Source organism: Pseudomonas sp. MF09156 (genome assembly GCF_059862305.1).
Map to the genome: position 1 here is coordinate 1 of NZ_JCBCUR010000018.1, position 105047 is coordinate 105047.

Annotated in this window: 103 protein-coding genes and 8 pseudogenes; 45 read left to right on the forward strand and 66 right to left on the reverse strand. The window is 56.0% G+C overall.

Translation table 11 applies throughout. The features are described 5' to 3' along the window. A partial coding sequence (locus AC19YY_RS25885; protein WP_138762977.1) for an IS3 family transposase occupies positions 1-109 on the forward strand: 109 nt, incomplete at its 5' end. On the opposite strand, the gene mobH is transcribed toward AC19YY_RS25885, so the two are convergent. The 7 genes from mobH to AC19YY_RS25920 all read right to left on the reverse strand — a co-directional run bounded on the left by mobH (position 106) and on the right by AC19YY_RS25920 (position 6710). Further along, complete coding sequence (gene mobH / locus AC19YY_RS25890) at positions 106-2367, reverse strand: MobH family relaxase (RefSeq protein ID WP_500605088.1); 2262 nt, start codon at positions 2365-2367, stop codon at positions 106-108. The two genes, AC19YY_RS25885 and mobH, sit on opposite strands and share 4 nt — an antisense overlap. Before the next feature lie 169 nt (positions 2368-2536). Further along, positions 2537-3580: a YqaJ viral recombinase family protein gene (locus tag AC19YY_RS25895; protein WP_233096853.1), complete on the reverse strand. Its 1044-nt coding sequence runs from the start codon at positions 3578-3580 to the stop codon at positions 2537-2539. Between the two features lie 183 nt (positions 3581-3763). Then, positions 3764-4267 (reverse strand): hypothetical protein, encoded by a 504-nt coding sequence (locus AC19YY_RS25900; protein ID WP_169990577.1) that lies wholly within the window; start codon positions 4265-4267, stop codon positions 3764-3766. Then, a complete protein-coding gene (locus AC19YY_RS25905; RefSeq protein WP_169990578.1) occupies positions 4248-4427 on the reverse strand; it encodes a hypothetical protein in 180 nt (59 codons plus the stop codon). The genes AC19YY_RS25900 and AC19YY_RS25905 overlap by 20 nt, the downstream gene beginning before the upstream one ends. A gap of 133 nt (positions 4428-4560) precedes the next feature. Next, on the reverse strand, positions 4561-4809 hold the full coding sequence (locus AC19YY_RS25910) for a hypothetical protein (protein WP_170058663.1): 249 nt from the start codon (positions 4807-4809) through the stop codon (positions 4561-4563). 235 nt (positions 4810-5044) lie between these two features. Next, the gene (locus AC19YY_RS25915) at positions 5045-6136 is read right to left on the reverse strand and encodes a recombinase RecT (protein WP_500605089.1); all 1092 of its coding nucleotides are present in this window, start codon (positions 6134-6136) and stop codon (positions 5045-5047) included. 67 nt (positions 6137-6203) lie between these two features. Beyond that, positions 6204-6710 carry a single-stranded DNA-binding protein gene (locus tag AC19YY_RS25920; protein ID WP_169990580.1) on the reverse strand — a complete coding sequence of 169 codons (507 nt, stop codon included), beginning with the start codon at positions 6708-6710 and terminating at the stop codon, positions 6204-6206. 420 nt (positions 6711-7130) lie between these two features. Between AC19YY_RS25920 and AC19YY_RS25925 the strand changes: the two genes are divergently transcribed. From AC19YY_RS25925 to AC19YY_RS25945, 5 genes are all read left to right on the forward strand, one after another. Beyond that, the gene (locus AC19YY_RS25925; protein ID WP_047229966.1) at positions 7131-7688 is read left to right on the forward strand and encodes a hypothetical protein; all 558 of its coding nucleotides are present in this window, start codon (positions 7131-7133) and stop codon (positions 7686-7688) included. Positions 7689-7694: 6 nt separating this feature from the next. Next, positions 7695-8552 (forward strand): DsbA family protein, encoded by an 858-nt coding sequence (locus tag AC19YY_RS25930; protein WP_169990581.1) that lies wholly within the window; start codon positions 7695-7697, stop codon positions 8550-8552. A 383-nt stretch (positions 8553-8935) separates the two neighbouring features. Then, complete coding sequence (locus AC19YY_RS25935) at positions 8936-9868, forward strand: ParB-like helix-turn-helix domain-containing protein (protein WP_169990582.1); 933 nt, start codon at positions 8936-8938, stop codon at positions 9866-9868. Beyond that, entirely contained in the window at positions 9855-10028 is a 174-nt protein-coding gene (locus tag AC19YY_RS25940) for a carbon storage regulator (protein ID WP_169990583.1), read from the forward strand. The genes AC19YY_RS25935 and AC19YY_RS25940 overlap by 14 nt, the downstream gene beginning before the upstream one ends. Positions 10029-10109: 81 nt before the next feature. After that, the gene (locus AC19YY_RS25945) at positions 10110-10943 is read left to right on the forward strand and encodes a hypothetical protein (protein ID WP_169990584.1); all 834 of its coding nucleotides are present in this window, start codon (positions 10110-10112) and stop codon (positions 10941-10943) included. Between the two features lie 53 nt (positions 10944-10996). Here AC19YY_RS25945 and traN read toward each other — a convergent pair whose 3' ends face one another. From traN to AC19YY_RS26050, 21 genes and pseudogenes are all read right to left on the reverse strand, one after another. Further along, positions 10997-14230, reverse strand: coding sequence for a conjugal transfer mating pair stabilization protein TraN (gene traN / locus AC19YY_RS25950; RefSeq protein WP_169990585.1), 3234 nt, complete (start codon positions 14228-14230; stop codon positions 10997-10999). A 173-nt stretch (positions 14231-14403) separates the two neighbouring features. After that, positions 14404-14601 (reverse strand): hypothetical protein, encoded by a 198-nt coding sequence (locus tag AC19YY_RS25955; protein ID WP_169990586.1) that lies wholly within the window; start codon positions 14599-14601, stop codon positions 14404-14406. Positions 14602-14743: 142 nt separating this feature from the next. Continuing rightward, the gene (locus tag AC19YY_RS25960) at positions 14744-14875 is read right to left on the reverse strand and encodes a hypothetical protein (RefSeq protein ID WP_262379181.1); all 132 of its coding nucleotides are present in this window, start codon (positions 14873-14875) and stop codon (positions 14744-14746) included. Between the two features lies 1 nt (position 14876). After that, positions 14877-15083, reverse strand: coding sequence for a hypothetical protein (locus tag AC19YY_RS25965; RefSeq protein ID WP_169990587.1), 207 nt, complete (start codon positions 15081-15083; stop codon positions 14877-14879). Between the two features lie 799 nt (positions 15084-15882). After that, a complete protein-coding gene (locus AC19YY_RS25970) occupies positions 15883-16128 on the reverse strand; it encodes a hypothetical protein (RefSeq protein ID WP_169990588.1) in 246 nt (81 codons plus the stop codon). 61 nt (positions 16129-16189) lie between these two features. After that, a complete protein-coding gene (locus AC19YY_RS25975; RefSeq protein WP_169990589.1) occupies positions 16190-16438 on the reverse strand; it encodes a hypothetical protein in 249 nt (82 codons plus the stop codon). Between the two features lie 229 nt (positions 16439-16667). Then, on the reverse strand, positions 16668-17084 hold the full coding sequence (locus tag AC19YY_RS25980) for a hypothetical protein (protein ID WP_169990590.1): 417 nt from the start codon (positions 17082-17084) through the stop codon (positions 16668-16670). Between the two features lie 69 nt (positions 17085-17153). Next, on the reverse strand, positions 17154-18953 hold the full coding sequence (locus AC19YY_RS25985; RefSeq protein ID WP_169990591.1) for a VWA domain-containing protein: 1800 nt from the start codon (positions 18951-18953) through the stop codon (positions 17154-17156). Between the two features lie 80 nt (positions 18954-19033). Further along, a complete protein-coding gene (locus tag AC19YY_RS25990; RefSeq protein WP_169990592.1) occupies positions 19034-20233 on the reverse strand; it encodes a DUF3150 domain-containing protein in 1200 nt (399 codons plus the stop codon). A gap of 77 nt (positions 20234-20310) precedes the next feature. Then, positions 20311-21282 carry an AAA family ATPase gene (locus AC19YY_RS25995; protein ID WP_099168933.1) on the reverse strand — a complete coding sequence of 324 codons (972 nt, stop codon included), beginning with the start codon at positions 21280-21282 and terminating at the stop codon, positions 20311-20313. A gap of 92 nt (positions 21283-21374) precedes the next feature. After that, positions 21375-21734 carry a hypothetical protein gene (locus AC19YY_RS26000; protein ID WP_500605090.1) on the reverse strand — a complete coding sequence of 120 codons (360 nt, stop codon included), beginning with the start codon at positions 21732-21734 and terminating at the stop codon, positions 21375-21377. A gap of 2129 nt (positions 21735-23863) precedes the next feature. Next, complete coding sequence (locus AC19YY_RS26005) at positions 23864-24004, reverse strand: hypothetical protein (RefSeq protein ID WP_500605091.1); 141 nt, start codon at positions 24002-24004, stop codon at positions 23864-23866. Next, entirely contained in the window at positions 24001-24315 is a 315-nt protein-coding gene (locus tag AC19YY_RS26010) for a hypothetical protein (RefSeq protein ID WP_500605092.1), read from the reverse strand. Before AC19YY_RS26010 ends, AC19YY_RS26005 begins: the two co-directional genes overlap by 4 nt. A 174-nt stretch (positions 24316-24489) precedes the next feature. Continuing rightward, positions 24490-24729, reverse strand: coding sequence for a hypothetical protein (locus AC19YY_RS26015; protein ID WP_500605093.1), 240 nt, complete (start codon positions 24727-24729; stop codon positions 24490-24492). A 43-nt stretch (positions 24730-24772) separates the two neighbouring features. Continuing rightward, positions 24773-25009 (reverse strand): hypothetical protein, encoded by a 237-nt coding sequence (locus AC19YY_RS26020; RefSeq protein WP_500605094.1) that lies wholly within the window; start codon positions 25007-25009, stop codon positions 24773-24775. A gap of 196 nt (positions 25010-25205) precedes the next feature. After that, the gene (locus tag AC19YY_RS26025) at positions 25206-26009 is read right to left on the reverse strand and encodes a hypothetical protein (RefSeq protein WP_500605095.1); all 804 of its coding nucleotides are present in this window, start codon (positions 26007-26009) and stop codon (positions 25206-25208) included. Further along, positions 26006-27472 (reverse strand): 3'-5' exonuclease, encoded by a 1467-nt coding sequence (locus AC19YY_RS26030; protein ID WP_500605096.1) that lies wholly within the window; start codon positions 27470-27472, stop codon positions 26006-26008. The genes AC19YY_RS26025 and AC19YY_RS26030 overlap by 4 nt, the downstream gene beginning before the upstream one ends. After that, positions 27469-27921, reverse strand: a complete 453-nt coding sequence (locus AC19YY_RS26035) for a hypothetical protein (RefSeq protein ID WP_500605097.1) — start codon at positions 27919-27921, stop codon at positions 27469-27471. Before AC19YY_RS26035 ends, AC19YY_RS26030 begins: the two co-directional genes overlap by 4 nt. A gap of 393 nt (positions 27922-28314) precedes the next feature. Beyond that, positions 28315-28884 (reverse strand): annotated as a pseudogene (locus tag AC19YY_RS26040) (zinc metalloprotease); the annotation flags it as partial. Between the two features lie 226 nt (positions 28885-29110). After that, positions 29111-29494 carry a hypothetical protein gene (locus tag AC19YY_RS26045; RefSeq protein WP_500605098.1) on the reverse strand — a complete coding sequence of 128 codons (384 nt, stop codon included), beginning with the start codon at positions 29492-29494 and terminating at the stop codon, positions 29111-29113. Between the two features lie 356 nt (positions 29495-29850). Continuing rightward, the gene (locus tag AC19YY_RS26050; protein WP_500605099.1) at positions 29851-31341 is read right to left on the reverse strand and encodes a DEAD/DEAH box helicase; all 1491 of its coding nucleotides are present in this window, start codon (positions 31339-31341) and stop codon (positions 29851-29853) included. Between the two features lie 262 nt (positions 31342-31603). Here AC19YY_RS26050 and AC19YY_RS26055 point away from each other — a divergent pair, with 262 nt between their 5' ends. The 8 genes from AC19YY_RS26055 to AC19YY_RS26090 all read left to right on the forward strand — a co-directional run bounded on the left by AC19YY_RS26055 (position 31604) and on the right by AC19YY_RS26090 (position 38874). Then, the gene (locus AC19YY_RS26055; protein WP_500605100.1) at positions 31604-32170 is read left to right on the forward strand and encodes a hypothetical protein; all 567 of its coding nucleotides are present in this window, start codon (positions 31604-31606) and stop codon (positions 32168-32170) included. Positions 32171-32173: 3 nt separating this feature from the next. Further along, positions 32174-33175, forward strand: coding sequence for a nucleoid-associated protein YejK (gene yejK / locus AC19YY_RS26060; protein ID WP_500605101.1), 1002 nt, complete (start codon positions 32174-32176; stop codon positions 33173-33175). Positions 33176-34167: 992 nt separating this feature from the next. Next, a complete protein-coding gene (locus AC19YY_RS26065; RefSeq protein ID WP_500605102.1) occupies positions 34168-34443 on the forward strand; it encodes an ASCH domain-containing protein in 276 nt (91 codons plus the stop codon). A gap of 12 nt (positions 34444-34455) precedes the next feature. Beyond that, entirely contained in the window at positions 34456-34806 is a 351-nt protein-coding gene (locus AC19YY_RS26070; RefSeq protein WP_500605103.1) for a hypothetical protein, read from the forward strand. A gap of 58 nt (positions 34807-34864) precedes the next feature. After that, complete coding sequence (locus AC19YY_RS26075; protein WP_500605104.1) at positions 34865-35698, forward strand: N-6 DNA methylase; 834 nt, start codon at positions 34865-34867, stop codon at positions 35696-35698. Between the two features lie 505 nt (positions 35699-36203). After that, positions 36204-36875, forward strand: coding sequence for a GNAT family N-acetyltransferase (locus AC19YY_RS26080; RefSeq protein WP_500605105.1), 672 nt, complete (start codon positions 36204-36206; stop codon positions 36873-36875). Positions 36876-37216: 341 nt separating this feature from the next. Beyond that, entirely contained in the window at positions 37217-37624 is a 408-nt protein-coding gene (locus AC19YY_RS26085; RefSeq protein ID WP_500605106.1) for a hypothetical protein, read from the forward strand. Continuing rightward, positions 37621-38874, forward strand: a complete 1254-nt coding sequence (locus AC19YY_RS26090; RefSeq protein ID WP_500605107.1) for a tyrosine-type recombinase/integrase — start codon at positions 37621-37623, stop codon at positions 38872-38874. The genes AC19YY_RS26085 and AC19YY_RS26090 overlap by 4 nt, the downstream gene beginning before the upstream one ends. Positions 38875-39026: 152 nt before the next feature. Here the strand turns inward: AC19YY_RS26090 and AC19YY_RS26095 are convergent, their stop codons facing one another. From AC19YY_RS26095 to AC19YY_RS26130, 8 genes are all read right to left on the reverse strand, one after another. Further along, entirely contained in the window at positions 39027-39512 is a 486-nt protein-coding gene (locus tag AC19YY_RS26095) for a hypothetical protein (RefSeq protein WP_076965293.1), read from the reverse strand. Between the two features lie 144 nt (positions 39513-39656). After that, a complete protein-coding gene (locus AC19YY_RS26100) occupies positions 39657-40016 on the reverse strand; it encodes a histone-like nucleoid-structuring protein, MvaT/MvaU family (protein ID WP_198800235.1) in 360 nt (119 codons plus the stop codon). Positions 40017-40202: 186 nt separating this feature from the next. Beyond that, positions 40203-40826, reverse strand: a complete 624-nt coding sequence (locus tag AC19YY_RS26105; RefSeq protein WP_500605108.1) for a hypothetical protein — start codon at positions 40824-40826, stop codon at positions 40203-40205. Between the two features lie 63 nt (positions 40827-40889). After that, a complete protein-coding gene (locus tag AC19YY_RS26110) occupies positions 40890-41870 on the reverse strand; it encodes a ParB/RepB/Spo0J family partition protein (RefSeq protein ID WP_076965369.1) in 981 nt (326 codons plus the stop codon). Positions 41871-42753: 883 nt separating this feature from the next. Further along, positions 42754-43059 (reverse strand): hypothetical protein, encoded by a 306-nt coding sequence (locus AC19YY_RS26115; RefSeq protein ID WP_500605109.1) that lies wholly within the window; start codon positions 43057-43059, stop codon positions 42754-42756. 393 nt (positions 43060-43452) lie between these two features. After that, a complete protein-coding gene (locus AC19YY_RS26120) occupies positions 43453-44481 on the reverse strand; it encodes a ParB/RepB/Spo0J family partition protein (protein WP_076965343.1) in 1029 nt (342 codons plus the stop codon). Positions 44482-44616: 135 nt separating this feature from the next. Next, on the reverse strand, positions 44617-45750 hold the full coding sequence (locus AC19YY_RS26125) for a ParA family protein (RefSeq protein ID WP_076965348.1): 1134 nt from the start codon (positions 45748-45750) through the stop codon (positions 44617-44619). Positions 45751-45959: 209 nt separating this feature from the next. Further along, complete coding sequence (locus AC19YY_RS26130) at positions 45960-46439, reverse strand: hypothetical protein (RefSeq protein WP_169899440.1); 480 nt, start codon at positions 46437-46439, stop codon at positions 45960-45962. A gap of 1017 nt (positions 46440-47456) precedes the next feature. Here AC19YY_RS26130 and AC19YY_RS26135 point away from each other — a divergent pair. Together AC19YY_RS26135 and AC19YY_RS26140 are read left to right on the forward strand one after the other, a co-directional pair. Continuing rightward, a complete protein-coding gene (locus AC19YY_RS26135) occupies positions 47457-48323 on the forward strand; it encodes a replication initiation protein (RefSeq protein ID WP_076965359.1) in 867 nt (288 codons plus the stop codon). A gap of 596 nt (positions 48324-48919) precedes the next feature. Then, positions 48920-49888 carry an HNH endonuclease signature motif containing protein gene (locus tag AC19YY_RS26140; RefSeq protein WP_169899442.1) on the forward strand — a complete coding sequence of 323 codons (969 nt, stop codon included), beginning with the start codon at positions 48920-48922 and terminating at the stop codon, positions 49886-49888. Positions 49889-49911: 23 nt separating this feature from the next. On the opposite strand, the gene AC19YY_RS26145 is transcribed toward AC19YY_RS26140, so the two are convergent. Beyond that, the gene (locus tag AC19YY_RS26145; protein WP_076964878.1) at positions 49912-50553 is read right to left on the reverse strand and encodes a DUF6988 family protein; all 642 of its coding nucleotides are present in this window, start codon (positions 50551-50553) and stop codon (positions 49912-49914) included. A gap of 236 nt (positions 50554-50789) precedes the next feature. On the opposite strand from AC19YY_RS26145, the gene AC19YY_RS26150 reads away from it, so the two are divergent. Further along, positions 50790-51755, forward strand: a complete 966-nt coding sequence (locus AC19YY_RS26150) for a DNA replication terminus site-binding protein (protein ID WP_076964880.1) — start codon at positions 50790-50792, stop codon at positions 51753-51755. Between the two features lie 174 nt (positions 51756-51929). Beyond that, on the forward strand, positions 51930-52220 hold the full coding sequence (locus tag AC19YY_RS26155) for a hypothetical protein (protein WP_011077912.1): 291 nt from the start codon (positions 51930-51932) through the stop codon (positions 52218-52220). A gap of 178 nt (positions 52221-52398) precedes the next feature. Here AC19YY_RS26155 and AC19YY_RS26160 read toward each other — a convergent pair whose 3' ends face one another. The 3 genes from AC19YY_RS26160 to AC19YY_RS26170 form a co-directional block, all read right to left on the reverse strand. Beyond that, entirely contained in the window at positions 52399-53352 is a 954-nt protein-coding gene (locus AC19YY_RS26160) for an endonuclease (protein WP_454827405.1), read from the reverse strand. Between the two features lie 465 nt (positions 53353-53817). Continuing rightward, positions 53818-54897, reverse strand: a complete 1080-nt coding sequence (gene lspA, locus AC19YY_RS26165) for a signal peptidase II (RefSeq protein WP_078365540.1) — start codon at positions 54895-54897, stop codon at positions 53818-53820. Beyond that, positions 54894-57299, reverse strand: coding sequence for a heavy metal translocating P-type ATPase (locus tag AC19YY_RS26170; protein ID WP_454827299.1), 2406 nt, complete (start codon positions 57297-57299; stop codon positions 54894-54896). Before AC19YY_RS26170 ends, lspA begins: the two co-directional genes overlap by 4 nt. Positions 57300-57384: 85 nt before the next feature. On the opposite strand from AC19YY_RS26170, the gene cadR reads away from it, so the two are divergent. Further along, positions 57385-57825, forward strand: a complete 441-nt coding sequence (gene cadR / locus AC19YY_RS26175) for a Cd(II)/Pb(II)-responsive transcriptional regulator (RefSeq protein WP_454827301.1) — start codon at positions 57385-57387, stop codon at positions 57823-57825. A 713-nt stretch (positions 57826-58538) separates the two neighbouring features. Here cadR and AC19YY_RS26180 read toward each other — a convergent pair. Next, positions 58539-58667, reverse strand: coding sequence for a hypothetical protein (locus AC19YY_RS26180; protein WP_454827302.1), 129 nt, complete (start codon positions 58665-58667; stop codon positions 58539-58541). Positions 58668-58828: 161 nt separating this feature from the next. Here AC19YY_RS26180 and AC19YY_RS26185 point away from each other — a divergent pair, with 161 nt between their 5' ends. Both AC19YY_RS26185 and cynR read left to right on the forward strand, forming a co-directional pair. Then, positions 58829-61744, forward strand: coding sequence for a Tn3-like element IS1071 family transposase (locus tag AC19YY_RS26185; RefSeq protein ID WP_003049965.1), 2916 nt, complete (start codon positions 58829-58831; stop codon positions 61742-61744). Between the two features lie 247 nt (positions 61745-61991). Then, positions 61992-62891: a transcriptional regulator CynR gene (cynR, locus tag AC19YY_RS26190; RefSeq protein ID WP_454827305.1), complete on the forward strand. Its 900-nt coding sequence runs from the start codon at positions 61992-61994 to the stop codon at positions 62889-62891. Positions 62892-62981: 90 nt separating this feature from the next. Here cynR and AC19YY_RS26195 read toward each other — a convergent pair whose 3' ends face one another. The 4 genes from AC19YY_RS26195 to AC19YY_RS26210 all read right to left on the reverse strand — a co-directional run bounded on the left by AC19YY_RS26195 (position 62982) and on the right by AC19YY_RS26210 (position 65282). Beyond that, a complete protein-coding gene (locus AC19YY_RS26195; RefSeq protein WP_322948444.1) occupies positions 62982-63641 on the reverse strand; it encodes a carbonic anhydrase in 660 nt (219 codons plus the stop codon). A gap of 35 nt (positions 63642-63676) precedes the next feature. Further along, positions 63677-63928, reverse strand: coding sequence for a DUF2790 domain-containing protein (locus tag AC19YY_RS26200; RefSeq protein WP_322948445.1), 252 nt, complete (start codon positions 63926-63928; stop codon positions 63677-63679). A 94-nt stretch (positions 63929-64022) separates the two neighbouring features. Then, positions 64023-64490, reverse strand: a complete 468-nt coding sequence (gene cynS, locus AC19YY_RS26205) for a cyanase (RefSeq protein ID WP_322948446.1) — start codon at positions 64488-64490, stop codon at positions 64023-64025. Positions 64491-64727: 237 nt separating this feature from the next. Further along, positions 64728-65282: a thermonuclease family protein gene (locus AC19YY_RS26210; RefSeq protein ID WP_454827308.1), complete on the reverse strand. Its 555-nt coding sequence runs from the start codon at positions 65280-65282 to the stop codon at positions 64728-64730. A gap of 273 nt (positions 65283-65555) precedes the next feature. Between AC19YY_RS26210 and AC19YY_RS26215 the strand changes: the two genes are divergently transcribed. Beyond that, positions 65556-65747 carry a hypothetical protein gene (locus AC19YY_RS26215; protein WP_454827309.1) on the forward strand — a complete coding sequence of 64 codons (192 nt, stop codon included), beginning with the start codon at positions 65556-65558 and terminating at the stop codon, positions 65745-65747. A gap of 6 nt (positions 65748-65753) precedes the next feature. Here AC19YY_RS26215 and AC19YY_RS26220 read toward each other — a convergent pair whose 3' ends face one another. Next, positions 65754-68723, reverse strand: coding sequence for a Tn3 family transposase (locus tag AC19YY_RS26220; RefSeq protein WP_198845247.1), 2970 nt, complete (start codon positions 68721-68723; stop codon positions 65754-65756). Between the two features lie 182 nt (positions 68724-68905). Between AC19YY_RS26220 and AC19YY_RS26225 the strand changes: the two genes are divergently transcribed. The 9 genes and pseudogenes from AC19YY_RS26225 (at position 68906) to AC19YY_RS26265 (ending at position 73326) form a co-directional block, all read left to right on the forward strand. After that, positions 68906-69172, forward strand: a complete 267-nt coding sequence (locus AC19YY_RS26225) for a nucleotidyltransferase family protein (RefSeq protein ID WP_016487057.1) — start codon at positions 68906-68908, stop codon at positions 69170-69172. Continuing rightward, positions 69169-69555, forward strand: coding sequence for a HepT-like ribonuclease domain-containing protein (locus AC19YY_RS26230; RefSeq protein ID WP_003100872.1), 387 nt, complete (start codon positions 69169-69171; stop codon positions 69553-69555). The genes AC19YY_RS26225 and AC19YY_RS26230 overlap by 4 nt, the downstream gene beginning before the upstream one ends. A 236-nt stretch (positions 69556-69791) precedes the next feature. Then, positions 69792-70148: a cupin domain-containing protein gene (locus AC19YY_RS26235; RefSeq protein WP_003465043.1), complete on the forward strand. Its 357-nt coding sequence runs from the start codon at positions 69792-69794 to the stop codon at positions 70146-70148. Between the two features lie 254 nt (positions 70149-70402). Next, positions 70403-70729, forward strand: coding sequence for a hypothetical protein (locus AC19YY_RS26240; protein WP_003100858.1), 327 nt, complete (start codon positions 70403-70405; stop codon positions 70727-70729). Next, positions 70726-71226 carry a hypothetical protein gene (locus AC19YY_RS26245; protein WP_003100856.1) on the forward strand — a complete coding sequence of 167 codons (501 nt, stop codon included), beginning with the start codon at positions 70726-70728 and terminating at the stop codon, positions 71224-71226. Before AC19YY_RS26240 ends, AC19YY_RS26245 begins: the two co-directional genes overlap by 4 nt. Further along, entirely contained in the window at positions 71223-71594 is a 372-nt protein-coding gene (locus AC19YY_RS26250) for a hypothetical protein (RefSeq protein ID WP_003100853.1), read from the forward strand. The genes AC19YY_RS26245 and AC19YY_RS26250 overlap by 4 nt, the downstream gene beginning before the upstream one ends. Next, positions 71588-72145 carry a recombinase family protein gene (locus AC19YY_RS26255; protein WP_003100847.1) on the forward strand — a complete coding sequence of 186 codons (558 nt, stop codon included), beginning with the start codon at positions 71588-71590 and terminating at the stop codon, positions 72143-72145. Before AC19YY_RS26250 ends, AC19YY_RS26255 begins: the two co-directional genes overlap by 7 nt. Positions 72146-72178: 33 nt before the next feature. Beyond that, positions 72179-72577, forward strand: a pseudogene (locus AC19YY_RS26260) (FecCD family ABC transporter permease); the annotation flags it as partial. Continuing rightward, positions 72571-73326, forward strand: coding sequence for an ABC transporter ATP-binding protein (locus AC19YY_RS26265; RefSeq protein WP_016487051.1), 756 nt, complete (start codon positions 72571-72573; stop codon positions 73324-73326). The pseudogene AC19YY_RS26260 and the gene AC19YY_RS26265, both read left to right, overlap by 7 nt. Before the next feature lie 4 nt (positions 73327-73330). Here AC19YY_RS26265 and AC19YY_RS26270 read toward each other — a convergent pair whose 3' ends face one another. Genes AC19YY_RS26270 through AC19YY_RS26280 form a run of 3 tightly spaced genes read right to left on the reverse strand, consistent with a single transcriptional unit; the run spans position 73331 to position 76802 of the window. Continuing rightward, entirely contained in the window at positions 73331-74653 is a 1323-nt protein-coding gene (locus AC19YY_RS26270) for an aspartate aminotransferase family protein (RefSeq protein ID WP_016487050.1), read from the reverse strand. Then, positions 74650-75717 (reverse strand): phosphotransferase, encoded by a 1068-nt coding sequence (locus AC19YY_RS26275; RefSeq protein WP_016487049.1) that lies wholly within the window; start codon positions 75715-75717, stop codon positions 74650-74652. Before AC19YY_RS26275 ends, AC19YY_RS26270 begins: the two co-directional genes overlap by 4 nt. A gap of 53 nt (positions 75718-75770) precedes the next feature. Beyond that, positions 75771-76802 carry an ABC transporter substrate-binding protein gene (locus AC19YY_RS26280; protein WP_016487048.1) on the reverse strand — a complete coding sequence of 344 codons (1032 nt, stop codon included), beginning with the start codon at positions 76800-76802 and terminating at the stop codon, positions 75771-75773. Between the two features lie 228 nt (positions 76803-77030). Between AC19YY_RS26280 and AC19YY_RS26285 the strand changes: the two genes are divergently transcribed. From AC19YY_RS26285 to AC19YY_RS26320, 8 genes are all read left to right on the forward strand, one after another. Continuing rightward, positions 77031-77765, forward strand: a complete 735-nt coding sequence (locus AC19YY_RS26285; RefSeq protein WP_016487047.1) for an SDR family NAD(P)-dependent oxidoreductase — start codon at positions 77031-77033, stop codon at positions 77763-77765. Between the two features lie 69 nt (positions 77766-77834). Then, the gene (locus AC19YY_RS26290; RefSeq protein ID WP_016487046.1) at positions 77835-78512 is read left to right on the forward strand and encodes a GntR family transcriptional regulator; all 678 of its coding nucleotides are present in this window, start codon (positions 77835-77837) and stop codon (positions 78510-78512) included. Between the two features lie 81 nt (positions 78513-78593). After that, positions 78594-79184 (forward strand): TetR/AcrR family transcriptional regulator, encoded by a 591-nt coding sequence (locus tag AC19YY_RS26295; RefSeq protein ID WP_003465041.1) that lies wholly within the window; start codon positions 78594-78596, stop codon positions 79182-79184. A gap of 90 nt (positions 79185-79274) precedes the next feature. Then, complete coding sequence (locus AC19YY_RS26300) at positions 79275-79976, forward strand: cysteine hydrolase family protein (protein ID WP_003465039.1); 702 nt, start codon at positions 79275-79277, stop codon at positions 79974-79976. 54 nt (positions 79977-80030) lie between these two features. Continuing rightward, the gene (locus AC19YY_RS26305) at positions 80031-80255 is read left to right on the forward strand and encodes a DUF2798 domain-containing protein (RefSeq protein WP_003465037.1); all 225 of its coding nucleotides are present in this window, start codon (positions 80031-80033) and stop codon (positions 80253-80255) included. 280 nt (positions 80256-80535) lie between these two features. Then, entirely contained in the window at positions 80536-81588 is a 1053-nt protein-coding gene (locus tag AC19YY_RS26310) for an ABC transporter substrate-binding protein (protein ID WP_003465034.1), read from the forward strand. 325 nt (positions 81589-81913) lie between these two features. After that, positions 81914-82843, forward strand: coding sequence for an ABC transporter permease (locus AC19YY_RS26315; RefSeq protein ID WP_003465031.1), 930 nt, complete (start codon positions 81914-81916; stop codon positions 82841-82843). After that, positions 82844-83638 (forward strand): ABC transporter permease, encoded by a 795-nt coding sequence (locus tag AC19YY_RS26320; protein WP_003465028.1) that lies wholly within the window; start codon positions 82844-82846, stop codon positions 83636-83638. It begins immediately after the preceding gene. Between the two features lie 349 nt (positions 83639-83987). Here AC19YY_RS26320 and AC19YY_RS26325 read toward each other — a convergent pair whose 3' ends face one another. The 11 genes and pseudogenes from AC19YY_RS26325 to AC19YY_RS26375 all read right to left on the reverse strand — a co-directional run bounded on the left by AC19YY_RS26325 (position 83988) and on the right by AC19YY_RS26375 (position 91392). Beyond that, on the reverse strand, positions 83988-85019 hold the full coding sequence (locus tag AC19YY_RS26325; RefSeq protein ID WP_073454648.1) for a methyl-accepting chemotaxis protein: 1032 nt from the start codon (positions 85017-85019) through the stop codon (positions 83988-83990). A 36-nt stretch (positions 85020-85055) separates the two neighbouring features. Continuing rightward, complete coding sequence (locus tag AC19YY_RS26330; protein WP_003465026.1) at positions 85056-86084, reverse strand: IS30 family transposase; 1029 nt, start codon at positions 86082-86084, stop codon at positions 85056-85058. Positions 86085-86108: 24 nt separating this feature from the next. Beyond that, positions 86109-86735 (reverse strand): DNA methyltransferase, encoded by a 627-nt coding sequence (locus tag AC19YY_RS26335; protein ID WP_003465024.1) that lies wholly within the window; start codon positions 86733-86735, stop codon positions 86109-86111. Between the two features lie 414 nt (positions 86736-87149). Further along, positions 87150-87305: pseudogene (locus AC19YY_RS26340) on the reverse strand (OmpA family protein); the annotation flags it as partial. 413 nt (positions 87306-87718) lie between these two features. Next, positions 87719-88093 (reverse strand): annotated as a pseudogene (locus AC19YY_RS26345) (N-acetyl-gamma-glutamyl-phosphate reductase); the annotation flags it as partial. A gap of 167 nt (positions 88094-88260) precedes the next feature. After that, positions 88261-89504 (reverse strand): annotated as a pseudogene (locus AC19YY_RS26350) (cyclic di-GMP phosphodiesterase). Between the two features lie 117 nt (positions 89505-89621). Next, the gene (locus AC19YY_RS26355; protein ID WP_001054412.1) at positions 89622-90002 is read right to left on the reverse strand and encodes a hypothetical protein; all 381 of its coding nucleotides are present in this window, start codon (positions 90000-90002) and stop codon (positions 89622-89624) included. Further along, positions 89999-90325, reverse strand: coding sequence for a hypothetical protein (locus AC19YY_RS26360; RefSeq protein WP_000091614.1), 327 nt, complete (start codon positions 90323-90325; stop codon positions 89999-90001). The genes AC19YY_RS26355 and AC19YY_RS26360 overlap by 4 nt, the downstream gene beginning before the upstream one ends. A 23-nt stretch (positions 90326-90348) precedes the next feature. After that, positions 90349-90684 (reverse strand): hypothetical protein, encoded by a 336-nt coding sequence (locus AC19YY_RS26365; protein ID WP_000741275.1) that lies wholly within the window; start codon positions 90682-90684, stop codon positions 90349-90351. A 14-nt stretch (positions 90685-90698) separates the two neighbouring features. Then, positions 90699-91034, reverse strand: coding sequence for a helix-turn-helix domain-containing protein (locus AC19YY_RS26370; protein ID WP_001172026.1), 336 nt, complete (start codon positions 91032-91034; stop codon positions 90699-90701). After that, complete coding sequence (locus AC19YY_RS26375; RefSeq protein WP_003151133.1) at positions 91015-91392, reverse strand: type II toxin-antitoxin system RelE/ParE family toxin; 378 nt, start codon at positions 91390-91392, stop codon at positions 91015-91017. Before AC19YY_RS26375 ends, AC19YY_RS26370 begins: the two co-directional genes overlap by 20 nt. A 191-nt stretch (positions 91393-91583) precedes the next feature. On the opposite strand from AC19YY_RS26375, the gene AC19YY_RS26380 reads away from it, so the two are divergent. Together AC19YY_RS26380 and AC19YY_RS26385 are read left to right on the forward strand one after the other, a co-directional pair. Continuing rightward, positions 91584-92186, forward strand: a complete 603-nt coding sequence (locus AC19YY_RS26380) for a recombinase family protein (protein ID WP_010465829.1) — start codon at positions 91584-91586, stop codon at positions 92184-92186. After that, positions 92170-95199, forward strand: a complete 3030-nt coding sequence (locus AC19YY_RS26385; RefSeq protein WP_010465834.1) for a Tn3 family transposase — start codon at positions 92170-92172, stop codon at positions 95197-95199. Before AC19YY_RS26380 ends, AC19YY_RS26385 begins: the two co-directional genes overlap by 17 nt. Before the next feature lie 31 nt (positions 95200-95230). Here AC19YY_RS26385 and argC read toward each other — a convergent pair. After that, positions 95231-95791 (reverse strand): annotated as a pseudogene (gene argC / locus AC19YY_RS26390) (N-acetyl-gamma-glutamyl-phosphate reductase); the annotation flags it as partial. A gap of 114 nt (positions 95792-95905) precedes the next feature. On the opposite strand from argC, the gene AC19YY_RS26395 reads away from it, so the two are divergent. Further along, positions 95906-96790: a LysR family transcriptional regulator gene (locus tag AC19YY_RS26395; protein ID WP_500605110.1), complete on the forward strand. Its 885-nt coding sequence runs from the start codon at positions 95906-95908 to the stop codon at positions 96788-96790. A gap of 183 nt (positions 96791-96973) precedes the next feature. Here AC19YY_RS26395 and AC19YY_RS26400 read toward each other — a convergent pair whose 3' ends face one another. From AC19YY_RS26400 to AC19YY_RS26415, 4 genes and pseudogenes are all read right to left on the reverse strand, one after another. Then, positions 96974-97237 carry a uracil-DNA glycosylase family protein gene (locus AC19YY_RS26400; protein WP_003830781.1) on the reverse strand — a complete coding sequence of 88 codons (264 nt, stop codon included), beginning with the start codon at positions 97235-97237 and terminating at the stop codon, positions 96974-96976. Between the two features lie 61 nt (positions 97238-97298). Next, positions 97299-97619, reverse strand: a pseudogene (locus AC19YY_RS26405) (uracil-DNA glycosylase family protein); the annotation flags it as partial. A 28-nt stretch (positions 97620-97647) separates the two neighbouring features. Next, positions 97648-98196 (reverse strand): cytochrome P460 family protein, encoded by a 549-nt coding sequence (locus AC19YY_RS26410; protein WP_003465000.1) that lies wholly within the window; start codon positions 98194-98196, stop codon positions 97648-97650. A gap of 27 nt (positions 98197-98223) precedes the next feature. Continuing rightward, on the reverse strand, positions 98224-98799 hold the full coding sequence (locus AC19YY_RS26415; RefSeq protein ID WP_003464997.1) for a carboxymuconolactone decarboxylase family protein: 576 nt from the start codon (positions 98797-98799) through the stop codon (positions 98224-98226). A 75-nt stretch (positions 98800-98874) separates the two neighbouring features. On the opposite strand from AC19YY_RS26415, the gene AC19YY_RS26420 reads away from it, so the two are divergent. Further along, the gene (locus AC19YY_RS26420; RefSeq protein ID WP_003464996.1) at positions 98875-99717 is read left to right on the forward strand and encodes a helix-turn-helix transcriptional regulator; all 843 of its coding nucleotides are present in this window, start codon (positions 98875-98877) and stop codon (positions 99715-99717) included. A 961-nt stretch (positions 99718-100678) separates the two neighbouring features. On the opposite strand, the pseudogene AC19YY_RS26425 reads toward AC19YY_RS26420, so the two are convergent. Beyond that, a pseudogene (locus AC19YY_RS26425) lies at positions 100679-101095 on the reverse strand (PAS domain-containing protein); the annotation flags it as partial. Between the two features lie 264 nt (positions 101096-101359). Between AC19YY_RS26425 and AC19YY_RS26430 the strand changes: the two are divergent. Further along, positions 101360-101920, forward strand: coding sequence for a recombinase family protein (locus AC19YY_RS26430; RefSeq protein WP_003124096.1), 561 nt, complete (start codon positions 101360-101362; stop codon positions 101918-101920). 2 nt (positions 101921-101922) lie between these two features. Next, positions 101923-104889: a Tn3 family transposase gene (locus AC19YY_RS26435; RefSeq protein WP_001138070.1), complete on the forward strand. Its 2967-nt coding sequence runs from the start codon at positions 101923-101925 to the stop codon at positions 104887-104889. The last annotated feature ends 158 nt before the right edge of the window (positions 104890-105047 follow it).

Here is a 105047-nt window from a genome sequence, read left to right on the forward strand (position 1 = left end):
CGATTACATCGAGATGTTTTACAACCCAAAACGACGCCACAGTTTCAACAATCAGCTGTCACCGGTAGAGTTTGAAAAGCGTTACGCAGCGAGCCTTGAGAGTGTCTAGAAAACCCGGGGCGATTCATCACGAAGCCGGGATATGTGGGGAATAATCCAGTCAAGATCTGCTAGCTTGCAGAAGATGACGCTGTAATCGGCCGTGAGCATGAAGCCTTCACGTGACTGTAGGGTTCGGGTCAGGGCTGGGCCCTCAACAGTGATGTCCTGCCACAGCCAACCCGCATGTACGAGCGGGTGGATGTCCTCAGCAAGGAATGTAGATTTCCCCAGTTGAATGAACACCTTGTTTCTCGCTAATGCCGCTTTCTCGGGATGTTCAGCCGCATTGATGAGTTTTTGAGCAAGATCAGGTTGTTGCTCCAACAGGTAAGATTCGTGCGCTGTGAGCTTCGAGAGGAGATCTTTGGGGAACACGCTTGAAGCAACCTGCAGTGGCTCCAGGGCTGTGCCTACTTCTTCGCTTTTCTGCTGCCGCGCTTCCGCCAGAGGGATGGCTTTGGGTGTGCGCTTCCCTTGTCCCATAATAGAATTTAGAGAGATTTTCTCTTGGCGAGGCAACAGTTCTAGCGTCGCTTGGCATAGCCCAGGTTGCGTACCATCGTTAGATGGCTCGATGAAGCCTAGCTCAACAGGAGGGAGATTTTCTTCCTGTGGAGAGTCTATTGCCGTTGAGTTCGGGCTCAAGAAGAGCAACATTTCCTCGAGGGTGGGAGGGGGGGAAGGAGGTGTTGGATCCTCCTCAGCAACCGCATCCAAGTCTTCACCTGGTTGGGTTGGGGTGGTGCCGGCTGTATCGCCAGTTGCAGCAACTGAACTCTCATCAACCAGTGCATTTTCGGTCGGGGTCTGGCCTTGATTCAGGCTCACTCCAGGCGATGACGTCGCTGGAATCGCAGCTTTTTGAGTCTGTGCTACTTTTTTCTTTCGTGCTGGCTTGGACGATACGGACTCTTTAGGAGATGAGGAGCCCGAGTCAAAGTCAGTATCCTCGCTTGAATCACCAGTTAGATCAGCACCAAATAGGTCGACCTGATGCTCGCTCAACGCATTTGCTGCTGCTCCGGCCGTATCGTTTGGAGCAATAACCTCCTTCTGCTTTCCCTCCCTCCCGATGCTTATAGAAACTGGCGGGGGAATCGGTGTGGTCGGAAACAAGATATCCGGATTCAAAAGCTTCATGCAGCGTAGCGCCGGCCCTTTGCCGTTCTTGCGCAATAGGTGTGGCGTAATCAGCCAGTGCAGGTCGCCACTGGGGGCCCTTTCTGCTATCCCGTGATCTACTAAAGTGCCAATCAGCGTGTCAGGCGATCGAGGAATGGCCACGACCCCATCAGCAACGAGCATGCTAACGATCTCTTCCGCACCTTGGTTCCAAGCGATATAGACACCATCAGTGGCAACCCATACACGGCCACCAGGAGTGTTGATCTTCCAGGTTCCATGACTCAACAACCTTAGCATTGCATCCGACACCAACCGCGGTACCGGGACTCCTGTTGCGTGACCTCCACCATTATTTGATCCTCGATTGAGGTCACGCTTGGTGGATGCTGAGTCGGCCCATTTAACCAACTCGGTCAACGGAGAGTTTCCGGTACCGGAAATTGCGTTCAGGAGAGCTTCATAGATGTCGTGGCCACCTTCAATCAGCCATGCCTGTACAGCCGGGGGAATGATGCGTGTGGCTTGCGCTACAGAGACCTGAACATGGTTGCCATGCCTATTGGAATTCCAGTGAAGGAAATAGCGGGCCAGCTTGTGGCGTGCTGACCAGTCATGGAGTGTCTCTTGCGCATAGATCCACTGGTTGTTGCCCTCAAAATCAGTAGCTCGAATGTCCGTGAGCGGTTTCCCTGCGTCGTGGAGCAACCCCGCCGCAATTCCCGCGACGTACCACCGGCGCAAACGCATACTTCGGCGTGCTGGGGTCTCATTAGTATCGAAGGCGGTCGTGAGGCACCCGTCCAGGGTGAGCGAGGCGACCTCAAGACTATGCCGGAGCAATCCACCTGGGCCGGAATGATGGTGGTTCTCCGACGCCGGCAGCATGTGCGCCAACTCGGCGAAATTTACCAGGATCGGCTCAACGTAGAGTTTGAGCTCGTTATCAGGCATACCGACTGAATGAATAATCCGGTCGTACAACTCGTGCTGATAATTACGCATGAACCACTGGCCGGGAACCCCACCCGGATAGCCCTCTTGGTAAGGTGGGTACCGAAGATTTCGCCAGTTATGGTTTTCAAGATAACGCTTGATTTCAGGAGTAATCATCTGCTCGGCCGGATGCGCGAAGCTGTCCATCAGAGACCGCTCGCTACGTGGCCACAGGCGTTTCAAGAATGAAAAAGGAGGCATACGCTTCTCGGCCATATTGTGTGCTGAGAATGATGCGTGAGGGATACAGGCTTGAGTTTCGATTTCAGGCCGTTTTATGGTCGAAAAAAAGCCCGGCAAGTGCCGGGCTGAGATGTTAGAACCAGAAGGTCCCAAAAAATTGTGACGGTTCTTCGACCGCCTCAGATATGGCTTCCACCTTTTGCCGTATGCGAGGCAACGGCTCAGGTTTAGCCTGACTTTCATCGTATGAGGCATCCACAGAGAACCTCGTGGCCATTGACGAACCGGTCTGGTGTCTAGCAATCACATCAAGTGGAATAACCCCCTTTAGCTCATGCGCCACACCTTTCCAATCCACAGTGCCAGCCACTTCATAACTCGTGACTTTCACACCAAGAGCATCGGCCCTCCGGAACTCTCCAAGCAACGGAAAGATCTCGGCTTCAAGGTCTTTTGCTTCCTTGGTGAGCACTTTCAACTGGGCTTTCAGCTCAGCTATTTTGCTCTCCTTCGCCCTTCTGGCACTTGCTAACGGACGCCAAACAGCCAGGTTCAGCCTATCCAGCGGAATAAGGTCCCGCATTGGATTAGCCTCCGGCGGCACCCCGCGCATCACTAGCCCCCAGAAGAGCTCTTCTGCCTGAATGATTCGTCTCACCAGGAGGTCATCCCAGTCGACGATCAGACAGCAAGGCTCATGCTTCGGCGACCAAAACCACAGGTAACCGCGCCGCGCACCACTGACGATCATCTGATGCAGCACTTGCCAGCGGTAGAGCTTGAATGGCGTGCTGTGCTCCCTAAGCTGCAGTACCTCCAGATGGTTGGTCTCAGAAAGATTTTTGATCTCTACCGGTGACTTATCATCCAGAACCCCATCGAACGACGCCCGAATAAACGGGTATGCGGTCGACTCTGCACAGAACGGCAAAGCAATTTTGCCGTACTTATCCTCAAAGGCTTGTAGTGCCATCGGTTCGAATTTGACTCCCCTCCTAACCTGCGGGATTACCGACAAGTCAGCTGGCTCGACAATTCCGACCAGTTCTTTCCACAACTCCAGGGGCGTTTTATCTGGGTTCTCACCCATGATGACCGCGCAACTGGTTGCACTGATCCCTTCCCTTCGCCATATATGCCACTCAGGCGTCCGCTGTGCGATGTCAACGATGTGCATTGTTGACACCCCCATAGAGCACCGGCATGAAGCTGGATTCAAAGGTCTTCATCTAATTTCTCCTTTTCTCAAGTTCACCACTCTTGTTCGAAAACCAAAGTGGTACCCCCGAAAAGGCGAACCCCCGGAGGGCTTTCGCCCTCAGGGGATGTTTTTTCACTGGTGCTCCCGTGACCCTCACGCCTACGCAGCCTTCGCATAGCGGGAGTAGATTTCTGTTCGCTTTCGCATGGCATCCTCGAAGCTCAACTGACCTGCATTGCAAGCCTGAATCACTGCAACGATCTCCATGCCACGCTTCCATTCAGCGGTGCCAGACACTCGATCAAGCGCCCCCATATCGAGAAGCGCATAACCATCGTCAAGCATGTCGCCTATGCAAAGCTCTGGCGTGTCGTGTGTGCAATGGCCAGTGAAGCCATCACTCTGAAACGCCTGCCACCTGAAGCGCCCTTGCTCTGATGCGTCAGGGACCAGAACACCCCAGGCTTCCCGGCTCCGGTGCTTCAGCGTTAAGCCAATTCCATGTATAAAAAACTGACAGAGCAGGTATTCCAGAAGAATGAGCTTCACCTGAAATTGCTCGATCATTTCATCCGCGTATTCGGCGAACGCACCACCCTCTTCTTTGTTCTCCCCCCAATTAGCAAGGGAGTCCTTAAGGCTCTTAACGGTTGACGGTCGCATTGTTCTGCTCTCCTGCAGGGGAGTTGTTCAGAACGGCAAAAAAACCCGGATGAGCTTTCTCTGCTTTGTCGATCGCTTCACCGAAAGTGCTTGCTTCGCAACGGAAGGTCGTCTTCTGCTTTGTGCCCAGAACGACCATCGATAGGATGTAAGTCCGCATGGTGTATCTCCTTCTCAGATTTTTAACCCTGAAAAAGAGGCACCGTCCCTGAGAGGGGATGCCCCCTCAGGGTGAAACGAATACAGATTTCTACTTAGCAATGTGTCTTGGTTTCCCAGAACAACTGCTCTCGTTAGAAGCCGTTAGCTTGTTGGTCGATCCTAGCGCAAAGAGCCCTGGCCTTATCGAGGTCGCGAACTCGAATTATTCGAGCCTCTCGATTTGCCTGAAGTAGCAGTTGTCGAGAGCAATGTGACTCGGCGCTAACAGATTTTATTTCCTCGGCAGATGCATCACTGAATTCATTATTCAGATCCACTCCGACGAGAAACAGAGCCGCTAGTACAGCAGCGGCCCCTACAATTACGATCACTTTTTTCATCACTTAATTTCCTTATAGGGAGCGACGAAGGGCAATCACCTGGCGGGATGTGCCCCGTCAGGGAGTTGTTTTGTCCTACGCTTTACGGCAGCAATAGGGTCAGGATGAAGACGATCAAGTCAGCCATCTTGTTGGTTCCTTTCTGAACACGGAGCCCCTTAACGGGAAAGCCCCGCAGGGTTGTGGTCAGTTCGAGACGCCCTTTGCAACAAGGCCCCTCATAGAGGTTTTAGCGTCAATCACCTTGTGAATGAGCAGCGTACTGCGCAGATTTCAGTTGGGTTACTGCGTAATTCCGAGCTTCTACAGGCCACGTCGAAACGTACTCGAGTGCGGGCTCCCAACTTTTGGCGTCACGAGCTCGCCGAACGACCTCCGCAACCTTCTTGATCACCTTGTCGGATAGATCTGCTGGCGGCGGCACCTGACTTCCGTCACGGACAACTTCACCTTCAATCACATCATCTGCTTGAGCAGGTTCTGCAACCCCAGGTTTAGCGGTCTGTTCCGGCTGCAATGTGGGTTCTAAGTGTTGATCTGCCTGGTTAGAGGTCGGCAACGGCTCAGGTTCCACCACTTCAGCAGAGCCCATAAATCGCTCAACAACTTCGACTGGCACATCGTTGGTAGAAAATCCTTCGCCAGCGTCTGTATTGAGGTACTGAATCACTCCGTCCAGCTTTGAGCCGGTTTGAGGCCAGTATTTTCTTGCGATCTTGATAGCAGACTTCTTGCGCATGGAATCTTCGAAGTCGACCCAGGGGCCTTTCTTCTTCCGTTTCCACAGCTCGGAAGCATCACGTGCGGCACAGATTTCATCAGCGGTAACCGCTTCAACGTGCACTCGCCCATCAGGCAGAGAAGCTTCGACGTAGCAACCTACAAACTCTCCACGATCAGCCTTCTTGTCGAAGGGATTGAACGTATGAATAGGGCTTTGCCGCTTACCTCTGTACTCGAATTTGTCTTTCGAGTAGACCAATTCAACGATGCAATCACGGATTGCAGCGTCGTTCACGGCGACTTTGACCATGCCCCTCCAGGACACATCCAATACCACCTGCCCATCTCGGGGCACCAAGTAAGCAAGCTGTCGAGATTGATTGAGGGTCAGTCCGTATGCCGCAACCTGGCTAAACGCATTTCTAAGGCTTAGTGGGTTAGACGTCGCACATTTGCATAGATAGTCGTTGTTCATCATGGCTTGCGATGCATAAAGCAGCTCATTTTTGAACATAACGTCAGTCTTCGACGACTCCACGAGCTTGATAAACTTTTCTGCTTGCTTCGCAATGATTGCAACTGCGTTTTGGAAGTTATCGCTCATATCATTTTCCTTTCTATAAAGAAAACGCACCCGTAGGTGCGTTAGTTCTTGACTGGCTTTTGCCTAATTAGATGATGTTTAGTAGCAAACGGCTAATAGGGGCAAAAGGGATGTCGTCGTCGAAGCTATCGAACCCTGCACCTTGCTGAGGAGCCGGTTCACGCTGTTGCTGGCTAGGACGTTGTTGAGGGCGACTCTGTTGGGGTTGACCTTGAGAATCGCTCCGATCTGGTTTACCACCCAGGAGCTGCATCTTGCCCTGCATGTCGACGATAATTTCGGTGGTATACCGCTTAATACCGTCTTTTTCCCACTCTCGTGTTTGAAGCTTACCTTCGATGTATACCTGCGCTCCTTTACGCAGATACTCACCAGCGATTTCAGCGACTTTTCCAAACAAAGAAACACGGTGCCATTCGGTCTTTTCGACTTTCTGTCCTGTCTGTTTGTCAGTCCACTGTTCACTTGTTGCAAGGCTGAGATTGGTCACTGCATTACCGTTAGGTAAGTAGCGAGTTTCTGGATCTTGGCCACAGGTACCAACCAAGATCACTTTATTTACGCCGCGAGCCATAGTATTTCTCCATTTAGATAGAACTACGGGGCGGCATTACCCCAGACGGAGGCAATAGCTGCCCCGTTGGGGTTTGTTTTTTCATGGTTTTTTTGGTTGTACTTTTGAGACGGCCAACAAGCCGACCATGCGACGAAGCGCATGACTAAATCAATCCACACATGTGGGCTGACTTAATCTGGGAATTCATGATGGCTGAGATTCAACCATGAGGCGCTGGGCCTGGATGGACTGCAAGGCATGCAGTCGGGATTTATGACGCCGATGTACTCGACGTAATAGAAAGTCTGCAACAAGCAGAATCCAATGGCAAGCGGGATTTGTGTCGACGTTTTTTCAGTCGCTTTTTCGTCCTGAAAACGGGCCATCCCCTTTTCTGTACGGAGGAAAATGGTACTTACCAGCCTCTGAGGATCAACCATGCACCACCTTAAATCTCTCCTGCCGCTAGGCCTGGCCATTGGCTTGGCGATCACAGCGGGTTGTGCCAACAAGCCAGAACCCCCTGCCTTGGGAACAGCGTTCGAAGTATCAAGCTACGAACCTGACATGCGCGAATACCACACTAGCTGGGGGCATACCGGCCGAGGCGGTGCAGCGCTGCGAAAGCCTGCCTATCAACCAGTTCTTGGCAGCCTCGACGTTCTCGAGATCACTGCAGGGAAACTTCACCCAGAACTGCAAGCACGTTTCACAACGAACGATAGCGTTTCTGTCCCCTCCTCCGTGTACCAGGCCAACTGTGCGGACTCTACGAATGTGGCGCAGACCTTCGCTCTGGGCCAACCCGCGGCAAGCGAGCGCATCGTTACCTTGGCTAACGCGGCCGGTTCAGTTGACGAGTACATAACCGTCCGGAACAAGCTCTGCAAAGGTGCGCAACGGTTGAGCTACGAGGAGTGGGTGATTCTCGTTGAGGGCACCCCAAAGGATGTCCCACTTCACCTGAAACAGTCTCTTTCCCCCTCCTACAAGTGATCTTTCATGTCTAAATTCAATCCCACTCTCGCTACCGCCATTGGCGTTTCCCTCGTGACCTCTGCCGTTGCTATCGGAGTGTCTTCCCTCATGAGTCAAAGCTACACCGACATGGCTGTGAAGAATGCCCTTGAGGAGCAGTTACCAGGGGCAGTAGACAAAACCCTCAAGAATCGTGAGATCGAGAAGATCAACGCTGCAAAGGCAAAAATCCTTTCCAAATGGAGCGGCGCATCTGACACGTCTATTGAAGGTCGCCACATCTACGGCAACAAGGACGCCCAGTTCACTCTGGTTGAGTTCAGTGACTTGGAATGCCCTTACTGCAAGCGTTTCCATGACACGCCAAAGCAAATGGCTGACAAGTCCGAAGGGCGTATTAACTGGGAATGGCAGCATTACCCCCTAGCGTTCCACAACCCAGCAGCCGAAGTGGCAGCTCATGCGTCTGAGTGTGTAGCAGAGCTTGCCGGCAATAAAGCGTTCTGGGCCTTCACTGGCGAGTGGTTCGCTCGCACCCAACTGAATGGTCAAGGTGTCGAGGACGTAGAACGTCTTGCGCAGGAAGTTGGTGCTCCCCTGGATGCCTACCGTCAGTGCATGGAAAGCGGCAAGTACCAGGTCTTGATCGACAACCAGGTGAAAAAAGGCACGAATATGGGTGTGACCGGCACGCCAGCCACTGTCGTCGTCGACAACCTGACAGGTAACAAACTGCTAGTGAAAGGTGCTCAAAGCACACAGGTGCTCCTACAAACCATGCAGCAACTGGTAAAAATGCGCGACGAGACTCCCAACCAGGAAAAGTTGGATCCCCCTTCTGCGGCCACGGTTCAGGAGATCGGTGCTCAAAAGTCTGAATAAAAGGGCCTGCCGGCTTGCTGCCGACGGCATTCGTTCGCCTTCGTGCGATTGTTACGCCATGACTCAGCAGCTACACGCTCGAGCCTACCTTTGCCACGTAATACGCAGGGCTAATAGCTGGGAAGAGGTTTTCGATCCCATTTCAGCCAATAGATACACCCTCTTTGCAAATGAAGAGGTCTTTATCGCCGCTGACCTGAGCGCAGGGCTGGTGTTCTCGGTCATAGCCGGCTGGTATTTGAGGAACGGCTTGGCCACTTTCCGGCTTCACCTAGAAGTCGACGACTGCAACCCCGCTCCGGCGGGGTTTTTCTTGTGCTTGGGATATTCGACAGCAGTGATGTACTGAATTGACCTCAACAAACGTATCAGGGAGATACGCCATGACCGATTTACCCCGCATTGCATCGTTTCGCCAACTGGACGAGTACCTGAAGAAAATTGGTGTTCCTCGCGACGAACAGATGATCCGCAACAATATCTATATCGCACCGCTTGACTGGTTTGCTATCGAAGAAGGCTTCAATCTGAGGCCCATAGATCCTAACCATGCCGAAGGCTTCGCAAAGTCTTATGAGCTGGGCCTCTATGTGCCCCCGGTAGTCGCCGAATTGAAGATCATCGACGGCAACCCACGCCTGGTTATTCGCGAAGGTCACCATCGCCTAACTGGCGCTCTCATTGCTGATGGGCGCGGTGCAAACCTTCCTGGCCTGATGGTCAACGAGTTCAAAGGAAATCAGTCCGACGCTGTTGTGATGATGATCAAGACCAGCGAAGGAAAAGAGCTGCTGCCGCTGGAACGAGGAGAAGGCTACAAACGCCTGGCCGGGCAAAACTGGAGCCCAGCACAGATCGCCGATCGCATGAACAGGAGCATCACTCATGTTGAGCGACTGTTGCTGCTCGCCAACGCAGAAGAGAATGTCAAACAACTCGTCCGAGAGGATTTAATTAAAGCATCACCCGTTATCGATGTTCTGGCGGAACTGCGAGGAACTGGGCAGAACGCATATCCCAAGCTGCTGGGGATGATCGAAGGTGCGAAGGCCTCAGGCCGCGCCCGCCCAACGGGCTCAGACGCCAACAAAGCGCTTGGTAAGTTCAAGGTAACGCCTAAGGAGGCAATGAGCGCGTTCAGCGCACTGAGCGGCCTTACAGGAAGCTTGCGACATCAGCTCAAGTACGGAGGCGATGCACAGCATGAGTTGCGGCTTGACTCAAAGGCGGCGGAATCGCTGCTGAAGATCCTGGATAAGTACGAGGCCAGCCAGAATACGGCTGAAGCCGGAGGAGCCAGTGATGCTGCACATTGAGCGAAAGGTTGGGGAGTCTATTCGGCTCAGTGACAACATACAGGTGATCGTCACTAAGGCTGCGAACGGTACAGTCAGGTTGGCGTTTGATGCGCCGAAAGAGGTGAAGATCTACCGCGAAGAGATCTACCAGCGCATCCAGAACGGAAAGATGCCCTGATAGCACATTAAGCCGCTTGACTTCACTTGGGATCACCGCCGAAAACGGTAATCTATGGCTATCGAAAAAGGGAGTTTCACAATGAAGAACAGCAACATATCGATCCGTACTGGGTTCCTAGCTGTGGGTATCGCCCTCTTGGTCGGGTGCTCTTCTCCGCAGAAGGTTAAATCCGTGCAACTGCCCGATCCGCAGACAGTACCTAAGGAAAAATGGTCTGATGCGATGCACGTTTTGACTGCCATGAAGATTTCTGGCCAGCGTGACGTGCCGCGTGAAAAGGCTGAGTCGTTTGCTAGCACTGCACCTGGCAACACTGCGGCAGCAGGTGCTGATGCTGCTGTTGCTGGTGTGAGTCTGGCGGCACCTCCCAGCGGGTTTAGTGGAGGTGCTGCTGCGAGCGCAAGTCTCGGTCTTATGATCCTTGGCGGATCTAGCGACCCTTCGCATGCAACACAGGTTGTCGCCTGGGTTCCTGCTGATCAAGCGTCCAGCCCAGCGGAAGCATCGGCTCTCGCACTGGCGAAAGTAGAGGAAGCTCGTAACAGGGTGTTCGTGAAGGGCATGTCCAAGCTGCCAATGCATGTCGGTAAATATCCCGATGGTCATTCCCGGGCTTATGCCTCTTTGGCTGATAGCTACGCTGAGAGGCCCATCCCATTTACCGACGCACCATCCCCAGCACCCGAGTTTCTGAAGTCGGCCGCAGCATACGGACCCATCTTCATCCGCGACAATCAGTTCGTCCTGGACGCCTCAAAAAATGGGATGACGGTGTCAGATGCCATGCTTCTCGCTTCGCGCAACTTACCCGCTTGGATCTACATCTACCATCCAGGCCAAAAGCTACGGAACAACTCAATTCCAGCTGCTATTTTCAATCAGGGGGAGGCGAAGTACTTCATCGGTAAGTAGCTGACACATGAAAAACAAAGCCCCGCTATGCGGGGCTTTTCTATGCCTTAGAGTTACTTCAGATCTTTTTCATACTGTTTTTTAACTCCGTCTACATCGAACCCATTCAGTCTTTCGAGGTTCCGATCCAGGGTGTTAAGCCGTTTGGTCCCTTCAGATAGACCACCAAGGCCGCTACCGCCGCCAGTTACGTCCTCAAGTGAGACCGTAGAAGCAGTCGGCAGTCTTCCTGCCAAATTTAACATCCCGATCCACTCTGAAAGGTCGACACGAGTCCAATCCATCTTCGCCATCTGAGTTGGCGTAATCCCTTCGCAGGAAGGTGTCTTGGTCTCACCCCAACCGAGCCCCAACTGCTCACGAGCGGACTCCTGGATGATTCTCGCAACCACCGATCCAAAGCAGCAATATGCCTCCCTTTTTTCAACACAAGAGCCCAATACCTTAGAGGCACAGTAGCTTCCGACGAAGTGGCATTGGCGGGTTTCCTTTTTAGCGCCCAGCTCGAACTCCTTCTCTTCGCATTCCCATATGATGTTGATTAACAGATCGACAATCACATAAACCATGTACACCCAGCCGATAATATTCAGCACCATCGCAGCATTAGCCCCAAGGCCGGTAACCGCACCATCAGCACCGGTAGCAAACACAGCGTCAGCCGCGGCTCCTGCGCCCATTTCTACCATTGCATCGTAAGCCTTCTGCATGAGCCAGGTTTGCAACTTACTCAAAGCTGTTTGCTCTAAGGTGCCGCTGAGAGTCTTCTCGAAAGCGCCTGTCGCAGCATCTACGACTGTCCCCCACTGGCCCTTCACTACAGAAGTACCGGCGGCCATTACTGCGTTACTGCCGGCGGCCCAGTAGCCAGGAGAGAACAAACTACCTGTTCTGTTGAGTGCCTCAAGCGAACTAGTCATCTTGAGAGTATTCATCGTCAGGTTTACATAGTCGAAAATGCTAACGCTTTCGGGAGCTTCGCAGCAGTCGACATAACCACCAAGTGCCTTCTTGCACTCCATTGCATCGCCTTTGAAAATCTTGCACTCATTAGCCTCGTTGATGTCGGTACCGTCACCCCCACAATCGAGGTCGTGCTCTGCGAATTGAGCGACCTGAAGCATGGCAACGGCATAGGCGAAGTCACCGCTCTTCGTATTCGAGGTGTCAAAACATTCGCTACCCATACAGCGTGCCCCACCAGGACAGTCAATTTGGGAGCCTGTATTAACAATCGTTTCATAACTCGTGTCATAACCGCAGTCCCAAATCTCCTCAAAGGCATAACAACTACCGCTTTCACCTTTAGTGCCTTCTATACATCCCTGTGAAATAAACCCACAACTCGGATCTTCTTCATACTTGGTACAGGTGTTGGTTCTCGAAGATGTAGTTCCACACCCAGTAACTCTAACTTGCTCGGCTAAGCGTGAGGTACCTAGAGGACTGGCTTTGATCTGATCATAAAGGGGCGAGCCTGGGCAAATATGGACTCCTGCTATGGTTCCGCATTCGCCTTCACTTTCGACCCCCTTAGTCACTTTAATCGAGCCCGATGTACACTCGCCATTTAGAACTGCTTTACCCTGATTAACACAGCTTTGAGGTGTCCAGACATCAGATTCGATTTTAGACATTCTAAAACGAACCTCTCCGGAGAGCACAAACTCCAAATCGCCATCAGATTTGGTGTCCTGTATTTGTATTATTGCTTTTAACCCATTTTCACAGGTTGGTGCCTGTATTATTCTTTGATTGATCGAAGTATCGAGTATGCCTCCGAGCCCATGCTCTGGCCATAGACCTATTCCCATTGAGTCAATCTGACTAACCTTATCTGTGCAATATTCCTTATAATCAGCTTTGGATACACTCCCATTGAAAAGTGTTCCGTCTGAGGGTGAAATCGTTTTCCATGTACCAGCAACAAAATCAAGTTCAGCAGTTGCTATGTCTCTGCCGTTGGCAGCAAAACGCCCTACCAAAGCTTGTGAGGCTATTTTAATATCATGATTCACGCCGCAACTTTCTGCGCCATTCGTAGGGCACTGTTCATTTCCATTAGCATCCCTATAGCACTCCATCGGACCTTTGTAAAATGAGCACTCGGCACTCACTGTGGCCTTTTCACACAGAGGATCAATACTTGAGTGCGGCGAAGAGGTCATATCTGAACCGCAAACGCGAGCACCGTTCTTCTCAATACAGCCATTAGCGTCTACATCTGGCATGGAAGTGCAGGATATTTGAGAGTCTTTACAAAACCCATCATCTATCATGTTGAACATAGGCAGACGTTCTTTCGGCCCCCAACCGTTATCAACGAACGCTTTAGCCGGATCATATATTATTTTGATTCTTGCATACCCTTCACCGCGACCAGTAACGGACGTCCTGGTTTTGAACGTAATCACATCATTACTTTCTGTAAACTTGTCTGTTATGTCTGCGCCAGGAGATACATTCCAGTTAGTGCTACGCTCACAGCCTCCTGCCGTTTCGGGCGGAAACACTCCTGGTGTATGAGACCATAGCACTTTATCGTCAAACACAACTTCAAAGTAGTCGTCGAAAACCGCATTATCTACTGTTGCTGAAATAATTGAATCCTTTGCGAGCACCCTAAACCTGGTGTACTCCTCAAAGATCTTGCATTGCCCACTCCAGTAGTTATCACCTACGGTTCCTACCCAGATATATAAACATCCTACACCACAGGATTGAAAGTTAGGCTGTCCAGATACATATTCGACAACGCCCACTTTATAATCATGTGTGAATTCGACGCTACCGCCTTGATCAACCACGCGCTCGCAGGTTTTGTAATTTGCAACATGGGCGTTTTTGGTTACCGTTTCAAAAACATCTGTTCTTTTACAATCTGAGAAGTTTTGCTTGAAGCCGTCCATAAACTCAGGGGATCTAACTTTATCTGCCTGGTTAAGCATAGGGTCTTTCGAGAGGTCCACAGAAAGTCGGTTACCGCTGTCGATTAACGTTCTATAAGCATCGCCTTCGGCCGAGCTCTCGGATTTAAGACGAGTATTCGCCTGGATCCCCATATCAATGGTCTTTACATCGTCCCCGTAAACCTTTTCCAGTGATGCTGTATCTCCAAGATCAGGGAACAGATCCTGAAGAGTAACGGAGGCGTCGCCACCATCAAAAGCCTGGAGTACTTGTTGGCCTACTGACTGCCCTGCTGAAGACCCAGCCGTCACTGCGTCAGCCCAGGCCGTGAACGTCATACTGTTAAGGTACAACCCTATAACAGTCACGTTGACCATTCGTCTCAGTGTTGTTTTCAATGGTTGTCGCATCGATCGCATGTCCAAAAATGGGGATGCTTCGATGCTATGTGAAGGTCTGAAAGTGATGGGTCGGTTTCAAGCAACAAAATCGCCTGAAAAAGCAAAGCCCCGACTGGTGGGTCACCGGCCGGGGCTCGCTATATTTTTGATCATGCCTCAGGTGCTACTAAGACCTGGCCATCACTCGGAATCAGGTGGTGAATAACCGCCCATGATTTTACGAACCGGGTATCAGGATCGGAGGATGAAACCGTTCTGGCGATCTGCTCGGGGACTTTGAACACCCGTCCAGACTCGACCATCAGTTCTTGAAGTTTTTGGCAAAATAGTGCGTTTGCTGCGGTCATGTTCAACTCTCCAGGTGTGGGTGATCCCCGGAGCCCTTCACACGGAAGGACTCTGGTGGATCACCCACGGAGGGTGACCACGCAGCAGTCTAGCCGAAGCTAGACTTTAATCCGTTCACTGGGTCTACCCATGCGGGAAGACTCAGTGGGCCTTGATGTTCGTGCCGTGTTTCTTGTCGAGACGATCAGCGACCACATAACCAATCACACCGGCTAGAGCCAAAACGCTGACAACCCCTACGATTGCGTAAACAAGCATCTGCATCGAGTCCATTTCATTCTCCTTTCGGATTTCTTAACGCTGTTACCAAGGATACCACCAAATCGGCGATCATCATTACCACACCAAGCACCAGACAGAACGATACGACAAGCGGATGCGTCCCTGGTGTAACGATGGAGACAAAAGCAGCAGCCAGTAAGCTGCAGCCCACGCCCATAAGTGAAGCCTTGATCCAGTCAAAAAGTATTTTCTTGAACATATTTTTTTCTCCTCAAAAAGACGAGGAGCCCCAACGGGATTCCCCGTCAGGGTTTAATTATCTCTAACTCCAAGCCATTCGGTTGAACTAGAGGAACAACAATAAAGCCGTTTTCTTGCGAATAAATCGCATACGTTAATTTCGACTCTTCTGCCAACGATGATGCACTGCGAACAGCGTCAATTGCGTTTACATGAAACATCGCAAAGACCTCCTTCGAGACAAAGACTTAAATAAAACCAGAAGCTCATGAGCTCCGTGTCTTATTGAATCAAAGCACGCGACGTGCCTAGATTATTTCTTCGGCATTAAATTGCTAAGCAATTCCAACGCCGGCATCTATTGCCTTAAAGAAAAGTTGAATTCCACCAACAACAATTGCGAAAAGAACGATGATAGTTTCATAGGCATTTCCGTTAGCAAGATATGCAGACGGAGCACTACCCTGACGGGAAGAAACCTCCCCGCCGCGGATTTTTATTCACAAATAAAACCAAAATCCAGAAAGTTGGATATCGATAAATTAAGTGCTATTTTTTTAGCCGGTTTGAAAGCGTGGCTCTGCTTTTTGTGCCTCACCCTATAAATGATGAGAACACTGCCTGAACGCATACACGACTCAGGCCTTGGCGGACATGCTCATGCATGGCGCTAAGTTCAAAGCACAGAGGGATCTGTACTGAAGGGGTTCTTGAAAGCTCGACCCTAGGCCAGCTTTGTGCCTGCGATGATACCAAACCGATAATCTTTAACAAGACATAGAACAAAAAAAGGGGACCCTAAGGCCCCCCTTTTACACTTAAAGCCCACTCGGTGAGAACACCTTATGACCACGTTTATTACGGAAACGATCAACAACCATCTCCATTGGTTCTTCCAGCTTTATCGGCGGAAAAAAACCATGTCTCCGCGAGTGCTTCAGGTATATGACTCCTCCTGTTGACAGCTCCCACAGGTGAACCTTTGTGTCGCCTTTTGTAACCCAAGCCTTACGGTCTACCGAGGCCTGACCTTGCAAACGAGCAGCTTCAAGGATCGCGTTCATCGACTTCTCCATATATACGACAGGGAGAAGCCCCTTGGGGGATTTCTCCCCCATGGGTGGTTTATTTAGAGCGCCGGATTCGGCTTTCGAGCTTCAGCTTTTCCGGTGCTACTGAAAACCAGTAGCAATCCCAGTCCAGGAATATGATTGCCCCGGGCCGAAACTCATCGATCTCACGAACGAATCCAAGGATTGTCTTCCCCTGGATTTCGAGTCCGTACCCATTTATCACCGTTACGGTATCGCCAAGCATGAAGTCGCATGGAACAGGCGCGACATTTGCCATTTTTTCTTCAACAAACCTTTGCATTCCCGATATCCATTTTCATGGAGAACCCCGCCGGGGTTCCCCGGTAGGGTAATTTGCAGATTGCGTTGGCTAGCTCTTCAGCGTGCACTAAGGCGTACGCGCTTCGCTCCTGAATGTCTTGGCTTCGCCGGCCTGGGCATCCTTATAAGCATCCATCTGATTGTCCTTTTCAACGAAACGCAGAAAGGGAGAAAGCCCGAAAGGGGCTTTCCCCCCATCGGGCTTCTATTTACTTAAACAGTTCTTTGACTGCGATTTTCAATGTTGTAGCGCGCACATCTTCGAAGTCGCACATCATTGCTTCACAACATACTCGGAAGCTGAAGGGATGAACTTCGTCAGAAAGTACCCAGTCCATCGCTTCGCGCCAATTCTGCTCACTGACCTGAGGATGGATGATCTGCCTCAGAGTGATTTTCAGCAGGTACTCCCGCATCCAATCAACGTAATCTTCAGTGATTTCATCTCGTGCCTGCAGGGCTTCCAGCTCAGCGTCAGACATCTCCAAAATGTCGAGAAATCCAAATTGAACGACTCGCGCGAGGCTTGCCTTTCTCCGTGGTTTCCGCTCAAAAGAACGGCGCTGAATAATTACTTGTTCCCCAAACAGATCCAGCAGGGGCAACGCAGTCGCAGTATTTTCCATTTCAGACCTCCTCAAACCGACAGAGGCCTCCCACTAGGGAATGCCCCTAGTGGGTTGAATAGTTATTTGTTAGGCGGCTAATGCTTCGCGGACAAGCTCAAAGAGCGAGTTCTTGAGATTCGCAACCTCCCCAACAGCACGGTATTGGCTGAACAATGCTTTCAGGATGTGCTCCTTGGCATTTCCGAAACCAAGTCCAATGACTTCGATGCCGCTGACCTCACACCGCTGAATAAACTCTTTAGCTGCATGAGTAGTGCCTGCGTTCGGTTCCCCATCCGTTATGACGAAAAGAATCTTCTTCTCGCCCTTCGCACGAAGAACTTCAACAGCAGCCGGCCACAGTGCTTGCGCAAGAGGCGTAAGGCCCTCCGACCTCGCACCAAAGCCACCTTCGCTTACCGCCCTGATCAATCGCTCTTTCGGGCTCTTGATCAATGCGCAGCGCTCAACGCCATCGTTCGTCTTGTTGGGAAATGACATCGCGCCGGTTGTCACCAGCGGAAGCCCTTCCAGCGCGCTTAGGACCGCATAGACTGCGGCTTCGGCCTGATCCATCGCAGATTTCATACTCCCCGACTTGTCGAGAAGAATCTGGATAGATGCAGATTGACGCTCTGCTCGAGACTTGCTTCTAAACACCCGCGTTTCGCCGCCTTTCATCATGGCGATACGGCCAGTGTCGATCCGCTTGCCCTGCCGCTTCAGCCGAACACGGCAATCGACATGCGCCTGTAACAGCCCATTGAGGCACTGTCGCAAACCTGCCGATTGCTCGATGCCCAATTGCACACGGCGGACGCTCGCTTCATCGGATCGGTTCCTCCCCCTCCCATCCAGAGAGAATGGTCGGACCGGATTACCGTCGCGCACTGCATTACGGCCTAGCAACTCGCCCGCCTTGTCGCCTACTTCCGAGATCAACCCTTTCAGGTCGGCTTCAGTTGCATCCTTGGCCTGCTCGCGCAGGTTGCTGGCTTCTGGGGAAGGTTTGCCGCTGCCATTGCTGGAATGCGAGGTTACACCGGCATCGCTGCCGCTACTTGGTTGGGATTGGTCTTGGGGCTTGGAGCCGGACTGGCCTCCATCAGATGTTTCCTGCTTGGATTCGGGTTGCCCCTCCTCTTTGCCTTGATCATCTGAACCCGCACCAGCTTGCTTAGGCTCCTGATGCTGATCGCCTCCACCCGACTGTTGCGAGTCCTGAGGAGCACCCTCAGCACCTTGCTCGGGCTGCAGTTGCTCATCTCCCTGCTCATCCTCTTGCGAAGGCAGCAGGTCGATAATCGCGTCCACCAGACCGAGAACATCTGTTGTGCTCTCGCACGCCAGGGTGTTCTTCACCAGGGTAAGAATCTTATCCGTAAGGTCATTACCAAGAAGGGTCTCCATACGGGCCAGGTAGGCTTTTGCTGGAACCTCAAGCTGCGGTTCCTGGAGTAGCCAGTAACCGCCGTAGAGAATTCCGTTGTGAATCACATGAAGCGCCGGGCATTCATCCACCTGCTCAGGCCGAAACGGCTCAAGCAGAACCTTTCGATTCAGGTAGCGAATATCCGGCTCAGTACCTGGGTACTGATCCATGCTCAATCGTTCAATGCGTATGTCCTCAAGAATGTTCAGCAGATTCTTGCGGAAGGGTGTCGAGCATGAGTCGCGAAAGCAGCCCATGTCAGTGTTGCGGACATGGGAGCATTCGTGTGCGATGTACCCGAAGGACAGCGGCAGATCGTCGTCAGTGAATGGGACGAATACATTTTTTCCATCTGTCTTAGCCTGGACGCCCTCAACATGCACTGTGACCCCAGTTAACTCGGCCAGGTGCTGTGCGTAGATCGGCAGAGTGCCGACCAGGGATTGATTGCTCATCGTTTATCTCCTTTCTCGCCACCGCAAAAAGGAGTAACCCCGCGAGGAGGATTACTCCCACGCAGGGTTTGTTTGTGATGTCAGAACCAGAATGTGCCGAAGGGCATACCAGGTTCGGACGAATTGATTACGAAGAGCGGATCTGTCTGCTCCCCTGGAACGGACTCAGCAGGATCAGCTACCTCGAATGTTGCAGATACTTCGTTGATGCTGTCGTGACGACTCGGACAAGCTTCGCTTACGCCCAGCTCCTCCTCATCCCTCGATACAGCGTCTGCGGGTACCTCTGCAGCTGGTACAGCAACAACAGCAACGATGTCGATCGAGGCTTCGATCTCTACTGCTGCGGGAGCCTCAGTTTCAACACCAGCCGGGACGGCCGACTCAACTGAAGGGAATGCTGGAACGAAGGCCATCGATACATCTTGATGATCGTTGGCAATGTTCAGGTTTTTGATCAGCCGCTTGATAGATTCCTCATCAGAGAGGGCCGACACAAGGGCTACAACGCTGTTGTACTGAGAGCCATTAACCGCACCCGACTTTGGGAGAGCCGCTAGGACTTCCTCAATGTGTCCAGTTAAGGCTTGGACCTCGCTGGACAGAAACATCAGGCCGCGGAGCTTGGCGTTGATCTTCCGTACAGTGTTCAGCGTCGTTTGCGTGACATGGCCACGAGTGGCCAAGCCTGTTTCAAGCAAGCGCTCGGCTGTATCTGCCGTCTCAGCGTACAGCTGATCTGACAAACCACGGACCTGAGTACCCAGCGTGTTTGAGAGATGCTTGTCACCATCTGGGGAAACACGGCATGCCGCGTAACCAAAGTGCATCCCAGCGTCTACCTGCGCCTTCGGTGTTACCGAGGTGCGGATAGCGTCACGCCACTCCTGCTTCTCCCAGCCCTTATTGATCCACTCAGTGATCCAGCGTTCGTAATTGGGAAGAAAGTTATTTTTCAAGTCGTAGAATTGCGTTTTGAGCACTTCCAGTCGGTCTACAACCTCCTGAATTTTGTCCTGAGATACGGCATAGCCACCCAGAAACCTCACGCCACACTCTTCCACTACTTTCGTAGCCTGCCGTTTGATCTTCTCGAACGGTTTTAGCTTATCTGGGTCGATTACACGCATCGATCCCAGAGAAGCCAAAATTGTAGGAGGAATCTTACCCTCCAGCATTTCAGGCTTTAGTTTTTTCCTAGCAGTCCATAGATGGATGCCGGAAAGATCGACCAGCAATAGTTGGTCAAGGACTTTGATCTCACTCTGTTGAATGGACATTTCACGATTCTCCTTTCTCACATGCATGAAAAAGGGGGAATCGCGCCCTTGGGGGGGAGATTCCCCCTTAGGGTTTTTTACACAGCAGCTTTCCAATCGCCACCGAATACACTTTCGGCGATCTTACGAATTGCTGTCTTCTGAACTAGATCGCAGCGGTTGAGCAACGATTCATCCAGTGAAAGTTGAAGGGGATTAGACGCGCGTTGATGAGTGTATCCACAAGAGATACGCCCCCAACGAAGCAATGTCCGTGTGGACATTGTGACGCTCAGGTAATTACCACCTAATCCTTTATGCTGGTTACGAATTGAGTTCGCAACCTTAACCATATTTTTTGCCATATCTACAGGTAGCATTGGCAAAGTAGATATTAAGGTTTGTACTTCATCAGCTTCATCAAGGTACGGAACCTCAAGGACTCTGAATCGATCCAGCGATGCCAAGTTCTGCTGCATGGTGCCAGCATATACTCCTGAAGCATCGCCCTGCCCTGCTGTGTTACCACAAGCAACGAACCGGAAGTTTGGATGCGGCTTAATGACCTCACCGTTATTTTCTGCAATCACCAAGGGCCTCCCCTCAGTAACAGCATGCAAACCCACAGTAACTGCCGGATCAAGGGCGTCATATTCATCGATTACGAATACGAAGCCATGTCGCATTGCTTGGGTAAGCGGCCCATCCACAAACTTCGTGTTTAGGTCACCACTTACCGGATCGGTGACAGGCAGGTTGTAACCAGTAAGCTCTGGCATTTCCATTCGGCTATGAGCCGAAACGGTGATGCAAGGCCAATTGAGGTGGGCAGTGATTTGCTCGACGAGCGATGACTTACCAGTCCCCGTTGCGCCGATGAGCATGAAACTATCCCCAAACGGAGCGTAAAGCCAACCCATGAACGGCTTGACCAACATCTCGCGGAAGAAATACTTTCCGTTCTTCGGAGCGACGTGATGCATCCACTGGTGCCCATCAGCAAAACCAGGCGCTTTCGCGTTGGTATTGAATCCGAACTCACTCATTTCAACATGTGCGTTGAATTGCATTTTTTAATTCTCCATTCTCGAAAGCAGTAGCCCAAGAAAAGGAGAATCCCCATAGGGGAAGACTCCCCCAGTGGGCGTTTTATTTGTGCGGTTTACGCAGCAACTACCAGGTCGATGACAGACAGGCTGTCTTCACTGGTTTTTTTGGTGAAGCTTACGACCGGTGTGAGCCCGTGATAAACCAACTCGGCACACAACGAATGCATCATCCATGGCGGGCAGCTGACCAAAATGGTAGTTGCTCCAATCTTCTTTGCTTCAGCAAGGGCAATTTCAGCAAGGCGCACAACACGCTTTGCGATACCTTCCTTGTTTGGCAGCACCGGGAAGAAAAGGAGATTACGAATCTCCTGGAATTCCTTCCAACTCGTTAGATCACAAACCCCGAAGGACTCGAGTTCACGGGTAGTTTTAAACTTGGTCAGATTAACGACGACGTTGGTATTGCTCATATTCTCAACTCCAGTTTTCAGAGCGGAGAAATCCCATACGGGTTTCCCCGCATGGGTAGGTTTTTAAGCTGATTAGAGTCGCAGCTAACGACCCGTGCCCGGCACGGACAAACATCTACGCTCATGCGTGGATGATTGATTCTGGGGGGTAGCATAGGTCAAATGGACTTACGCTTACTTGAACAGTCCCGATCGGGACTGTGAGGATTCTTGAGCTGCAGTAGCGCGCAGCTTACGCACCTTTCGGCTGACCAATGATGCCTATTTACAGTGTTGCCTGCAAGCTTCTAGCATCACGCAAATTTGCGGCCTATATACCCACGTTCCTGGCTTTTGGTTGCCCTGCAATATTGAGCCTCCACAGCTAAAAAAACCCCGCTTACGCGGGGTCAGTTCTGGTTAAAGGTCGTCGTAGTGATCGCGCAGCCAGGAAAATACCCGGTAGCCCTGGCCGAGCTTCACGAGCGCGCAGAAGCCTTCCCACGCAGCCCGGCAGCTCAATTTGATGAAACGCATAAGCGGCTTCCTCAAAGAAGCCTGGCCCCGCCGCCCTTACCGGGCAAGGCAGCGGTTCTACTGAAAGGGGTCAGCGCTTTCAGCGAGCCAGGTGTATTTCGGCCCTTCCTTCCCGGCGCGTTTTCCAGACGCGGTGAAGGGGCCAGGGCATAACCTCTGCCCACGACTTACCTAATACCGCAAAACCCACGACAGAAAAAAGCACTTCGGTGTTTTTTTGAAATAAATATGCAATTTCGCGCCAACCCCTTGACTGCGCGAACTCATGACGATCTAGAAAGTTGTAAAATGACGACTCAATTTAGCGGAGTACGGCTAGATCCTGCCTATTTCAGTGGAGTTCGACGCATTTCGCAGGTTTCCATTCATGATTCAAGGACCCTTGCTGACCTACGATGAAGCTCCGTTATTATCCATGAACGTATTGCGCAAATGCGTAACCGTAATTTATGCTCAATTCGTCAGCGCTTTCAGCGAACCGCAAACCGAACTCCAATTCGGTAAGCACAAATAAACCGCCCCTCCAACGGCGGTTTTTTTGTGTCTTAAATCCGCCTCGGATTCGACTCACCGCGCCCAGCGCTTTTGCGAGGGCCAAAAAAAACCGTCCTGGCAAAAGCCAGAACGGTCCAACCTATCAGCCTTTACTGGCCATCAAGACAGTCTCGCAGCATTTCGTATACGTGATGAACACGCACACAAACCACCACGAAGTCCCACGCACGTTTCAAAAACTTAAACATGCTGTGGCCCTCCCGTAGTTGGGCCTAACCTCCAGTACGCTTATCGGGATACGCGAACCTTTGGGATAACACGCTAGTGTCCCCTGTGAGGCGGCAGGGCTAAGGGCCTCCTGCATAAAACCCGACACGGATTACTAGCCCGTGGCAGCAGGTCCAAAATTCTCGCGCATGCCCGGCCAACCTCAAAGGCTGACGAACGCGGAACTACTAGCAATATACGAACAAAAAAGGGCTTTGTGTTGCGGCGGATGGCCTCAATGAAGCCCAAAAACGCACACATATAGGCCAAAGCCCCAGCGGCCGGGCGTTTGCCGGGTATGGATTTTTTAGAGAAAATCGCCCGCTGATCATAAATAACGATTATTTATTTACGCTAAACCGTAAACTCGATAGGATCAGCGAACGCTAGTGTTCCCTGTGAGCATGCAAGCCCGGCCACTAACCGGACCTGCAAAGAAAAACCGCCCTACTAAGGCGGTTTTTTTTCGTCTGAACTTTCTCCGTTACGCCTCACACGGAGTCGCTATGGCTATCACCCTGGAGCTGTCCGCCTTTGAGCTCAAAACCCCTGCTGACTTCCGCCGGCTGCAAGCCGAGTTCCAACGCACCACCTCCAGCATGCCCAGCCTGGAACTGGACGAACCCTACAGCGCGCCCAGGGCCTGTAATCACAGCTCGACGGTAAAGCCGCGTCGGCAAACTTCACCACGGCATTCTCGCTTTTCCAGATCCGCAGCGGCTCGCGCCGGGAGCGCACCGGGATCAGCCGCGCCGTTGGGCCGCTCATGCGCATCGATAGGGTCCACTGGCGATCATCGCCGGCAACCCGTCCACCACCACCTCACGGAAAGCGTGATGGCTGATCGAAGCCTAGAGCGTGTCGTCGTGGATCGCCTCGACAATCACTGTTCCAGCTCCAGCAGGAGCCCCCGGGCGTACCAAGAGCTTTAGCGCGTGCTCGCGCACCAGGGGCGTCAGCGGCACCCCGGCCAGTTGATCGGAGGCGCTCATCGTGCCACCCCTGACGGGCCGCCGTGCTTAGCGGCTTCGGCCAGGAACGCGGCGGCCTCGGCGTGCTGCAAAGCTTGGCCCTCCACCAACTGGTAAAACCACACGCTCAGGCGCGTGACGCTGCGCGCCTGCTGCTGGCCGACTGCCTGCAAGTAGTCGAACATCTCGCTTTCCAGGGTACTGACCGCGCGCGCCAGGTTTTCCGGTTTAAGAGCCTGGGCGACGTGCGCGGCCAACTCGGCCACCTCGGGGGCATAGCTGCGCAGGGCGCTCAAGCGCACTTGATAGGTCGACGTGACGGGTAACGGCATGGCGGCGTTTCCTTTTCGAGTGAGGGGGTCAAGCTGCGTGAAACCACTCTAGGGTGTTCTGGTATGCCAGGCCAGGGGAGTTATGGTTTCCGTGGGCAGAAAAAAAGGCCCCCACACCAGGGCTCAGTGTAGGGGCCTTTTTTACAAAATAGGCGTTATTGGTAATCCTGCAGGTCACTCCTTCTCCGCGCGCGCGATCACCAGGTGCGCGGTTTCAGCCAGAGCAATTAACGCCTGTTCGTACCGCTCCCTTGCATGGCCTGTTGCCTTTTCCGCTTGAATCCTGGCGACAACGTCTGAGGGTCTGTTATCCCTTAACCACCCCTCATCCCTGCCCGCACTGATCCAGGCTTTATGAGCGGCCTGCACCGCATCACTGGCGGGCTTGATTTGGTCAATATTGATCGTCTGCACTGCGCGGGTTCCTTTCCGTAACTTGGGAGATAGTCCGGCAGCGCTACAGCACGCCTTCGGCGCGCTCGATGGCCGCTTGCGCCAAGGCAGCCAACCTGACCAACTCTAGGTGGTATGCCTCTTTAGCTTCTACGATGCCGCGCATTCGCTCGGCGTGTTCGTCGTTGCTGTCCGTCACATGGTGCCCCGTGGACGCCTCGACAAGGGAGTCCCAGCGAGCATGGGCGGCATGGATTCGGGCCAGTTGCTCGGCCAGGGGTTGGCTATCAATCATCGACATGGTGGGTTCCTTTCCTGATTTCTTTAATTCGCTGGGGGGACGTATACGGCCGGGGTCTGTCCCTACTCGGGTTCTACAAACCCTTGTTCTGAGGATACCTGCCTGACCACTGGAATACACATCTGGTGCTACAGCACAAATTAGGAAGCCCTAAAGCCCACAGATTTACTGGATTTTTGGGGTGTCACTCAGTGGGTTAAATTCGACCACGTGCTCCGTCCCAAAAAGACTTGAGACGGAAAATAAACACCGGGAATAATATGAATACTGCGCTCGCAAGCACAGATAAGCTCACTACAGTTACCGCACCACTGAGTGCGTGCCACATACCGATCTCGAGATAACGTGCCACAAGATCCGCTGACCTGATGATGTACTTCATTGCAACGCCTTCCCCTTGGAAGGGGATCATCTGGAGCAGGACGACTAGGCCACCGAAACCGATCGTGACGATGGCAAAGCCCTTGAGACCTAGGGCGATATCGGCTGTACTTGGGATCGCGTGCATCGAAATAATCATCACGAGCAATGCAAGAGCGAACCCCTGCAATGAGCTAGTACCCAGGTGGACGACCGATGCAATGGTACCGGTGGCCACAGCGCCTATCCAACCCAGCAATGGGACCAGGCCCTGGTCGGGAATACTTAGCTCGTATGCTTTGCCTAAGGAGACAACGGCTATTGCGCTCCCGGCCAACAATGGGGCTACTCCTTGAACTAGGAGGCCAATCGAGTTGCGCAGAGAAAACGGACTGTAGGAAAACTCAACGTAGCCAAGCTGCCCAGTGATCGCATCTGGCGCAAATAAGGCAAGCTTCCTGATTCGAAGGCCGAAGAGCACGCATGCAATCGCGTGAGACATCTCATGTACCGGCCCACCAATGATTCCAGTGCTCCGATAAACAACCCAGGTCTTTGCAGAAAACCGAGAGACCAATCTACCCCAGAGAAATATCGCACCGGCCGGCACAATCAAAAGTGCGAGGAAGAGGTAAATCATGCGCGCTGCCCCGCTGTTGCTTCCATCTCCCGGCGGGCCTCAGCGTGACTTTTTTGAATCACGACTTGGGTGATTGTGTTGATCACCAGGACCTTCTTCGCCCTCGTGGCTGCGACATAGAGCAAATTCAGCTCATCAATACGCTGATCGGGGGTGATCTTCTCTTTATCAAAAATGTCTGGGAAATCTTCTTCAAGGACCACCACATCCCACTCCAACCCTTTCGAACGATGGCAGGTGCTTACGATCACATCAGCGTCAAGCGGATCATCTGTTGAGTTGCGTCGTAGGGCTGCTATCAACTTCGGTATGTCCTCGTGCTCTTTAAGTATCCTGAGCATCCGGTTCATCTCGGCATCTTTAGACTCCTCAGCCGCTTCCGAAAACCCACCAAAGTCACTGAACTGCCCGAACAATCGCTTGTTGCGAATCTCCTCCTTGCGGCCAACTTTCAGATAGTAAACGTCCTCAAGGTCGGCAATCTGGTATGCCTCAATCCCCCCATTCCAGTAGACAACTTGACCGTCAGATACTGCGTCAATGGCCGTCATGATCACACCAATCACCGTGCGGTTGAGAACGGTGTAGTGGCTACAACCAAAGGGCAGCGATGTCGTCACCTTGTCCCGGGCACCAAACCCAACCAGGGGACGAGTTTCCCCTTGTTGTCTCAGGATCGCATTTGCTACGCCGGCAATCATCGGACCGAACCGGAATGAATTGGTCAAGAACATCGACGCCGCTCCCTGTACGATCTGCGTATCAAGCGCGTTCTCAGCGCCCCGCCAGCGATAGATCTGCTGCCATTTGTCACCAACAAAAATCTTCCTTGCCTTTTGCCCCGACACGATCGAGGCGGTGACAGGGTTGCTGTCCTGAGCCTCATCGAAAAGGATCACGTCATACGGCAATTGCGGGTAGCTCAGTTGGTAGAGTTTTAGGTAAGCATCATGCTGGCAGGGAAATTTGCTCTCGATATCGATCATTTCTTCCCAGAGCAACTGGGCATAGCCTAACGTCCGGTCAAGATGATCAGCTCCGTGCTCCGCCGCATCCTCTTCGCTGATCCCAGCAAAATAATGTGCCTCAGTAATTTCAGCATCTGCACTCGACAGATAGGCGTTAAGCACCGAAATTGAGTCCCTAACATCTCCCCATTTTCGAGTCTTGAGCAGCCCTGCGGCGTCAGTCAGACGTATGTTTCCGAGCTTATGCTGATAGGTCTGGCCAAACTTCGGCCAGGCCAATTGGTGTGACGTCTTACACGTGACGTTCTTTGGAAATTTTTCTGCACCTTCATCCCTAATCGCGCGGTTGTACGCTAGATAGAGCATGCGCAAGTGGCTGTTATGGTTGGCATAGGCAACAAGCGTTGTCGTCTTGCCGCATCCGGCATAGGCCTTCACCACCAGATGGTCACCTTGGTATTCGATGATGGGGAGCTGTTCTGCGGTCGACTTCATTGAGGCGACTCCATTTTGTTTTTTGCACATTTACCGCCGTAGACAGACAGCGCTGCTAAGCACCAAAACGAAAACACGGCATCAATCAGGTCGCCCATTGGGAGATAACGAACAACTAGGGCTACAGGCTCTGTCACCACCAGGAACGTCGCATACCCTGCAACGGCCTGCATTCCGAAGGTGCGTAAGGCCGCTGCGATGAGAAGGGCAAGTAGTGCGCAAGACAGCAAGCTATGAGTGGAGCTGGAGCTTGAGGCGAAGTGGGTACAGGCGACGACCATGCCGACCGCTACTGTAATTAAGCCAGCAGTGTGACGACTGGATATCGAGCGCAGCTCTTCACCGCTGTGCTTGAACGTCAGAATCATGACCGCGTGCGAGCCGATGCCTGCCAGGTAATCAATGAGTGGTGATCGGCATATCGCCGGAGGATATTTTTCGCTAGGCATTTGAGTCTCCTTAGGTGAGGAGATCGTTTCATGCAGGTCGCGGGGAAAGGTCTGGTTTCGGGCGGCTTTTTGGTCTGAATTACGCAGACGCCGCCCCAGATCGGGGCGGCTGGAGGGGGCTTACAGTTTGCTAGTCGGCCCAAGTACCTTGCGTCGATCGTCCAGCCTCACCAGTTTTCCGGTGACCCCGGCCACTCATACTCTTCACTGCTGCACCTCTGACAGCAGAAGAGAACTACTGCCAATTCGTATTGGAAGTATTAGTAAAAAACGAGATCTTTCTTCAGACTTTGGTTGAAATGAATTCGAATGTTTTGCATGTATTTCGGAAGCCTGCAAGGCTCCAATCCTGCGTTAAAATCGAAAGCAAGAGATTAACTCATTTATAATCATTCAAAGCTCATCATGATCATCATGAAAATACACAACATTTTTGTTGAGTTTTTTACACGAATTGATGAATTGTGCTTGATATGCTTTATTCTTGAAGCCATACATACATGCAATGGCTAATTTATCCAGAGGAGATGGAATTTTAGGCGGTTCATAATAAAATTTAGACGTGCTAGGGCGACACCTCTGCCAATGCATAATTGAGTCTTGGTCTTTTTCAGTGACGCGGACTACCGACATATTAGTCTCTTCGCATCCTTTTACTGGTGATTTCATTCCGACGAACTCATGTATCAATCCGAGGGCATGGCCAATCTCGTGACCTAAAACGAAATCAATTATAGTGTTATTCGGATCTATACTTACGACACTAGGTGGACCATTCCAGGGAAATGTAGCGCGCCCAGCGACTTCCCCCCCCGTGTCCTCGTTCGGCTTCACTGTCGCGTATGTGAAGCGAATATCGATGCTGCTATTCTCCTTAATGCATCGCCCGTCCTGATATTGAGAGTGTGTAAAGGTGAGATTGGCATATTCAGTCCATTCGGTCAGCATCTTGTCAATTTTTCTGACAAGTTCGTTGTGATTTTATTTATTCTGCGGAAATGAATTACTGACACAATAAGTCAAGGTGTGACCGAGAAGTTTATTAAACTTTATAGATCTGCCAATTGAATGACTGATGGGGTCAGACTCAGTAAGTCCGGCTCTTACTTCTACTGAATGGGAGCTGATGAGTATAGTTGCGAGTAATATGGCGAAACTGAACTGTGATTTCATTCCGTACCCCCAACCTTTAGTCATTCTTCCAAGCTATATTAGTGATTTTAGCATCTGAAGAATTGTATTTGACCGTGTGAGTTCTCACACTGCTATTAATAATAGAGAGCGTGTAAGTATCTCCGGTGCTATCTGTAAAAGATAAATTGATGGAAGATGTAAAGCCAGAGTTTGGACCTTTTCCGACAACCGTTATCTGATAGTTGTAGATAGTGCCATCAATCCTGACCAGCTTTATAGACTTAACGCTGGCTCCGCTCTTGCCCACAATCACATCCGATATATCACTTGAACCATTTATAGAAACATAATGGCCCAATTGAAGTCCGGTTGGGCATTGGGCGTTTGAATTCTCTCCAGGAGAGTTGCAAATGAAATCATCATACTGCGCTTCGCTCATAATTTAGGTTCCTTCTTTTTCTGAGTCTGCTATAAGGCCCGCTGGCACCCGTTCACGGATCGTGACTCTCAATCCTTGGGCCACAATTATGAAATCATGTGAGGCTTGGCTCTACAGGTCCGGCACAGCGGTGACTTCCATGATTTTCACATCCTTCCCAAAGATAATGCGGCGGCCCTTGGTCAACGATAAACAGCGCACGGCATGTCATGCGAAAGAGATTAGCATCTGATTAAAGGAACGAAAGCCAGATGTACCCACAAGCCCTCTCATGCGGGATTTTTCTGTGTTTGTACACGCTGCTTTTGAAGAATTTCGCATTTTTTTCGGATACCGCCACCTGTCACTTCACTCCATTATCCGTATCGGCGGTTGCTTTTGGCACGACGGACGTTGTAACCCTTTACCCAGCTTTTCAGATCTTCGCTCGGCGGTTTGGGCTGCACGGTGCCGATCCATGCGCGATCTGGTAGCTCCTTCATGAATGCCTGGTATGCGTACTGAGCCCATCCGTCTTTTTTGCCGGTCTCACGGGCATACCCAAGCAACTCGCAGAAAGTGTGTTGTTTGCTAGTCGGCCCGAGTACTTTGCGTCGATCGTCCAGCTTCACCAGTTTGCCGGTGGCCACCGCCACCCCATCCGGTATTACGATTTCATTGCCACACTTCGGACAGAGCAAGCCGCTGAAAACAAAGCTGCACTTTGTGCAAGGCTTGGTTTTTTTCTCCTGATCGCCTTTGTCCTGCGGACGGCGGTCAAGACGCTCCCCTTCGCCGTTGTCCATAGCGTCGGGTACCTCGTCTGTAGGCTTCCCGTTTAGCAAGAGGTTGCCAGAGTGGTCGATAATAATGCAGTCGATCTTTCCTGTTTCAGGCGAAAGCCTCAGACCACGGCCAATCATCTGGTAGTGAAGCATCAGGGATTTGGTCGGTCGCGCAATCACAAGGCAACTGGTCGACGGATCATCAAACCCCTTGATCAGCATAGCCACTGAGACCAGGACCCTTATCCTACCCGCCTTGTACTGGCGCAGGATCTCCTCCGTCTCATGTGGCGGCATGTAGCCGTCAATGTGCGCTGCGGCAACGCCTGCCTTCAAGAACTCTTCAGCAAGCTTCTTGGAGTGCTGGACGTTGCAGGCGAAAACCAATGTTTTGCGGTTTTCACCCAGTTCTTTCCAGTGAGATACCACGTCACCTAGGAGCTTGGCGTCACCCATCACCGTGGCGAGTTCGTCCTCGATCCAGTCGCCGTTTAGCTTGGTGCTAACGCCCTTCAGCGAAGGCACGGATGGGGCATAGCACACTGTCGGGACTAGGAACCCTAGGTCTGTTAGCTCGCCAAGGGAGATGCAGTTGATCAGCCTGTCAAAGATGCGACCCAAGCCGCGTCGCCAGGGCGTAGCACTTAGCCCGATAACTGGAACCTTATTCCTCCGGCACCAGTTGATCAGCTCAATGTGGGCCTCGTGGATGACATGCGCCTCGTCAATGAGAACAAGGTGTGGTTTGTGGTGGTTGAGCATGTAATCCAGGCGAGGACGCAAGCTCTGTATCGTCGCGACCTGGATGGGTTTTCGGTAGTCCGTCCAGGGATGGTCTGACTGAATTGCTCCAGCGATCAATCCATCTTTATGGAATCGCTCAAGTGTCTGATCTAGAAGCTTCAAGCTGTCGACGATGAACCACGCCTTCCGATTTTTCGCCTGCGCGCCGGCAATGATGTGCTTGGCCACCTCTGTCTTACCGGAGCCTGTGGGGCTCATCAGCATCTGAATGGTCGCGCCAAGGCTGATGCCCTTGCGGAGTTCAAAATCCTGCTGCTGTTGGTAGGGTCGGAGTTGCATTGAGGTTTCCCGCTGAAAGAACTACAGGCAGGAAACCATTGCCTCGAAAAAACCCAAGCTAGGTGCTTGATCCACCTGATGGACACAGAGCTCGGGCACAGCCTGATCGAGACAGATGTTTTTTCTGAGAATGCGAGCCGCATATGGACCATCCCTGAAGCCCGTATCTTGATTTGGGTTTTGCGGGTTACGTGCAAACGTAGTTGTCATTGCCTGTGCTTTCGCCCAGGCGTCAATGATGGCCAAGTGAAAGGAGGCCTAGATGGATGACGTAGGAAAGGCGCGCGCTCTTAGGTATGCAGAGTCGCTGCGAAACGCAAGCTGGGTTATCGATAAGGATTCAGCAAACCCACAAAATGCCGTTGGATTCTGGCTTTACTCATACAACCTGGATGCAGGCCCCCGGCTCGTAGGCCAACTGACGTTGGACGGCTATCGAGCCATGCAGTCCGGAGAAGATCTGAAAGAACTTGGCGGGCTCCAGCCAGCCGATGTTCTGGGCGCAACCCTCACCGCATATGACGCACTGCCCGACCAGAACCGCAATGCAGGGGAGTCACAAACCGTCATATCAGCGCTGTCCCTATACGCCAGTTCAACTATGACCTTGCAGGCGCTGGCGCCTCTCAAAACTGGAGCACATCAGCACTTCATGGTGTTCGATTGGCTTACAGCGACCGGCAAAAGGATCTTTCGCCCGGCTGCGGCAGTCACCGGATCCGTTCTTGCTCCTGAAGCTCTTGCCGAATTCGGGAACATAGTGCTCTGCGCGCATGTGTCGAAATACCCCCACGAAACGCCTTTCCAACTCCAGACTACAGGTTCTTAACTCATGCCAATCCGTCACATCATCGTTCATCAGATCCACAAAAAGCCTGATGGAACCCCAGCTGTATTGCATGCCCGCGACACTGAACTTGCAGCGTCGGCAGCCATCGAGAACATGCTCGGCGACCTCAACGAGAGCTACAACGCCAAACAGGGCAAGGCCTGGGGTTTCTTCCATGCCGAGTCCGGCGCGCATCCATTCAGCGGTTGGTTGAAGGCGTATTTCGACGGCAGTCAGGATTTCACCACCTTCAGCCGCATTGCGGTGGAGCACCTGCAGAAGGTGATGGAAGAGTCCAACCTCTCCACCGGCGGCCACGTGCTGTTTGCCCACTATCAACAGGGCATGACCGATTACCTGTCCATCGCCCTGCTCCACCACAGTGAAGGCGTGGCGGTGACTGAAGAACTGGACGTGACCCCCTCACGGCACCTCGACCTGGGCCAGCTGCACCTGGCAGCGCGCATCAACATCAGCGAGTGGCAGAACAATAAGCAGTCTAAGCAGTACATTTCGTTCATCAAGGGCAAGAACGGTCGAAAGGTCTCCGACTACTTCCGTGATTTCATCGGTTGCCAAGAGGGTGTAGACGGCCCGGGCGAGACACGTACCCTGCTCAAAGCCTTCACTGATTTTGTCGAAAGCGAAGACATGCCGGAGGAGTCCGCCCGCGAAAAAACCAAGACCCTGGTGGATTACGCCAGCAGCCAGGCCAAGCTCGGCGAGCCGATGGGCCTGGAAGAGCTGTCAGGGTTGATCGATGAAGATCGACCAAAAGCCTTCTACGATCACATCCGCAACAAGGACTACGGCCTGTCGCCTGAAATCCCGGCGGATAAGCGCACCCTCAACCAGTTCCGCCGCTTCACAGGACGCGCCGAAGGCCTGTCCATCAGCTTCGAAGCTCACCTGCTGGGCGACAAGATTGACTACGACGAGAACGCCGGCACGCTGATGATTCGCAATCTACCCACCCAGTTGCGTGATCAGCTCAAGCGCGGCTAGAAACCTGCCCCGTCCAGTTCTGGACGGGGCAAATCCTGTTCAATTTTTACGCAAGCTCAAGCCGTCGAACCCAAAAAGCAGCACCGACGATCCCGAGGGTCGCGAGACGGAGAAAAGTGTTGCAGCGACGTGCTGCACAGTGCTCTTCGATGCTTACTTGTAGCGTTCGCTCCAAGAATTCAAGGCTTAGATCCATGGGATTTCACTCAGAAAATTCATACACGGCTATCAAACACTAAGGAGAAGCAATCCTGAACTGACGACGGGAACTTGGGATTCTCGGCGATCGTGAGAGAAAGAGGCGGATAACTTATTCGGAGAACCATTTATGCAGGTCGTCACGCCCCAAGCCTGGAGTCAGGCTGGACTTACCCTCAACCTGGTCATTGGAGTTCTCGGCTCACAGCAGGCGCTTTCTCGGTTGAAGGCCAAGCTCGAATTAGCTGTTGAGGACGCTTTGCAAGGGCTCTCCCAAGAGGCCAGCCATGAGCTTGGAATTGAGATTGGTCGCTGGAACATCGAAACGTCCACCTCCCAACCAGAGGTCAACAGGTCGGCGTCGATCGGGCCAGCCCCTGATCATTCGATAGAGGCACCTGCAACCCCCTTGGAGTCGGCATCCGAGGGATCCCTGAAAGCTGGATCATGTCTATGAGCACCATATTCGCCGTGACACAACACCCCGAGCACAAGCGTTTTATAGTGCGGGACATCTCTGACCAGTACGAGACTCCGACCTTTGACATGATTTTCCGAGACCAGGAGCACGGCGTTGAGCGTTGCTCCGACAGCGTGTGGAGTTCGCACGAGCAAGCCTCGGTGGCTGCAGAGGCACTGGAGAAGGCGGATCGTCGTCCAGTTCACTGGGGTGTCTTGCAGAGTCTCTAGCCACCGGCATTCCATCCCGCCTGCTATGCACTTGGGTTGTGCCTGGCAAATAGGATATTCGGAGCCTAGATCGCACTCGACCTCTCTGAAAAGGAACCCTATTCATGCGTACGCTGGTACTGCCGCTCAAAGGCGTGTATTACGATGCTATCGAGGCTGGCCTCAAGCAGGAAAAATTTCGGGCTACCACACCCTATTGGCGGCGGCGTTTGGTGGGACAGAGCTTTGACCAAATTGAGCTGACACGGGGCTATCCCAAGCTCGGAGACGACGCACGAAGACTTGTGTTGCCCTGGAAGGGCTATCGCTTGACGACGATCGTTCATCCACACTTCGGCGCAGATCCAGTCGAGGTTTTCGCCATTGATGTTTCGCGCTAACGATGCGTTTCAGTGAATCCGATCAAGCAGCATTTCCGACTGAAAAAACCATGTGCGAATTGCCCTTTCCTGATGGATGGAGCCATTTCCCTAAGCCCCGGCCGCTTGGAGGGAATTGCTTCTTCCCTGGTGAAGGATGATCACTCGACCTTCCCGTGTCACAAGGCAGTGCATTCAAAACGGGGTGGTGACTGGGACGACGAGGGGAATTATTCGCCCTCGGGGCACGAGTCGATGTGCGCGGGAGCGGCTGCTTATCTCATGAAGAAAGGCAGGCCGACCGTGGGTATGCGGTTTGCCTTTGCCACTGGCGATGCATCCCCAAGCGACTGGGATTCGGTGATAGAACTCGTGATCGACTGACTTCTTGGGTTCTCATCACTACGGGTTAGGTTCGTTGCAACCTTCCCAATACCACCTGATGAGCACCATGGCTAGATCAAGAGTCGCAAACGCAAAAACTGAGGCCTCGAACCCAGCAGAACACCGCAAAAACCTCATTCGCCTGCTCAACGCAAACAGCCACCGCCATCACTTATGGGATGTGTTCGCCGACTTCTGCGAAATGGGCGCGTTAGCGATGAGCAACAGCGTGGACCTGGCGCACCGTAATGAGCGTGAAAACCGGTATCTGAGCCTTATTAAGAAGTATGAACCGAATGAGCTGCATCGATTTCCCCAAATGCTCGCAGAACTAACCATGGCAATGGAATATGGCCCTGATGATGTACTGGGCCGAGTATTCGGTGAGTTGGAACTCGGTAATTGCTCAAGAGGACAGTTCTTTACCCCCTACCCTGTCTGTCAAATAATGGCCACTCAACTTATAGGCGACGGTAAAGATCTACATGAACGACTGCAAGAACGGGGTTTCATAACTGTAGCTGAACCCGCATGTGGCGCGGGAGCCATGCCTATTGCCTTCGCCGACGCACTGACCAACAAGGGAGTAAACTTCCAAAGCGCCCTGCATGTTATTGCACAGGATTTAGATTCACGAGCAGTTCATATGACCTATCTTCAACTCAGTATTCTGCATATTCCTGCAATCATAATCCTCGGCAATACGCTGCTGATGGAACAGCGCGAGTTGTGGTACACACCTGCGCATATTCTAGGAGGTTGGAATTATAAACTTAGGAACACTCAAGAACTAAACAACGAACAAGCAGACTCAGTAAATATATCAGATGAATGTATCAAGCCTTTGCCAACGGCGAAGCAAATTAATGGACATCAATTCGCATTGTTCTAATTCGGTATATCGGAAGCCATACTTAAATTCCGTATTTTTTCTCGACATTTTAAGGCATGTGAGCAGATTTTTAGGGGAACAACTTTTATGTGGCAACTATTTTACGTCGCAGTCGCGTTCTTATTGCTTGGTTGCGATTCACAACTGGATGCGGCGAAAAAGGGAGTCAGTGGCGCCCCCCAAGCGCACGAGCGTACTCTGCAATATACCGTTGTGCTTGATGGATCTCAGACGATCCAGGCGATCCTCATTACCAACGGAAAGGACGAGACTGACGTAGGAGCAGACGCTGATTCCTTGCGTAGCCTTGCGGGTTTCAGGACCCAGATAGCTTTCAAAGACTGTGGCCGCCTCAACTTTGCCCGTACCGGTCCTGGCGCAGATGTCGTGCAATCTTTTCCAACCAGCATAGGTATGACATCGAAATGCCAAATTCAAAATTTGGAGAGCAGTGGAAAATTCGTCAGTCAAAGTAATATACTTGCGGAAACACTAAGGACAGTCCATGAACATTTTGCACATTCACGATCTTACAACCCTAAAACAATCCCAAAAAAACGATATTTTGCGATTAGCACAGCGCAACAGCGCTGAACTGATGAACCGGCCTGTTAAGCCTAACCATCCGATGTTCGGTCTTGCCAGCGCTTGGATGTTAGCTGATCTAGAACAGCAGATAACTGCACACTCTGGCAAACAACTTGACTGCGAACTTATCCTTATTAATGACGTAAATTCAAAGGCAATCGCATTTTTGACCTTCACTCGCGCTAACGACTCATGCACCGCGTGCGGCCTTAATTATGTGTGCGTTGATTCCAAATACAGAAAACAAGGGCTCATGACTTTAATGATTGATTACTTAAAGTCAAATTATACAGATATTGCTCTTTGTTGTTTTCCGAGCCTAGTAGGCATGTATGAAAAACTCGGCTTTTTAATGTGTGAGGCTGCTGAAGCGCAAGTAGATATGCGGATTGGCAAACTACACGAAATGAAAAAATATCCTAAGGCAAAGCTTTTGGATAGCCCAGACGTTAAACACGCCACTGAGCTACTAGCAACTAAGTATGGCAAAAAAAAGGCAATCAAGATCAACGATATATTTGACGCCGAAACAATACAAATCACACTTAAGGTTGAAGCCTTTGTGCGTGATCGTAAACGAACTCTTTGAATACAACACATCAGTATGGCTAAGCAATAGTATTACAGCGATACCCCGGGGCACATACGGTTTCCGGGCCCCCTCCTCCCCCATTGCTAACCCCCCCATTACCCCAAAGCTATCGCCGGCGGGCCAACGCTCACATTCTGCCTCCAAGTGGATATTTTCCATTGGTAAGCAACTGTGGGCCATAGTGTGGGATAATGAATTTGGGTTTTCCCACAGGCCACGTTAAATCAGACCTGTAGCCATTTTGTACGGGGATAACTTATCCTCCTACATTTCGGCGAGATCTTGGGCGCTTACTGCATGTGCGCCTTGTATGTGAATGAGCCGTGAGGAATCCCGTAGTGAAAAACCGTGATGCAAATTTGCACGACGAAGGTGATCAAATTTCTGGTCAGATCTACCACGTCACGCCAACCCGAAATCTCGATTCGATTATCCGAGAGGGTTTACGGCCGATGATTGGACCGCGCTCTGTTTTGATCGGTGAGGTAACAGAGAAGGTCTATTTCTTCGGCACTATGCATGCTGTAGAAGACGCTCTGAGTAACTGGCTTGGGGAGGAGCTTGATAAGGAGCCTGGAGCGATATCTGTTCTCGCTGTGGATCATTCCGGATTACATCTCTCTTCAGGCGCGGGCTATGAGCTTGCTTGCTTACACCTCGTACCTCCGGAGAAAATTTCCCTCGCTTTTGAGGATCAGCCGCCAGCGAGCAAAAAGAATCAGCAAGTGACCAAAGGCACTGCATGAGCAAACTGACTCCTAAGTTCGTCAAGGACGTCGACCAGCCCGGCTCCTACCAGGACGGTCGAGGGTTGATTCTTCGCGTTTCAGCTACCCAGCGAAAAAGTTGGGTCTTTCGCTACATGCTGGCGAAAAAACGTCACGATCTCTCCCTGGGTAAATTCCCTGCATTGAGTCTCAGGGATGCACGATTGGAGGCTGACAAGTACCGACTTGATATCGCACGCGGCACCGACCCAGCAGCTGAGCGAGCGAAGCTCAAAGCCACCAAAGCCTCGCGGACCACTACTAGCCAAACTTTTCGGGCTTCAGCAGAAAGGTACATCCGCACTCATTCGTCGAGCTGGTCTAAGAAGCATCACCAACAATGGCAAAACTCACTCACGAAGCATGTCTACCCTTGCATAGGCGGCTTTCGCATAGCCGAAGTCGACACGGACGATGTACTGGATGTGCTGACGCCTATCTGGAGCAAGGTCCCTGTTACAGCGAACCGCGTCCGGAATCGCATTGAGCTCGTGCTTGATGCGGCGAAAGCACTCAAGCTTCGGCAGGGGGAAAACCCGGCACGGTGGCGCGGTCATCTCGACAAGCTCTTGCCCAAGCAATCACATACGGTAGTCCCCTTCCCGTCTCCAGCACCTTCTCGCACAGCAGAGCTGTTGGCCAAGCTCGACTCCCTGGATGGGTCTGCAGCTCGCGCTGTTGAATTGGCCATATTGAGCGTAACTCGAAATCAGGAGGTCAGCGGAGCCCAGTGGCCTGAAATTGATTGGGAGATGAAAATCTGGCGCATCCCGCCGGAGCGCATGAAAGCGGGTAAGGCTCACCGAATACCCCTTACGGACCAGATGCTGGACGTACTGCGGCAGCAGCTCGGAAAGCATGACAAATGGGTATTTCTAAATTCCTGGCGAACAGGACCTATTCCCGGCAATGCGATGGCCAGAGTGCTTGATCAGCTTCAAGTTGATGGGGTTGTCCCGCATGGGTTCAGATCTACTTTTCGGACGTGGGCAGCTGAAGATACCGATCACCAGCGAGAGGTTTGCGAAATGGCTCTCGCGCACACACTCAACAGTAAAGTTGAAGCAGCATATAACCGCGGGGACTTGCTGGATAAGCGGCGTGTCCTGATGAAGGATTGGGGAGAGTATCTTGCCGTCAATGCTCCCCAGGTACAGGGCGATGTATCAGTTCTATCTCCGGACCCTGATGCGGAATCAGACCAGGCCAATGTGGTACCAGCGGCTTGAAAGATCCGTCAACCGGACTCGAAGGCTTCAGACATGGCTCTTGAGAAGGTTGTAGGTTTTGTTAATTAATGCGATTGAAATGCTTCTCGTTGGAGCCTATAAAACGGCTACCCGTGTCAGCGGATAGCCGGTTATTTCCCCCCCGTCGCACCTTATTCGGAGGCTTGGCCGAAAGTCGTGCCACGAAGATTGTTGGCCTCGTGGCAGATGCGAGCAACCTCCAGCATCGCTTTCAATGCTCGCTCTTCAGTCTCCTTGGTGGCAAATGCGATCATGAACCCGTGCAGCAGGCCAACGAGCATTGCCCCGCTGTCAGCGACGTTACGGTTCCCAGCCACGGCGGAAAATTGTTCCAATAGAGCTGGTGGGGCTTTTTGCAAAAAATCCTGACCTAGCGATTTTCCAATGCTGGCGGCATGGGCGCACTGGTGGGCTAAAACTTCTTCAGGCGACATTGGTGTACCGTCATGATGCTCGAAGGCAGCCGTCACATTGCTACGGCCGTGCATGCCAGCGGCTATACTTTCAGCTCCCTGCCGGATCTTCTCAACTGCAATTCGTGCAATGTCGATATCTGATTGTGTGTCATCCATGACGGCTGCCACCAAGCGCTCATCGACGTTCTCATTCATATTCATTTGATCCTCCGTTGATAGTTATTTACCTCCTTTCCACGTTCTCATTCAACTCACAAAACCCAAGCACCTGGTTAGCAAACCAACAACATAAAAAAAGGCCGGGGTAACCGGCCTTGATCTTGAAGGTCATCGTGAGCTCATGAGTCACTGGGTTCGCCAAGACTCCACTACGTCTTGGCCATATTCCGTTTTCCACTCCTTGAGCACTTTGTGGTTGCCGCCCTTGGTTTCAACATGCTCACCCGTGTTTGGGTTACGGTAAATCTTCACTACTCGTGGCGCGCGAGTCTTTGCCGGCTCGATGCCTCTTTTTTTAAGGTAGTCTGGGTCAAAAATCGCGATTATGTCACCCAGGTGTTTTCCATACTCCGACATTAATACCCGGAGCTTCTTCTCGAACTCCATTTCCTTCACAAGCGCTTCATTGCCGCTCAATTTTTCCAGCCGGACCTGAAGTTCTTTGATGGCTTCCTCAGTTGCGCGGTATTCGATAATGAGGGACATATTGTCTCCTTGGGTTGGGTTTATACCACTGAGCCGTGTTGGGGCTATGGAGAGGCTTTGAGAGCCTGTTCTAGATCATGCCTACCGATGTAAGGAATGCATAGCCAGCTAGGAAGCCAGTGCAAGGCCAGAAAGCATAGAATTGAATGTTGGCGCTCAATTGATTTTTCATTGTGTTCAAGAGGGTTAACCCTCTTCCTCCAAGCGATTAATTTCGGTAATAACGCTCTGCATATTCTCGATCGCGGTTTCGGCGGCTTTTCGCGCCTTACCGAAGAGTATTTCCTTACCTTCAAGCAGGGTGTCCAAGCGATTATTTTCTCGACGCAGTTGCTTTGCTATGGAGTCGAAATCCTCACCCTCCGGTGCTTTTTGTCCCTGAAGTTTAAATTCCATTGCCTGGGTGTGCTTTGACATCAAGTCACGGACAACGCTACGTTGCCTGTCGCTTTGCTCGTCAAAACCGGTGATGCTGCCAAGAAACTTTACGACTGCTTTCGCACTGGCCAAGGCTTTAGGACCTACCTCTAATTTCCCTGGGCTTGTTTGTGCAGCTGCCTGGTCAGCTTTCCCTCCAGGGACATCATGATGTTTGGATGGAACATTGTCAGCATCTGCCTGGTGATCGGGAGTCTGTCCCGGGATATGCTCAAAGCTCTGCTCCTGCTTCTGAAGAGAGCGCACGTCGCTACCTGGCACCTCGTTTGTAGTGTTTGCATCATCGACGACAAATCCTGACGCGGTGTTGCTATCCACCCCAAAGAGGTTAGGGCCAAAATCCATAACGGTATCGTCCTGGGACGTTTGCATCTGGGTATACCTTTCAGTGCGGGCTTTGATCTATCAAAACACCTGGCCAGAAAATCCCAACCTTCATGGTTCCTCAGCGTATTTGGATTGCATTTTGACCTTAACCCGGGGTTCAAGTCTTTTCGCTATATCTACTACAAAGGCCAAGAATTGAAGATCTAGCCCTTCTTCAACCTCATTCATGATGTCGTCAGCAACACCCTCTGCCTCTCGCCCAAAATGCATGCCGGCATCAGCCATTTCGAAAAGCAATTGAGCTGCAGGTTTTCTTTCCAATGTATAAAAAGCCTCCGACTCTTGTTCTCTAGCTGCTACCAGGTTACGAGGAGTGTCAGGAGGCTCTGCATCGTCCTCGACTTCAAGTGGTACTGGAGGAGGCAAGGAACCCGATTTATCTGTTGGCGGGACTACCTTCTTGGGGGAACCAGTTGTTGCCCTGCCCTCTTCCCTCATATCTTTAGCTGCTTTACGAATCGCCCTGGGCCCGCGGCTACATAACTCTTGCTGTGTTTCTTTCTGCAGCTTGGCCACCTGCTCAGCCGCAGAGACGCTGACTTCGCCGGCCTTGACTGCATCCAATAACTCTTGGGTGCCGTTCCGGACAACTTTACAAGCTGAGGATACCGAGCGAGGACTGATACCTAACACTTTAGCTGCCTGCTCAATAGCCATTTTAGCCGCTTCCAACTCTTGCCCCGCAGCTTTCTCAAGATCAACCGTTATGGCACTACTCCCGCGTAGGGAGGAAAGCTCGGCAGCAATCAGTGCACGCTGTGCAATAGTGAGCTGCCGGCGATACAGGTTGAGGGAGAGGACGTAACCCAGGGCATCATCTCCCGTGAACTCCTCTCTCATGGGTTCGATCAGCAGATCCTTGCAAACTCGATAGCGATTACGGCCATCAAGGATCTTCCCTTCGTAAAGAACGATCGGCTCGCGCTGCCCGTTAGCATCGATGTCATCAAGCAAGGCCTGGTACTCATCACCAACAATTAGCGGAAACAGTTGAGCGTAATCGTGAAACTCCAAATCTACGTTTTGCATATGCAGCTTCTCGTTCCATGTTCTATCAAGAAACGATAAACCGGGTAAAAATTGGAATGACGCTTTTTCAAGTCGTTTTCACGTCTGATTTTGAGTGGCGTTGTTATCCGTCAGTATAAAATCTAAGGCAAAAAAAACCCTGCCGTTTTAAGCAGGGATTGTGATTGCCAATATTTCTGGAGAACATTAAATCACTATTAAATCTTCTCTTGCAGTTGGCTTATCAGTTCCTCAAGAGCCTCTTGATCTGGCTGTGTATCAACGAATCTAAGCGTTTTATCTGAAAGGACTTCCATGACACCCCACTTCAGTTCGTGTAAATCCTGGCCCGGCTCCGGTGGAGTCTCCCAATAGGGAAAGCTTCTGACTACATGAGGCGGAATCTTTGTGATCATGGCTGAATCTCAGTATTTTCTGTCAAGGCAAAGGCTGAATGCTAATCGGTGTATAAATATACAGTCCTGATTCACCACTAAAAACAGCGTCAAAAGTACGTCATTTCCAGCTCGTAAATGACTTGCAGAACGGCAACACCTATAAAAGTTGTCTCATAGCACAGCATAAGCTAGGGCCATGCCTACAGCAAACATTAGGACTGCACAGACCGTTTAAGACTTGACAAGTTTCATTAATTTGATGCTTTTTTTCAATTGCTCAGACCACCGGCGCCTTGATCCATCCAATGGTTCCATAGCGGCCTGGCTATCTAAAGCATAGGTGATTACCGGAATCTCTACCCCCGCAGCTAAAGGTTATCCATAAAGCAACTTGGTTAAACCTTAGGCCTATGCGCCAGGCTTCCGGCTAATGCTACACGCGTATTCCATCCAGGGCAGCATATCGACATACAGATCTGGTTACTCAAATCTGATGTCGAGGTCGTTTACTGGCAGGCATTGATAGCCACCTTAGGGCTAAGCCAACCTTGCCTGTATGCCTCTGCCATCGCCACTTTGAGCTCTGGGATAGATGAGATATCACAAGACACCGTGGGTTTCTTGCCCCCATGGTCTGTGGGCAGTTCCAAGATCACCTGGAGGGGGTCGTTCAGCGAGACCTGGAATCTTATGCTCGGAAGACCGGCGAAGGTCACACAAATCTTCGCCTGGTGCAGTTCGGCGTAAGCTTGCCGTGCCTCCCCTTCATGCTCATACGCCAGAGAGACGTGGTGTTTGGTTGAATTGGTCATAAATAATCCCTGGCGTTTGGTCTACGCAAATTTGCGTGACGCTTAGTGCTTTGTTTTGGGCCCTCGCCTCGTTGCGTATGAACCGATCTTCACTGCTCAGCATGTGTATCCGAGCAGGAGCAGAGCAATTCAGCCAGTGTTCTGCTATCACTGAAAACAACTCGATACGGCTCAGGCCGAGCAAATGCTCAGGCTCGATCTTGGGTAGCTGTTCGAAGGTGGTGAATCGAGTTTGCGGTTGCACCACTCTGTGTTTTGGTTGCGCGACTGCGGTTGCCATATATCCCTATCTCGAAGTCTAAAAACCATATTCTGTCATGGCACTTTGCCTTCGTGTTCATGTTTTCAGACTGAATTATCGTCTGAAATATGCAGTTACAATGGTTTTGAGAATCATTCACTAGAGATCAGAGAACGGTCAATTCCCTTTAGAAAGGTCTCAAACTGTTCGGCTAAGCGTTTAGCATCAACGGATTTTTCGCAGCGAACCTCCACTTTTTTCCCTTCAACACGAACTCGACCTATCCCGCTGATCTCGGTATCGGTGAACTTGTTAGTCGGATTTTTCTGGTTCAGGGCTGCAATTTCCTTAGCCAGCCACCTCAGTGCGTGCTCCTGACTCCACTTTTGATCTCTCATTGCAGTTACAGCTTTAAGAAGTAATTCTGGAGCTGTACTGCTGAACTGAACAAAATCTTTAGCCCATTTTCCGCCGATCAGCGACGGTATCTCGTCCAGAATCAGACGTACCGCTTTCGGAAGCTCCATAAGCAGCAGGCATCTACTAATCACCGAGTGATTTACCCCTACTCTCCTTCCCAAACTTCGAATCGAACGCTCACCTTTTGATTCCAATATCGAAGAATAAGATTTTCCTCGCTCGTATTCAGTGAGTGTTTCCTGGCCTTCGTTGTCCGTCAGTGCCAGGATTTGTGCCATAGAGTCATCCAACTCGCGCACATGTGAGGTAATAGTATCCCGGCCTAGTAGTTTGTGAGCCCTCCATCTACGCTCACCTCCAATTAGCTCAAAAGATCCATCTCCTAATGGCCTGACAGTAATAGGCTTGACCAAGCCAACTGATGCAATGGAGTTGGCGAGTTCCTCAATTGCAGTTTCACTGAACGTGAGTCGAGGCTGAAATGGAGATACACGTATTAGCTCTGTGCGAATTTCAGCGATCACCCCACTTCCTATAACCAGGTTACTGGTTTCTGTGATTGCCTGAGCATTTGCAGACACTACTGCAGTTTCGTGTCCAACCGGCGGATTGCCTCCGGATTCTGACTGTTTCTGAGCAAGCATTTCTCTTACCGAAACGTTCAAGTTGGGTTCTGGCAATTCTGCTGGCGCTCGTTTTACTCCTGACATCCAGCTTGGAGCTTTTTTTGGATTACCAGGGAAATCCTCTGACTTAGCCATTTCTTCTCCTTCAATCAACCTTGGTCTTGTCCAATTTCCTTTCGGGTGGTGCTCGGAGCACCAGTACCCCAGTTATCTCAAGTGGTGCTCGGAGCACCAGTCTCCTGAAATGTACAGTGGTGCTCGGAGCACCATTTACTGGGATGCAAATTCTCGAACCTTTTGAAGGATCTCGCTGAATACAGATCGCATAGAATCAATGGATTTGTTGGTTGCACCCTTCCAGACAATCAGCGGGACACCTTGATCTAACGCCTTGCCGTAGTCTTCTGAATAGTAGAGCTTTTCCTCAGCAACCCGTCCTGGAAACAGATCGTTCAGAACAACTAGGTTGTTCAGAATACGTTTGCGGTTACGAATGAACATCGTCGGAATCGCCAAAACAACCGGAGAACGGCGGTAAGCCTTCGCGAAACGAACCATCCATTCATTCAATCGCATCAATGCGCGGAAAGAGAACTTATCCATCCGGACAGGGCAAATAACGAAGTCACTTGCGACAATAGAGTTTTTAGTCAGGCGAGAAGCAGTAGGGGCATTGTCAAAAAGGATGACGTCATAGTTCGACGTATCAATGCCCTCGATCTCACCGTTTCGCGCGCGCTCCAACCAATCGGCGTACCAGAAATCCATATTATTCTCGGCGTCCAACGCGACAACTAGATCCTCAAGATATGCATCAGCAGGGATAAGATGAGGACCGTTTTCACCGAATGGTTTCTTCACAACCTGCGCAAAATTCAACGGTTCAAATTGCCTACCTCTGAGTTCGGGGCTCAGCAGGTTACCGAGGTTGCCATCAACATATCGGTCTGGCGGTATACCCATAGTTTCAAGGTCAGTTCTTGACAAATCTGGGTCATATCCCAACTCACTTGAGGAATCGCCCTGGGGATCGTTGTCGATGATTAGAACTCGGAGCCCTTGCATCTGAAGGGAGATGGCCAGGTTAACCGTCACTGTGGTTTTGCCTGTACCACCCTTAGGAACAAAGGTCGAAATCACCACTTGTCGTGATAAACCTTTGGCTTGACCTTTTGCTCTGCGTATCGCTGCAATGTCAAAGATGTCACTCAACGTGTAAGCGCGAGTAGGGACTGTTCCGCGTGGAATCCTACGGATTTCAAGACCGTTTTCATCTTCAATATCTTGCAGGCGACGAGTCGTTAATCCGAAGCAATCGGCCGCGAATTTAGGTGGGTAGAGGAGGGTGGAAAAATCGGTGTAATAGACCGATTCCTCTTCAAACTGCTCGCTTGACTGCTGCATGAAATTCCCTGCATGTGTTGAATACAGGTCAATCATAATCCTTAAAGCTGCTTTTTCAAGGAGAAAACACGGTACAGGGCTTTTTTAGGCTACTGAAACCGAACCTATGCACGTTTTTTTGAGCATCAAGTTCGGCTTTATTTCGGTTTTTGATTGCTTAGCCCGAATTACTGTTCAGGTGAAAAGGGGAGGGGAGACTACTGTTCTGGCTAAGCGTACTGTTGTTGAGCCAGGGTACGGGCGCGTTTGAAGTCTGCGCTGATGTAGTTGACTGTGAACTGAGAATCAAGAGGATGCGATTCAACAATCACCTCAGTCGTCCCGTACCTGAAAAAAATGTCCTCAGATCCTAGGCTCGATTGATCGCCAGTCATCTCAAGCTTGCTTCGCAAGCCTTCCACAACCTCTTCCAGATGTAGCTTGTCTGCTTTTACCGTAGCTACGTCTAGCACTCCCTTTGCGTTAAAGGCTAACTGGATGTCAGTAATACCCTCCATATTGATCTCCCACTCCGAAAGATTGAGTACGGGGCCACCCGTGTATGACGTACCAATCTTGTCAATAATGGTGTAGTGCTGCTGAACGTCGATGATCGTTGTAACGCCTACGGATAGACTTGCCGGCTCCGGTGCAATAGCAGCCATGCTTATCAGATAGGCAGCTACACCAGCGAAAGCAGCAGTATTCATTGGGATCCTCCAGGTCATGTTCGATTGGGACATTTTCGCTTCCCGTACCTGAAGAATGTGCTGCTTTCGAACCGCATTAGCGTCTGAAAAGCGGGAGTCTCGATTTTTTGATTAACGCAGTCTCGAGCGTCATTTCTCACGTTCAGCAAATCAGCTTTTCACTTTTAAAAGCCTTTTAATTGTTTTTATCTTGTTGTTCTCTTGTTTTTAGAACGCTGCAGGCCTTGTATTACGGGGCTTCCAGAGCATCATCGACTACTAATTGCGGTAAAGCGACTACAGATTCAGGCTTTGCGACTAAGGATTACGGCTAATACGACTACAGATTCCGGCTGCAACGACTACGGATTGCGGCCGTTATCCACAGCCCAAAACTCCTAATTCTGTCTTGGTCTATCGACTACAAATTGCGGCTGAATGGGTGGGTCTTACCACGGCACCCAGTTTTTAGGTTTTGATTTCAGGACAATTCTCGCACTGAAATTGAACAGCCAGTCGAGATTTACTCAAAAAACTCGCTAATTCACTGATTTATATAGGATTTATTTATAATAGGACCTGTACTGAATCAGTAGGAGCAAATTTCGCTTTCCACGCATCGGTCGGTCGAAACAAAGCCAATACGACAGCAGTAGGACCCAATCGACTACAAATTACGGCTACGTCTGTGAGCGGCCAGTATGTGTCGACTACAAATTACGGCTGCCCAATGACGGCTTGAAAGCCACCGGGTCGGGCATCTGTATCGGCTATTGACTACAAATTACGGCTATCACAATGGTCAATATTCGATCATCGACTACAAATTGCGGCTAATGTTTGTTCTCTGAATCACTCGATTGACTACAGATTACGGCTACTCTCTATCGACTACGGATTCTACGTATTGTGTAAAAGTCTAGATTCGACATCGCTGAAACGCCCGTATTTGTTAGCTTTGCGTTGGAGATCGCGCCGCGGGTATCGACTACAACGCATTCTCGATGTAGGGTTTGGCAACCTAGCGTAGGGCCAGTCATGTCCAATTTATCCAAGCCGAACAAGTCAGAACCAAAGCAACTCAGGGTTACTAAATCCAACACGTTGATTACGGCCTCGTATCGGCTAACACTCAACGAACAGCGTTTGATCTTGGCGGCCATTAGCAAGCTTGATCCCAGAAGGCCCATGCCTAAAAAGGTGTCGGTGTCTGCTGCAGACTATTCGGATATCTATGGAGTACAGCTCCGACACGCGTACGAGCAGATGAAAGTGGCTGCGGATGAGTTGTACGAGCGAGATATAAAAACCTTCGATGGATCTGGCATGGAGCGGAAGCGATGGGTTGACCGCGCTAAGTACCTGGATGGAGAGGGCAGGGTAGAGCTGTCATTTACGATCCACGTCATGCCATACCTATCGATGCTTTACAGCAAAGTGACCAGTTATGACCTGCGGCGTGTTGCATGCTTAGACTCGATCCACTCATTCCGCCTATTCGAAATGCTCATGCAGTTCCGCAAAACCGGTTGGGCATACATAGAGGTCGAGTCTTTACGGGTTGCGCTCGGTTTATCGGAGGCCTACCAACGATTCAATAACCTTCGCCAACGGGTAATCGACCCGGCCGTTGCTGAGCTCAAGGCGAAAAGTAATCTGGATGTTAGCTATGAGTTGAAAAGAGAAGGCCGAAAAGTAATAGCCATCAAATTCACCTTCTCCGACCTGGCACAGCTTGCGCTTAATCTAGAACTAGAACCTGAAGATCTTCCACCGCTTCCCGATTTTGACCACGAAGAGGAAAGTGAATGGCTGCTCAGTAGGTCGCTCGGAGAAATAGCTGAAGCCCAGGAAGCAGGGCTTCTGTTCGAGGTGTCTCCCGATGGCGCTGAACTGCCTAGCTAACAAGCCGTGGTCATTTGACGACCACTTGCTGCTTGAGCCGGCAGTAAGCGCGTTCTCTACTCAGGTAGCTGGAGGAGGGTAGTGCTCAGTTACAAGGGACAACAGTGAAGAGACTTCGACGCCAATGGCTGACGTCTGCGCTGGACGCTCGTCCAGCTAATTTGAGTTCTTCGAAAATTAGCAGCGCAAACGACATTGCAGCCTCGTCATCTTCGTGAAGGTTGACGATTACGATCGGGAACCGGTCACCATCGTCAGAATCCGGCCGTGCAATTGCGACGGTCTGAATTCCCCAGGAGTTACCGTCGTCGAAGGGCTCCACAATAAATCGGATCAGACGGATGATCCTACCGTTACGAATCAACTGGATTAGGTCGCAACAGAACAAATCTGTTTGGTTCTGCGGACAAAGTCTGCTGGCTGTCATTCTGTAGCTGCTCCCTTGATGTGTCTGAATCCTGTCAGCACTGCATAGAATCCCAAACTTCACCTTTCACATTGGTATGAGCAGTTTTAAAGGAGTGCGGGTGCATTCTGTGCTCCTGGTTGGGAATGGTTGAACGGCTTCGTCATAGATCAACAGCGGGGGTGTGAAAATGTCGAAAGGAAATCGCCTGTTCCGGGGGCCTGAAAGTCATGCTGCGGAAAAACTATCCAGGGATGCACTAGCGCCATTTCTGAAAGATAGAGGCTACGTTGTCATTGACGACAAGCGAATTCAAACGGGCGTAGCCACGCAACAGTTCATCGTCACCCGCACTCCTGATGGCCAGGTACTGAGTATGCGCGTCCGACTGTGCTGGAGGCGCGATGGACGAAATCCCAACGAGAAGAACTACTCAGCGGCTCAACTGGCGGCGCATCTGCGGTCGGGCGGATGGGATGCGACACTGGAGCACATCACCACCCGAGACACAAAGCGTGGGCTCACTCACAATCTGCTTTTACAGCGTGACGGAGGCGCAATTATCTTTGCCGCGCTCATTCCTATCGAAAGTCTCCACGATATCTGGAACCGCCAGCGAGAAGTCAGCGATGACTTACAACGCCGTGGCTTGAAGGGGCGAGCTCGGAAGAATCACGCACAAAATGGCACTAGCCCGACCCTATGGTTGCAGGATGACCGGACACCTGACGGACACGAGGTCGCCGATGCGCTGTGGCAGTGGCCCGGTGTGATCGATTTAGCCCAGCTTACTCCCCATGCAGTGAGGCCGGTACTGGTCGATGACACCTATGATGACTGCCCGACGCCGGACTACTCGACTCTGGGCCGGGATGAAGGCGAGCGTGTGCCCGTGCTTCGTTCGGAGGTTCGTCGCGATCCGCATGTACGTCGAGCTGTACTTGAAAGGGCCGGGTTTGCGTGCGAGCGTGAGAGTTGTGGTAAGAGCCGGGACTTCCCTGGCTTCCTGGATGTTCATCACATCTTAGGGGCCGAGAAGTCAGATCGTGTTTACAACTGTGTGGCCTTGTGCCCGTGCTGTCACCGCGAAGCGCACTATGCACCATATGCGGATGACCTCAACATGCAGCTACTTACATACGCCAAGAGGTTCGGCTGAACCACTCCACAGTGTGAGGGCCTCTACACCTGTGGGGCCAATGGATTAAGCGGCGGGAGGCAGTCCTCAAACTGTGTCTGGATAACTCGCATCGGCTTGATGCAGCAATCATTGCCAGTGAGGATCGCCGCGAGCATCCCCGTCATTGTCATCAATCCGTTGGAGTTCCGCAGAACTTGCAGTACGAGTTGGGTAGGATAGCCCTCCAGGTGCCGACGCAGCGGGTGAATGCCGCTGTGCACATAGGAGTTCATCGCCGACCAGGAAACGTCTTTGAACTGGATCAGCATAGATGAAGCCCCGACCGGAGCCTTCTTCACGATAGCCTCCATCATCTCCCCAATTTGGGGGAGTTTATTGGCTACCCGCGCGCTTTCCTCTGTCAGCGGTGCCATGAGCTTTTGGATGGCCAGGTCACTCGCAGCGTACAACATCCACATTGCCTTGGTGTGAGCTTCAAACTGGAGGCGTAGCGTCGACATAGCGGTGGTTGGACTGCCATGCTCGAACAGGATGCGTAGTGCCTGAGCGTGTTCTAGGGCGATTCCACAGGCAATCATTGCAGCCTCAAACCGCTCGCCGGGGTATGTGGGTTCGTCTTCGAGCAGTCGCAGGATCTCAGCCTGTAGAACAGCCGAGCGGGTGAGCATTTCCTCAAGCGGCATATTGCACTTCACTTATACGGTAGACAAAACCAGTATAGGGGCTGCTGGAACAGCCTCAAGGCGTACTTTTTCCGAACTTTGAAGGTCCCCTCCATGGTGCATGCAATACCACCCCTTCACTTAGTTTCGTGTAAATGGACTCAATCCCCTCGACTCTGGTTAACATGGTTGAGTTAGGTCTTAGGGTTGCCTCGATAAGGCCCTGAGTGAAGGGGTGGTATTATGTGGGGATCGGTATGACTCAATCTATTGTCTTGGCGTTCGAACGTCTCACTGCCGCGGTGACTGCCTTAAACGCAAAGTGGCCATCCCTTGTAGTAGCGGGGAGGGCTTGGCGAATCCCGCTTCTATCAGAGCAAAAAACTCCTTCTAATATCGCAGTTCAAAGCATCACAGGAATGGAAGCCATTACGGCGGCTATAACGGCATTTGGAGAGTTCGAACGTGATCTTGGCCAGGCTCCAGGAACCGTTATGCGCTTACCTGGTTACTTCGTGCTGTCAGGGTCGGTACTGGAGGAGGGAAGGGCAGTGAACCGCTGCAAGACCGCCTTGATGGAAGCGATCGAAGCTGAACGGGAGCTTCGCAACGTTGCTGTCAGCCGCCGCTCTCACATCATGCGCCAAGCCTTGGGTAAAAATTTCTCTCTCAATCAGCTCAAACGGGCAATCCAGGTCTTTGACGCTGCGCCAAGACAGATCACTTTCACCTGGGCCGGCCACACCTCAGGAAAAGAGCGTGTGACTGTCGCGCACGCGCGCGAGCTGCTGCTCGAGGAAGCTCATGAGCGATCTATGGCCACCGGTGAGCCTGTAGAAAGTAGTCCGCAGTGGGTCGATCTGCGCAGCATCGCGAACATGGCTGAAACTGACTTATTGGATGTGCCAAAGCAAATCGCGCCGCATCCGCGGGCAATGCTGTGGTTTTCAGAGAGCAGCCGCTATGACGCAATGCTGCACGCTAACCTTCCGTTTTTCGTTTTGGATGGGCAAAGCGTTGCGAGGGTTGTTTCTCTCAAGAATTTTGACCGAGATCTACGATCGGCAAGACGCTTCGACATGAAACAGCGGACGCCGGCACTCCCAGGAGGTCGATTTTTTGTTGCTGCGCCCGAGGATGAATGTGGAGACCCGAAATCTGATGCAGTAGACGCCGTGACCTCGACTTACCGAGAGTCGATAAGAACGAAACCGGCCGACTGAAAAATCCAGAAATATCAATATGTTACAGTTCGTTGAATGGTTGTTATGTTAAATTCGGTAGCAGCCTAATAATTAGGATGCGTCCTTTAGCCTCGCGCTTTGATGCTCTACCCAAATAGCTGGTGAACCACGTACGCTCTGCTGAGGCCGCTTGCATTCCGCCAGCTGCCTGAAATGGAGATCGAGAAGATGATGATTGATGGCGTTGAGAAACGAATTGAAGCCGGCGTGAATACGGCCCTGGACATGGTTGAGGTACTGGTTGCAGCTGGCCAGCCCCTCAAAGCTGCGATTGCCACCTCGCGAATACTCACGATGGAAGTTGTCCGCGAGTCTCTGGCAAAGAACCTGGCGAACAAAAGCGGCTCGGTGATTACTCACACCTTGGCCACTACGCCAGCCCATTCTGGTCCGGTACCGGCCCAGCACACTGCAAAAACGAAACAGCATCAGACCGTTGATTGATCATCGAGGCCGGCCGGGAGATCTTCACGATACACCCGGCCAGGCACGCAAAACTCGCTCCCTCACCTCACGCTTCCCGTCAGCACGGGCTGTAACGACCGCACAGCGCCCTGGAGGCTCAGGAAGGGTTAACCTGGCCCTGAAGGCTACAAAACCGCATATCCCCTCCGAACGGCCCTTATCGGCAGTTTCCGGCCCGTTTGAAACCCGCAGCTTCGGCGTCCGCAGCGCTCGCAAACTCTACCCGGTTGCGCGTTCCGACTTTTTCATAGCTCGGACAGCCCACTGGCAGGTGGTAAACATTGCTATTGCGGTTGCCAATCACCGGCGAAAGCGAGCTGGAGGCGTATCCACCAGATACCTGGTGCTGAACTGGTTCGCTCCGAATGGCCTGTGCCATTGTGCCCGCTCCCTTCACTCGCATACCGAGATTCCAGGATCTTTCACCTGTTACGAATGGGTTGCTATGCCCCATTACTCTGGCGATCCGCCGGTCACGCTCCTGTTCCCACGCGCTCACCGGGTATTGACGATCCCAGGCCATCAGCAACTGCTGTTGTGCTCTGGACATCGATAGCCCGTAACGGTCGTGCATGTAGAAGTAGATTCGGGCTACCGCGCCCTTCACCTGGTCGCGAGGCTCTGTCACGCGCTGCTGAAAATCTGTTCTGGTCGGGCAAGCGCCGTATTGCATCGGTGTTGAGGGTAAAACGCCATAGCGAAAATTGCTTCGGTCAGCATTGACCTCGCCAACACTCACCGCAAGGTTGTGCATGTTGGCTTCCATTTTGCGAAATACCGGATCGGTATCGATGCAGTTCTTGCGCCCCCCGTTCTGCCAACACTGCCGCTGGCTGCCGAAGGCGTATGCTGGCAAGACGTGCTCCCATTCGATGCGCTGCGCGCGATTCTCCTGAGCGCGGACTTCGTACCCGCACGAGGCGAAGTCCACACGGCCTCCGGATCGCCCTACCCACTTCCAGTCGCACCCACAGTAAAGATCGCCGGCTTCGCTGGTGTTGCGGTCGTAGTAGACCTTCTGGCGTAGCTCAACCTTGGCCTGCTCGAAGGTCGTAGGTGCGGAGGCAAGAGCGAAGTGAGACGTGGCCATCTGCATGGCCAAAAACATCATGAGGATCGATTTCACGGTCTTTTCCTTAAAACAAGGGTGATTCCAGGCTATTCAGGGGAAAAAAAACCCAAGCAAGGCTTGGGTTTGAGCGCTGCTCGCAGTAGCTACCGCAGCGGGGTAAGAAGCTCGCCAATGCGACGAACCCTGCGAAAGATAATTTGCGCGATCGATTCATGGCCCGTGGCAATGACACCAAACAACCCTGCCAGGAGAAGTGCCCAGAAGCTGTTGCGCTTCCAGTCGCTTGCCTCGGCCAAGGCACTCTGGCGATGCTGTTCGGCTCGATCAGAAAGAGACGGGCTTTCTGGGCCAAGCGCAGTTGCCTCGATGGCGTAGAGGTCGTCTCAGAAAACGGAAAATAAAGCACGCTAAGCCGGTTGCAATGGTCGTAGCGGCCTGAACTTGCCCGCGCCGATCTTGGCGCTGTTGCGCCAGAGGTAGTCGCCGGTCAGGTTGATGTATAGCTTAACCGGACACCTCGGCCGCTGTGCCTTTACTGCTTTTCGGTACAACCGTCAAGAACAGGCAGAGCGCTCCGATAGTTATCGCCACATCAGCGAGGTTGAAGGCGGGCCAGTGCACAAGCTGCCAATGGAAGTCGAGGAAATCGACAACCGATCCACGCAGCACACGATCCACGACATTGCCGAGCGCACCACCAAGGATCAGGCTGTAGCCCACCGCTTCGAGGCGTGGCCGCTGCTGGCACAGCATGCGTCCCAGCCAAGCAGAAACGACCAGGCCCAGCGTGATGAAAAAGTAACGTTGCCAGCCGCCAGCGTTCGCCAGAAAGCTGAATGCCGCGCCGGGATTCAGGACATGGACAATGTTGAAGAAGGTGCTGACTTCGACCTGTTCACCGTAGGCAAACGTGCGGGTGATGGCGAACTTTGCGAGCTGATCTGTCATGACAGCACTGGCGGCCACTGCGAACCAGACCCAAGTCGATGTGCGGCGAGCCGATTGCCACACAGGGGCGGCCAGCGGCATCAGCCACCCGGCGAGCGCCGTGCAACTCAATCCAAGTACCCACCCCGCCAGCACATCGGCAGGAAAGTGCATTCCGGCTGCGATGCGTGACCAACCGACCAATGCGGCGTACAACACCAAGCCGATGCGGCCACGACGGCCTATCAAAGGCCAGAGCGCGCCGACCACCAGCGCGGCATAGGTGGCATGCCCGCTGGGCAGGCTGTAGTGTCGTTCGATGCCCCCGATAACGCGCACCATGTCGCCAAAAACGGCAGGCGGGCGTGGAAAGTCGATCCATAGCTTCAAGATGGTGGCGACGAGAAATGCCAACGCAAAGGCCACGCTAAAGACTCTGAGTCTGTACCGGATGGCATCGGCCCGCGTTGGGTCAGGTGCCGACTTTGACCATCCCCACATCGCCAAGAGCATCAGTGGTGCAGTCCAGTAGTTGCCTATCACAAGGTTGAAGAACGATGCCAGCGGTTCCAGCGCTGCAGGTGTGCTCATGTTGATGGCTTGGAACAACGCGATGTTCAGACCACCCCAGTCGTAGAGAAAGAATTTCCAGCTCATTTGCGCAACAGCCTCAAGCCATTGCCAACGACGAGCAAGCTGGCCCCCATATCAGCAAACACCGCCATCCACATGGTCGCTTGACCCGTGAAGGTCAGCACCAGAAATACTGCCTTGATGCCAAGGGCCAGCACAATGTTTTGCATCAGCACCTGCGCCGTCGCACGCGACAGGCGCACGAAGGTCGGAATCTTGCCCAGGTTGTCGTCCATCAGGGCCACGTCAGCGGTCTCGATGGCGGTATCTGTGCCAGCCGCTCCCATGGCAAAGCCGATGTCCGCACGCGCCAAGGCCGGGGCATCGTTGATGCCATCACCGACCATGCCGACCTTGCCCTTTATGGCCAGTAGCTCAACTTCGCGCAGTTTGTCGTCTGGGAGCAGATTGCCTTGCGCACGGTCGATCCCGGCTTGTGCGGCAATGGCCTGTGCCGTGTGGGGGTTGTCGCCGGTCAGCATCATGGTGTTGATGCCCAGTGCATGAAGCTCGGCAATGGCGCTCCTGCTGCTTTCCTTGATGGTGTCCGCTACGGCAAATAAGGCATGAACCCCTTTTGCGCTGACCAACATCACGACAGTTTTACCCATGGTTTCCAGCGCCGCGATGCGCTGTTCCAGCTCGGGAGTACGCTGCCCCAGCTCTTCTAGCATCCGCTGGTTGCCAAGATGGTAGGTTTCACCGTTGATTTGGCCCTGCACACCCCGACCGGGCAGCGCGTTGAATTCGGCCACGTCGAGCAAGGCAACCCCGTCCGTCTGCGCGGCCTGTGCCACCGCTTTGGATACAGGATGGTCGGAGCGGGCTGCCAGACTGGCCGCGATGCTGCGGCTGTCCGAGGCGAGTGCATTGCCCCAGGTGACAAAATCGGTCTGTGCGGGCTTGCCGTGCGTGATCGTGCCGGTCTTGTCCAGAGCCAGCCAACGCAGCTTGCGGCCTTCTTCCAGATAGACGCCGCCCTTGATGAGGATGCCGTGGCGGGCGGCGGCGGCCAAGCCGCTGACGATACTGACCGGCGTAGAGATCACCAGCGCGCAGGGACAGGCGACCACCAGCAGAACCAATGCACGGTAGATCCAGTCGAGCCATGCCGCACCCATGAACAGCGGCGGCAACAACGCGACGGCGATGGCTAGGGCGAACACGATGGGTGTGTACCAGCGGGCGAACTGATCGACAAAACGCTGAGTCGGCGCACGGCTCCCCTGAGCAGCCTCTACGGCGTGAATGATGCGGGCCAGTGTGGAGTTGCTGGCCACGGCGGTGACGCGATACTCGAATGACCCGGATTCGTTGATGGTGCCTGCGAACACCGGGTCACCGGGGGATTTTTCGACCGGGAGGCTTTCGCCCGTGATCGGGGCTTGGTTGACTGTAGAACGGCCTTCAAGCACCTCACCATCAAGGGCGATGCGCTCACCCGGTTTGACCCGGACGCGGCTGCCAATGGCGATTTGCTTTGCGCTCACCTCGCGCCATGTGCCGTCAGCCTGTTGCACTGTGGCCTGTTCCGGGGTCATGTCGAGCAGGCCACGGATTGCGTTGCGAGCGCGATCCAGCGACTTGGCTTCGATCACTTCGGCCAGCGCGAAGAGCACCATCACCATCGCCGCTTCGGGCCAGTGACCGATCAACATGGCACCCGTGACGGCAATCGACATCAGGGCGTTCATGTTGAGATTAAGGTTCTTGAGCGCGATCCAACCCTTTTTGTAGGTGGAGAGGCCACCTGTGAAGACCGAAACGAGCGCCAGAACGACAACCGACCAATGATTGCCGTTGTGGAGCCAGTAGACCGCCTCGGCTGCCAATGCAGTGAGCAAGGAGATGCCTAGCGGCCACCAGTTGGTCGGCGTGATCACGGGGGAAGCGGATGGCGATGCGGACTCTGCGGTGTCCATCACCTGCGCCTCAAATCCAAGCGCTTGCAATGCCGCGAGCACGTTGGGCAGAACCTGATCGGCATGACGCACCGACAGCGTGCGTTGCATCAGGTTGAAATCGAGATCGGCAACCCCGGCGACTGTGCCGAGCTTGTTGCGGATCAACGCCTCTTCGGTCGGGCAATCCATCTTGGCAATGGACAGCTTGGTCGTTTTTTCGGTCGATGCCTGATCCATGCGCACGGCTTGCATGCCGATGGCGGCTAGCGCCTGCTCAACGGGTGACAGCGAAGGCAGTTCGTGCCGAACGGCCAAAGTACGCTGCATCAGGTTGAATTCAAGACCTGCCACACCCGCCAGCCCGGCCAGCTTGCTTCGGATCAGCGCCTCTTCCGTGGGGCAATCCATGTTCTCGATGCGGTACACCGCTTGAGCCGATTCGGTTGTCTGCGGGGCTTGTGTCGGGGGTTGGATGATCGGCCCAGCCGAGCAGCCACACCCTTTTGAAGCGCATTCGCTCATGGATAACTCCTTTAAATCGTCTGTACAGCCTCCATTAAAATCTCTATAGTCGCTATAGAGTCAAGCGATAAATGGAGATTGAGGCATGGAAATCAGAATTGGCGACCTCGCCAAGCGCTCTGGATGCGAGGTCGTGACCATCCGCTACTACGAGAAGGAAGGGCTACTGCCGAAGCCAGCGCGAAGCGGTGGCAACTTCCGGTTGTATGGTGAGGCGCACATTGAGCGCTTGCAATTCATCCGTCATTGCCGTTCGCTCGACATGACGTTGAGCGAGATTCGCGCATTGCTGGGTCTGCGAGACAACCCGATGCAGGACTGTGGGGAGGTCAACACGCTGCTGGAGGCCCATATTCAACAGGTGGAAATGCGTGTGTCCGCGCTGTTGCAGTTAAAGCGGCACTTGGTTGATTTGCGCGAGAAGTGTTCTGGCTCTCGATCTGTAGAGGCGTGCGGCATTTTGCAAGGGTTGGGCAATTGCAATTGCCATGATGAAAGTGCCACGAACAGTCAAACATCTGGGTAAGTAAGGGCTTCGCGTGCTTTATTTTCCGTTTTCTGAGGCGACCCCACGTTAGATCGCCCCCCCTCCCCGCGTTAAATCGCACCCCCCCTAAACCTGTAAGGTTCTGCCTTTAAGTCTTTCCGATAACTTTTGCTGGTAGCAAGAGACCCGCGCGCTGTGGAAAACCTGGTTTGGAGGCCCACGGCCAAGGAAGAAAATTCGAGCGGCCCTAGCGGGCCGTGCAATGGCCGCCTGCGCAGCCCCGCAAGCGGGCCTGACTGGTCGGCATCGAGGGGCGCGCAAGCGCGCTATACGTGACCCCGCCTTGCGGGGTAGACCAGGCCCCCAGGGCTGCGCCCTCGTAGTCGGCTTAGGCCGACTACTCACCCCAACCTTCAACAGCCCTCCAGTGCGACGGCCGGAGCGCGTGGGCATGTGTTCGGCGGGCTACGGAGTTCGGGCCGCTTAGGCGGCCCGAAGCCCTACCGGGCCGGCTCCTACCGCCTCACCCGACAGTCCCCCGGACTGTCGGGCTTCGCACGTTATGCCCCCGAACCACCGTCGGTGGCTCGCCAAGGCTGCGAATACGGCTTACAAGGAAAGGGGTTCCAAGGGTGGTGCGTTTTGCCACCGTGGAGCCACCAGAACGGCCGTAGGCGCGATGAATTGACCCGGCGCATACCAACAGGCCACCGGCACCCGCGAACGGGCCTATGAGCGGAAATCCGTTTCGCTCAATGTCGCCAGGCCCACACCCCCGCGACGGCGACCAGGCCGAGGGCAACAAGCAGCATCGCGCCGAGGGGGTGGCGGTCCATGGTTTCGACCAGGCGCACCAGATCAGAGTAAGTCGGCAGCTTCATCGAGCGTTCTCCACCCGGGGTCTCCTCGTTTTCAGTGCAATAAGTGACGGTACGCAAAGCTAGCACTGGCGCGGGGGTGGTCTGGGTAGACCGTTGATTTCATTGACTTTCCTGTTCGCTTTGTAAACGGGTATGGTGGCCTCCCACTTTTGAGGTTCACGATGCAGGGTTGGCACACAACGTTTTTGGGGATGCGTGGGCTCCCCCGCGATATCAGCGACTTCGAGATGAAGGCATTTTTCACCTTCGATGGTGCCGAGCGCGACGCAATCAATGCACGCCGAGGTGATTCCCACAAGCTTGGTCTGGCGCTCCATATTGGTTTCCTGCGCATGAGTGGGCGTTTGCTCGGTGCCTTTCGGGTAATTCCAGTAGCCTTGTGGCGCCACCTTGGCAACGAGCTTGGCATTGCAGCACCAGAAGTCGCCTCGCTGAGAGCCATGTATGAACGCGGGCGCACGCTATTCGATCACCAACAAGTAGCCTGCACGGTCCTTGGATTCCAGTGGATGAGCGAGCACCAGCGCCGCTCACTGGTACGTGAACTGCGCGACGAAGTGGCGCGCTGCGCCGACCGCGATCAGCTACTCGTGCGGGCGCGTCAATGGCTGTACAAGAACAAGCTGGTGATCGTGCACGAGCGGGCAATTCGGACACTGATTGCGGCGGCACTTGCCCAGCTTGAAGTTGAAACAGGCACCGCCATCGCCGCCAGCGTTGATCCAGCAACACTTGATCGCTGGCGAGCCTCAGTTTCAGAGCTGCGCCCAGATGGACAAACCCAGCAGAGTTGGCTATGGGCTGCACCGGCGAAACACTCAACCCGCCAAATCAGCGAGGTACTGGAGCGCATCGACCTGCTTTACACGCTGGACGTTCATAAGCACCTGGCAGACATCCCCGATCTCATCTTGCGCCGCTACGCGCGCCGACTTGTCTCCAGGCCGCCCTCAGCCGGAGCCAAGATCAAAGAGCCAGCGCGCACCGTGGAGGTCGCATGCTTTCTTCGGTATTGCCTGTTCACCACCACAGACCAGTTGATCCTTATGGTGCAGCGCCGGATCGCCGATCTGTGGCGTCAGGCTGCCGCCGATGTCCCCGCTACCGTCAATTGGGCCGCAATGTACAAAACGCTGCTCGGCGAACTTGTTGCCTTGAGCGCGCAAGGTGCGGTGCCAGATGCTGAGTTGCGTGCCCGTCTTGAAGCCTTGATCACCGAAACCCAGAAACGCAAACCACCGAGCAGGGCCTCCCTGGTCCGCGAGGGATTGATTGATGGAATTCGCCCCGTGCGGTCGTTGCTCGTCGCCATTGCAAAGCTGCCCTGGCAGGCCACCGGCGAGCATCCTGCCATCGAGTACCTTGCCAAGCTGCAAGCTTTATATCTCAAAGGATCCAGAAAGCTGCCAGTTGAAGTGGTGGCACCAAGTCTGGGAATGATCTGGCAGGTTTCGATCTCCAGCCCAGACCGGGAACGGGCGTTTCAGGCGTTGGAGGTGGCCACCCTGTTTGCCCTGCGCCGCGCGGTGCGCAATGGCTCGGTCTGGATTGAGCACAGCCTGAGCTTTCGGGGTCGTGCGCGCTTGTTCTTCACGGACGAGCGTTGGCAGGCAGAGTCCAAGAAACACTATGCCCGTCTATCGTTACCCAGCAAGGCTGCCACTTTCTTGAAGCCTTTGCTGGCCAGAGTAACTGCCGGTGTCGATGCGGTGGCCGCTGCAGCCCGCAGTGGCGTACTGCGCGTGGATGATGAACTCCATTTGTCGCCATTGCCCGCAGAGGACGAAGACCCAGAAGTGACCAAGCTGCGCGCGGCTTTGGATCACCGCATCGGTGAGGTTCAATTGCCGGAAGTGATTCTGGCCGTTGACGCCCAGGTGCGCTTTAGCTGGATCATGCTCGGACGTGAGCCGCGCTCTACCGACGAGCTGCTGATGGTCTATGCCGGCATCATGGCCCACGGCACCAGTCTGACTGCGGTCGAATGCGCGCGCATGATTCCGCAATTGTCTGCCACCAGCATTCGCCAGGCCATGCGCTGGGCGCGGGACGAACGGCGTCTGAGCCAGGCCTGCCAGGCTGTGCTGGAATTCATGCAGCGACACCCGATTGCCGCCACCTGGGGGCGGTCCGATTTGGCATCTTCTGACATGATGAGCATGGAGACCACCAAACGGGTGTGGCAAGCCCGGCTTGATCCTCGGCGCAACACACCTTCCATTGGAATCTACTCCCATGTAAAAGACCGGTGGGGCATCTTCCATGCGCAGCCCTTTGTGCTCAATGAGCGCCAGGCGGGCGTGGCCATTGAAGGTGTCATCCGCCAAGAAAAGCTGGAGACCAGCCAGCTTGCTGTGGATACCCATGGCTACACCGACTTTGCCATGTCACATGCCCGTTTGCTTGGTTTTGATCTTTGCCCGCGGTTGAAGGAACTCAAACAGCGCCACCTCTTTGTGCCACGCGGCACCAAAGTGCCCGCAGAAATCGCTGCGGTGTGCGAAGCCAATGTCGACGTCGCTTTGATCGAAAAGCATTGGGATAGTCTGGTGCACCTGGCAGCCTCGGTCATGAGCGGACATGCCAGTGCGGTGGCAGCTCTTGCGCGGTTCGGTTCTGCCGCCCAGGGCGATCCAATCTATGAGGCTGGCGTGCAATTGGGGCGGTTGCTGCGTACGGCGTTTTTGGCTGACTACTTTGTCAAGGACGCTTTCAGGAACGAGTTGCGCCGGGTGCTCAATCGGGGCGAGGCTGTTAACGCCCTCAAGCGCGCCATTTATACCGGCCGGATCAGCCCGGCGCAGGCCAAACGTGTCGATGAAATGCAGGCTGTGGCCGATGCGTTGAGCCTGATGGCCAACATCGTGATGGCGTGGAATACCTCACAGATGCAGGCGGTCCTGGATCGCTGGTCGAACCGCCGCCAGGTCATTCCACCGGAACTGATCGGGAAGATTGCGCCCACCAGGCTGGAGAGCATCAACTTGCGGGGTGTGTTTCGCTTCCCGGTTGACCGCTATGCTGACCAAATCCTGCCTTCGCGGCCAAATGCATCGATAACTGGCACCAATGGATGAAACCGACCACGGTTTGACGCCACGAATCGCAGATTTGAAAGTGAACAGGAAAGTCAATGAAATCAACGATCTACCAACACCACCTCCGCGCCAGTGCTAGCTTTTCGTACCGTCACTTATTGCACTGAAAACGAGGAGACCCCGTGCTGGGCTGGTAAGCCTGTCGCGCCGGTCTGTCGACTTAGCCATAGGCTTATGCGCTGGCATACAATGCGAAGCATATTTTTTGCCTATAGGTGGTGATGCAATGCTGTTACGGCATCTGCGGTATTTGTTGGCGGTTGCTGATCACGGTGGCTTCACGCGCGCGGCAGAGGCGTTGCACGTTTCCCAGCCGACTTTGTCGCAACAGATTCGCCAACTGGAAGAGACGCTCGGCGTCAGCCTGTTCGACCGAACTTCGCGCACGGTCAAACCCACTGATGCGGGTCTGGCCTATATCGAATCCGCCCGCCGGGTGCTGGTGGAGTTGGCGGCGGGGAAGCGGGCGCTGCATGACGTTAAGGATTTGTCCCGTGGCTCGCTCAGGCTGGCCATGACCCCAACCTTTATGGCCTACCTGGTCGGGCCACTGATCCGCGATTACATCGCGCTGTATCCGAATATCCATTTGCAGATATTCGAGTTGTCGATGGACGACATCGAAACGGGGCTGGCCAATGATTCGCTGGATATCGCGATTGCATTTGATCAAGTCAGAAACGCTGACATCGAGTCGATTCCGGCGTTTATCGAAACCTTGGGGCTGATGGTTGGGCGTGATCACCCGCTCTATGAAGCTCAGACCACGCTGACTACCGATCAGCTGGCGCAGCTGGAGTTTGCCCTGCTGACCCCCGATTTTGTGACCCGCACCTGCATTGATGAGTTCTTCGCGACAGCGCGGATCACGCCCAAGGTGGTGATTGAGGTCAACTCGGTGAATACCCTGCTCGAGGTTATTCGGCACACCGCCGTTGCCACGATTTTGCCGGAAGCCATTGCCACGCAAGACCGCGCGTTGCGCAAGCTTGCATTAGTGGCCGAAGCGCCCCAGCGCGGGGCCGCGCTGCTGCGGCGTAAAAATAACTACCACAGCGCTGCATCAGACGCCTTTACCCGCTTAATGCTGGGGGCGATGAAGGAGGGCACGCCCGGGCGCGAATAGCGCGCCAGCCGTTAGCGAAACAGGTAAGCGGCCTGTGACAGCCGCTGCAGTTGAGCACTGGGGTAAAAATCTTTAACAGGCAACCGGGTTTCAAGCGGCAACGGCTGAGCGAGCATGCACGGCGCAGGTCGCTGGGTAGTCGGCCAATGCCTTGAAGGAGCGGTTATCGTCGTCCAGCGCGTCGATTGAGCCGCTTTCAATGTCGTAGACCCAGCCATGCAGGTTCAACACACCTTTTTCTTGAGCCAGGCGCACGCTCGGGTGGGTTTGGATGTTCGCCAGTTGGGCGATGACATTTTCCCGCACCATTGAGCTGACTTTGGCCGCGTCATTGGCATGCACACGCGACTCGTTGATGACCTTCGCCGACTCGGCATGCTGCAACCAGCCGCTTACAGCGGGCAGGTGGTCCATGCATTTACACGTGGCGACCGCGGTCATGGCGCCGCAATCGGAGTGGCCGCAAATAACGATATCGGTCACCCCCAGTACCGCGACGGCATACTCGACCGTCGCCGACACGCCACCCGGATGCGGGCTGTAGGACGGCACAATATTGCCGGCGTTACGAATCACGAACAGTTCCCCGGGTTCTTGTTGCGTCAGCAGTTCCGGCACCACGCGGCTATCGGAGCAGGTGATAAATAAGGTGCCTGGGTGCTGGGTGGTCGCCAGGTGTTTGAATAGGTCGGAGCGTTGTGGGAACGCTTCGCTCTGAAACTTCAGAAATCCGTCAATAAGCGCTTGCATAGGATGTACCTGTAAAAATCTGCTGGATTGTTGGGCTATGAGTCGCTGCAGCCGGTGCCATACAGGCGGTATTGCAGAACATGGACGTCACCCTGTGAGTCACGGTAGGTCATTTCGGCTGGCGTCGGCCCGCAGGTGTCGGCAGCCGAAGTCATGCGTATCACCTTGGCGATGTCTAAGTGCATGCCGTATGTGTAGGCAACGGCTGGCGCTGGCGTGACTGGTTCTTCGGCGTAAGCCGACAGCGAGGCTGCCAGTGACAGGCCTAAAAGTAGGATTTTGTTCATGAGCCATCCTCCGCATAAATGGGTGGCAGTGGGGATCAGGTCAATTTTGGGATCGGGCCCGCAGGGAGCGGGCCGATTCAGGGACGCGGCGAGGTTAGAACGGGCGCAGGGGCAGGAATTTGCCATCCAGAGTGATCACTGCGCGGGAACCGCCTTCGGGGTCCTCGACCTTCTTCATGTCCAGCTTGAAGTTGATCGCGCTGATGATGCCGTCGCCAAACTGCTCATGCACCAGGGCTTTCAGCGTGGTGCCGTAGATCTGGATCATTTCGTAAAAGCGGTAGATGGTCGGGTCGGTCGGAATGCCCGAGAGGCTGCCGCGCAGTGGGATGATTTGCAGGCGGGCTACCGCATCGGCATCCAGTTCAAGCTTGTCGCCAATCACTTTAGCTGCGCTTTCCGGCAGTGGGTGCTGGCCGAGCAGGGCGGCGGTGACGTAAGCCAAGCCAAGCCCGGTGCCGTCAGCCAGGTCCTGCCAGGACAGGTTTTTGCGCGCCTTGGCATCCAGCACTTCGGTGGTCAGGGCGAGGCTTGGGTCGTTGTAAGCGTGCGACTGTTGCATGGTGTGGCTCCTATCGGGGTTGCTTGGTGTGAAGCAATGATCGGCCGATAGATGCATGGCGTCAAAGACTGATATGCAATGCTTTGTATAAGTACTGCCTATAGATGCAGGCGCAGGCGGGCGGTAGCGCTGAAGCGCAACTCAGGCTGCAGATGCCATGGGACGCAGGGCTAAATTGGCGGGTGGAGGTGAGGTGGTAGCTGCCTTTGCGGGCGTAATAAGGCCGGCGCCTGGCCCTTAGTCGCTGCCAAACTGCGAAAACGACGCCGGTCGGCTGGGCTTGGTTTTTGGCGGTGTAGAAATTCTACCGGCGTAACGCCAATCCCAGGGGGCAACTATGGACTCGGCTGGAAGCCGCCAAAGGCCTTTGCCCATTTTTCTGGCCAGGGTTTCGGCATCTTTCAGTTTGTGGTCCTTCAACTGCGGGGTGTAGGCCCAGGCTGCGCCTTGTTCGACCAAGGTGTAATTCACGTCTACGCCGCCGACGAAAGCGCGCGCCAGCGTTCTGCCGTAGCGATCCACTTCTTGCACATGCAGGAGAACCTGTTTTTCCAACACCAGATCAGACAGCGCCTGCTTGGCTTCAGCGCCATATGGCTGCTTTCTTTCCGGTGCGTCAATTTCCGCAAGGCGCACTCGCAGCCTTTTGTTATCAGTGCTCAGACAGCTAAAGGTGTCGCCTTCGCTAATGGTCATCACCCGGCAGATAAATTGCTCAGCAAGCGTCAGTCCCGGCAGGTAGGCGAGAAGGAGTAGAGCGATACGGATAGTCATCTGGTTGGCGATGCTCACGCGAATGCATAGCCGTTGATAGTAATAAATGCCTGCCGGATTAAGCGGGACGGGTATCGCGAAATAGCGCTGTGGGGTGTGCGAAGTGCTGATCCTGCGTTGGACGCTGGGGGTCTTGTGCTTTCCAGCAAGCCGAGGATGATTGCTCATTATTTGGGCAATTAAGCCGCGGGCGGATGCTCTGTCTGGAGCAATGGTCGGAACCGTAGGCGGGCTGGAGTTGCCAAACCTTCAGGTTCGTTTCGCGCCCATGGCGCAGAGGGAGTAATGACGATGCGCAGATATGTGCTCAGTTTGGTGGCTTTGCTGATGGTGACTTCGCTGTTTGCCGAGCCGCAAGCGCCGCAGACACTGCGGGTCATTCCGAAAACCTATATCAGCCCTGGTGCCAGCGGCAGCATTGGCAGCTCTCAAACCATAGAAAATCACACCCTATATGGGGTCGTCTCAGAAAACGGAAAATAAAGCACGCTAAGCCGGTGGCAGCGGTCGCAATGGCCTGAACTTCCCCGCACCGACCTTGGCACTGCTGCGCCATAGGTAATCGCCGGTCAGGTTGATATGCTCCCACCCCAGCGGGGACAGATATTGCAGCAACGTGTCGTCCAGCGCCATGCCGTGGGCACGCAAAGCACTGGTGGCACGCTCCAGATAGACCGTGTTCCACAACACGATGGCCGCCGTCACCAGATTGAGGCCGCTGGCCCGGTAGCGCTGCTGCTCAAAACTGCGGTCGCGGATTTCACCCAATCGGTAGAAGAAGACCGCCCTGGCCAGCGCGTTGCGCGCCTCGCCCTTATTCAGCCCCGCATGGACGCGGCGGCGCAGCTCCACGCTTTGCAGCCAATCCAGAATGAACAGCGTGCGCTCGATGCGCCCCAGCTCGCGCAGGGCGACGGCCAAGCCGTTTTGGCGCGGATAGCTGCCGAGCTTGCGCAGCATCAGCGAGGCCGTCACCGTGCCCTGCTTGATCGAAGTGGCCAGCCGTAGGATTTCATCCCAATGAGCGCGAATAGCCTTGATGTTCAGCCTGTCGCTGCTAATCATCGGCTTGAGTGCATCGTAGGCAGTATCGCCCTTGGGAATGAACAGCTTGGTGTCGCCCAGGTCGCGGATGCGCGGCGCGAACCGGAATCCCAGAAAGTGCATCAGGCCGAACACATGATCGGTGAAGCCCGCCGTGTCGGTGTAGTGTTCCTCGATACGCAAGTCAGACTCGTGGTACAGCAGGCCATCGAGCACATAAGTCGAGTCGCGCAAGCCGACGTTGACCACCTTGGCGCTGAAGGGCGCGTATTGGTCGGAGATATGGGTATAGAACGTCCGCCCAGGGCTACTTCCATACTTCGGATTGATATGCCCGGTGCTCTCTGCCTTGCTGCCGGTTCGGAAGTTCTGGCCGTCCGACGATGACGTGGTGCCGTCGCCCCAATGCTCGGCGAAGGGATGTCGGAACTGCGCGTTGACCAGCTCGGCCAGTGCCGCCCCGTAGGTTTCGTCGCGGATGTGCCAGGCTTGCAGCCAGGCCAGCTTGGCGTAGGTCGTGCCGGGGCACGATTCCGCCATCTTGGTCAGGCCCAGGTTGATCGCGTCGGCGAGGATCGTGGTCAGCAACAGGTTTTTGTCCTTGGCCAGGTCGCCTGACTTCAGGTGGGCGAAGTGCCGGGTGAAGCCCGTCCATTCGTCTACCTCCAGCAGCAATTCGGTGATCTTGACGTGCGGTAGGATCATCGCCGTCTGGTCGATCAGGGCCTGTGCGGTATCGGGCACCGCCGCATCGAGCGGCGTGATCTTCAGGCCCGACTCCGTGATGATGGCGTCCGGCAGCTCGTTGGCCAGCGCCATGCGGTTGACGGTGGCGAGCTGCGTTTCCAGCAGCGTCAGCCGGTCATGCAGGTACTGGTCGCAATCGGTGGCCACGGCCAGCGGCAATTCGCTGGCCTGCTTGAGGCTGGCGAATTTCGCGGGCGGCACCAGGTAGTCCTCGAAGTCCTTGAACTGGCGCGAGCCTTGCACCCAGATGTCGCCGGAGCGCAGCGCGTTCTTCAGCTCCGACAGCGCGCACAGTTCGTAGTAGCGCCGGTCGATGCCGGTGTCGGTCATCACCAGCTTCTGCCAGCGCGGCTTGATGAACTCGGTCGGCGCGTCGGTGGGCACCTTGCGGGCGTTGTCGCTGTTCATGCTGCGCAGCACCTCGATGGCGTCGAGTACGTCCTTGGCGGCGGGCGCGGCCCGCAACTTGAGCACGTCGAGAAATTCCGGCGCGTAGCGGCGCAGCGTGGCGTAGCTCTCGCCGATGCGGTGCAGGAAATCGAAGTCCTCGGGTTGCGCGAGCCGCTGCGCTTCGGTGACGCTCTCGGCGAAAGCATCCCAGGACATGACGGCCTCGATGGCGGCGAACGGATCGCGGCCCGCTTGCTTGGCCTCGATCAGCGCCTGGCCGATGCGCCCGAACAGCCGCACCTTGGCATTGATCGCCTTGCCGGATGCCTGGAACTGCTGCTGATGCTTGTTCTTGGCGGCATTGAACAGCTTGCCCAGGATGCGGTCATGCAGGTCGATGATTTCGTCGGTGACGGTGGCCATGCCCTCGATGGCGAGCGCCACCAGGGTCGCGTAACGCCGCTGCGGCTCGAACTTCGCCAGGTCGGCGGGCGTCATCTGGCCGCCCTCGCGGGCGATCTTGAGCAGCCGGTTCTGGTGAACCAGCCGCTCGATGCCGGAGGGCAGGTCGAGCGCCTGCCACGCCTTGAGGCGTTCGATGTGTTCCAGCATGTGCCGCGAGTTCGGTTTGACCGGGGATTGCCGCAGCCAGGCCAGCCACGTCGTCTTGCCGTTGTCGCGGCGCTTGAGCAGATCGTCGAGGCGACGGCGATGCACGTCCGTCAGCGGCTCAGCCAAGGCGTCGTAGAGACGCCGGTTGGCGCGGGTAATCGCTTCGGCGCTCGCCCGCTCGACGGCGTTGAGGGCGGGCACAATGACCGACTGCCGCCGCAGGTGCTCGATCAAGGCTCTGGCCAGCACGATGCCCTTGTCGGTTTGCATGGCCAGCTCGGTCAGCAACTGGACAGCCTGCCGGTAGTGGCCAATCGTGAACGGCTGGAAGCCGAACACCGTTTGCAGCTCGACCAGGTGCTCGCGTCGGGTCTGCTCACGCTGCCCGTACTCGTCCCAGCTTTCGATGCCGACCTTGAGCTGGTTGGCGACCAGTCTCAGCAATGGCGGGAACGGTGGCTCATCAGCGCCAAGGATGACGCCGGGAAAGCGCAGGTAGCAGAGCTGCACCGCGAAGCCCAGCCGATTGGCCGGGCCGCGCCGCTGCCGGATGATGGAGAGGTCGCTTTCGCTGAACGTGTAGTGACGGATCAACTCATCCTTGGTGTCCGGCAACGCCAGCAGGCTTTCGCGCTCGGCGGCGGAGAGGATCGAACGGCGGGGCATGCGGTTTCCTTCTTCTTGAAAACGTAGGTTTGTGACAAGCCCGCCAAGGCAACCGGCGCGGCACGGGAATCAAGGCATTGCGATTCTCGAAAATAGTTCTTGAAATTCTATTCTTGATTGCATATCATCTCAACGAGTTTCGATAAGAAAGGATGCCCATGCGACCGTCTGTTGTGCTTGACATGAAGCGAAGCGCAGTGCGTGAAGCGGTAGGCCGCTTTCGCGCCGCGAACCCGCGCGTCTTCGGCTCGGTGCTGCATGGCACCGACCGGGATGGCAGCGACCTCGACCTGTTGGTCGATGCGCTGCCCGGTGCCACGTTGTTGGACTTGGGCGATTTGGAAGAAGAACTGAAATCGCTGCTCGGCGTTGACGTCGATCTGCTGACTCCCGGCGACCTGCCGCCGAAGTTCCGGGCCAAGGTGCTCGCGGAGGCGCAACCGATATGAGCGAGAACCGCCTGCCCGATTACCTCGACCACATTCAGCAGGCCGCAACCGATGCGCGCAGCTTCGTGGAAGGGATGGCCAAGGACGACTTCTTGGCCGACAAGCGCACCCAGCAGGCCGTCATCATGAGCCTGATCGTCATCGGCGAGGCGGCCACAAAGGTGATGGATGGCTACGTCGAGTTCACCCAGGCGCATGCCGACGTGCCGTGGCGCAGCATGCGCAATATGCGTAATCGCATGGCTCACGGCTATTTCGACATCAACCTCGATGTGGTGTGGGAGACGGTACAGGAATGGCTGCCGGCGTTGCTCCAGCAATTGCCCGCCGTGCGTCAGGATGCCGACGATGAAGACCGTAACGACAAAGGCATGGAGCCATGACCAATCAAGCCGCCGATGTTCGGCCCCTCTGGCGTGTTCGATCCCGCGACCTATGAGCCGCGCTCGGGCAAGACCTTCTGGATGGCCGCAACGGACGTGAGTTCGCTGGTGGGCAAGGAGGCAGCAGCCGACACGCTCATCGGCAACTGCACGACCGCACGACCAGCCTCCCGTTCAAATTCGAGTTAGAACTCATATCCAGCCTGTCTGGGGGCACTGTGAAAGAGGGATCTCCGATGACTGTTGAATCGAGAATATTTTCTGTAGCCGAGTATGTTCAGCCGTCCGAAGGCGAGCCTATTCGTTCCGTTGTGCTTGAAACCCGAGACTCAATTATCGTGGTTTGGCATGTCCATCCCGGGCAGGAAATTGCGGCTCACATTCATCCTCACGGCCAAGACACGTGGACTGTTTTGTCGGGAATGGCTGATTACTTTCAGGGCAATGGGATTGTTCGTGCCCTCAGGGAAGGTGAGATAGCCGTGGCAAGACCGGGCCAAGTGCACGGGGCGCGAAATACAGGTACCGAGCCATTTGTGTTCGTCTCGGTTGTGGCATCAGCCAATGCCGGTTTCGTATTGGCTGAGCGATAGAGCCCAATCTCTGGAGTTGGTCCAATGAGCGGTCGGGGAGATAGGTAACAGACATGCAGCGGACACGGCTGCTAAACCAGGTCGCAAACCTCCTTGCGTCGCAGCGTGCCGCAAGCGACGCGATCAATCGAATGGGGTCGGCATGAGACTGAACACCATCCAGTTCCCGACCGCGTAGCCGCCTGTCCTGCCGATCAGGTCTTGACCATCGACGCCTGGGATCAGTCCTGAATGTTCTTGGAGACCACTACGTTATGAGCCGCAGCCGCCGCAAAACACCCATCGTCGGGCACACGACCTGCGGCAGCGAGCGCGAGGACAAGAAGCTCTGGCATCAGCGCTGGCGCACCCGTGAGCGCACGGCGCTGACCAGCGCGTCGCCCGAAGCCCTGAGCGCCCATCTGCCCCTGCTGGAAAACCAGGCCAGCAGCGTCTGGTCGATGGGCAAGGATGGCCGCTCCTACTGGCCCGTCAAGCGCCAGGCCGCCACGGCGGATCGCATCGCCAATCACAAGGGACGCAACCCGCAAGAACGCGCCTCCCTGAAAAAGCGCCTGCTGCGCAAGTGGATGAGCAAATGAAGCTCTCCTTCCATCAGCACATTGCGCTGTTCTGGATGATCGGTGCTCCGGGCGTCTTCGCGCCCGTGATCGAGAACGCCAAGCGGCCCGATGCCGGCGCCGTCATGGCGTGGGGTGTCGCGATCGTGGCGGTGATGATCCTCTTCACCCCTTTGCTGCTGCGCTGTCCACCATTCCGGCGCTGGTATGGCCGGACGGATGCGCTGTCGGAGCGGCAGCGCCAGGCGCTTGCCGAGCGCGGCCTGCGCCGCTACTACCAGACCGCTTTCGATGACGGCTACGTGCCCCGCGTGATGCCCTACGTGTGGCGCATCATCTGGACGGTCGGCGGGTTGATGGCTGTGACCGCCGTACTGCCTACCAACACCGGACGGCCAGCCTTCGATGCCTTGGTGGTCTTCTCGACCTGGTATCCGATAGGCGTGATGCTGCTGGTTTTCGCGTCGAGGCCCCTTGGCCGGTTGATTCGCCAAAGAGCACAGGAGCGGCGGAAATGAGCACGTCAACCATCGAGGCGCTGGCCAGCGCCTGGGCAAGGATTGCCGAGGAAGCGGAATTCCCCGCTGACTACGAGGGGACTGCCACACCACAAGCGCATCGGGCTAGCGAAGCTATTCAGGAGCAGATTCGGGAGCGCATCGTCGCCACCAACGACATGCGGCTGTTCAGCCTGCTGCACCTGCTGGGTCAGGCGTCGCTGCGCATGGAGCAAGCGCTGTGGCCGGAGGATTACGAGCGGATGACGCGCGAGGTTGAGGAAGCCCTGCGGCAAGCCACCGACGCCAACGCCAGATCGTACACCCACGAAGAAGTGATGCAGGCGATGCAGGAACGCATCGACCGGGCGCGAGACAAGCCATGTTGATTGGCTATGCGCGCGTCTCGACGCAGGATCAGAACCTGGAGCTGCAACGCGAAGCCTTGAGCAAGGCCGGATGTAAAAAGGTCTTCGAGGACAAGGTGAGTGGCACGCGGGCAGACCGGCCTGGCTTGGCCAAGACGCTCGAAATGCTGCGCGAAGGCGATACTTTGGTCGTCTGGAAGCTCGACCGGCTGGGCCGGTCGGTCAAGCAACTGGTCGATCTGGTCGGCGATCTGCACAAGCACGGTGTCCAGTTCAGGAGCCTCACCGACTCCATCGACACCGGCACACCATCCGGGCGGTTCTTCTTCCACGTCATGGCGAGCCTTGCCGAAATGGAGCGCGAGCTGACCGTCGAGCGCACCCGCGCCGGGCTGGAAGTCGCCAAGCAGCTCGGCCGCAAAGGCGGCCGCAAGCCGAAGATGACCGACAGCAAGATCGAGTCGGCCAAGAAGCTGCTGGCCAGCGGGGTGCCGCCCAAGGACGTGGCCAAGAACCTCGGCGTGTCCATTCCGACGCTGTACCGCTGGGTGCCAGCCTCCACGCACGCTTAGCGTGCTTTATTTTCCGTTTTCTGAGACGACCCCCTGATCACCCTGCCGATTTTCGCCAGGCGCACCTGGGCGCTCACCGCCCTGCGGCTGGGGGATGACAAGGCGGCCAGCTTCGGTATCAACGTGCGCAGCCTGCGTTTCCAGACGCTGATCATGGTCAGCCTGCTCGCTGCGTTTCCCGTGGCCTTCGTCGGCACCATCGGCTTTATCGGGCTGGTCGGCCCGCACATCGCGCGGATGCTGATTGGCGAAGACCAACGTTTCTTCCTGCCGGCCTCGTTGCTCACCGGCGCACTGATCCTGTCGGCGAGTTCGGTGGTCAGCAAAACCCTGATCCCCGGCGCGATTTTCCCCATCGGCGTGGTCACGTCCCTGATCGGCGTACCGTTCTTTATCTCTCTGATTCTCGGCGCAAAGAAAAACTCATGGTAACGATCCAGCTGCAAGACCTCGGCGCCAGCTATGGCCAGCGCACGATCATCAGCGGTGTGACCACCACCGAGTTTGTCGGCGGCCAGGTGGTCGCCGTGGTCGGGCCCAATGCCGCAGGTAAATCGACCCTGTTCAAACGCATGGCAGGGCTGATCGACGGGCCCGGCGAGGTAAAGCTGCAAGGCGCGGAAAAAGGCATGAAAGGCATCAGCTACATGCCCCAGGGCCTCAACGCCAGCGCCCGTTTGACCGTGTACGAATCGGTGCTGCTGGCGCGCAAGCAACTGACACCGGGTTGGGTGGTCCACGATGACGAACTGAAACTGGTCGATGAGATCCTCGACGCCCTGGGCATTACGCCGCTGTCATTCCGCAACCTGGGTGAACTCAGCGGCGGCCAGCAACAACTGGTCTCAATCGCCCAGACGCTGGTGCGCGAACCGCAGATCCTGCTGATGGACGAGCCCACCAGCGCCCTCGACATGCACCGCCAGGTCCAGGTGCTGAACTTCATGCGCGACCTGGCGCGAAAGCGCGAAGTCATCGTGTTCATCGCCATCCATGACCTGAACCAGGCCTTGCGCTTCGCCGATCAGGTGCTGGTCATCGCCGATGGCACCGCTCAGGGCAGCGGCCCGAGCCATGAAGTGATCAACGAGCAGATGCTGCGCGCGGTGTACAAGGTCGAGGCGCGCATCGAACGCTGCAGCCGTGGGCAGCACCATATCCTGATCGACGATATCGTCTGAACCGCTACGGCTGCAGCCCTTCCAGCGCCGTGCCGACCGCTTCCAGTAGCAAGTGCGCATGCTCCTGTTCGAAGGCCAGCAGCGGGCGAATCTTCAGCACGTTTTCCAGCGGCCCGGCAGCACTGATCAATACGCCCTGCTCGCGCATCGCGTTGACCACCTGACGGGTCTGCGTGGCGGCAGGCGCTTTTGTGGCGCGATCGGTCACCAGCTCGACCCCCAGGAACATCCCGGCACCGCGCACATCGCCGATGATCGGGTAACGCTCGGCCAGCTCCCGCAACCCCGTCAACAGACATTCACCCAGGGTGTGCGAGCGCTGCTGCAACTGTTCGTCACGGATGACGTCCAGCACGGCCTGCCCCGCTGCGCAGGACACCGGGTTGCCGCCAAAGGTGTTGAAGTAGCGCATGTTCTGGCCAAAGTGATCGACCACTTGCGCTCGACCGACCAGGCCGGCGATGGGGTGGCCGTTGCCCATCGGCTTGCCCAGGGTCAGGAGGTCGGGGCGCACGTCGTGCCGCTGGAAACCCCACATGTTCAGGCCAGTGCGGGCGAAGCCGGACTGGACTTCATCGGCGATGTACAACAGGCCTTCGGCCTGGGCCAATGCGATCCCTTCGGCGATGCAGCCGGTTGGGCCCGCAAAGACGCCATCGCTGGCGAAAATGCCGTCGAGCAGGATCGCCGCCGGACGAATGCCGTGTTTGCGCAGGTCATCGATGGCCGCACGGACGTCAGCCACGAAGGTCGAGGCCACTTGATCCGCACCCAGCCGATAAGCATCGGGGGCGCGAACGGTGCGCACGTGGGGTGGCAGAACCATGCTCGGGCCGAGCGACGGAGAAAGCTCGGCGATATCACCCGTGACGCCATGATACGCGAAGCGGGTGATGATCACGCCGGTGCCGCCGGTAAACTGTTTGGCGATGCGCAACGCCAGATCGTTGGCCTCGCTGCCGGTGCACGTAAACATGACCCGCTCGAGGTACTCGGGAAAGGTGCCCAGCAGTTGCTCGGCGTAATCGAGCATGCCCTCCTGCAAGTAGCGAGTGTGGGTGTTGAGTTGCCCGGCCTGCCGGCTGATCGCCTCGACCACCCGGGGATGACAATGCCCCACCGACGCCACGTTATTGTAGGCATCCAGATACCGCCGGCCTTGTTCGTCGTACAGCCACACGCCCTCGCCGCGCACCGTGTGCAAGGGGTGTTCGTAGAACAGTCGATAGGCCGGGCCGAGCAACCGTGCCCGGCGTTCGACAAGGCGTTTTTCCTTGTCTGACAGGCGATCGGCATCTTCAGAAGTGAAACCGTTGATCATGCTCATGCGCCAACCTCCTGGGTGCAAGCGGCAAGGATTCTGTCGTGGATCTCGGCGGGTGCCATTGCGGACAATCCCGCCAGGGCATCCTGGGCGCGGTATGAGTTGCGCAGGATGTACTCGCGATTGTCCGGGTGCAGGTCGGCCCGCCAATAATTGATGCACAACGACAACGCCAGGCGTGTGGAGATCAGCACCGGCAGCAGTTGCAATTCTTCGCCGGTGAGGGGATTGACCTGGTGATAGGCGCGGATCATGTCCAGCGCCGGGGCCAGGACGTCGCCCGCCACCCCCAATTGGTACGATGCCGCGACCGCGACCTCGTTGACCAACGGCGCGTGGACCATGTCGCCAAAATCCAGGATGTTGCGCAACACATCGGGCTGATCCGGATCGACGATGATGTTGTGCGGGTTCATGTCGTTATGGATCACCTGGTGGCGCAGCGTGGCGCACTTGCCCAGTACCTGGGATTCGAAGCGGTCCAGGCTGTGTTCGATCCGGTCGCGACGAACGCCCGGCTCGATGTGTTTCAGCCGGGGCCTGAGGCGCTGGGCGTGTTGCATGTCCCACAGCAGGACGTGCCCGGCAGCGGGATGGCTGAAGCCGTCCAGGGCCAGGTCGAACCGGGCGAGCGCTTGGCCCAGGTTCTGCCTGAAATTCACCGATGTGTGGGCGACGCGGTGCAGCGGCAAGCCGTCAACGAAGGACAGGAGACGGACCAACATGCGCTGGCCTTCGATTTCGACCGGCTCCACGAATCGCCCGCCGAGTGATGCAAAGACACGCTGCACCGGCAACGCCGGATCGTTACGCTCGATCTGGAGCATGGCCTGGTTATGGAAGTCCACGACCTGCGGGTTTTCCAATGGATGCGACAACTTGAACAGACGCGACGTACCGTCCGCGAGCATGACCCGGAAATTGAGGTCGCGCTCGCCGCCCAGTTGCTCGAGTTTTCCGCTGATCGCGTAGTGCTGCGCAAGGACCCCAAGGACCTGCCCGTCACTGACACGGGCAGGGGCCGCCTCCAGCAGACAGGGTTGCGCCGATACTTTCTCAAGCGGCATTGTTCATGACTCCTCGCTTCGGTGATGTGGCCTGCTCGCGCAGGCCCCTTGCATTACTTGTTGGCCCAAGCGATGAAACGCTCTTCCAGGTCTTCGCCGTGGTCGATCCAGAACTCGGCATCCGTGGCCCGGGCGTTCTTCAGGTTATCCGGTGAAGTCGGCAGTTTGCTGCCCACCGCCTCATCGACCAGTGCCACGGTTTTGGTGTTGCTTGGCCCATAAGGAATGGCCTCGACAAAGTGCTTCTGCTGAACCGGTGCACTGGCAAACGCGATGAAGTTTTCCGCCAGGGCCTTCTTCGGCGAGCCTTTGACGATGGCCCAGTGATCCAGGTCGTACAGGCTGCCATTCCACTGCATTTCAAACGATTGTCCCTCCGCCTGCGCCGAGGTGACACGCCCGTTATAGGCCGAAGTCATCACCACGTCGCCTGCCGCCAGCCATTGCAACGGCTGCGCGCCGGATTCCCACCACTGGATGTCGGGCTTGATCTGATCCAGTTTGCGGAAGGCCCGCTGCACGCCCTCCTCGGTGCCGAGCAAGGTGTAGACATCTTCCTTGGCCACGCCATCGGCCAACAGGGCGAACTCCAGGGTGAACTTGGCGCCACGGCGCAGGCCGCGCTTGCCGGGGTATTTCTTCACGTCCCAGAAATCCGCCCAGCCCTGTGGCGCGCTGGCGAGTTTTTTCGGGTCGTATGTCAGAACGGTAGACCAGATGAAGATACCCACCCCGCAATCGCTGACGGCGGCCGGGATGAAATCTTCTTTCTTGCCGATGCGCGACCAGTCCAATGGCTCGAACAGGCCTTCGCTACAACCGCGCAACAGCTCGGGGGATTCGACCTCGACCACGTCCCAGCTGGTTTTCCCGGTGTCGGCCATGACCCGGATCTTGGCCATTTCGCCGTTGTAGTCATCGGCCGTGATCGCCACTTTCTTTTCCGAGGTGAAGGGTTTGTAGAAGGCTTTTTCCTGGGCCTGGCGGTTGTTGCCGCCGAAGGACACCACGGTCAGTTTTTCAGCGGCGCTCAAAGGGCCGGCAAGCATTCCAAGCATCAGTACAGTTGCGATTTTGCTGTTCATGCGTCTCTCCGAATTCGCTACGTGCGTGAGCGGCAGCTAAGGGATGGCAGGTGGTTTTTTTGTTTTTGGCAGCAATATTTCGGTCAGCGCCGGGTGTCTTGCACCTGGTGGCCGGCGCACGGCGATGATTCCGAGGCGCAGCTCATTAGTAACATATTTAGAATATGATGCATCATAATTTTTACTGGTATAGTCTCACCACTCCACCCCTTCCTCAGGAGCGCCTGCATGACCGAGCAACGAACCCTCCTCCTCACCGGTGCGAGCCGTGGCATCGGCCATGCCACGGTGAAGCACTTCAACGCTGCGGGCTGGCGCGTGTTTACGGCCTCGCGACAGAACTGGACCGAAGGCTGCCCCTGGGCTGAAGGCGAGTTGAACCACATCCACCTGGACCTGGAAGACATCGACGAAGTGCGCCGCAGCCTGCCATTGATCCGGGAGAAACTCGGCGGACGCCTCGATGCCCTGGTGAACAACGCCGGCATTTCACCCAAAGGCGAAGCCGGCGCACGATTGGGCGTGCTGGAATCCGATTACGCCACCTGGCTCAGCGTGTTCAACGTCAACCTGTTTTCCACGGCGTTACTGGCCCAAGGGCTGTTCGATGAGCTCAAGGCGGCGCAAGGCTCGGTGATCAACGTCACCTCGATTGCAGGTTCCAGGGTGCACCCGTTTGCCGGGGTCGCCTACGCCTGCTCGAAAGCTGCACTGGCCGCACTGACGCGGGAAATGGCCCATGATTTCGGGCCACACGGTGTGCGGGTCAATGCGATTGCACCGGGTGAGATCGAGACGTCGATCCTGTCTGCCGGGACCGAACTGATCGTCGATCAGCAGATCCCCATGCACCGCTTGGGCAAGCCGGAAGAAGTCGCATCCCTGGTGCATTTCCTCTGCACCCGAGGCGCGTCGTACATCAACGGTTCGGAGATTCATGTCAACGGTGGTCAGCACGTCTGAAATAATCTGGAAATCCCGGCCGGAAACTTCCATCATTCGGGCCGGGCATCCGCCGCAGATGAGCGATCAATGAGCAACCCCTACCCTATTCAAACCCTCAATCACTCTTACCTGGGCAGTGGCATCTACGAGTTGCTGCGCGAGGCACTGATCACCGGGCGTTTCCAGCCCGATGACCGCCTGCGCATCCGCGACCTGGCCGAACAACTGGGCACCAGCGTCACACCGGTGCGCGACGCGATCCTGCAACTGGCCAAGGAACAGGCGCTGATCCTCAAGACCCCGCGTGACATCCGCGTACCCATCCTCACCGCCGCGCAATACGGCGAGATCCGCAGCATCCGCCTGGCGCTTGAAGGCCTGGCTGCGGAGACGGCCGCCGCGCTGGTGACCGACAGCGAACTCGCAGACCTGCAAGCCTGCATCGAAAACAACATCGCCGCGATCAACGCCCAGGACTTGCAAGCCGCTCTCAAGTGCAATCAGCAATTTCACTACGCGCTGACCACCATCGCGCGCATGCCGGTGCTGGCGGGTTTGCTCGATAGCCTGTGGATGCGCACCGGCCCACTGATCGCCCGTGCCTATGGCAACTTCAACGAGCGCATGGCCATCGACCATCACTGGGAAGTGCTCGACGCACTCAAGCGCCGCGATGGCGCGGCGGCACGGGCGGCCATCTGCCGTGACATTCTCGATGGCAACGAGAAGATGCTCGAGTACATCGAGATGGCGCAGGCGGACTGATTGGCAGTCAATTCGACTGTTGACGAAACATAGATGACCAGTTAGTTTATTAAAACTTTCTCATCACTGGATGTCTCTGTCATGGCTCGCCCGGTCAACCTCGAAGTCAGATCCCGTTTGCTGTCGATTGGCCGCCAGGTGGTTCACAACCGTGGCTTCAACGGCTGCGGCGTCCAGGACATCACCGCCGCTGCCGAGATTCCCAAGGGCTCTTTCTACAACTACTTCGCCAGCAAGGAAGACTTCGCGGCAGAGATCCTCGAGGAATACTGGACCTCGATCGAAACCCGCCACGGGCCGATCTTCTACGACGCCCGGGTCAAGCCGCTGGAGCGCATCGGCCAGTTCTTCCAGGCCCTGGTGCTCGAGCACGGCGAGCATGAATACAGCCTGGGTTGCCTGATTGGCAACCTGTCCCTGGAAATGTCCAATGGCAGCGAACAAACCCGCAAGCGTCTGGCCGATGTGCTGGCGCGCTGGGAAGGTTTGCTCGCGAGCTGCCTGCGTGAAGCGCAGCAGCGCCGCGAACTCTCTGAAACTCACGACGCCGAAGCGCTGGCCAGTGTCATCGTCGAAGGCTGGGAAGGTGCGGTCATGCGCGGCAAGGTCCTGCGCGACGGTGCACCTCTGCAGCGTTTCGTATCGATGGTCTTGCCTCGGCTATTGGAGTGAGTTTTTTTTCCTCATTAATAAGACGACTGGTCATTTATATAAAGCAACATTCACGTCTCATCCACGCAAGCACCCAAGAGGTAAATCGTCATGAGCCATCTGTACGCCGACCCCGCCGAACCCGCACTGCCTGCCACTGGTTTCAAGCTCGACCTGAGCAAAGCCGCCCTGGTGGTCATCGACCCACAGAACGACTTCCTCAGCCCTGCCGGCGCCAGTTGGGCGGTGTTCGGTGAGAGCATCGTCGAGAACAACACCGTCGAAAACCTGGAAAAACTGTTCAAGGCCTTCAAGGCTCACGACCTGCCCGTGGCCGTGTCGCCACACTATTACTACCCGCACGACCACGACTGGCATTTTGGCGGTCCGCTGGAAAAGGTCATGCACAGCATCTGCATGTTCGATCGCAAGGGACCGAACACCCTGGAAAACTTCGAAGGCTCCGGCGCCGATTTCCTCGAGATCTACAAGCCGTACATTCTCGACGGCGAGACCATCATCGCCTCGCCGCACAAGGTCTACGGCCCGGAAACCAACGACCTGGCGCTGCAATTGCGCAAGAAAGGCGTGTCGCAGATCATCCTCGCCGGCATGGCGGCCAACCTTTGCGTGGAATCACACCTGCGCGAACTGCTCGAACAGGGCTTTGAAATAGTCGTGGTACGCGACGCCACCGCCGGCCCGCGCCTGCCGGATGGCGACGGCTACCTGGCGGCCATCATCAATTACCGCTTCCTCGCCCACGGGCTGTGGACCACCGAAGAGACTATCGCGCAACTGCAACCGGCTTGATCGTGCCCGAGCGGCCGGGCATCGCGCCCCCCCGCTCTTTCTCGAGAACCCCCGATGAAAATCCCCGCCCGTTATGAGCATTTCGTTTTCGGCGTCGTTCAATCCGGCCTGACCTGCGCGGTCGCGGCCGCCATCGCCACCACACCCCATGCGCTCGACCTGGCCTTTGCCGGCCGCTGGTTGAACGCGTGGGCGCTGTCGTGGGTATCGATGTTGCCGGTGGTGGTGCTGGCGGCGCCGATGATACGGCGCGTGGTGAGGCGGATGACGGTGGGCTGAATGACTTGGCTATGACTCACCCAACACACCGCCATCGCGAGCATGCTCGCTCCTACCGGGGGCTTCGGGGCTGCTCGCGACAGGCGCGCAAGCCCGCACCCGACGCACGAAATACTGTGCCCGTTCGCATTTTCGCAATAAACCACTTTTCATCCGCGCATTTGTAGCCGCTTCGTTCACGGACAAGCCGGTACATTAGACCTCCATGGTCCCGCAGAGCGACCGACAACAAAACCTACAGCTCGCCCAAGAAAATCTGCCAACCATTCGGAGTCTTTCCATGAGCACATTGCGCACTACAGCTTTCCAACTCGCGAGTCTGGCCCTGTTCATCGGTAGCGCCACCCAGGCCATGGCCGAGGACATCACGTTCGTATCCCAGGGCGGTGCTTATCAGGAAGCCCAGAGCAAGGCGATCCTGGAGCCTGCGGCGAAAAAGCTCGGTCTGACGCTCAAACAGGACAGCTCGCCCAAGGCCTACCCGATCATCAAGACCCAGGTCGAGAGCGGCAAGGTCACCTGGGACGTGGTGGACCTGCCCACTGGCGACTGCATCCGTGGCGAAGCCGAAGGGCTGTTCGAGAAGCTCGACCTTGCGCTGATTCCCAATGCCGCGCAAATACCCGACAGCCTCAAGGACGAATACAGCGTCGGCTACATCAGCTACTCCACGGTGCTGGCGTATCGCACGGACGCGTTCAAAGGCGCGGACGTACCCAAGACCTGGGCCGACTTCTGGGACACCAAAAAATACCCGGGCCAGCGCTCCCTACGTAACCTGCCACGTCCAACCCTGGAAATCGCGCTGCTGGCCGATGGCGTGCCGATGGACAAGCTCTATCCGCTGGACGTCGATCGCGCCTTCCGCAAGCTTGAGCAGATCAAGCCCGACATCGCCACCTGGTGGACGTCCGGCGGGCAGTCGGCGCAGCTGATCAGCGACGGCGAAGTGGACATGATCCAGGCCTGGAACGGCCGTATCACCGCCGTACAGGCCGCCGGCGCACCCGTGGCATTCGACTACAACCAGGGTGTGCTGGAAACCAACTCGTTGTGCGTCCTCAAAGGCTCGCCGCACAAGGTGGCCGCCATGAAATTCGTCAACGAGGCCATCGATGCCAAACTGCAAGCGGCGTTGCCGATGATCATCGACTACGGCCCGCTCAACCCCGAAGCCTTCAAGACCGGGGTAATCCCGGCCGAGCGCGAGGCCAAGCTGCCTTCCGCACCCGGCAACATCTCGCGCCAGGCCCTGCTCTCGGCGCAATGGTGGGCCTCCGAAGCCGGGGTCAAGGCCGAAGAACGCTGGTTGTCCTTCGTCCAGAAAAAATAGCCATCGGCCGTTGCTGCGCCGCAGGCCAGAGGCCTCGGCGCAGGACATGCCGTCTGCCCCCGCGATTTCGACATAAAGCGCTTGCGCACCGGTCAATTGCGTCCACTTCATTCGTTGGCATCCCGGTACATTAGGCCTGAGGGTCCCGCAGAGTGACCTGTGCAGACAACTCGCGCTCGCCTCAAGTACCTGCCCACCATTGGGAGTTCTTCACATGACATTACCCGAGCACCGCACCCTGCTGTCCGCCAGGACGACTGCCACCGCCAGCGCTACCCGTCAGTGCTGGATACCCTCCAGCACTGCGCAGTGACGAGAGGTCATCATGTCCAACGCCTATCTCGCCAAATCCATGCCCGACTCCAGCGACCAGCAGCACCAGCCGCCCATGACCAGCGAAGACGCCCTGGCCCGTGAAGAACGCAAGGAGCACACCTCCATGCTGTTGCTGCTCACCCCGGCGCTGGTCATGGTCGTGGTGCTGTTGATCATGCCGCTGTGCTGGCTGGCCTTTCAGTCGGTCCAGACCGAGGAAGGGTTTTCCCTGGCCAACTACATCCGGATTTTCCAGGAAAGCATTTACTGGGACACCTTCGCCCTGACCTTCAAGATCAGTTTCCTGGTGACGATCCTGTCGATCGTCATGGGCTTCCCCATTGCCTACGCCGCTTCGCGCCTGCAGGGTTTCTGGGCCAACCTGATTCTGATCTGCGTGATCCTGCCGTTCTGGACCAGCGTGCTGGTGCGGGCCTATGCCTGGCTGGTGCTCCTGCAACGCCGCGGACTGGTCAATCAGACGCTGATGGACCTTGGCATCATCGACCAACCCCTGACGCTGATGCACAACACCACTGGCACGGTAATCGGCACCCTGCACGTCATGCTGCCCTTTATGGTCCTGCCGCTGTATTCGGTGATGAAAAAAATCCCCCAGGACCTCATGCAAGCGTCCGAGAGCCTTGGCGCCAAACCCTTCTACACCTTCCGCCGGGTCTTCCTGCCGATGGCAGCGCCGGGGGTCATGGCCGGTTCCATCCTGGTGTTCGTCATCTGCCTAGGCTTCTTCATCACCCCGGAACTGCTCGGCGGTGGCCGCACGATCCTGGTGTCGATGCTGGTGCAACGCAACGTCGAGCTCTATCACGCCTGGGGCGCAGCCAGCGCAGTCGGCCTGGTGCTGCTGTTTGTGGTGTTCCTGATCTTCTGGGGCATCAATCGCTTCATCCCCATCGAACGCATCCTGGGAGCGCGCTAAATGAACCTGCTTGCCAACCTGCGTCACCTTCGCCTGTCCCACGTGCTGTTCACGGTGCTGGTCGCGGCGATCCTGCTGTACCTGATCATCCCGGTGCTGATCGTGGTACCCATGTCGTTCTCCGAGGCGCGCTTCCTGCAATTCCCTCCCAAGCAATGGTCCTTCCACTGGTACGAGGCGTTCTTCAACAGCGTGGAGTGGATGTCGGCGGCGCGGGTCAGTCTGATCACGGCATTTTTCACCATGGCCATCAGCCTGCCGATTGGTATGGCGGCCGCCTACGCCATCAACAACTCCAGCCTGAAGGTGGTGCGTACGCTGCAGATCATCCTGCTGCTGCCGATGATGGTGCCCATCATCCTGATCGCCGCCGGCGTGTTCTTCGTTTACGCCCGGGTCGGCCTGATCAGCACGCTGACCGGCCTGGTGCTGGCGCACATCATGCTCGCCTTGCCCTACGTGATCATCGCGCTGCTGGCCGGTCTGCGTAACTTCGACATGTCCCAGGAAATGGTGGCGCGCAGCCTGGGCATGAACCGCTTTCGCGCCTTCATGGCCGTGACCCTGCCGCAGATCAAGCCCAGTGTGGTCTCGGCGACACTGTTCGCCTTCATCACCTCGCTGGATGAAACTGTGGTGGCGCTGTTCATCTCCGGCGGCGACAACCAGACTCTGACCAAGCGCATGTTCACGGCGCTGCGCGACGAGATCGATCCGACCATTGCCGCTATCAGTTCGATCCTGATCCTGGCGTCGCTGATCCTGGTGGTGATTGCCGGTCGCAACAAACAATAACCAACAACGCACTCCCCCTCTGCAAACACACTTGCCCGCCATTGCGGGCAAGTGTGTTTTTGCGTCCTGACCACGCACGCCCATGCCGACGTGCAGCCCAGCACAGCCTGCCGTCACACGGCTTAATTCAGCATCTATCACCCGTGTCCAGGCCCATCTCGGGGGAACCGCAGAATTCGGAAAAAATCGTACGCTAAGCTAACGGTGTTCTCGTGACAGCTCTTTGACTAGGCTTTCTAAGGCCATTCTGATAGCCCTGACTTCCTGAAAAGCCATGGCTAAAATTTGTGCGGCTAAAAGGGATAACCGATGGTAAAGTAAGTTATCCCTGTCGAGATACTGAAAAGCGTTATCCTCGTTTTTCCCAAAACTGTTTTGCCAGTTCGCTCAGAGCGCTAGTTAACTGAGCGACAGATTTCGCACTTTGCAAATTATTCTGCCCGGTCTGTACATTGGTATCAGCAGCATCGCGTATATTGATAATACTGCGGTTTATGTCTTCACTTACTGCTCCCTGCTGCTCGACCGCAGTCGCTATTTGCGCGTTCATGTCGGTAATTTCGTTAACGCGTTGGCCAATTCCATCAAGAGCTGTAGCTGCTTCCTCTGCGTGAGCTACACTCGTGTGCGCTTGCCGACTACTTTGCTCCATGACTGTAACAGCGGATTGCGCTCGCTCTTGTAGAGCGCTGATCATGCTTTGAATATCCGTTGTCGATTGCTGTGTGCGAGCAGCAAGACTGCGAACCTCATCGGCGACAACAGCAAAACCACGCCCCTGCTCACCAGCACGCGCGGCCTCAATTGCTGCGTTGAGTGCCAACAAATTCGTTTGCTCGGCGATCCCTCGTATAACGTCAAGAACTTTTGATATCTCGTTACTTTGACCTTCAAGCTCATGAATAACCTGAGCGGCTTGCCTAATTTCACCTTCAAGGGCAGTGATTGACTGGCTTGTGTGGGCTACCAGACGCTGGCCAGATGCCGTCTCAGTGTCTGCTCTTCCGGCCGCATCTGCAGCATGCTGTGCATTGCTCGCAACCTCTTGAATGCTTGCCGCCATTTGGTTTACTGCCGTTGCTATTTGATCTGTCTCTGCCTGCTGCTCAACTGTAAGTACATTGCTTGACTCAATATCCTTTAGTAGGCCTCGGGTGTGTTCGCTAAGCCGATTTGATGCATCACCTATGCGACCTACTATGGCGCCTGTTTCAGCTTGCATCATTCGTAAAGCAAACTCTATTTGGCCAAACTCATCGGTGCGCCCAGTGTAGAGGGATTGACTTAATGGGTTATTGGAAATATTCCTGGCTCTTTCAACCAGTCTTCCAAGAGGAGAGAGAATAGCCAAAACACTAACAGAGCTTAAGCTTCCTGACATTAAAGTGGGCGGTTACAGGAGCTGAGTGCAACACGGTTATTGAATTGAAGCTGGAGCATCATGCCGCATAGCCATAGCTTCCTGCATCACCTCGTCCATAACCTCGATCGGACACTTGAAGTCGAAGCGCTTACGGGGGCGCATGTTCAGTTGCAGTGCGATGGCATCCAGTTCCTCCTGGCTATGCACCGACAAGTCCGTGCCTTTGGGCAGGTACTGGCGGATCAGGCCATTGATGTTTTCGTTACTGCCGCGCTGCCAAGGGCTGTGCGGGTCGCAGAAGTAAATCGCCACCCCGGTCTGCTGGGTGATTTCAGCATGCCGCGCCATTTCTCGGCCCTGGTCGTAGGTCATGCTCTTGCGCATCGCCAGCGGCATGCCATTGAGCGCTGCACTGAAGCCTTCCATCGCCGAGGTCGCCGTCGCGTCGTTCATCTTCACCAGCATCAGGTAGCCACTGGTGCGCTCCACCAGCGTACCTACAGACGAGGCGTTGGCCTTGCCCTTGATCAGGTCGCCTTCCCAATGCCCTGGCATCAGTCGGTCTTCGATCTCCGGCGGACGTACATGAATACTGACCCTCTCAGGGATCTGACCGCGCCGATCCACGCCGCCAGAGCGCGGCCTGCGCATCGTCTTGCTTTGGCGCAGGCAGATGATCAGCTCTTTACGCAGCTCGCCGACTGGCAAGGCATAGATCGCGTTATAGATCGTCTCGCGACAGACGTAGGCATCTCTGAGGCTGGGAATATTCATGCTGCGCAGCTTGCCGGCAATCTGCTCGGGAGACAAACGCTCACGCAGCATATGCGCCACCAATTCGAAGCGCTCGCTACCCGGCAACAGCTTTTGCTTCGGTCGACACACCTGACGGCGGGCCTGCATCTGCTGCTGGGCCACGCGGGCCGAGTAGCCGCCACAGGCATCTCGATTGCGGCGCAGCTCCCGGCTGATGGTCGAAGGGGATCGGTTGATCAAGCAGGCAATCCCGCGCAGGCTGAAACCTTGGGCATGACCGATTTGAATGGTGGCGCGCTCTTCAACGCTGAGTTCGGAATAAGACATAGGGACAGCACCGTACCGGAAAGGTCAGGTGTTGCACTCAGTTTTCGCCGCCGCCCCCTTATTATCACTGCGAGGTGAATAGCTTTTCTGCCAATTGATTATGCCAATGCGATTCTCTTCGCCGAAGATTTCGTCCATGAGCATGCCAAGTCTAAATAGTTCCCTATGATCAATACAGATAGCCATAACCCCGCCTGGGGTTAGCATCTCACGCATCATCCAGATTCTGGGTGTCATGAAGCGCAACCATTTGCTGTGCTTGGACCCATCATCTTTAGGAACTACATCGCCGAGATCTGGATCGTTTGGATCCTTGTCCCACTTGTCGTTATAGCGGAAGTCCTCGCCGGTGTTGTACGGCGGGTCTGTTACTACAAGATCAACTTGACCACGATATTTATAGAGCGTGACCATCGCAGAAAGGTTTTCACCGTCCCAGATCTCATTCTCTGACTGGGCGGTTTCCTCTCCAAAGGATACTTTCTTGATAATACGATGCAGCTTCGGCTTGACCTGGCGGATGATCTGCCAGGGAGCAGCCCGCCCGGTGTAACTCATAACGATGCCATTCTTGCCAGCATCGGCAAGCGCCGCATCATGCTCCTGCAGCATACGGACCAAGGCGGCCCTCGGCAGTTGTTCGTAATCCATGCTTGCCCCTTGAATTCGTGCGGCGGCACCGAAAAGCTGAAAATTCTAGTACCGCTCGTGGATGCTTCACCATCCCTAGGGTGGCGAGTGTACTTGTGAACGTATTGATTTGGCTGTTAAACCGTTGAAAAAGACGGATCAACTGAGTTCCAAACGGGCTGCGTACTGGCTGGCAGATGCGAATCCGGCGCACGCCGCTCCCTTCTGGGCTCAAGCCCGCGAAGCGGGCATAAAGAACCCGGCCGAGGCCGGGATCCTTATGGGCTTATGGGCCGGCGTATTGGTCTGCCCAGTCCAAAGCCGGTGCCACGGGAGCTTGCACCTCCTGAGGCCAGGTTTTGGAGCCCACTGCAAATCGCCCGTAACCCATTAAAAGATAGCTGGGCATCCGACGAAAAGAGCACCAAGGCACCATTACCCTTGAGCTACAGCGCCGCTACGGGGCACCAGTTTGATTTCAACGCGGCGATTTTGGGCGCGACCCTCGGCGGTGTCGTTGGGGGCAATGGGCGAGCTGGAGCCTGCACCAAAGGTTTGCAGGCGCGAAGGATCGACGCCATTGCTGCGCAAAGAGAAAAAGGGGACTGATTTATGTGCGCCAGGCAAAGCTTGGTCGCCTGGGAATGACGGCGCAAGCCGTCACGAAATGGCGTAAGAAACCCAGCGGGTATGACCCCCGCCCGGTAAAGGTTAGCCACCGACCGGAAGCGAGTCTTGCGTGGTGACCGGGTAACCGGCGCTGCGAAGCGTAGACAGCAGAAAAGGGGATTTATTTTCCCTACTCTAAAACGGCCGCTGTTGGCCGATTGCTGCCTGTCGTGGACGACCGTTTAACTTCAAAGCCTGACTGGATTGCAAACTGCTGACACGCGTAGATTCTGTTTTCGACTCGTTTAATGCCGTCGATGCCAGGCCATAAACAGAGAGGAAACAACCGCTCGAAAATTCGAGCCATAGACTCTAGAGCCAGTGGGTAGTCGGAGTCATGTTCCTGCAACCATCAAATCCAGATTCTGCACCGCCGCTCCAGCGGCTCCCTTCCCAAGATTGTCAAACACCGCAGCCAACAAAACCTGCCCCGTCTCATCATTTTCACACACCACCAATCGCAAACTATCAGTCCCGTTAAGCGCCTGAGGATCAAGGCACGTCAACCCTTTGGCCTCCTGCATCGACATCACCTGTACATGGTCCGCATCGACGTAGTGCTGCATAAGACACGCATGCAACCGCACCGCATCCACGCCCGGCGCCAACAAGCGAAGTTGCAACGGTATGGTCAGCACGATCCCCTGCCGAAAAGCCCCATAAGCCGGCACAAACATCGGCCGCTCCATCAGACCGCTTTGCTGCTGAATGGGGATGTAAGCCGGAACCCCAGAAATTTCCGTCACCCTAGTTGGGTGGGCTCAACACTCGTGTCACCAGCTACCTTCTGGAGAATCGAGCTCGGCCATCCCTCCCTGGACGGGCATCGCTCGACGATGTTCAACGGCTCCCTCACGGGGCCGTCGTTTTGTGGGGGCTATTCCATCCACAAGTCGTCGAGGTTCTTGAAGTTCCAGAGCGTCGGGTCTTCGGGGCCAGTGATACTGTCCTTGCAACTCGTGGCCGCCAGGTCGATGGTCTGCATCGGGATCGGCTCTCTCGAGCGTAGCGAGAAGAACACGCGAACCTTGGGAGTCAGCAGTGATTCCATTCCCGGCTCAACGACAACGGCCAGACGCTGAGAGGACAGGCGAACCAAGGAGCCGACGGGGTAGATGCCCACGGCCTTGACGAAGGCGTGGAAGATGCGTTTGTCGAAATGGCCCTCCCACTTGGCCATCTGCCGCATCGCCGCGGACGGGTCCCACGGCTTTTTGTAGGCTCGCTCCGACGTCACGGCATCATAGACGTCGCAGATTGCGCCCATGCGGGCCAGGAGTGAAATGGCGTCACCGGCCAAGCGATCCGGGTAGCCGGTTCCGTCGATCTTCTCGTGATGGTGCAGGGCAATGTCCACCACCCCGGGCTCGGCCCCGCCTGCGCGCAGCATCTTTGCGCCCTCCACAGGGTGGCGCTTCATGATGGCGAACTCGGCATCGGTGAGCTTGCCTGGTTTGTTAAGCACTTCCAGCGGCATCGCGGCCTTGCCTAGGTCGTGCATCAGTCCGCCGATGCCAGCCAGGCGCGTTTGCTCCTCGTCTAGATCGAGATGCCGGGCCAGCGATAGCATCAGGGCGCAGACGGCAACCGAGTGCAGGTAGGTGTAATCGTCGTGCGTTTTGATGCGTGCGACGCTGATGAGGGCATGAGGTTGGCGCAGCACCGAGGCAGCGATTTCTCCGACCAGCGGCAACGTCGTGCTTGGGTCGACGGCCTTGCCAAGCCGGGCTTCCTGGAACATGTCCATGACTTGGGACTTGGCCGCAAGACAGAGTTTCCGTGCATAACACATTTCGCTCTCCATTGAGGTTGCGCCGTCACTTTTCTTGCTTAGTGGACTAGACGGCAGAGATTGCTCCTCCGACAATTCTCTGGGCTCTGGGCTCTGGGCTCTGGGCTCTGGGCTCTGGGCTCTGGGCTCTCTGGGCTCTCTGGGTCGACTTGGCTTTTGGCCAAGTCGACCCAGACCTCCCCGACGCCACATTCTCGAATGGCAGAGAGATCCTGAGGCTCGGTCAGCAGGAAGCTGCCGCGCCAGAATGGGTGTCGAACCCAAGAGCCGGCGAGCTTGTGGATGTACATGCCGAGACGAAGCTCGGATACGGGAATGCGTTTTACCAACTTATTTTCCTTTCTGAGTTGGGTGGTTAGGCGTGCGCCGAGGCTGGCACCCAGCGGTAGAGCGGAGGTAAGGTCACGCCAAGATTCTTGGATCAGCCGGAACCGCCGAAATTTCCGTCAGCCGATCAACATGGCTTTGTCTCGCGCTCGGTCGATGCGTTCCTGCATCGCCTGCATGACTTCTTCGTGGGTGTACGACTTGGCGTTGGGGTCGTCGGCCTCTCGGAGAGCTTCCTCGACCTCGCGGGTCATCCGCGCATATTCTTCCGGCCACAGCGCTTGCTCCATGCGCAGCGACGCCTGCCCAAGCAGGTGCAGCAGGCCGAACAGCCGCATGTCATTGGTGGCGACGACGTGCTCTCGAATCCGCTCCTGGATCACCTCGCAGGCCCGATGCGCCTCTGGCGTCGCCGTGCCCTCGTAGCCGGCTGGGAGTTCTGCTTCTTCAGCGATTCGCGCCCAAGCGATAGCCAGCGCCTCGATGGTGGACAGGTTCATTTGCTCATCCACTTGCGCAGCAGACGCTTTTTCAGGGAGGCGCGCTCTTGCGGATTGCGTCCCTTGTGGTTGGCAATGCGATCCGCCGTGGCGGCCTGGCGCTTGATGGGCCAGTAGGAGCGGCCATCCTTACCCATCGACCAGACGTTGCTGACCTGGTTTTCCAGTAGAGGCAGATGGGCGCATAGAGCTTCCGGCGACGCGCTGGCCAGCGCGGTGCGCTCGTGGGTTCGCCAGCGCTGATGCCAGAGTTTCTTGTCCTCGCGCTCGCTACGGCAGGTCGTGTGCCCAACGATGGGCGTTTTGCGGCGGCTGCGGCTCATGATGTGGTTGTCTCCAAGAACATTCAGGACAGGCTTTCTGGGTAGAGCGCCGTCAACCGGGACAGGGTTTCTTGCACTTGTTCCAGCGAGGTCATCAGATGATCAACCTGATCCTGAAGATCCACGGCGAGATCAAATAGCTCAGCCACTCGGCTGCGTGATCCCTCGTTGAACGCGGCCATTGCCAGTTGATGCAGCTTCAACAGGTCGGTGCGCAGTTGCGGAGGTGCGCCGTCTGCGCTGTCATTCAAATCGCCGCGCAGCACGTCCACGGCATCGACTGCACGCAGCAGTGCCGTGGTATCGAAATTCTCGGGAGTCAGTTCGTCCCATTCGTCGTCGGTGATGCGGGCTGCCATCAGGAGAGCTCCGATTAAGCGGTTGCGAGCGTTAGATGCCCGATCGGCTCGGCTGCTGGCCGTACCTTGATTTCGATGTCGTAGCCGAGGCGATTCAGACAATCCATCAGCTTGCGTTCGGATAGATTGGTGAAGTCGCCGCGCATCATGCCCGACACCTTCGGTTGCGGGATGCCCATGCGTTTGGCCGCCGCTTGTTGAGTCAGCCCAAGGGCGCGCATGGCCCTCCTGATCTCGACCACCAGGCCGGTCTTGATCTTGAGCTTTTCAGCGTCAGGCAGTCCAAGGTCGGCAAAGACGTTGCCCGAGCTGCGCTGAACCTCGACGCCTTCAATGATTCGTTTTTGCATTTCGTAGCTCCTGTGCCAATACCTCGGCCACCTTCAGCCGAGCGCGGATGATGTCCATGTCGGCCTTTGGCGTGGCGATTCCGCTCTTGCTCTTCTTCTGGAAGCAGTGCAGGACGAACACCGCTTCCGCAAACTTGACCGTGTATACCGCTCGATAGGTGCCGCCGGCATCGTCTTCGACGACCTCCAGCACGCCGGCACCACCGAACCCCTTGAGCACCTTTGCTGCGTCATCCTGATCGCCTATCTGCGCCAACGAGAGCGCGTAACCGAAACGGCGACGCACGTCGGACGGCAACGCCATCAAATCCTTGTGGCTGCTCGCGATCCATTCGAGCGGTTTTTCTTTGTTTGTCATGACGGAATTTTATACCTGTTCAGGTAATGATGTAAACGCGGCAACCTCAAGGAGGTGTCGTAAAACATTTGTTTTGCGACAGGCTGTCAGCCGCCGCTGTGCTACCTGTGCAACACCCCCTCAAAAATGTACGGAAAACTCTATCGCTATTCACTATTATGCGGAAACCTGTTTTTGATGGTTATCCGCCTATGTTGGTTGGCTACATGCGCGTGTCGTCGGACTCCGACCGCCAGAGCACGGACTTGCAGCGCGACGCGCTGCTCGCCGCCGGCGTCGATCCGCGTCACCTGTTTGAGGATCGTGCCTCTGGCGCGAAGGATGACCGTGCCGGCTTGGCGCGGGCGCTTGAGTTCGTTCGAGCCGGCGATGTGCTGGTGGTGTGGAAACTCGACCGGCTCGGTCGCTCGCTGTCGCACCTGCTCGCCATTGTGACTTCGCTCAAGGACAAGCGGGTGGCGTTCCGCTCGCTGACAGAGAACCTGGACACTACGACGCCCTCGGGCGAATTCCTGTTCCAGGTGTTCGGTGCGCTCGCGCAGTACGAGCGCGCCTTGATTCAGGAGCGCGTCGTCGCGGGCTTGGCCGCCGCACGCAAACGCGGCCGGATCGGCGGCCGGCCGCAGGCGATCACTGGTGAGAAGCTGGACGCCATCGTCGCCGCGCTCGATGGCGGCATGTCTAAGGCGGCGGTGTGCCGCAACTTCAATGTCAAGCGCACTACGTTGATCGAAACATTGACGCGAGCAGGTTGGCGTGGTGCGGGAAGGACGGTCGATGAGCAACAAGAATAAGCTACTCACCGTCTTTTCTGACGCAGAGCAGGAAGCCTTGTACCGCCTACCGGACTTCGACGATGCTCAGCGGCTGGAATACCTGGCGTTGGCCGAATCTGAACTGGCGTTCGCCAGCAGCCGGCCTAGCCTGCAGGCCCAAGTCTATTGCGTCTTGCAGATCGGCTACTTCAAGGCCAAGCATGCTTTCTTCCGCTTCGATTGGCATGAGGTCGAGGACGATTGCGCCTTCGTGCTGAGTCGCTATTTCCACGGCGAAGCGTTCGAACGCAAGGCGATCACCAAGCATGAGCACTACAGCCAGAGGGGTCAGATCGCCGAACTGTTCGGCTACCGGTCGTGGGCGGCTAGCTTCCTGCCGCAACTGGCACAGCAGGCTGAACAGATCGTGCGGCGCGACGTAATGCCAGGATTCGTGGCCGCCGAACTGATCGTTTGGCTCAGCGAGCACAAAATCATCCGGCCCGGCCACACCACCTTACAAGAGCTGGTCAGTGAAGCCCTGTCCACCGAACGCAGGCGCTTGGGCGGCTTGCTGGCAGAAGTGTTGGACGAATCGGCCAAAGCTGCGCTGGGCCAGCTCCTGGTGCGTGACGACACCCTGTCTCAACTGGCAGCGCTCAAGCAGGACGCTAAAGATTTCGGCTGGCGTCAGATGGCAGGGGAGCGCGAGAAGCGCGCCACGCTGAAGTCCTTGCACGGGATCGCCAAGGCGCTGCTGCCCAAGCTCGGCATCTCGCAGCAGAACCTGCTGTACTACGCGAGCCTGGCGAACTTCTATACCGTCCATGACCTGCGCCACCTGAAGGCGGAGCAGACCCGGCTCTACCTGCTGTGCTATGCCTGGGTACGTTACCGGCAGCTCACCGACAACCTGGTCGACGCGATGGCCTTCCACATGAAAAAACTTGAGGACGAGAGCCGCACGGGTGCGAAACAGTCCTTTGTCGCCGAACAGCTGCGACGCCATCAGGAAACGCCGCAGGTTGGCCGCCTGCTGTCGCTGTACGTGGACGACAGCGTGGCCGATCCGACGCCGTTCGGCGAGGTGCGCCAACGCGCCTACAAAATCATGTCCAGGGAATTGCTGCAAAACACGGCGCAGCGCATGAGCGTCAAGCCACTGAACAAACTGGCGCTGCACTGGCAGGCGGTGGACGGCCTGGCCGAACGCATTCGACGCCATCTACGGCCGCTGTACGTCGCGCTCGACTTCGCCGGCACGGCCCCCGATAACCCATGGCTCGCGGCGCTGACTTGGGCCAAGAGCGTGTTCGCCAAGCAGCAGCGCCTATCACAACGGCCACTCGACGAATGTCCGGCGGCAACGCTGCCGAAACGCTTGCGTCCGTACCTGCTGATGTTCGATGCCGAAGGCACGCCGACAGGCCTGCATGCCGATCGTTACGAATTCTGGCTTTACCGTCAGGTCAGGAAACGCTTCCAGGCGGGCGAGCTCTACATTGACGATAGCTTGCAGCACCGGCATTTGTCCGACGAGTTGGTTTCGATGGACGAGAAAGCCGCCGTGCTCGCGCAGATGGACATCCCCTTCCTGCGGCAGCCGGTCAGTGCCCAGCTCGATGCACTGGCGGCCGAGTTGCGTGCGCAATGGGTGGCGTTCAATCGCGAGCTGAAACAGGGCAAGCTGACGCACCTGGAATACGACAAGGACACGCAGAGACTGACCTGGCGCAAGCCCAAGGGGGAGAACCAGAAGGCGCGCGAGCAAGCTCTCTACGAGCAACTGCCATACTGCGATGTCGCCGACGTGTTTCGCTTCGTCAACGGCCAGTGCCAGTTCCTGTCGGCGCTGACACCATTGCAGCCACGCTATGCGAAGAAGGTAGCCGACGCCGACAGTCTGATGGCGGTGATCATTGCCCAAGCCATGAACCACGGCAACCAGGTTATGGCACGTACCAGCGACATCCCGTACCACGTCCTGGAGAGTACCTACCAGCAGTACCTGCGCCAGGCGACGCTACATGTGGCCAACGATTGCATCAGCAACGCCATCGCCGCACTGCCGATCTTCCCGCATTACTCGTTCGACCTCGATTCGTTGTACGGTGCCGTTGATGGGCAGAAATTCGGCGTCGAGCGACCAACTGTGAAGGCGCGCTACTCGCGCAAATATTTCGGCCGCGGCAAGGGCGTCGTCGCCTACACGCTGCTGTGCAATCACGTGCCGTTGAACGGCTACCTGATAGGCGCACACGAGTACGAGGCTCACCACGTGTTCGACATCTGGTACCGCAACACGTCGGACATCGTGCCGAGCGCGATCACCGGCGACATGCACAGCATCAACAAGGCCAACTTCGCCATCCTGCACTGGTTCGGACTTCGTTTCGAGCCGCGCTTCACCGACCTCGACGACCAGTTGCAGGAGCTGTATTGCGCCGATGATCTGGCATTGTACGAGAAATGCCTGATCCGGCCGGCTGGCCAGATCGACCGGCAACTCATCGTCGGTGAGAAGGCGAACATCGACCGAATCGTCGCCACACTGGGCCTGAAGGAAATGACGCAGGGCACGCTGATCCGCAAGCTGTGCACCTATACGGCGCCGAACCCGACGCGGCGCGCAATCTTCGAGTTCGACAAGCTCATCCGCAGTATCTACACACTGCGCTACCTGCGCGACCCGCAACTGGAGCGTAATGTTCACCGCTCGCAGAACCGCATTGAGTCCTATCACCAGCTACGCTCGACCATCGCCCAAGTCGGTGGGAAGAAGGAATTGACCGGCCGCACCGACATCGAAATCGAGATCAGCAACCAGTGCGCCAGGCTGATCGGCAACGCGATCATCTTCTACAACTCGGCGATCCTGTCCCTGCTGCTGACGAAGTACGAGGCAGCTGGCAATGCCAAGGCGCTGGCGTTGATCACGCAGATGTCGCCAGCGGCCTGGCGGCACATCCTGCTGAACGGGCATTACACCTTCCAGACTGACGGCAAGTTCATCGACCTGGATGCGCTCGTGGCGGGACTGGAGCTGGGCTGACGGAAATTTCTGGGATTCCGGCGTACAACCCCTGAATCTCCGGAATATGTTTGTGTGCCAGCCCCAGACCATAAACCTGAAACGCGGGCGCCTGTGATGCGCCCTCTCCCTCATGCTCTTGCACGCCAACGCGCCCTTTTCCGGAATAGCCCGACACAGCATGAATGTTCGTCGGATAGTCCCTGGGCAGCAACCCGGCCTCCAGCAATGGGCGCAGCAGCCCTATCGCCCCCGTGGGATAGCAACCGGGATTGCTGACCCGCCGTGCCGTGGCGATGCGTTGGGCCTGCTGCGAGTTCATCTCCGCGAAACCATAGGTCCAGTCTGGATGGGTGCGGTGCGCCGAACTCGCATCGATCACCCGAACGGCGGGGTTTTCGATGCTCGCTACAGCGTCGCGTGCGGCTTGGTCGGGCAAGCAGAGAATCGCGATGTCGCAGGCGTTGATGATTTCGGCGCGACGTTGCGGATCCTTGCGATGTTCGGGGCTGAGCGTGATAAGCCGCAGATCGGTCCGGTCGCGTAGACGTTGATGGATTTGCAACCCGGTGGTGCCTTGGTCGCCGTCGATGAATATAAGAGGACTTGCCATGGAATGCTCTCGGACATAGGAAATCAGGAGTTCCAATCTTCAGTGAGGGGCTAAGATAGGAAAAGTTGAATTTCTAAACGATGAAATTCAGCTTTTCTGAACAAGGAGTGACTCATGCGCGAAATCAGCCTGGACCGTCTGCGCACGTTGGTGGCCATTGCCGACCTGGGTTCGTTTGCCGAGGCGGCCCGTGTGCTGCACCTCGCGCCACCCACGGTCAGTTTGCATATTGCCGACCTGGAGTCGCGGGTTGGCGGAAAGCTGTTGTCGCGCACACGTGGGCGCATTCAGCCTTCGGCGATTGGAGAAACGCTGGTGGAGCGCGCGCGGCGCCTGTTGGCGGATGCGGAGCAGGCGCTTGAGGACGTGGAGCGTCAGGTGCAGGGCTTGGCCGGGCGTGTGCGGCTGGGTGCCTCCACAGGGGCCATCGCACAGTTGATGCCGCAAGCTTTGGAGACGTTGGGCCAACGCCATCCCGCTATCGATGTGCAGGTCGCGGTGCTCACGTCGCAGGAAACTTTGAAGAAGCTTGCCGAGGGCTCTTTGGAGATCGGTCTGGTCGCGCTGCCACAGACCCCGGTGAAGGAATTGCGGATCGAGCCATGGCGGCGGGACCCGGTCATGGCCTTCTTGCCGGCTCGCTGGGAATGCCCGGATGTTGTGACCCCCGGTTGGCTGGCCGCCCAGCCATTAATTCTGAATGACAAAACTACTCGGCTTTCGCGCTTGACCTCGGAGTGGTTCGCCAGTGATGGACGGCAGCCCACGCCGCGTATTCAACTGAACTACAACGATGCGATCAAAAGCCTAGTGGCGGCCGGTTATGGTGCGACGTTGTTGCCGCATGAAGCCTCCACGCCATTGTCCGATACCAGGATCGTCATGCGGCCATTACAGCCCTTATTGTGGCGTCAACTTGGTATTGCCCACCGTGGTGGGGACGTCGAGCGGCCTACGCAACATGTGCTGGATGTGTTGTGGGGGTTGAGTGCGGGCTAGGGCGATGTTGTCAGAGAAAGGACCGCTTTCGACCCGGTCATACGGTGATTGAGGTCCCAGGCGTCAGCTACCGCACCTGAAGCCGTCGTTCATCGCTCCAAAGCCGGTGCCTGTCTCCGTTCGCCCAGGCCAGGGTGTCGTAGTACTTGTGCAGCAGCTCGGTAATGGCGGCGGTGTCGTCGGTCATGGGGTTTCCTTGGGGTTGGCGGTGAGGACTGCCTGGACGCGTGCTTGCAGCGCGGGCAGCACGTCTTGTTGGAACCAGGGGTTGCGCACCAGCCAGCGATTGTTGCGCGGGCTAGGGTGAGGCAGGGGGAACGCTTGCGGCCAGTGCTCGCGCCAGGCTTCGACCACCCGGGTGAGCGGCGTCTTGCCAGTACCGAGGTGGTAGTCCATGGCGTAGCTGCCCAGCACGATGACCAGCGACAGGCGCTCGAAACGCTGCATGAAGGCTTCGCGCCAGGCGGGGGGCGCACTCCGGGCGTAGCGGCAGGTCACCGCTTTTGCCGGTGCCCGGATAACAGAAGCCCATGGGCAGAATGGCGATGCGGGTAGGGTCGTAGAAGGTGTCGCGGTCCACGCCCAGCCAGGCGCGCAGACGCGCGCCGCTGGCGTCGTCGAAGGGCACGCCTGAGGCATGGACCCGGGCCCCCGGTGCTTGGCCGGCGATGAGGATGGGCGCACTCGGGTGAAACTGGAAGACCGGCTGCACGCCGTGTGGCAGATGCGGTGCGCAGCGCGTGCAGGCGCGGACGTCGGTCAGAAAGGCGTCGAGTGTCGGCATGGCGCGCTTCCGGAAAGGGTGGCTCGCGCAGGACGGAGGTGCCATCCTGCGCGAAGCGTAACCCGGCAGCAAGTCAGTGCTGGGTCAGTGTCGGATAGCCCTGGATGAATACGCGGTCGGTCTTGGCCGCCGGCACATGGCAGCCCATGCAGTCGGCTTCGTAGCTGACGGCGACATTCTTGGCGGGGGCGTCGGCCTTGAACAGCGCCCAGCCCCAGCCGTCGCCCCACAAGGGGTTGCTGGCGAAACGGCCTTTGGCGTCCTTGACCATCACGAACCACACGGCCGCATCGGAACCCCAGACCACAGGGTTGCCAGTGGTCATGGCGCTGGTTTCGAGCTTGCGGATCTCTTTCACCAGCGTGGCGCCGTCCAAGAACTTGCCGGTCTTGCGGTAGTGCTCGGCCGAGGCCTTTTCGGTGTACACATCGTGCAAGCCGCGAGAGGCGGATTTTTCGTCCAACACCGCATATGAGCCCAGGTGGACGAAGTTTGTGCGGAAGTCTGTGGGGCGGCTGATGCCGCCCTGGCTGTCCACATAGGGCGAAAAGTCGCCGGCCGTGACGGCCAGTGGCAGGACGAGGGCGCTGGCGAGCAGAGCGCCGGTGAGTGCGATTTTCATCGTGTTCTCCTTATATGCCTATGGAGATCAGACGGCGACCACGGGGAAATCCACCGTGGTGTCGGCGATGTGGTTGGTGTAGTTGGTGAGCGTGTTCAGCGCGACGTTGGCGATCACTTCCAGTATCAGGCCGTCGTCGAGCCCCGCGCGGCGGTAGTTGGCCATGGCGTCGGCCGACACCACGCCGCGTTGCTCGACCAGCGCGCGGGCAAAGCCGGCGATTGCATCGTCAAGTGCGTTGGCCGCCTGGCCGGTGCGGGCCGCGGCGATGGCCTCTGCCGACAGTCCGGCACCTTTGCCGATCAGGGTGTGTGCGCTCAGGCAATACTGGCAGCGATTGGCTTGACCGGCAGCGAGCGCAACGATCTCGCGCTGGGAGGCATTCAGGCGGCCGGTGCCCAGCGTTTCGGACAAGCCGAGGTAGCCATTGAGCGCCGCCGGCGCGTGGGCCAGCGTGGCGAACAGGTTCGGCACCATGCCAAGCTTGGCTTTGACGGCCTTGAGTGTGGCAGCGGTAGCGGCGTCAGCGGTGTCGATGGTCAGGGGGGCGATTTGGGTCATGTCTATCTCCGTAGTGGGTGAGGTGCAAGAGCACGTGGGCATGATCGCCCTTTGTTTGGTACGATATGGCACGTAAAGTATCAAATACGTAACCTATCGTCTTATATGGAGAGTGGAATGGCGGATCGACTGGCCGGCTTGCTCCGGCACTACTCGCTTTCGGCGCGCGTTTTTCACAGCGGCGCCTTCTGTGGGCAGCATCATTACGCGGCGCCGCATGGCTATATCCATCTGGTGCGGCGCGGCCCGATTACGGCGCGTTCGCCCGTGCATGAAGATCTGCTGGTTACCGAGCCGAGCCTGCTGTTTTATCCGCGCGTGGCGTCGCATCGTTTTGTCGCCGCCCCCGGCGATACCGCTGAGCGGTTGTGTGCGGAGGTCGACCTGGGCGCTTCGACGGGCAATCCGTTGGCCATGGCCTTGCCGTCGATGCTGCTGATTCCGTTGGCGGACTTGCCCGGCCTCGGGCCGACGCTAGAGTTGCTGTTTGCCGAAGCCGAGCGCGACCAGTGCGGTCGGCAGGCCGCCATCGACCGCTTGTGCGAGTTGCTACTGATCCAGTTGCTGCGTTATCTGATGGATGGGCGGCTTGGCGCCACCGGACTGCTGGCGGGCCTGGCCGACCCGAAACTCGCGCGCGCCATAACCGCCATGCACGATGCGCCGCAGACCGCGTGGTCGCTCGAGGCGCTGGCGGCGAAGGCGGGCATGTCACGCGCGCGCTTCGCCGCCGCGTTCAAGGACGCGGTGGGCGTCACGCCGGGCGACTATCTGGCCGACTGGCGGATGAACGTCAGTTGCACCCTGCTCAAGCAGGGGCGGCCGGTGGCGGTGGTGGCCGACCGCGTCGGCTACGGCAGCCCGAACGCTCTGGCGCGCGCCTTCCGCGTGCGCATGGGCTGCGCCCCGCGCGACTGGCTGGCGCAGCAGCGCGGTGACGCGGCGCTCAGCGGTTCGTGAGTTTGAGTTCGATTCGCCGGTTCTTGGCGTAGGCGGCGCCGGTGTTGCGCTCGTCGAGCGGGTGAAATTCGCATCACGCCGGAACAACTGGCGGAACTCCAGGTGGCGATCCGTCAACGGCTGGTCAGTCTGTTCGTGCGGCGCGGCCGGCTGGACAAGGCTGAGTCAGTGGCGCAGGTAGCTGGATGACGCTGTCCCGCCCTGAGCCGACGCTCACAGGCGGGGATTTCCAGTGTCGTCATTGTCGGCTATTGGCCGGCAGCAGCCCGTCGTTGCCTGATGGATCCAACCCCTCCGCTGCTATAGTGCAGTCGGCTTCTGACGTTCAGTGCAGCCGTCTTCTGAAAACGACAGGTTGAACGCCAAAGAGGGGGCGGGAGCGCTGCAACCGGAGCAGCGTCAGAGCCTCCAGAATCGCCCACACAACGCGGAAGCTGTCAGTCAGGGGGCAAGCCTACCTTGGCACCAGAAACGCGCCCAGGAGGCCGCAGGGGGCGATTTTGGCCGCTGCAACTGTCCAACCTTGGCCGGGCCTCGCCGGGCCGAGTGGGGCGGCCTTCGACCAGGGCGGGCCGGCGACCGTCCGTCGGGCATGGAGGGGACGATAGAGAAAACGGACAAAATCGTACGCTAAGCGTGCGGCCTGTCAGGTTGAGGCCCTAGAGGTTGCAGGCGAGTCGTCAGAAAATGCTGGAATCGGCCCTATTCTGACACTGCCCAAGGTTCCGGCCTGACGCCCAGTTAGGGCATAGCTCAATATGACACATGGCTGCAAATCGCTAATTTACCAACTATAAAGAGCTATGCTCTCAAGAAGCGGTTGCGCTAGCCGATACAGGGCTAACAATAAGCTGCTTATTGATGTATCAGTAAGCATGCCGGCAGCCATTGCGCTTGATATAATACTACCCCATATGAGCAAGAGTATTTTCACGGAAAAGCTAGCAGCCCATTTCGGCCTCGCGGCCTTCCCGCTTCTCAATTGAGCATATAATTTTTCCGCAGCCAAAACCTGCTCAGGTTCAGGCTTGGTCCTTACAGACTGGTATTCAACAATCGAACCATTCTTAGCTATTGGCGTTACATAAGCACTTACCCAATAGTGGTCGCCATTTTTACAGCGATTTTTTATTAGCCCCATCCATGAGCGGCCAGATTTTAATGTACTCCACATATGCTCAAATGCAGCAGGCGGCATATCTGGGTGTCTTACGATGTTGTGAGGCTGGCCTAATAGTTCTTCCTCAGTGAAACCACTGATTTTAATGAAGTCAGGATTAATGTGCGTGATATGGCTTTGAGGGGAGGTAGTCGAAAGAATATTGGTATCTTTTGGGAGTTCTAAGTTTCGACCCGTCACTGGTAAATTCTGGCGCATAAGAGCCTCAAGGGTTGGCTGTTTTATTTTATTGTATTCGGCATTAAGCCCAATTTCTTTAGCGTTACGATAAAGCTAGCATGGAAACGATAGGTGCAAGCAAGTTAAGGGTTGCATCGCGCATGTCAATCTAGGCTATACCCTAACTTGGCGTCAGACCATCCGGCGCTAAATCGTCAGAATAGAGTTGCCTTCCGAATTGATTGACATACGCCGTCAAGGGTCATAGATTTCTTCCTGACACATTTCCCTCAGGAGGATACCTTGCACGGTCAGCGCATCGGTTACGTCCGCGTCAGCAGCTTCGACCAGAACCCAGAACGGCAGCTCGAACAGATCCAGGTGGATAAAGTGTTCACCGACAAGGCGTCGGGCAAGGACACACGGCGGCCCGAACTGGAACGGCTGCTCGCCTTCGTGCGCGAAGGCGACACGGTCGTGGTGCACAGCATGGATCGTCTGGCGCGCAACCTCGACGACCTGCGCCGCCTGGTGCAGGGCCTCACCCAGCGCGGCGTACGCATCGAGTTCCTTAAGGAGCATTTGACCTTCACCGGCGAGGACTCGCCGATGGCGAACCTGATGCTGTCGGTAATGGGCGCGTTCGCCGAGTTCGAACGCGCCTTGATCCGCGAGCGGCAGCGCGAGGGCATCGCGCTCGCCAAGCAGCGCGGGGCCTACCGTGGCAGGAAGAAATCCCTGTCGTCTGAGCGTATTGCCGAACTGCGCCAACGTGTCGAGGCTGGCGAGCAAAAGACCAAGCTGGCTCGTGAATTCGGAATCAGTCGCGAAACCCTGTATCAATACTTGAGAACGGATCAGTAAATATGCCACGTCGTTCAATCCTGTCCGCCGCCGAGCGCGAAAGCCTGCTGGCGTTGCCGGACACCAAGGATGAGTTGATCCGTCACTACACGTTCAGCGAAACCGACCTCTCCATCATCCGGCAGCGGCGCGGCCCGGCCAACCGGCTGGGCTTCGCCGTGCAGCTCTGTTACCTGCGCTTTCCTGGTGTCATCCTGGGCGTCGATGAGCCGCCGTTTCCGCCCTTGTTGAAACTGGTCGCCGACCAGCTCAAGGTCAGCGTCGAAAGCTGGGACGAATACGGGCAGCGGGAGCAGACCCGGCGCGAGCACCTGGTCGAACTGCAAACGGTGTTCGGCTTCCAGCCCTTTACCATGGGCCACTACCGGCAGGCCGTCCAGTTGCTGACCGAGATGGCCTTGCAGACCGACAAGGGCATCGTGCTGGCCAGCACCTTGATCGAGCACCTGCGGCAGCAGTCGGTCATTCTGCCTGCCCTCAACGCCGTCGAGCGGGCGAGCGCCGAAGCAATCACCCGCGCCAACCGGCGCATCTACGATGCCTTGGCCGAACCGCTGTCGGACGCGCATCGCCGCCGCCTCGACGATCTGCTCAAGCGTCGGGACAACGGCAAAACGACCTGGCTGGCCTGGCTGCGCCAATCGCCCGTCAAACCGAATTCGCGGCACATGCTGGAACACATCGAACGCCTCAAAGCGTGGCAGGCGCTCGACCTGCCTTCTGGCATCGAGCGGTCGGTGCACCAGAACCGCCTGCTCAAGATCGCCCGTGAGGGTGGCCAGATGACGCCCGCCGACCTGGCCAAGTTCGAGGCGCAGCGACGCTATGCCACCCTGGTGGCGCTTGCCATCGAGGGCATGGCCACCGTCACCGACGAAATCATCGACCTGCACGACCGCATCCTGGGCAAGCTGTTCAACGCCGCCAAGAACAAGCATCAGCAGCAATTCCAGGCGTCCGGCAAGGCGATCAACGCCAAGGTGCGGTTGTTCGGCCGCATCGGCCAGGCGCTGATCGAGGCCAAGCAGGCGGGCCGCGATCCGTTCGCCGCCATCGAGGCCGTCATGTCCTGGGATGCCTTCGCCGAGAGCGTCACCGAAGCGCAGAAGCTTGCGCAGCCCGAGGACTTCGATTTCCTGCACCGCATCGGCGAAAGCTACGCCACGCTGCGCCGCTACGCGCCGGAATTCCTTGCCGTGCTCAAGCTGCGGGCCGCTCCCGCCGCGAAGGACGTGCTCGACGCCATCGAGGTGCTGCGCGGCATGAACAGCGACAACGCCCGCAAGGTGCCCGCCGACGCGCCGACCGAGTTCATCAAGCCGCGCTGGCAGAAGCTGGTCATGACCGACACCGGCATCGACCGGCGCTACTACGAACTATGCGCGCTGTCGGAGATGAAGAACGCGTTGCGTTCCGGCGACATCTGGGTGCAGGGGTCGCGCCAGTTCAAGGACTTCGAGGACTACCTGGTGCCGCCCGCGAAATTCGCCAGCCTCAAGCAGGCCAGCGAATTGCCGCTGGCCGTGGCCACCGACTGCAACCGGTACCTGAACGACCGGCTGACGCTGCTGGAAACACAGCTTGCCACCGTCAACCGTATGGCGACGGCCAACGAGCTGCCGGACGCCATCATCACCGAGTCAGGCTTGAAGATCACGCCGCTCGACGCGGCGGTACCCGACACCGCCCAAGCGCTGATCGACCAGACGGCAATGATCCTGCCGCACGTCAAGATCACCGAACTGCTGCTGGAGGTGGACGAATGGACGGGCTTCACTCGGCATTTCGCGCATCTGAAATCGGGCGACCCGGCCAAAGACAAGAACCTGTTGCTGACCACGATCCTCGCCGACGCGATCAACCTGGGCCTGACCAAGATGGCGGAGTCTTGCCCCGGCACGACCTACGCCAAGCTGGCTTGGCTGCAAGCCTGGCACATCCGCGACGAAACCTACGGGGCGGCGCTGGCCGATCTGGTCAACGCACAGTTCCGCCATCCCTTCGCCGAGCACTGGGGCGACGGCACCACCTCATCGTCGGACGGCCAGAACTTCCGCACCGGCAGCAAGGCCGAGAGCACCGGCCACATCAACCCGAAATACGGGAGCAGCCCAGGGCGGACGTTCTACACCCACATTTCTGACCAGTACGCGCCATTTCACACCAAGGTCGTGAACGTCGGCGTGCGCGATTCGACCTACGTGCTCGACGGCCTGCTGTACCACGAGTCCGACTTGCGGATCGAGGAGCATTACACCGACACGGCGGGCTTCACCGATCACGTCTTCGCCCTGATGCACCTCCTGGGCTTCCGCTTCGCGCCGCGCATCCGCGACCTGGGCGACACCAAGCTCTACATCCCGAAGGGCGACGCCGCCTATGACGCGCTGAAACCCATGATCGGCGGCACGCTCAACATCAAGCACGTCCGCGCCCATTGGGACGAAATCCTGCGGCTGGCCACCTCGATCAAGCAGGGCACGGTGACGGCCTCCCTGATGCTCCGAAAGCTCGGCAGCTACCCACGCCAGAACGGCCTGGCCGTGGCGCTCCGCGAGCTGGGCCGCATCGAGCGCACGCTGTTCATCCTGGACTGGCTGCAAAGCGTGGAACTGCGCCGCCGCGTGCATGCCGGCCTGAACAAGGGCGAGGCGCGCAATGCGCTGGCCAGGGCAGTGTTTTTCAACCGCCTGGGTGAAATCCGCGACCGCAGTTTCGAGCAGCAGCGCTACCGGGCTAGCGGCCTCAATCTGGTAACGGCTGCCGTCGTGTTGTGGAACACGGTCTATCTGGAACGGGCTGCGCACGCGCTGCGTGGCAACGGCCATGCCGTTGATGACGCGCTGTTGCAGTACCTGTCGCCGCTCGGTTGGGAGCACATCAACCTCACCGGCGATTACCTCTGGCGCAGCAGCGCCAAGATCGGCGCGGGCAAGTTCAGGCCGCTACGACCGCTGCAACCGGCTTAGCGTGCTTTATTTTCCGTTTTCTGAGGCGACCCCCTTCATCGCGAATTGCACCGCCCAAGACGATCTGCACTGAAATCAATACTTTCTGATGCCTCTTGATTAGAGATGCCAGCCATAATCATCTCATCGCCAACGCATACGGCGTTCGGCAGCCAACA

Bases quoted from the DNA above. Each gene is read 5' to 3' on its own strand.
- AC19YY_RS26270 (WP_016487050.1), bottom strand. From the start codon at position 74,653: ATGAGCATGATCAACGGTTTCACTTCTGAAGATGCCGATCGCCTGTCA.
- AC19YY_RS26380 (WP_010465829.1), top strand. From the start codon at position 91,584: ATGTTGGTTGGCTACATGCGCGTGTCGTCGGACTCCGACCGCCAGAGC.
- AC19YY_RS26120 (WP_076965343.1), bottom strand. From the start codon at position 44,481: ATGGCTAAGTCAGAGGATTTCCCTGGTAATCCAAAAAAAGCTCCAAGC.
- AC19YY_RS26065 (WP_500605102.1), top strand. From the start codon at position 34,168: ATGCGTACGCTGGTACTGCCGCTCAAAGGCGTGTATTACGATGCTATC.
- AC19YY_RS25915 (WP_500605089.1), bottom strand. From the start codon at position 6,136: ATGAGCGATAACTTCCAAAACGCAGTTGCAATCATTGCGAAGCAAGCA.
- AC19YY_RS26000 (WP_500605090.1), bottom strand. From the start codon at position 21,734: ATGAGCAATACCAACGTCGTCGTTAATCTGACCAAGTTTAAAACTACC.
- AC19YY_RS26245 (WP_003100856.1), top strand. From the start codon at position 70,726: ATGAAGCTCTCCTTCCATCAGCACATTGCGCTGTTCTGGATGATCGGT.
- AC19YY_RS25975 (WP_169990589.1), bottom strand. From the start codon at position 16,438: ATGCAAAGGTTTGTTGAAGAAAAAATGGCAAATGTCGCGCCTGTTCCA.
- AC19YY_RS25945 (WP_169990584.1), top strand. From the start codon at position 10,110: ATGAAGAACAGCAACATATCGATCCGTACTGGGTTCCTAGCTGTGGGT.
- AC19YY_RS26400 (WP_003830781.1), bottom strand. From the start codon at position 97,237: ATGCAGCGTTTCGAGCGCCTGTCGCTGGTCATCGTGCTGGGCAGCTAC.
- AC19YY_RS26325 (WP_073454648.1), bottom strand. From the start codon at position 85,019: ATGTCAGGAAGCTTAAGCTCTGTTAGTGTTTTGGCTATTCTCTCTCCT.
- AC19YY_RS26230 (WP_003100872.1), top strand. From the start codon at position 69,169: ATGAGCGAGAACCGCCTGCCCGATTACCTCGACCACATTCAGCAGGCC.
- AC19YY_RS26050 (WP_500605099.1), bottom strand. From the start codon at position 31,341: ATGCAACTCCGACCCTACCAACAGCAGCAGGATTTTGAACTCCGCAAG.
- mobH (WP_500605088.1), bottom strand. From the start codon at position 2,367: ATGGACAGCTTCGCGCATCCGGCCGAGCAGATGATTACTCCTGAAATC.
- AC19YY_RS26420 (WP_003464996.1), top strand. From the start codon at position 98,875: ATGGCGGATCGACTGGCCGGCTTGCTCCGGCACTACTCGCTTTCGGCG.
- lspA (WP_078365540.1), bottom strand. From the start codon at position 54,897: ATGAGCTGGAAATTCTTTCTCTACGACTGGGGTGGTCTGAACATCGCG.
- AC19YY_RS26295 (WP_003465041.1), top strand. From the start codon at position 78,594: ATGGCTCGCCCGGTCAACCTCGAAGTCAGATCCCGTTTGCTGTCGATT.
- AC19YY_RS25960 (WP_262379181.1), bottom strand. From the start codon at position 14,875: ATGGACTCGATGCAGATGCTTGTTTACGCAATCGTAGGGGTTGTCAGC.
- AC19YY_RS25980 (WP_169990590.1), bottom strand. From the start codon at position 17,084: ATGGAAAATACTGCGACTGCGTTGCCCCTGCTGGATCTGTTTGGGGAA.
- AC19YY_RS26280 (WP_016487048.1), bottom strand. From the start codon at position 76,802: ATGAACAGCAAAATCGCAACTGTACTGATGCTTGGAATGCTTGCCGGC.
- AC19YY_RS26135 (WP_076965359.1), top strand. From the start codon at position 47,457: ATGTCCAATTTATCCAAGCCGAACAAGTCAGAACCAAAGCAACTCAGG.
- AC19YY_RS25900 (WP_169990577.1), bottom strand. From the start codon at position 4,267: ATGCGACCGTCAACCGTTAAGAGCCTTAAGGACTCCCTTGCTAATTGG.
- AC19YY_RS26155 (WP_011077912.1), top strand. From the start codon at position 51,930: ATGGAGATCGAGAAGATGATGATTGATGGCGTTGAGAAACGAATTGAA.
- cadR (WP_454827301.1), top strand. From the start codon at position 57,385: ATGGAAATCAGAATTGGCGACCTCGCCAAGCGCTCTGGATGCGAGGTC.
- AC19YY_RS26105 (WP_500605108.1), bottom strand. From the start codon at position 40,826: ATGCAAACGTCCCAGGACGATACCGTTATGGATTTTGGCCCTAACCTC.
- AC19YY_RS26220 (WP_198845247.1), bottom strand. From the start codon at position 68,723: ATGCCCCGCCGTTCGATCCTCTCCGCCGCCGAGCGCGAAAGCCTGCTG.
- AC19YY_RS26125 (WP_076965348.1), bottom strand. From the start codon at position 45,750: ATGCAGCAGTCAAGCGAGCAGTTTGAAGAGGAATCGGTCTATTACACC.
- cynS (WP_322948446.1), bottom strand. From the start codon at position 64,490: ATGCAACAGTCGCACGCTTACAACGACCCAAGCCTCGCCCTGACCACC.
- AC19YY_RS25990 (WP_169990592.1), bottom strand. From the start codon at position 20,233: ATGTCCATTCAACAGAGTGAGATCAAAGTCCTTGACCAACTATTGCTG.
- AC19YY_RS26170 (WP_454827299.1), bottom strand. From the start codon at position 57,299: ATGAGCGAATGCGCTTCAAAAGGGTGTGGCTGCTCGGCTGGGCCGATC.
- AC19YY_RS26250 (WP_003100853.1), top strand. From the start codon at position 71,223: ATGAGCACGTCAACCATCGAGGCGCTGGCCAGCGCCTGGGCAAGGATT.
- AC19YY_RS26145 (WP_076964878.1), bottom strand. From the start codon at position 50,553: ATGCCGCTTGAGGAAATGCTCACCCGCTCGGCTGTTCTACAGGCTGAG.
- AC19YY_RS26305 (WP_003465037.1), top strand. From the start codon at position 80,031: ATGAAAATCCCCGCCCGTTATGAGCATTTCGTTTTCGGCGTCGTTCAA.
- AC19YY_RS25955 (WP_169990586.1), bottom strand. From the start codon at position 14,601: ATGACCGCAGCAAACGCACTATTTTGCCAAAAACTTCAAGAACTGATG.
- AC19YY_RS26130 (WP_169899440.1), bottom strand. From the start codon at position 46,439: ATGAATACTGCTGCTTTCGCTGGTGTAGCTGCCTATCTGATAAGCATG.
- AC19YY_RS26435 (WP_001138070.1), top strand. From the start codon at position 101,923: ATGCCACGTCGTTCAATCCTGTCCGCCGCCGAGCGCGAAAGCCTGCTG.
- AC19YY_RS25995 (WP_099168933.1), bottom strand. From the start codon at position 21,282: ATGCAATTCAACGCACATGTTGAAATGAGTGAGTTCGGATTCAATACC.
- AC19YY_RS26095 (WP_076965293.1), bottom strand. From the start codon at position 39,512: ATGAATATGAATGAGAACGTCGATGAGCGCTTGGTGGCAGCCGTCATG.
- AC19YY_RS26055 (WP_500605100.1), top strand. From the start codon at position 31,604: ATGGATGACGTAGGAAAGGCGCGCGCTCTTAGGTATGCAGAGTCGCTG.
- AC19YY_RS26110 (WP_076965369.1), bottom strand. From the start codon at position 41,870: ATGCAAAACGTAGATTTGGAGTTTCACGATTACGCTCAACTGTTTCCG.
- AC19YY_RS26330 (WP_003465026.1), bottom strand. From the start codon at position 86,084: ATGTCTTATTCCGAACTCAGCGTTGAAGAGCGCGCCACCATTCAAATC.
- AC19YY_RS26075 (WP_500605104.1), top strand. From the start codon at position 34,865: ATGAGCACCATGGCTAGATCAAGAGTCGCAAACGCAAAAACTGAGGCC.
- AC19YY_RS26310 (WP_003465034.1), top strand. From the start codon at position 80,536: ATGAGCACATTGCGCACTACAGCTTTCCAACTCGCGAGTCTGGCCCTG.
- AC19YY_RS26160 (WP_454827405.1), bottom strand. From the start codon at position 53,352: ATGATGTTTTTGGCCATGCAGATGGCCACGTCTCACTTCGCTCTTGCC.
- AC19YY_RS25895 (WP_233096853.1), bottom strand. From the start codon at position 3,580: ATGCACATCGTTGACATCGCACAGCGGACGCCTGAGTGGCATATATGG.
- AC19YY_RS26035 (WP_500605097.1), bottom strand. From the start codon at position 27,921: ATGCCTAGCGAAAAATATCCTCCGGCGATATGCCGATCACCACTCATT.
- AC19YY_RS26255 (WP_003100847.1), top strand. From the start codon at position 71,588: ATGTTGATTGGCTATGCGCGCGTCTCGACGCAGGATCAGAACCTGGAG.
- AC19YY_RS26320 (WP_003465028.1), top strand. From the start codon at position 82,844: ATGAACCTGCTTGCCAACCTGCGTCACCTTCGCCTGTCCCACGTGCTG.
- AC19YY_RS25985 (WP_169990591.1), bottom strand. From the start codon at position 18,953: ATGAGCAATCAATCCCTGGTCGGCACTCTGCCGATCTACGCACAGCAC.
- AC19YY_RS25910 (WP_170058663.1), bottom strand. From the start codon at position 4,809: ATGAAAAAAGTGATCGTAATTGTAGGGGCCGCTGCTGTACTAGCGGCT.
- AC19YY_RS25920 (WP_169990580.1), bottom strand. From the start codon at position 6,710: ATGGCTCGCGGCGTAAATAAAGTGATCTTGGTTGGTACCTGTGGCCAA.
- AC19YY_RS26290 (WP_016487046.1), top strand. From the start codon at position 77,835: ATGAGCAACCCCTACCCTATTCAAACCCTCAATCACTCTTACCTGGGC.
- yejK (WP_500605101.1), top strand. From the start codon at position 32,174: ATGCCAATCCGTCACATCATCGTTCATCAGATCCACAAAAAGCCTGAT.
- AC19YY_RS26375 (WP_003151133.1), bottom strand. From the start codon at position 91,392: ATGACAAACAAAGAAAAACCGCTCGAATGGATCGCGAGCAGCCACAAG.
- AC19YY_RS26025 (WP_500605095.1), bottom strand. From the start codon at position 26,009: ATGATTTACCTCTTCCTCGCACTTTTGATTGTGCCGGCCGGTGCGATA.
- cynR (WP_454827305.1), top strand. From the start codon at position 61,992: ATGCTGTTACGGCATCTGCGGTATTTGTTGGCGGTTGCTGATCACGGT.
- AC19YY_RS26090 (WP_500605107.1), top strand. From the start codon at position 37,621: ATGAGCAAACTGACTCCTAAGTTCGTCAAGGACGTCGACCAGCCCGGC.
- AC19YY_RS26335 (WP_003465024.1), bottom strand. From the start codon at position 86,735: ATGGATTACGAACAACTGCCGAGGGCCGCCTTGGTCCGTATGCTGCAG.
- AC19YY_RS25905 (WP_169990578.1), bottom strand. From the start codon at position 4,427: ATGCGGACTTACATCCTATCGATGGTCGTTCTGGGCACAAAGCAGAAG.
- AC19YY_RS25965 (WP_169990587.1), bottom strand. From the start codon at position 15,083: ATGTTCAAGAAAATACTTTTTGACTGGATCAAGGCTTCACTTATGGGC.
- AC19YY_RS26235 (WP_003465043.1), top strand. From the start codon at position 69,792: ATGACTGTTGAATCGAGAATATTTTCTGTAGCCGAGTATGTTCAGCCG.
- AC19YY_RS26080 (WP_500605105.1), top strand. From the start codon at position 36,204: ATGAACATTTTGCACATTCACGATCTTACAACCCTAAAACAATCCCAA.
- AC19YY_RS26100 (WP_198800235.1), bottom strand. From the start codon at position 40,016: ATGTCCCTCATTATCGAATACCGCGCAACTGAGGAAGCCATCAAAGAA.
- AC19YY_RS25925 (WP_047229966.1), top strand. From the start codon at position 7,131: ATGCACCACCTTAAATCTCTCCTGCCGCTAGGCCTGGCCATTGGCTTG.
- AC19YY_RS26045 (WP_500605098.1), bottom strand. From the start codon at position 29,494: ATGAGCGAAGCGCAGTATGATGATTTCATTTGCAACTCTCCTGGAGAG.
- AC19YY_RS26150 (WP_076964880.1), top strand. From the start codon at position 50,790: ATGACTCAATCTATTGTCTTGGCGTTCGAACGTCTCACTGCCGCGGTG.
- AC19YY_RS26285 (WP_016487047.1), top strand. From the start codon at position 77,031: ATGACCGAGCAACGAACCCTCCTCCTCACCGGTGCGAGCCGTGGCATC.
- AC19YY_RS26140 (WP_169899442.1), top strand. From the start codon at position 48,920: ATGTCGAAAGGAAATCGCCTGTTCCGGGGGCCTGAAAGTCATGCTGCG.
- AC19YY_RS26370 (WP_001172026.1), bottom strand. From the start codon at position 91,034: ATGCAAAAACGAATCATTGAAGGCGTCGAGGTTCAGCGCAGCTCGGGC.
- AC19YY_RS25940 (WP_169990583.1), top strand. From the start codon at position 9,855: ATGCTGCACATTGAGCGAAAGGTTGGGGAGTCTATTCGGCTCAGTGAC.
- AC19YY_RS26215 (WP_454827309.1), top strand. From the start codon at position 65,556: ATGCGCAGATATGTGCTCAGTTTGGTGGCTTTGCTGATGGTGACTTCG.
- AC19YY_RS26415 (WP_003464997.1), bottom strand. From the start codon at position 98,799: ATGCCCACGTGCTCTTGCACCTCACCCACTACGGAGATAGACATGACC.
- AC19YY_RS26410 (WP_003465000.1), bottom strand. From the start codon at position 98,196: ATGAAAATCGCACTCACCGGCGCTCTGCTCGCCAGCGCCCTCGTCCTG.
- AC19YY_RS26360 (WP_000091614.1), bottom strand. From the start codon at position 90,325: ATGAGCCGCAGCCGCCGCAAAACGCCCATCGTTGGGCACACGACCTGC.
- AC19YY_RS26030 (WP_500605096.1), bottom strand. From the start codon at position 27,472: ATGAAGTCGACCGCAGAACAGCTCCCCATCATCGAATACCAAGGTGAC.
- AC19YY_RS25930 (WP_169990581.1), top strand. From the start codon at position 7,695: ATGTCTAAATTCAATCCCACTCTCGCTACCGCCATTGGCGTTTCCCTC.
- traN (WP_169990585.1), bottom strand. From the start codon at position 14,230: ATGGTCAACGTGACTGTTATAGGGTTGTACCTTAACAGTATGACGTTC.
- AC19YY_RS26315 (WP_003465031.1), top strand. From the start codon at position 81,914: ATGTCCAACGCCTATCTCGCCAAATCCATGCCCGACTCCAGCGACCAG.
- AC19YY_RS26185 (WP_003049965.1), top strand. From the start codon at position 58,829: ATGCAGGGTTGGCACACAACGTTTTTGGGGATGCGTGGGCTCCCCCGC.
- AC19YY_RS26225 (WP_016487057.1), top strand. From the start codon at position 68,906: ATGAAGCGAAGCGCAGTGCGTGAAGCGGTAGGCCGCTTTCGCGCCGCG.
- AC19YY_RS26180 (WP_454827302.1), bottom strand. From the start codon at position 58,667: ATGAAGCTGCCGACTTACTCTGATCTGGTGCGCCTGGTCGAAACCATG.
- AC19YY_RS25970 (WP_169990588.1), bottom strand. From the start codon at position 16,128: ATGAACGCGATCCTTGAAGCTGCTCGTTTGCAAGGTCAGGCCTCGGTA.
- AC19YY_RS26020 (WP_500605094.1), bottom strand. From the start codon at position 25,009: ATGTCGATGATTGATAGCCAACCCCTGGCCGAGCAACTGGCCCGAATC.
- AC19YY_RS26300 (WP_003465039.1), top strand. From the start codon at position 79,275: ATGAGCCATCTGTACGCCGACCCCGCCGAACCCGCACTGCCTGCCACT.
- AC19YY_RS26365 (WP_000741275.1), bottom strand. From the start codon at position 90,684: ATGGCAGCCCGCATCACCGACGACGAATGGGACGAACTGACTCCCGAG.
- AC19YY_RS26395 (WP_500605110.1), top strand. From the start codon at position 95,906: ATGCGCGAAATCAGCCTGGACCGTCTGCGCACGTTGGTGGCCATTGCC.
- AC19YY_RS26005 (WP_500605091.1), bottom strand. From the start codon at position 24,004: ATGAGCGCCTCCGATCAACTGGCCGGGGTGCCGCTGACGCCCCTGGTG.
- AC19YY_RS26115 (WP_500605109.1), bottom strand. From the start codon at position 43,059: ATGACCAATTCAACCAAACACCACGTCTCTCTGGCGTATGAGCATGAA.
- AC19YY_RS25935 (WP_169990582.1), top strand. From the start codon at position 8,936: ATGACCGATTTACCCCGCATTGCATCGTTTCGCCAACTGGACGAGTAC.
- AC19YY_RS26200 (WP_322948445.1), bottom strand. From the start codon at position 63,928: ATGAACAAAATCCTACTTTTAGGCCTGTCACTGGCAGCCTCGCTGTCG.
- AC19YY_RS26275 (WP_016487049.1), bottom strand. From the start codon at position 75,717: ATGCCGCTTGAGAAAGTATCGGCGCAACCCTGTCTGCTGGAGGCGGCC.
- AC19YY_RS26195 (WP_322948444.1), bottom strand. From the start codon at position 63,641: ATGCAAGCGCTTATTGACGGATTTCTGAAGTTTCAGAGCGAAGCGTTC.
- AC19YY_RS26355 (WP_001054412.1), bottom strand. From the start codon at position 90,002: ATGAACCTGTCCACCATCGAGGCGCTGGCTATCGCTTGGGCGCGAATC.
- AC19YY_RS26265 (WP_016487051.1), top strand. From the start codon at position 72,571: ATGGTAACGATCCAGCTGCAAGACCTCGGCGCCAGCTATGGCCAGCGC.
- AC19YY_RS26240 (WP_003100858.1), top strand. From the start codon at position 70,403: ATGAGCCGCAGCCGCCGCAAAACACCCATCGTCGGGCACACGACCTGC.
- AC19YY_RS26385 (WP_010465834.1), top strand. From the start codon at position 92,170: ATGAGCAACAAGAATAAGCTACTCACCGTCTTTTCTGACGCAGAGCAG.
- AC19YY_RS26010 (WP_500605092.1), bottom strand. From the start codon at position 24,315: ATGCCGTTACCCGTCACGTCGACCTATCAAGTGCGCTTGAGCGCCCTG.